The following is a 115109-nucleotide window of genomic DNA, read 5'->3' on the forward strand; positions in this document are numbered from 1 at the left end:
CAGCCAGCAGCCCGCCTCGCACGTGCCGTTCGCGCTGTCGAAGACCCGGAACATGACACCGCCGACGAGGCGATCGTCGAGCCAGATCCCGTAGAGGCGGCCGGTGTCCGCGGCGGCCTTGTCCGCGAACACCTGGAGCCACTTCCGCGTGGCCGCGAGGTCGTTCGTGACGTCCGGGAGGCCGACGTAGCGGCCGATGTAGTCACGGCCGCGGTCCATGTGCGCCAGGAACTCCTCGGCCTGCCACGGCTCCAGCGGGCGCAGCTCGGCGTCGTCCTCGTCACCCAGGGAAATCGCGAACATGCCCCCACCGCCTCCACTTCGGCCGCACCGTCAAGGAGGAAGATCCTCGCACGGGCGCTCCCTCGCCGGACGCCCGGACGCGCGGACGCCCGGGCGCCCCGCCCTTGCGGCCCGCACAGCCGCCCCCTCGTCCGGAGGGATCGATTCCGGACAGAACCCCGCCCTCGGACGATCTGGCCGGTCTTGCCGTGGACGAATTAGATGCCCCAGGCATCCAATGGGCCCGTAAGGGAACGTCTGCGCTTGCGAGGTACGTCCATGCCGGAGTCCATCCAGACCCACCCCAGGAACACAGTCCCGGACGCGAACCCCATCCCCTTCCCCCAGGACCGCTCCTGCCCCTACCACCCGCCCACGGGTTACGCCCCGCTGCGCGAAGCCGCCCCCCTCACCCGCGTCACGCTGTTCGACGGACGCCGGGTGTGGCTCGTGACCGGGTACGCGGCGGCCCGTGAACTGCTCGCCGACCAGCGGCTCTCCACCGACCGCGAGCACGAGGGCTTCCCCGTGCAGAGCGAACGCCTGGCCCAGGTGCGCAACCGGGGCGTCGCCCTGCTCGGCGTCGACGACCCCAAGCACAACATCCAGCGCCGGATGCTGATCCCCAGTTTCTCGGTCAAGCGCATCGCGGCCCTGCGGCCCCGCATCCAGGAGACCGTCGACCGGCTCCTCGACGCCATGGTCGACCAGGGGCCGCCCGCCGAGCTGGTGAACGCGTTCGCGCTGCCCGTGCCGTCCATGGTCATCTGCGCCCTGCTCGGCGTGCCCTACGCCGACCACGAGTTCTTCGAGGAGCAGTCGCGCCGGCTGCTGCGGGGGCCGGGCGCGGAGGACATCCAGGATGCGCGCGACGAACTCGACGCCTACTTCCACCGGTTGATCGACCACAAGCGGCGCGAGCCCGGTGACGGGCTCCTCGACGAGCTGGTCCACCAGCGGCTCGCCTCCGGCGCGGTGGACCGCGAGGAACTGGTCAGCCTCGCCACGATCCTGCTCGTCGCGGGGCACGAGACCACGGCGAACATGATCTCGCTGGGTACGTTCACGCTGCTCCAGCACCCCGACCGGCTCGCGGAGCTGCGGACCGGCATGGGCGAGGGGCAGCCGCTGATGGCCGCCGCGGTCGAGGAGCTGCTGCGCTATCTGTCCATCGCGGACGGGCTGATGCGGGTGGCCAAGGAGGACATCGAGGTCGGCGGCGAGACCGTGCGCGCCGGGGACGGCGTCGTCTTCTCCACCTCCCTCGTCAACCGTGACGGGACCGCGTACGAGGCCCCGGAGGAGCTGGACTGGCACCGCTCCACCCGGCACCACCTCGCCTTCGGCTTCGGCATCCACCAGTGCCTGGGGCAGAACCTCGCCCGTGCGGAGATCGAGATCGCCCTGCGCTCCCTCTTCGAACGCCTGCCGCGCCTGCGCCTCGCGATGCCCGCCGAGGACATCCCCTTCAAACCGGGTGACACGATCCAGGGGATGTTGGAACTCCCCGTGACCTGGTGAGGGCGGCCATGATCCATGTCGACCGGGACCGGTGCGTGGGCGCGGGCATGTGCGCGCTGACCGCGCCCGCCGTCTTCACGCAGGACGACGACGGCTTCAGTGAGGTGATCCCGGGCCGCGAGGACGGCGGCGGCGACCCGATGGTCAAGGAGGCCCTGCGGGCGTGCCCGGTGCAGGCCATCACCCTCGCCGCCGCGGGCGACCAGCCATGAGACGGGGCGGGTCCGCGGCCCGGCGGCGGATCAGCCCCGCAGGGTCACCGTGAAGCTCCTTCCGTACGCGTGCCGCGTGGCGACCTCGATGCGCGTTCCGCCGGGCGTCACGCTCACGCGTACCCCCCGGTCGGCCGAGACCTGACGCATGCGGCGGCCCCGCAGCAGGACCGTCACCGTGTCCCGGCGCATGGTCGGGTCGGACACGGCGACGGCGGTAATCCCCCCTCGGCGTCCGCTTCCGCGTACGAGGACCGAGGCGGGGCCGTCGATCCGCAGGCCCGCCGTCTCGTGCCGTCCCGCGGTGAAGGAGTTGACGCCCGTCAGGCCGAGGCCGCTGTGCGCCACGGCCTGGAGCCGGGTCGAGTTGGCGAGCACCCTGAGCGGCCCCCGCGAACCCCGCGAACCCCACCGGTCACCCTTGCCGTCGCCGTACCTCCGCAGCCCCTCCTCCGTGGCGTTCGGCAGCAAGGCGTACGCGAGGTGCGCCGGCCGCGCCCCCGCCGCCCCGTCCACCGTCACGCCGAACACCGACCGCGTCACGGCGGTGTCCGCGTTGGCGGTGCGCACGATCCGGCGGCTCCGGGTGACGCGGTCCAGGCTGACCCGGACCGGCGGGACGTCGAGGAAGACGTAACCGACGGAGGCGCCCCGTGTGGCGTTGGCGTAGCGCAGCCAGCGCAGGTCGGCGGTGCCGGGACCGGTCCAGGCGCCGCCGTCGGCGCGCGCCCCGGTGAGCGTGACCCGGTCGCCGGGGGCGGCGACACGGGCGTCGACGGTCGTCGTCACGGCCCGCCCCCCGGAGCCGCCGCCCTCGAAGTCGCCGACGCCCGCCGCGAGCACCACGATCTCGTCGTCGAGCAGGAACCACGACTTGGTGGCCGACGCCCCCCGGTGGACCAGGAAGTCGTCGGGGAGCAGTTTCCTGTCGCGGTGGGCGACGTCGCTCGACTGGACCATCGCGGCGGTCCCGTAGGCGCCGAGGACGGCGCCGCCGGAGTGCCGGGCGGTGCCGCGCGGGAAGTAGACGTACGTGTTCTGCGACTCCGAGGACGAGGTGAAGCGCAGGGGGTGGTCCGGGTTGTCGTAGTACGGCTTGCCGTAGGCCTCCGGGACCGTGCGGCGCCGCTCGACCGGGGCGGTGACGCCCGCGAGGCCGTACGGGGAGACCGTCGTGTAGTAGTCGACGCCGTACGCCTGCGTCTGGTCCTGTCCGGTGAGGTACAGGTAGTGCGCGCCCTCGCCCTGGAACCACGGCATGAGGTTCTCGCCGTTCATGTACTCGTACTTGCTGATCCGGTCGGAGTTGCGCGCCAGCGCGAAGGCGTAGCCCGGTCTGCGGTGGACGGTCCTGTCCATGGCGTTGAACGCGACGCTGCGTTCGCCGGGGTTGAGGTCGGCGGGGACCACGGAGTCGTCGGCGGCGATGTCGGCGTGGCGCACGATGCTGACGGGTGAGACGAAGCGGGCCGGGTCGAGCGGGGCGGGCGAGGTGGCTCCGAGGTGTTTGACGTAGGACTTCAGCGCCGCCGCGGCGGCCCCCTCCGCCAGCGAGGAGAGGTCGACGACGGCCTCGACGACGACCGCCGCGTCGGTGTAGCCGGAGTCGGTGCGCGCGACGGCCCGGCCCTTCACGATCTCCATCATCCAGCCCTCGAAGATGACCGGGGCGAAGCCGTCCCTGACCCAGCCGAAGACCGTCGGCACCAGTTCCTCGCCGTGCGCGAAACCGGTCCCTTGGAGGATCTTGAGCGTCTGGACGACCCGGCTGAGCAGGCCTTTTCCATACGAGCCGGTGTAGGCGACGGAGGCGTGCTGGATGAAGGAGCCGTCGGCGTAGTGGCCGTCGGTGACCCCGTGGGAGAGGTGGTAGGGATCGATGGTGACGAAGACCGTGAGCTGGTCGACCAGGGCCTTGCGGATGCGGGCGTCGCCGTCCGCTCCGAGGAGGGCGCCCTGGAGGACGCGGTTGGTGGTGATGTCGGCGAGGTTGGCGCCGGTGTGGAAACGGGAGCCGAGGTCCACGTCGCCGTCGGCGCCGTTGCGGAGGTAGGCGTCCATGGAGGCGACGTAGGCGCGCGCCAAGTCCGGGCGGTGGGCGCGCACTTCGCCGGCCAACAGGACGAGGGTCCTGCTGATGTGCTGCGACAAGCCGATCTCCCAGTGGAACCAGTTGCCGTAGTAGCCCTTCGACTGGTCGCCGTAGTAGCGCTCGTGCAGCCACTCCAGGCCGTCGATGACGCGGCGCTGCGCGGCGGTGTCCCCGTACAGCCCGGTGGTGGCGCCCGGGGTGGGCGCGCGGGTGGCGAGGGCGATCTCGTACAGGCGGCGGTAGGCGGTGTTGAGGTTCGCCTCGTCGGCGCCGAGGACCAGGCCGGCGAAGAGTTCTCCGTCGCCCGCGTCGTCCATGGCCTTGAGGTTCGCCCGCGCGGCCTTGTCGATCGCCGCCAGTCTGCCCGCCGTCTCCGGCCGGGCGTTGGACGCGGCGGTCCCCGCGAAGACGTCCGCGGTGTTGGCGAGCAGCCGCGCGCGGCCCTCGGCGGCCCTGGCGGCCACCGCGAGGCCCCGCGGCACCACCGCCAGGAGTCCGGTGGCCGCCAGGGCCGTCAGCAGGCGTCTGCGGGTGATCTCCATGCGGGCCTCCACCGCCGAACGACGACCGACAGGTGTACGTGGTCCGGAAACACATCCGGGGCTTCACCGCAACCTACTCGGGGGCGTCCGCGAAGGCGCTGGGCAGGGGGACCGAATGGGCCTGGCACGTACGTTCAGGCGGCCGGAGTCAAGCAGATGCCCCCGGCCCCCACAAGAGTCCCCGCACGATCGTTCGCCCCGGGGTTGACACGGTCCCCACTGATCTTGACGCGTACACGAACGCGATACGAGGGCGCGGCACACGAACGCGGTGCGCGGGGGAAGCACCGGGGGAAGGGGGACGCCATGCCCGAGACGGGCGCGGCGCGGTCGGCGCGGCGGCGGACGTGGCTGACGGCCGGTCCGGCGCTCCTGGTGATCGCGTCGTCCGTGACGTGGTACGGGGTGGCGGCCGGCGGAGCGCGAGGACCGGCTCGCGGACGACCGGCGGCAGCTCGCACGGGCCTGCGAGGGCCTGTTCCCCGACGGGCTGGGAGCCTTCGTGCCGGACGACGAGCGTGGCGCGCTGACCGAGTCCGGCACGGTGCTCCGCCCGCGCGAGGAGAGCCGGACGCTGCCCGACCGCACGCTGTCGTGAGGGCGGGGGGGGTGAGGACGAGCCCGCAGGGCGATGCGCTGACGGCCCGCCCCGCCGGGCCGCACCCGAAGAATCCAACAACTCCCCCGCCGAAACAATGGAGACCAGCCGCGCCCGCAGGGTTGCATGGAGGCATGGATCTCCCCCTCCACGAAGATCTGTCCCCCGGCGCCGGCGCCCTGCCGCCCCGCGCCCGGCACGCGGAATCCGACGCCCCCTCCCTCTCCCTCAACGGGACCTGGCGGTTCCGGCTCTCTCCCACCGCCGACCCCGAGGACGGCGAGGACGACACGTTCGCCCGCGACGGCTACGACCACACCGCGTGGGACGAGGTCACCGTCCCCGGGCACTGGGTGCTGCAAGGGCACGGCGCGCCGCAGTACACCAACACGCTCTACCCCTTCCCCGTGGACCCGCCCCGCGTCCCCGACGCGAACCCCACCGGCGACCACCTCCGCACCTTCGACCTCCCCGCCGGCTGGCCCGTGTCCGGCGGCGCCACGCTCCGCTTCGACGGCGTCGAGTCCTTCGCCCGCGTCTGGCTCAACGGCACGGAACTCGGCAGCTTCAAGGGCTCCCGCCTCGCCCACGAGTTCGCCGTGGGCGAGCTGCTGCGCCCCGAGGGCAACGTCCTCGCCGTCCGGGTCCACCAGTGGTCCTCGGGGTCCTACCTGGAGGACCAGGACCAGTGGTGGCTGCCCGGCATCTTCCGCGACGTGACCCTCCTGCACCGCCCCGAGGACGCCCTGGGCGACCACTTCGTCCACGCCACGTACGACCACCGCACCGGCGCCGGCACCCTGCGCGTCGACGCCGACACCCCCGGCCGCGTCACCGTCGCCGAACTCGGCATCGACATCGCCACCGGCGAGTCCGTCACCGTCCCCGTGCGGCCCTGGACCGCCGAGACCCCCCGCCTCTACGACGCCGTCCTCACCACCCCCGGCGAACGCGTCCCCCTCCGCGTCGGCTTCCGCACGGTCGCCCTCGAAGACGGCCTCATCAAGGTCAACGGGCGGCCCCTGCTCTTCCGGGGCGTGAACCGCCACGAGTTCCACCCGGAGACCGGCCGCGCCCTGGACGCCGCGACGATGCGCGCCGACATCCTCCTCATGAAGCGGCACAACATCAACGCCGTCCGCACCAGCCACTACCCGCCGCACCCCGCCTTCCTCGACCTCTGCGACGAGCTGGGCCTGTGGGTCGTCGACGAGTGCGACCTGGAGACCCACGGCTTCCACGCGTTCGACTGGCGCGCCAACCCCGTCGACGACGACCGCTGGACCCCCGCGCTCCTGGACCGCGCCGCCCGCACGGTCGAGCGCGACAAGAACCACGCCTCGGTCATCATGTGGTCGCTCGGCAACGAGTGCGGCACGGGCCGTGGCCTGACCGCCATGGCCGAGTGGATCAGGGCCCGCGACGGCAGCCGCCTCATCCACTACGAGGGCGACCGCTCCTGCGCCGACACCGACGTCTACTCCCGCATGTACGCCGACCACGCCGAGGTCGAGAGCATCGGCGAGAGGGAGGACGGCGGTCCGGAGAGGCGCGCCCGGCTGCCCTTCATCCTCTGCGAGTACGCGCACGCCATGGGCAACGGGCCCGGCGGGCTCTCCGAGTACCAGCGGCTCTTCGAGACCTACGAGCGGCTTCAGGGCGGCTTCGTCTGGGAGTGGATCGACCACGGCCTCGCCCACCCCGCGCACGAGTACGCCTACGGCGGTGACTTCGGCGAGGAGGTGCACGACGGCAACTTCGTCTGCGACGGGCTCCTCCTGCCCGACCGGACGCCCTCCCCCGGCCTCGTCGAGTACAAGAAGGTGATCGAGCCGGTCCGCGTCGGGGGCGACGGCCGCGAGGGGACCGTCCGCATCACCAACCTGTACGACTTCACCGACCTCTCCCATCTCGCCTTCACCTGGTCGTACGAGGTGGACGGCGTGAGCGTCGCCGAGGGCGGGCTGACCGTGCCGCCCCTCGGGCCCGGCGAGCGGACCGAGGTGAAGCTGCCGCCCGCCCCGACGCGCGGCAGGGACGCCGAGACGCAGTGGACGGTACGGGCCGTGCTCGCCGAGGACACGCCGTGGGCGGCGCGCGGACACGTCGTCGCCTGGGCGCAGTTGCCCGTGGAATGCGGCGTGATCCAGCCCGTGCCCGGCGGCACGCCCCCGGTCCGCGACGGCCGGCGGATCACGCTCGGCCCCGCCGCCTTCGACTCCCGGGGCACGCTGCTCTCCTTCGGCGGCCTTCAGGTGCGGGACCTGCGCCTGGACGTGTGGCGGGCGCCGACCGACAACGACAACGGCATGCCGTGGCGCCCCGAGCCCTCCGTCGCCGCCCGGTGGCGCGCGATCGGCCTCGACCGCGTGCACCACCGGGTCGACGCCGTGGACCTCGGCGACGACGCCCTGACCGTACGCACGCGCGTCGCCCCGGCCGCCAGTGACCTCGGGCTGCGTGTCACCTACCGCTGGACCTCCAACGGGATCAAGCTGCGCCTCGCCGTCTCCGTGGCGCCGGAGGGCGACTGGCGGGCGCCGCTCCCCCGGCTCGGCATCCGCTTCGGGCTGCCGGGCGCCGCCGGGCGCGTCCGGTGGTTCGGCGGCGGGCCCGGCGAGGCCTACCCGGACACCCGCGCCGCCTCGATGCTCGGCCTCTGGGAGTCCGACGCCGACGCCATGCAGACCCCGTACGTCCGCCCGCAGGAGAACGGCGCCCGCCCCGGCATCCGCTGGGCCGAGATCGACGGGCTCCGCGTCGACACCGACCACGAGCCGTGGCTCACCGTCCGCCGCTGGACCACGGAACAGCTCGACGCCGCCGCCCACCGCCCCGACCTCGTCGCCGGTGACACGGTCTGGGTCAACCTCGACAGCGGCCAGCACGGCATCGGCACGGAGTCCTGCGGGCCCGGCGTGCTCCCGCAACACCAACTGCACGCGCGCGTGACGGACTTCGCGTACACCTTCAGCCTGACGGGTCGGTGACCCGCAGCTCCGCCCAGACGGTCTTTCCGGGGCCGTCCGGGCGGGGCATCACCCCCCAGCGGCAGGCCAGCGCCTCCACGAGCAGCAGCCCCCGCCCCGCCTCGGCCTCGGGGTCCACCACGCCCGCGACCACGGGCAGCCGTTCCGCGCGCGTGTCGGTGACCTCGACGCGTACGGTGCCGTCCACCGCCTCCACCAGGTGGACGCGGAAGTCCCGCGCCGGCGCCGTCCGCCCGTACCGGGCCGCGTTCGCCGCCAGCTCCGCCGTGATCAGCGCGAGGGTCTCGTTGACCTCGCCCGCGTAAGGGTGGCCCCAGGTGTCGAGCCGGTGCGCCACGAGCCGCCGGGCGAGGCGGGCGCCCCTGGGCGTCGAGCTGAAGCACTGGGTGAACATACGTACGGTAACTGGCGCATGGGCCTTGGCTCGCACTGTCATGCGCCCACGGTGGCGCTTCCGCGCGGGGTATGACCAGGCATAGCGGGCGTACCCGACCCGTACGCCGGGACAGCGTACGGGTACGAGGGGTGGACAGTACTGGTCACGGTCCGTGACCATGGGCGGTCTGGCGGGGTTCACCATCAGAACACCAGACACCTGGGGGTACCAGCCGTGGCCGCCGACACCGTCAGCAGCGAACCCGGGCCGTGCGAGAGTCTCCGGATCTTCGGCGCGGTCCTCCAAGGCTTCCGCGAACGCGCGGACCTCACGCAGGAGGCGTTCGCCCGGCGCGTGCGGTACTCCGTCCACTTCGTGGCCTCGGTCGAGCAGGGCCGCCGGTTGCCTCCGGCGCGGTTCGTGGAGCGGGCCGAGGAGGTCCTCGACGCGTTCGGCATCCTCCAGAAGGCCGCGCACAGGGTGACCCGCCAGCCTGGCCTGGCGGCCTGGTTCCGTCAATGGGCGGGGCTGGAGGAACTGGCCATCAGCCTCTACACGTACGAGAGCCGGTTGATCCCGGGCCTGTTGCAGACCGAGGCGTACGCCCGCACGCTGTTCGAGAACCGGGTCCCGCCACTGAGCGACGAGCAGGTCGACGCCCAGTTGGCGGCACGGCAGGAGCGGCAGCAACTGCTGCGGGACCGGCCGAACACCGCGTTCAGCTTCATCCTCGAAGAGCACATGCTGCTGCGCCGCACGGGCGGCGCGGAGATCACGCGTGGCCTCATCGACCACGTGCTGGAAGCGAACGCCATGCGGAACGTGGAGGTGCAAGTCATGCCGCTCGCGCGGGAGGTGCACTCAGGATTAAACGGGCCCATGCAACTCCTGGAGACCCCGGAGAACCGGTGGTTCGGCTACGTCGAGGGGCAGGAGACCGGCCAGTTGATTTCCGACCCCAAAACGATCAGCGTGCTCCAGATGCGGTATGCGAAACTGCGGTCGCAGGCCCTCACCCCGGAGGACTCCGTAAGCCTGCTCCGGCAGATGCGAGGAGCGCTATGAGCACCGAAGAACTGGCCTGGTTCAAGAGCAGCTACAGCGGCGACTCAAGCGGCGACTGCATCGAAGTCGCCCTCGAATGGCGCAAGTCGAGCTACAGCAGCGGCTCAAGCGGCGACTGTATCGAGGTGGCCCAGAGCTGGCGCAAGTCAACGCACAGCGGCGACTCCGGCGACGACTGCGTCGAAGTCGCTCAAGCATGGCGCAAGTCGACGTACAGCAGCGGCAGCGAGGGCGACTGCGTCGAGATCTGCTCTTGCCCGGCCACCATTCACGTACGAGACTCCAAGAACCCCCAGGGGCCCCAGTTGGCCCTCGATCCCCGGGCCTGGGGGGAGTTCATCAAGCACACCGCGAACCGCTGAAGCGAGCAGCATGCGAACCGCACCCGTGCGCGGGCCCTCCGCGCCGCCCGAGCCGGAGCCCGAGCCGCCGCCGGCGGGCAGGGTCGTGTCGTGGCTCGGCGCCCTGGGGCCGATCGCCGTGGGGTACGCGGTGTTCCAGGCCCTCGTGGGGCTGCTGCCCGACGCCCTGTACGGCGACACCGCCCGCTATTCACTCGCCCTGGTCAGCGGCCTCGGCACCGGGCTCTGCGCCTGGCTCGCCGGGGCCCTGATGCGGGCGCGGGCGGCGGCCGGGGACGCCGCGGGGACGCTCGACGGGGTCCCGGCACAGCGGGGGCCCGGCACGGCCGGGCAGGGCGGCGGGGCGGGCCCGCTGCCGGGGCTCTCGGCGGCCACGTACGAGACGCTCGCCGCGCGGCTCACGGTCTTCGACGATCCGCTGCGGGGCCGTCTCAGCGGCTGGCCGCACGCGCTGGACGAGCAGGCGACGCCGGTACGGCCGACGGCGACCGGCACGGCGTACGGACTGCACACCGTGCTGGAACTCGGCGTGCCCGACGGCAGGTTGCGCGCGTCCGACCTGGTCGAGACGCTCTGGCGGCTGCGGCTGCCCGACGGCGGCTGGGCGGCGCGCTCGCAGGGCGCGGTGCCGCGCCCGGAGGTGACCGCGCTGGTGCTCGGCGCGCTCGCGCGGGCGGGCGCGGACCCGCAGCGGCTCGCGGTGGAGGCGGAGCAGTGCGCGGACCGGTTCCGGCACGAGGTGGAGCCCGCGGGCCTGGAGATGACGCACGTGGTGACCACCGTGCTGCGCGGGCTGCTGCGCGCGGCGCCCGGGACGGACGCCCTGCCCAGGCTGCGGGACGCGCTCGTGGACGGAGCGGTCACCGATCCGGCCCGGCAGCACCGGCGCTGCTGGGGCGCGCGGCTCGCGCCGATCGGCGGGCGCCCCATCGTGCCGTCGCCCGTGCACACCGCGCAGGCCGTGGTCGCCCTCGACCGGGCCGCGCGGGTGCTCGGCGAGGACGCGAACGCCCGCGCCACGCGGCAGGACGGCATCCGCTGGCTGCTCGCCTGCCCGGGGCCGTCCCACGACGGCTGCGAGGACCTGGAGAGCGGCCACGAGTCGGTGCGCCGCCCGCACCCGGTCGACGCCTCGCGGCACGAGGTGCTGTCCGTACGGCACTTCTCGGCGGCCTGGGTGATGCGGGCCCTGCTGACCCCCGGGGCCCGGGAGACGGCGGCCGACGAGGGCCTGGACGCGGCCTGGCACGAGATGCTGGCGGGGGCCGCGGCGGCGGTCTGGCGGCGGCAGAGCGACGGTATCTGGACGTGGGACGGTGACGATCTCGCCCACCCGCTCTGGATGACCTATCAAGGTCTTTCCGCGCTGCGGGCACATGCCGTATGGATGTATCAGCCGGGTGACTGAACCCCCGGCTCCGCGTGCGCGCGTGCGCGGTCGACGAGGGGGAGAGTCCATTGGGTGGTCGGCATGTCCACGGCGCGAGACGGCTCCTCGAAGAGGCACTCGACGGACCCACGGGGGACGGCCTGGTGCGGGCCGCCCGCGCGGTCGTCTCCGAACTCGGCGCGGAGGAGCGGCTGCTGCCCCTCGTACGGGAGCTGGCGGAGGGTGCGGGCGACCCCTCCGGGTGCGCGCTGTTGTCGTACCGTCACGTGCTCGGCTTCGACAAGCTGCTCCTCATCGACGGCGGGCCCCGGCACATGCTGCGCGCCCACATCTGGCACCCGGGTCCGAACGCCCGCGAGGACATCCACAACCACCGCTCGCCGCTGGCGTCGCACGTGGTGCGGGGCGCGCTCGGCATGGAGCTGTACGAGACGGCCGACCCGGCGGGGGACAGCGGTGTCGCCGCGTCGTGCTACCGCGAGTCCCTGTCGGACGACGGAGCTGACTGGCTGCTGGAACCGGCGGGGGACGCCCGGCTGCGGCTCGCGCTGACGATGGAGTACGCGGCGGGCAGCGGCTACGCGCTCCCGCCGTACGCCCTGCACCGGGCGTGGTGCGCCTCGACGGGCCCGACGGTGACGCTGTTCCTGGAGACGGGGGCGGAGCGGCGCCGGTACACGGACGTGTTCACGGGACCTGGCGCGGCGGACACGGGCGCACCGGCGAGGAAGAAGCCGCTGGACGTGCGGGACTACCTGGCGGAGCTCTCCGTGCTCGCGGAGCTGATCGGCTAGCTGAAGGCCTGGCGGACGATCTCGCGGTTGTAGTCGTCGATGTCGACCGAGTGGAAGTCGGCGGGGGCGAGCCAGCGGTAGGCCTGGTCGGGCAGCGGGAGCGTCACGTCGAAGGTGAGGGGGCGGACGAGGAAGTTGTCCTGCCAGTTCTTCACCTCGTGGCCGTGGTAGACGCTGAGGAAGGACGATTCGCCGACCTTGTGCATCACTTCGCCGAGGAGCCCGGTCTCCTCCTTGAGCTCTCTGAGGACACCTTCGCGCGGGCTCTCGTCCGGCTCCAGCTTGCCGCACGGCACGCCCCACACCCGGGGGTGGAACCGCTCGGTCTCACTGCGCCGCACGAGCAGGACGCGGCCTTCGTGGGCCACGACAGCCGCCGCGAGCCGGTTGTCACCGGGATAGTCCATGCCTTCCAACGTAGCGGGGATCGGGGAAAGCTGACAGTCGGCGGGGGCGCGTCTCGGCCATCTGGCCGCGTTCTGGCTGGTCGCGCGGGGCCGGAACGTAGACGTCCGTCAACTGAACGCCGTAGGCGGTCACCCACACGGCGTTCGACGCGTCCGCACGGGTGACGCGGCGGCCCTTCGGGGCGCGCCGTGTCCGTTTCCTTCAAGACCCCGCGCCCGCTGCCTTCCTACGCTGCGGGGCATGAACAGCACACCGATCCCGCGCTTCGACCTCATCGGCCTCGTCGTCTCCGACATGGCCGCCTCCCTCGCCTTCTACCGGCGGCTCGGCCTGCGCTTCCCCGAGGACGCCGAGAGCGCCCCGCACGTCGAGGCGCAGATCCTCGGCGGTCTGCGCATCGCCTTCGACACCGAGGCGACCGTCCGCTCCTTCGCCCCGGACTGGCAGCCGGGCAGCGGCGGCCGGATCGGGCTCGCCTTCCTCTGCGCCTCCCCGGAGGCCGTCGACGCCTCGTACGCGGAGCTGACGGGCGCCGGTTACGGGAGCGAGCTGAAGCCGTTCGACGCGCCCTGGGGGCAGCGGTACGCCACCGTGCTCGACCCCGACGGCAACGGCGTCGACCTCTTCGCGCCGCTGGACCACATCCCCGTCCAGTAGCGCGCCGAGCGTCATCCCGGTCAACTCCCGCACGTCGCGCGCGAGATGGGCCTGGTCGGCGAAGCCCGCCTCGGCCGCCGTCGACGCGTACGACAGGCCGGCGCGGGCCAGCGCGAGCGCCCGCTGGAGCCGCAGCACGCGGGCCAGCGTCTTGGGTCCGTAGCCGAACGCGGCCAGCGAACGGCGGTGCAGGGTGCGGGCGTTGAGCCCCACCCGCGCGGCGGTCCCGGCGACCGGCAGGCCCGCGGCCAGGCAGCGGACGACCTCGGCGATGAGCGGGTCGGGCGGCGGGGCGGCGGCGGCGCGCTCCACGGCGACGGCTTCCAGGGCGGCCATGGGGTCGCGCGCGGCCGCCACCCGCCCGGCGAGTCCGCGGACCTCGGCCGGGCTCCACAGGTCGGCCAACTCCACCCGCTGGTCCCGCAGTTCATGGGCGGGGACGCCGAGGAGGGCGGGGGCGGCGCCGGGGTGGAAGCGGATGCCGGTGTAGCGGCCGTCGGACTCCGCGGCGTCGGGGACGTAGGCGCGGGTGTCGGGGCCCGCGACGAGGAGCCGCCCCTCCTTCCACAGGAGGTCCATGCAGCCGTCCGGGAGCACGGGGCGGACGGTGTCGCCGCCGCCGGGGGACGGGGCGCGGGTCCACAGGACCGCGCCGGTCAGCCGGGAGGGCCGCTCGTGATAGAGCGCGGTGTGCTGGTCGGCCACGCCACTCAGGCTACGCCGCCGCGCCCGCGGTGCTCCTGGGGGCTGACCCCGTAGACCCGCTTGAAGGCGCCGGAGAGCGCGAAGGCGCTGCCGTAGCCCACCTTGCGGGCGACGGCGGCGATGGTCAGCCCGCTGTCGCGCAGCAGGTCGGCGGCGAGCGCGAGCCGCCAGTTCGTCAGGTACGTCATCGGGGGCTCTCCCACGAGTCCGGTGAACCGCCGGGCGAGCGCGGCCCGGGAGACGCCCGCCCCCACCGCGAGGTCCGCGATCGTCCAGGGGTGCGCCGGATCGTCCTGGAGCAGCCGCAGGGCACGGCCCACGACGGGGTCGCCCATCGCCCGGTACCAGGCGGGCGCCTCGGCCTCGGGCCGCGAGAACCAGGCCCGCAGGGCGGCTATGAGCAGCAGGTCGAGGAGGCGGTCGAGGACGACCTCCTGGCCGGGGTCGGCGCGGCTGATCTCCTCGGCGAGCAGCGGGGTGAGCGGGCAGTCCCACACCTCGGTGGGCAGCACGAGGAGGGGCGGCAGCGCGTCGAGGAGGCGTCCGGTGAGCTCGCCCCGCATCTGGTAGGTGCCGATCAGCATTTCCACGGAGCCGTCGCGGGACTCGCCCCAGGCGCGGAGCCCCAGGTCGGTGTAGCGGGCGACGGGGGCGCCGTCCAGCGGCACGCAGTGCTGGCCGGGGCGGATCTCGGCGAAGGGGGCGGTGTCCCGTTCGCCCGCGCAGGTGTAGTGGTCGGGGCCGCGGGCGATGGCGACGTCGCCGGGGTGGACGCGCCGGGCGGGCGTGCCGTCCTCGGGGCGGAGCCAGGCGGAGCCGCGCACCATGACCATGACGGAGAGGGGGGCCTCGTCCGCGATGCGCACGGACCAGGGCGGGTCGAACAGCGCCCGGATCATGAAGGCGCCGCGCGCCCTCGGGCCCTCCAGCAAGCCTGCCAGCACGTCCATGGCGGCAGCGTAGACGCAGGCGTATGACCATGAGCTTCTCGGCGATGGTCCGGGGGCGGGCGGGCCGGTTGACTGAACGCATGACGACGGACACGGACAGGACGCGCACGAACATGACGAACACGGACATACGGACGGTGCTGGTGACGGGGGCGACCGGGCGGGTGGGCCGCCGGGTCGTGGAGTCCGCGGAGGCGGCCGGGCTCACGGTCAGGGCGGCCTCGCGGAACGGGGCGGTGCGGTTCGACTGGGCGGACCGGTCGACGTGGGCGGACGCCCTGCGGGGCGCCGACGCGGCGCACATCGCGTATCTGCCGGACGTCGGGGCGCCCGGAGCGGCCGAGGCGGTGGGCGCGTTCGCGCGACTCGCCGTCGAACTCGGGGTGGGGCGGCTGACCCTGCTGTCGGCGCGCGGCGAGGACCAGGCGCACGCGACGGAGCGGGTGGTGCGGGAGTCGGGGGCGCGCTGGACGGTCGTCCGGGCGTCGTGGTTCGCGCAGAACCTGAGCGAGGGCCCGCTGCTCGACGGCGTGCGCGGCGGGGAGCTGGTGTTCCCCGCGGGCGAGGTGCTCGAACCCTTCATCGACACGCGGGACGTCGCGGACGTGGTGGTGGCGGCCCTGACGGGCGGCGACCGCTGCGCGGACCGCGTCCTCGACATCACGGGCCCGCGGCTGCTGTCCTTCCGCGACGCGGTCGGGGAGATCTCGGCGGTCACGGGGCGGGACATCGCGTACGTGCCGGTGTCGGCGAAGGAGTACGGGGCCGCGCTCGCCGGCTTCGGTGTCCCGCCGGGGGAGGCGGAGTTCCTGGTGGAACTCTTCGAGACGAACCTCGACGGGCGCAACGCGAGCCTCTCCGAGGGGGTGCGGGAGGTCCTCGGGCGCGCTCCGCGGGACTTCGCGGACTTCGCCCGCGAGTCGGCCGGCGCCTGGCGGTAGCCGCCCCGGCGGGGCGAAGCCGCGCGGGGCCCGAAGCGCACCCGGGCCCGGGGCGCACCTCGCGGGGCGCAGCCCGGGCCCCGCTCCTCGAACGCCGGAGCGGCTGGAATTCCCCGCCCGGAGCGTTGCGGGTCCGGGCGGAGAAGAACAAGCCCGTCCGGCGATGGAGGACGCGCTCGGCGCAGCCGGCGATCCACGGGCCGCCGACCTACTCCGGAGGAGGCTGGTCGCCGTTCTTCTTCGCGTGCGTGCGCAGGCGGGACGTCACGTCGTCCGGGGGGAGGAAGCGGGACCAGCGTTCGGGGAACTCCGAGGGCATCTCGGGGTCGTCGGGGTCCGGCATGGCCTCGCGGGCCGCCGCCGCGCGGGCCACCACCTCCGCGGCCTGGGCCTCCCTTATGCGGTCGTTGGCGGCGCGCGCCGCGGCCGTGGCGACGGAGGGCCAGACGCGGTCGATCGCCGCGTTTACGGCGGCGCCCACCAGGACCGCGAAGGCGGAGACGCCGATCCAGAGCAGGACGGCGACCGGAGCCGCGAGGGAGCCGTAGATCGTCGGCCCCTCCACCGTGCTGGTGAGGTAGATCCGGAGCAGGAAGCTGCCGAGCACCCACATCGCGAGGGCGATCAGCGCGCCCGGCATGTCCTCCACCCACGGCGACCGCACCGGCACGGACACGTGGTACAGGGTCGTCAGGAAGACGATGGAGAGGAGGACGACGACCGGCCAGTAGAGGATCTGGACGACCGTCGTGGAACCGGGCAGGAGGTCCACCACGGCGTCGGGCCCCGCCACCATCAGCGGCAGCGCGACCGAGCCGATCAGCAGCGCCACGATGAACAGGCCGAACGCGAGGATGCGGGTCTTGACGATGCCGCGCACGCCGTCCAGGCCGTACATGACGGTGATCGTGTCGATGAAGACGTTCACGGCGCGCGAGCCCGACCAGAGGGCGAAGAGGAAGCCGATGGAGATGACGTCCGGTCGGCTGATCTTGAGGACGTCCTCCAGTATCGGCTGGGCGATCTGTTTGACCCCCCGGTCGGACAGAACCGTGCGGGACGCCTCCAGGATGTTGTTCTGGACGCTGGCGATGGTGTTCGCGCCCGTCCACCCGTCGACGTACGCGAGCAGCCCGATGAGGCTCAGGAGCAGCGGCGGCACGGAGAGCAGCGTGAAGAACGCCGCCTCGGCCGCGAGCCCCAGGATGCGGTACTCGATGCACGAGTTGACGGTGTCCTTGAGCAGCAGCCAGGCGGTCCTGCGCTTGGAGACGTTGCGATACAGAGCGCGGGCCCGGTTCCAGCGCCCCGCGGGCCGCCCGGGTGTTTCTTTTGCCTGGTGCACCTCCTTACCGTAGCGGCATGGCAGCCACCACCCACACAGTGACCAACCAGGCTCCGCCCCTGGTGGGATATGACGTATTCGCGTCGGACCGGGCCCTCGTGGAGGGCGTGGAGCGGCATCTGGACCCGGCGCTCCTCGACACGGCCCGCGACGAGCTCTCGCTGCTCGGCCGCAGCGCGGGTTCGGCCCAGGCGCAGGAGTGGGGGGCGCTGGCCAACGAGAACCCTCCCGTGCTCCGCACGCACGACCGGTACGGCCACCGGATCGACGAGGTCGACTTCCATCCGTCCTGGCACCGCTTGCTCGGCAAGGCGGTCGGCGCGGGCCTGACCGCCGCCTGGGCGCGGCCCGGCGGGCATGTGCGCAGGGCGGCCGGGTTCCTGGTCTGGTCGCAGACCGAGGGCGGGCACGGCTGTCCGGTCTCCATGACGCACGCGGCGGTGCCCGCGCTCCGCGCCGACCCGGAACTCGCCGCCGAGTGGGAGCCGCGCCTGACCTCGACCGTCTACGACCAGGGGCTCCGCCCGGCGTCGCAGAAGGCCGGGGCCATCTTCGGGATGGGCATGACGGAGAAACAGGGCGGAAGCGACGTCAGGGCCAACACGACCCGCGCGCGTGCCCTGTCCGAGGACGGGACGTACGAGCTGACGGGCCACAAGTGGTTCTGCTCGGCCCCGATGTCCGACGGCTTCCTGGTGCTCGCCCAGGCCGAACAGGGGCTGACCTGCTTCCTCGTGCCGCGCGTCCTTCAGGACGGCACGCGCAACGTCTTCGCGATCCAGCGCCTCAAGGACAAACTGGGCAACAGGTCCAACGCCTCCGGCGAGGTCGAGTTCGACGGGACGTGGGCGCGCCGGGTCGGCGAGGAGGGGCGCGGGGTGCGCACCATCATCGAGATGGTCGCGGCGACCCGGCTCGACTGCGTGATCGGCTCGTCGGCCCTGATGCGGCGGGCCGTCGTGCAGGCGGTGCACCACGCCACGTACCGGGAGGCGTTCGGCGGCAGGCTCATCGACAAGCCGCTGATGCGCAACGTCCTGGCCGATCTGGCCCTGGAGTCGGAGGCGGCGACGACGCTGGCGATGCGCCTGGCCGCCGCGTACGACGACGGGGGCGAGCAGGAGCGGGCGTTCCTGCGCCTCGCGGTGCCCGCGGCGAAGTACTGGGTGACCAAGCGGTGCACGCCGATGGTCGGGGAGGCCCTGGAGTGCCTGGGCGGCAACGGCTACGTCGAGGAGTCGGGCATGCCCCGGCTGCTGCGCGAGGCGCCCCTGAACTCCATCTGGGAGGGCTCGGGCAACGTCCAGGCCCTCGACGTGCTGCGGGCGTTGCAGCGCGAGCCGCTGGCGCTGAACGCGTTCCTGACGGAGGTCGGCGCGGCGCGCGGCGCCGACCACCGCCTGGACGGCGCGATCAAGGGCCTGCTGACCGAACTGGCCGACCTGGAGGGCGCGGAGGCGCGGGCCCGGCGGCTGGTGGAGCGCATGGCGCTGGTGCTCCAGGGATCGCTGCTCGTGCGGTACGCGCCCCCGGAGGTCGCCGACGCGTTCTGCGCCTCGCGGCTCGGCGGCGACTGGGGAGCGGCGTTCGGCACGCTGCCGCACACCCTGGACCTGGCCTCGGTGGTGGAGCGGGCCGCGGCCCGCCCTTAGCGTTCGGGAGACGGGGGTGGTGCTGCGCCGACACGGCACCACCCCCGCACTTCAGGCCCCTTGAGGAGCATGAACACCGCACGGGCGGCGTGGCGTACAGACTCGTCGGCCGGGCGGGGCCGCGCCAGGGTTGCAGGAGGTTGCAACGCGCGGCGTCCCAGGAAGTCGATTCATCGTCGAACCATCACGTGACGGCGTCATCACAAGGCACGATGAGGAGATGCCCGGCTCGCCGGCCCGGTGTGAAAGGACTCCGTGGTGATGAACGCCCTCTCGACGATCGACCTCGCACGCATCTCCGCCATGGACCGCGAACACGCCGCGCGGCTCCTGAAGGGCGTGCGGGACGCCACGCTCTCCGGAGCGCGACCGCGCGTCCTGCCCCGCCCCGTGATCGGTGAGTCCTGGGTGCGCATGCTGACCGGGGGCGTCGACCCCGACCGCGGCCACCGGTCGAGTCCGCTGGGCGAGGAGGAGCTGGAACAGCGCAGGCGCGCCTCGCCGCTGGCGGAGGTGCTGCCGGTGGTGCGGCACGCCCTGGTGTCCGTGGCGGACGCCGCGCAGCACATCATGGTGGTCTGCGACGCGGACGGGCGGGTGCTGTGGCGCGAGGGCAACGCGGCCGTGCTCCACCGGGCGGACGCGCTCGGCTTTGCCCCCGGCGCGGACTGGAGCGAGGACGTCGTGGGCACCAACGGCGTCGGCACCCCGCTGGTGGTGCGGCGTCCGGTGCAGGTGTTCTCCGCCGAGCACTTCGTGCGCACCCAGCACGCGTGGACGTGCACGGGCGCCCCGGTGACCGATCCGCGCGACGGCAGGCTGCTCGGTGTGATCGACGTCAGCGGCCCGCTGCGGACCATGCACCCGGCGACGCTCGCCCTGGTCGACTCGGTGGCCAAGCTCGCGGAGGCGCGGCTGCGGGAGGGCCACGAGAGGTCGTTGAACCGGCTGCGGGCGGTGGCGGCCCCCATCCTGTCCCGCCTCGAAGGCCGGGCGCTCGCGGTGGACGTGCACGGCTGGACCGCCGCCGTCACGGGGATGCCTCCCGAGGACCGCCTGGCCCTGCCCAAGTCGCTGATGGCGGGGCGGTCCTGGCTGCCCGCGCTGGGCGTCTGCCGGGTGGAGCCGCTGCCCGGCGGCTGGCTGCTGCGCCCGGAGGCGCCGGGGGACGAGCCGGAGCCGCCCGCCGCCGCCCGGCTCGTCCTCGACGTCAGCGGGGCCCGCCGCTGGACGATCACGGCGCTCGGCGGCGTCCGCGACTGGACGCACGAACTGAGCCCCCGGCACGCCGAACTGCTCTACGTCCTGTCCACGCACCCCAAGGGCCGCAGCGCCTCGGACCTGGCCCGCGACCTCTTCGACGACCCGGCCCGCACGGTGACGGTCCGCGCCGAGCTGTCGCGCGTCCGCCGCTACCTGGGCGCGCTCCTGGAGCACCGGCCCTACCGCTTCCACGAGGACGTCCGGGTCGACGTGGTCCTGCCGGACGACCCGGCCGCCCTGCTGCCGCACTCGACCGCGCCCGCCGTGTGCCGGGCACGCGGCGTGGCGGGCCCCTGAGCGGCCATGATTCGCTGACCCCCATGAGTCTCACTGTCACCACCTGGTCGCTGGAGCAGACCTCCCCGCGCGACCTGCTGCCCGCCGTCGTGCCCGAGGGCGACGTGCGCGTCGTGCGCGCCGACGTGCCCTCGCCCGAGTTCAGCCGCTTCCTCTACGCCTCCGTCGGCGGGGACATCCGCTGGACGGACCGGCTGCCCCTGACCTACGCCGAGTGGGAGAAGCTGCTCGGCCGGCCCGGCGTGGAGACGTGGGTCGCGTACGACAGGGGCACTCCGGCCGGGTACGTGGAGCTGGCGGCGCGCGGCGAGAACGGGGACGGCCCGGAGGGCGTCGTCGAGATCGTCTACTTCGGTCTCCTGCCCGCCTTCCGGGGCCGCAGGATCGGCGGCCACCTCCTCTCCCAGGGGGTCGCGCGCGCCTGGGACCTGGCGGAGCGGTGGCCGGGGCTCGCGCCGACCGAGCGCGTCTGGCTGCACACGTGCTCCAAGGACGGCGAGCACGCCATGGACAACTACCTGCGGCGCGGGTTCCGCCTGTTCGACACCAAGGTCGAGCAGGAGCCCGACGTGCCGAATCCGGGGCCGTGGCCGGGGGCCGCACGGGACTGAAACCCGCCGGCGCGCATGTGACCGACGACACCCTTGTCCGCGATACGGGACAAGGGTGTCCACATTTTGGATAATGCTGGACTGGGCCGAAAGTCCCGTGACACGCTTCCGTCATGGATCGCACTGGAACTGCCTTGGTGAGTCGGCGTCACGTCGACCTCGGCCGCATGTCCAGCGCCATGTGTCCGGCCTGCTGATCGACTCAGCACCGCCGCACGTCTGATCACCGGTCTTCCCTGACTTTCTCCCTGCGCAGCGCCGCGCGCACTTTTCGCATGTGCCGATACCCGCAGGTCAGAGCCGCATTCCCGCTGCCCGAAGGACGTTTTTCCATGCCCGCCACGCCAGAGAAGCCCGCCCCAGCCACGCCCCGCCGCAAGGCGAGCCGTCACCGCGGCGAGGGCCAGTGGGCGGTGGGCCACTTCACGCCGCTCAATGGGAACGAGCAGTTCAAGAAGGACGACGACGGTCTCAATGTGCGGACACGTATTGAGACGGTCTACTCGAAGCGCGGATTCGACTCCATCGACCCGAACGACCTGCGCGGGCGGATGCGTTGGTGGGGCCTGTACACGCAGCGCAAGCCCGGGATCGACGGCGGCAAGACCGCGGTCCTCGCCCCGGAGGAACTGGACGACGAGTACTTCATGCTGCGCGTACGCGTGGACGGCGGACGGCTGACCACCGAGCAGCTGCGCGTCATCGGCGGGATCTCCGAGGAGTTCGCGCGCGGCACCGCCGACCTCACCGACCGGCAGAACGTCCAGTACCACTGGATCCGCATCGAGGACGTGCCCGAGATCTGGCGGCGGCTCGAAGCCGTGGGGCTCCAGACGACCGAGGCCTGCGGCGACACCCCGCGCGTCATCCTCGGCTCCCCCGTGGCGGGCGTCGCCGAGAACGAGATCATCGACGGCTCCCCCGCCATCGACGAGATCCAGCGCCGCTTCATCGGCAACCCGGAGTTCTCCAACCTGCCGCGCAAGTTCAAGACGGCCATCTCCGGCTCCCCGCAGCTCGACGTGGCGCACGAGATCAACGACGTCGCCTTCGTCGGCGTCCACCACCCCGAGCGCGGCCCCGGCTTCGACCTCTGGGTCGGCGGCGGCCTCTCCACCAACCCCAAGCTGGGCGTGCGCCTCGGCGCCTGGGTGGCCCTGGACGACGTGCCCGACGTGTTCGCCGGTGTCATCGGCATCTTCCGCGACTACGGCTACCGCAGGCTCAGGAACCGCGCCCGCCTGAAGTTCCTCGTCGCCGACTGGGGCCCGGAGAAGTTCCGGCAGGTCCTGGAGGACGAGTACCTCGGGCGGAAGCTCGCCGACGGGCCCGCGCCCGAGCAGCCCGCGGGCGTCTGGCGCGACCACCTCGGCGTGCACCGGCAGAAGGACGGCCGCTTCTACGTGGGCTTCGCCCCGCGCGTCGGACGCGTGGACGGCGCCACCCTCACGAAGATCGCCGACGTCGCCGAGGCCCATGGCTCCGGCCGCCTGCGCACCACCGCCGAGCAGAAGATGATCGTGCTCGACGTCGAGCAGGAGCAGGTGGACTCGCTCGTCTCCGCACTCGAAGCGCTCGACCTGCGGGTCAACGCCTCGCCGTTCCGGCGCGGCACCATGGCCTGCACCGGCATCGAGTTCTGCAAGCTCGCCATCGTCGAGACCAAGGCGCGCGGCGCCTCGCTCATCGACGAACTGGAGCGGCGCGTCCCGGAGTTCGACGAGCCGATCACCATCAACCTCAACGGCTGCCCGAACGCCTGCGCCCGCATCCAGGTCGCCGACATCGGCCTCAAGGGCCAGCTGGTCCTGGACGAGGCGGGCAACCAGGTGGAGGGCTACCAGGTGCACCTGGGCGGCGCCCTCGGGCTCGACGCCGGGTTCGGCCGCAAGGTCCGCGGCCTGAAGGTCACCGCCGACGAGCTGCCCGACTACGTGGAGCGGCTCCTCAAGCGCTTCCAGGCCGAGCGCGAGGACGGCGAGCGGTTCGCCGTCTGGGCCGCCCGCGCCGGCGAGGAGGCCCTCAAGTGAGCGAGCGCGCGGCGCCCTTCCACTGCCCCTACTGCGGCGACGAGGACCTGCGCCCGAACGAGACCGGCCACGGCGCGTGGGAGTGCGGGGCCTGCAACCGGGCCTTCCAGCTGAAGTTCCTCGGGCTGCTCGCCCGGGGCGTCCGGCACGACGACGGTGGAGGGGAACGGATATGACGACCGCTCAGACCCCGGGCGTCCGTACGGACGACGAGCTGAAGGCCCTCGCCGAGCAGGCCGGGCGCGACCTGGAGGACGCCTCCGCCCTGGAGATCCTGACGTGGGCCGCGAAGACCTTCGGGCCCCGGTTCTGCGTGACCTCCTCCATGGAGGACGCGGTCGTCGCCCACCTCGCCTCGCGGGCCATGCCCGGCGTGGACGTCGTCTTCCTCGACACGGGCTACCACTTCCCCGAGACCATCGGCACCCGCGACGCCGTCGAGGCCGTGATGGACGTCAACGTCATCACCCTCACACCCCGGCGGACCGTGGCCGAGCAGGACGCGGAGCACGGCCCGAAGCTGCACGACCGCGACCCCGACCTGTGCTGCAAGCTGCGCAAGGTGCAACCCCTCGAAGAGGGCCTGACCGGATACGCGGCCTGGGCGACCGGGTTGCGCCGCGACGAGTCGCCGACCCGCGCCGACACCCCGGTCGTCGGCTGGGACGAGAAGCGGCGGAAGGTCAAGGTCTCGCCGATCGCCCGCTGGACGCAGGACGACGTCGACGCGTACGTGGACGAGCACGGCGTCCTCACCAACCCGCTCCTGATGGACGGCTACGGCTCGGTGGGCTGCGCCCCCTGCACCCGCCGTCTTCTTGAGGGTGAGGACGCGCGGGCGGGACGCTGGTCCGGCAACGCCAAGACCGAGTGCGGCATCCACGGATGACCGCGGGACAGCAGATTCAGGAGAGTGACGTGACCGGAGCCACCGTCTGGCTCACCGGCCTGCCCAGCGCCGGCAAGACGACCATCGCCCGTGAGCTGGCGGGCCTGCTGCGCGCCCGGGGCCGCCGCGTCGAGGTGCTCGACGGCGACGAGATCCGCGAGTTCCTCTCGGCGGGCCTCGGCTTCAGCCGCGAGGACCGGCACACCAACGTGCAGCGCATCGGCTTCGTCGCCGAACTCCTCGCCCGCAACGGCGTCCTGGCGCTCGTCCCGGTCATCGCGCCCTTCACGGACAGCCGCGAGGCGGTGCGCAAGCGCCACCAGACCCACGGCACCCCGTACCTGGAGGTGCACGTGGCGACGCCGGTCGAGGTCTGCTCCGTACGCGATGTGAAGGGCCTGTACGCCAAGCAGGCGGCGGGCGAGATCTCCGGGCTCACCGGGGTCGACGACCCGTACGAGGAGCCCGAGTCGCCCGACCTGCGCATCGAATCGCAGGACCAGACGGTGCCGGAGTCCGCCGCGGCCCTGCACGCTCTGCTCACCGAAAGGGGTCTGGCATGACCACCGTGGCCACCGTGACCGACGAGGGCACGACCAGCCCCTACGCGCTCAGCCACCTGGACGCCCTGGAGTCCGAGGCGGTGCACATCTTCCGCGAGGTCGCGGGCGAGTTCGAGCGGCCGGTGATCCTCTTCTCCGGCGGCAAGGACTCGATCCTGATGCTGCACCTCGCGCTGAAGGCGTTCGCGCCCGCCGCCGTCCCCTTCTCGCTCCTGCACGTGGACACCGGGCACAACTTCCCCGAGGTCATCGAGTACCGCGACCGCGTGGTGGCCCGGCACGGGCTGCGGCTGCACGTCGCCTCCGTGCAGGAGTACATCGACGCGGGCAAGCTGCGCGAGCGCCCCGACGGCACCCGCAACCCGCTCCAGACGGTGCCGCTCACCGAGAAGATCCAGAGCGAGCGGTTCGACGCGGTCTTCGGCGGCGGACGCCGCGACGAGGAGAAGGCGCGCGCCAAGGAGCGGGTGTTCTCGCTGCGCGACGAGTTCTCGCAGTGGGACCCGCGCCGCCAGCGCCCCGAGCTGTGGCAGCTCTACAACGGCCGGCACGCCCCCGGCGAGCACGTGCGCGTCTTCCCGCTCTCCAACTGGACCGAGCTGGACGTGTGGCAGTACATCGCCCGCGAGGGCATCGAGCTCCCGCAGATCTACTTCGCGCACGAGCGCGAGGTCTTCCAGCGGTCCGGCATGTGGCTGACCGCCGGCGACTGGGGCGGCCCCAAGGACGACGAGACCGTCCAGAAGCGGCTCGTGCGCTACCGCACGGTCGGTGACATGTCCTGCACCGGCGCCGTCGACTCCGACGCGACGACGCTGGACGCCGTCATCGCCGAGATCGCCGCGTCCCGCCTCACCGAGCGCGGGGCGACCCGGGCCGACGACAAGCTCTCCGAGGCCGCGATGGAAGACCGCAAGCGCGAGGGGTACTTCTAACCATGAGCAACACCACCGCCGTGACCGAGCAGTTCGCCGATCTGTCGGCCACCACCCTGCTGCGGTTCGCCACCGCCGGTTCCGTCGACGACGGCAAGTCCACCCTGGTGGGCCGGCTCCTGCACGACTCCAAGTCGGTCCTCACCGACCAGCTCGAAGCCGTCGCGCGGGCCTCGGCCGGCCGCGGGGCCGACGCCCCCGACCTGGCACTGCTCACCGACGGCCTGCGGGCCGAGCGCGAGCAGGGCATCACCATCGACGTGGCCTACCGCTACTTCGCCACCCCCAGGCGCCGGTTCATCCTCGCCGACACCCCGGGGCACGTGCAGTACACGCGGAACATGGTCACCGGCGCCTCGACGGCCGACCTCGCCGTGGTCCTCGTCGACGCCCGCAACGGCGTCATCGAGCAGACCCGCAGGCACGCCGCGGTCGCCGCGCTCCTGCGCGTCCCGCACGTCGTGCTCGCCGTGAACAAGATGGACCTGGTCGCCTACGACGAGAGGGTCTTCGCCCGGATCGCCGAGGAGTTCACCGCGTACGCCGCAGAGCTGGGCGTCCCGGAGATCACCGCCATCCCGATCTCCGCGCTGGCCGGTGACAATGTCGTCGAACCGTCCTCCAACATGGACTGGTACGGCGGCCCGACCGTCCTCGAACACCTGGAGACGGTCCCGGTCAGCCACGACCTGGCGACCTGCCACGCGCGCTTTCCCGTGCAGTACGTGATCCGCCCGCAGACCGCCGAGCACCCCGACTACCGCGGCTACGCGGGCCAGATCGCGGCCGGCGCCTTCCGCGTGGGCGAGTCCGTGACGGTCCTGCCGTCGGGCCGCAGCTCGAAGATCGCCGGGATCGACCTGCTCGGCGAGGCGGTGGACGTGGCGTGGACGCCGCAGTCCATCACGCTGCTCCTGGAGGACGACATCGACATCGCGCGCGGCGACCTGATCGTGCCGAGCGCGGACGTGCCGCCGTCCACGCAGGACATCCAGGCCACCGTCTGCCATGTCGCGGACGCGCCGCTCAGCGTCGGTCAGCGGGTGCTGCTCAAGCACACCACCCGCACGGTCAAGGCGATCGTCAAGGAGATCCCCTCCCGGCTCACCCTCGACGACCTCTCCCAGCACCCGGCCCCCGGCCGACTGGTCGCCAACGACATCGGGCGCGTCCTGGTGCGCACCGCCGAGCCGCTCGCACTCGACGCGTACGCGGACTCCCGGCGCACCGGCTCGTTCCTGCTGATCGACCCGGCGGACGGCACGACGCTCGCGGCCGGCATGGCGGGCACCGCCTTCGCCGCGCCGGACTCCGACGAGGCGGCGGCCGCGGCCCCGGCCCCGGCGGACGACGAGGGCTGGGACTTCTGACCATGTCCCGCGTCGACGTGTTCGCGACGTTCGCGAAGGAGGGCGGCCGCTTCGGCAGCGGCGCCCTCCGCTGGGGGTCCCCCCGAACGGAGTTCGGGGGGGGCCAGGGAGGCGTCGCCCGATGTGCGCGATGACGTACGCGCACCGCTCGCGCGCCCACCGCACCGCCCTCCGAAGACGTATACCGCCGAGAGCCCCGGCCACGCCCTGACGGCGTGAGCGCCGGGCCGACGAGAGGATGCCCTCCCGTGCCAGCCCGCCCCACCCCCCGCGCCACAGGACACCACCGCGCCGCCGGCCGCCGCACCCGCGCGGCCCTCGCCGCCCTGCCCCTGCTCGCCCTCGCCCTGTCCGCCTGCGGCTACGGCTCGCAGGCGGACGAGCAGAGCGGCGGCCGGACGAAGATCGCCGCGGGGGCGAAGAAGATCGACGGCCTGGACAGCGTGCGGATCGGGTACTTCCCGAACCTCACCCACGCCACCGCGCTCGTCGGCAACCGCGAAGGCATCCTGCAGAAGGAGCTGGGCGGCACCGAGGCGAAGTACTCCCAGTTCAACGCCGGCCCCTCGGAGATCGAGGCGCTGAACGCGGGCTCGATCGACATCGGCTGGATCGGCCCCTCGCCGGCCATCAACGGCTACACCAAGTCGCAGGGGAAGAACCTGCGCATCATCGGCGGCTCCGCCTCCGGCGGCGTGAAGCTCGTGGTGAACCCCGAGAAGATCAGGACCCAGAGCGACGTCAAGGGCAAGAAGATCGCGACGCCGCAGCTCGGCAACACCCAGGACGTCGCCTTCCTGCACTGGATCGCGCGGAAGGGCTGGAAGGTCGACGCGCAGAGCGGCAAGGGCGACGTCTCCGTCGTCCGCACGGACAACAAGATCACCCCGGACGCCTACAAGTCCGGCTCGATCGACGGCGCCTGGGTGCCCGAGCCGACCGCGTCCAAGCTGGTCGCCGAGGGCGGCAAGGTCCTCCTCGACGAGGCCGACCTGTGGCCGGACAAGAAGTTCGTGATCACGAACATCATCGTGCGGCAGGAGTTCCTCAAGGAGCACCCGAAGGTCGTCGAGGCCGTCCTGCGCGGCTCGGTGAAGACCAACGCCTTCATCGGGAAGAATCCGGCGAAGGCCAAGGCCGCCGCCAACGCCCAGCTCAAGGCGGACACCGGCAAGGCCCTGCCCGCCGAGGTGCTCGACCCGGCCTGGGCGTCCATCCGGGCCACCGACGACCCGCTGGCCGCCACGCTCGACGCCGAGGCGGACCACGCGGTCGACGCGGGCCTCCTGGAGAAGCCCGACCTCAAGGGCATCTACGACCTCGGTCCGCTGAACAAGGTCCTCAAGGCCGCGGGTGAGTCCCCGGTCGACGACGCCGGTCTCGGCGTCGAGTAACCACCGAAGACGACCGGTTCCCTGGATTCCCTGGAGGTGACGACCATGGCGACCACCCTCGCCACGGCCGCGGCGGACACCCGCGCCGCGGCCACGCACGCCGCCCGTATCGAGCACGTCTCCAAGCGGTTCGACGGGCCCGCGGGCCCCCAGCTCGTCCTGGACGACATCACCCTCGATGTCGCGCCCGGCGAGTTCGTGACGCTGCTCGGCGCCTCGGGCTGCGGCAAGTCGACGCTGCTCAACCTCGTGGCCGGGCTCGACAAGCCCTCGGCCGGGACCATCGCGACCGACGGCCGCCCGGCCCTGATGTTCCAGGAGCACGCCCTCTTCCCGTGGCTGACCGCGGGCAAGAACATCGAGCTGGCCCTGAAGCTGCGCGGCGTGCCGAAGGCGGAGCGCCGCCCGCGCGCCGAGGAACTGCTCGAACTCGTCCGGCTGCACGGGGCGTACGGCAAGCGGGTGCACGAGCTGTCGGGCGGCATGCGCCAGCGTGTGGCCCTGGCCCGGGCGCTCGCCCAGGACAGCCAACTGCTGCTCATGGACGAGCCCTTCGCGGCCCTGGACGCCATCACGCGCGACGTGCTGCACGACGAGCTGACCCGCGTCTGGCGCGAGACGAACGTCTCCGTCCTCTTCGTCACGCACAACGTCCGCGAGGCCGTGCGCCTCGCCCAGCGCGTCGTGCTCCTCTCGTCGCGCCCCGGCCGGGTGGCGCACGAGTGGCGGGTCGACATCCCCCACCCGCGCCGCATCGAGGACTCCGCCGTGGCGGAACTCTCGCTGGAGATCACCGAACAACTGCGTGGGGAGATCCGCCGACATGGCCAGCACTGAGACGACCGGCGTCACCAAGACGCCCGGCGACGGCCAAGACCTCGCGGGTCTGGAGGCGGGCCTCGACGCCCTGGAGTCCCAGGCCGGCCCCGCCCGCACCCCGGTGCGCCAGGTCCTCGTGCAGAAGGTGCTGCCGCCGCTGACCGCCGTCCTGCTCGTCCTCGTGGTCTGGCAGGCGCTGGTCTCCTCCGGGATCGTGGACGACCCGAGCAAGCTGCCCGCGCCGTCCGCGGTCTGGGACGAGGTCCGCGAGGCCTGGCTCCAGGGCACGCTCCTCGACTACATCTGGACGTCCGTCTCGCGCGGTCTCCTCGGCTTCCTGCTCGCCCTCGTGATCGGCACACCGCTCGGCCTGGTCGTGGCCCGGGTGCGGTTCATCAGGGCGGCCATCGGCCCGATCCTCTCCGGCCTCCAGTCACTGCCCTCGGTGGCGTGGGTGCCGCCGGCCGTGCTCTGGCTGGGCCTGGAGAACCGGATGATGTACGCGGTGATCCTGCTCGGCGCCGTCCCCTCCATCGCCAACGGCCTGGTCTCCGGCGTCGACCAGGTGCCCCCGCTGTTCCTGCGCGCGGGCCGCACGCTCGGCGCGACGGGGCTGCGGCACACCTGGCACATCGTGCTCCCGGCCGCGCTGCCCGGCTATCTCGCGGGGCTCAAGCAGGGCTGGGCGTTCTCCTGGCGTTCGCTGATGGCCGCCGAGATCATCGCGTCCTCGCCCGAGCTGGGCATCGGACTCGGCCAGTTGCTGGAGAACGGCCGCAACGCCAGCTCGATGCCCATGATCTTCCTGGCCATCCTGCTCATCCTCGTCGTCGGCATCGCCATCGACCTGCTGATCTTCAGCCCACTGGAGCGGCGGGTCCTGCGCAGCCGCGGACTCCTCGTGCGGAGCTGACCCCCATGTATCCCCTGCGTCCCGGGCACCCCACGCCTCCCGCGCACCGGCCCGTGCTCCTCGTCATCGCCCACGGCAGCCGCGACCCGCGGCACGCCGAGACCGTCCACGCGCTGGTGCGCCGGGTGCGGTCGCTGCGGCCGGGGCTGCGGGTGGAGACGGCGTTCCTCGACTTCGACGCGGCCACGGTCCCCGGCGTCCTGGAGCGTCTGGCGGCCGAGGGCGTGCGCGACGTCGTGGCGCTCCCCCTGCTGCTGACGCGCGCCTTCCACGCCAAGGCCGACATCCCGGCCGTCCTGCGCGGCGCCCCCGCGGGCCTGCGCATCCGCACGGCGGCGGTCCTCGGCCCGTCCCCGCTGCTGATGGCCGCTCTGGAGCAGCGCCTGTACGAGGCGGGGCTCGACCCCGCCGACAAGTCCTCGACCGGGGTCGTGCTGGCCTCGGCGGGGTCCTCCGACCCGGAGGCGATCGCAGTGATCGCTGACATCGCGCGGGAGTGGCGGCACACCGGTTGGTGCGCCGTGCGGCCTGCGTTCGCCTCCGCTTCCCTGCCGCGCACGGAGGACGCCGTGCGCGCGCTGCGGGCCGAGCCGGGGGTGCGGCGGGTGGCCGTCGCGCCCTACGTCCTCGCCCCCGGTTTCCTGCCGGACCGCATCGCGCGCGGCGCCGCCGGGGCGGACGTCCTCGCGGACGTCCTCGGGCCCGCGCCGACGGTGGCCCGGCTGCTCGTGCGGCGCTATGACGAGGCCCACGTTTGCGGCACCCGCCCGACGGCTCCTCTGGCGCGGACACCCGCACTGGCCTAGCTTGTGGAGCCATGACCCCGAGCCGATCCCGCACGCTGTGGCTGCGGACCGAACCCCTGCACGCGGTGATCTACTTCGAGGAGCACTGCCGCGGCCTCGGCCGCGCCGTGGGTCTCAAGGGCTTCTGGATGGGGTACTTCGCCGGCCGCACCGCCCCGATGGGCCGTGTCGGGCCCGGCGTCGCCGCGGCGGCCCTCGGGGTCTTCGCGCCCGCCATGGTCGAGCGCGCCCTGCCGTCGGCCTGGGAGTACGTGTCGCCGGACCGCGTCGTCGAGGAGCGGGCGCGGCACACGGCACGGGCGCTGCGGCACCTCGTGCCCGACGTCGAGAGGCTGGCGGCCGTCGTCAACGGCCCCCTGGCCGCCGCCGTCGCGGAGGCGCCGCCGCTCGCCCGCCCGCTGTTCGCCGCCAACCGCGCCCTCGCCGACCGCGCCGACCCGGTCGAACAGCTCTGGCAACTGGCCACCTGCGTACGGGAGTTCCGCGGCGACGCCCATGTGGCGGTCCTCGCCGACCACGGCCTGGACGCCCGCGAGGCGCTGGCGCTCGCCGCCGTCACCGGACGGGTGGACGCGGGCGGCATCCGGCAGGCCAGGGGCTGGACCGAGGAGGAGTGGGCGGCGGCCGTGGACCGGCTGCGGGGCCGGGGCCTGATCGACGGCTCGGGCCGGGTCACCGACCGCGGGCTCACCGAGCGCGAGCAGGTGGAGGACGACACGGACCGCCTCTCGGGGCACCTCCTGCGCCCCCTGCCGAGGACGACGACGGACGCCCTGCTCACGGCCCTGCTCCCGGCCGCCCGTTCCGTCCTGGACTCCGGCATCCTCCCCTTCCCCAACCCGATCGGCCTGCCGCACACGGCGGGTTAGGGGGCCTTTGCCGGGGCGGCCGGAATCGGCCGAGCCCTGGCCGGAGCACATCACTTGCCCCCCGGACCCGGGCCCCCTAGCGTCTCGCGGATGACACCCGAACTGCGGTCCGAACGCCTGACGCTCACCGCCTACGTCGCCTCCGACGAGACGCGCTTCGTGGCGCTGTTCCAGGACGAGGCGGTGGGCCGCTGGTTCGGTGAGGGCGTGCAGAGCGCCGCCGAGGACCGTGCCCTCTTCGGCCGGATATTCAGCCTGGTCTACGCCGAGGAGCGCTTCCCCGTCTGGGCCGTGCGGCACGAGGGCCGCTATGTCGGCCACGCCGAGATCAAGCCCTCCCCCGAGAGCTGGCTCGACGGCCACGAGATCGTGTACGGCCTGACCAGGGAGAGCTGGGGCCTCGGGCTCGGCACCGAACTGGCGCGGCTGCTCACCTCGTACGGTCACGAGACGCTGGGGCTCGCCGAGGTGCACGCGACCGTGGACTCCGAGAACACCGCCTCGCTCGCCGTCCTCAAGCGCCTCGGCTACACCCAGGGCCGTGAGGTCGCCGAGGACAACGGCAGGACCACCCTGCTCCTCACCTCGCGTCAACCACTCTGACCGTCGTCGAAGGGCGTCCCCTGGTGGAACCAGAGCCGCCAGCCGTCCTCCGTGCGCCGCCACAGCGAGCTGCGGTGGGCCTTGTGGCCGTTGCGGTCGGTGTCGAAGGTCAGGTGCACCAGGTCGTCGGCGAGCTGGACGCCCCGCATGCCGGACGTGGTGGTGGGGCCGGAGTTCGGGTCGGGGCGGGCCATGAGGACGCTCACGATCGACGCCCGGTCCCAGCGTGTCCCGGAGGCCCCGATCTCGGTGAACTCCGGGTGCAGCAGGGCCTCGAACAGCTCGGGCGACGCGCGCACCTCGGGGTCGAGGAGGTGCAGTTCGCCGTCGATGGCGGCGTCGACGGCGGGGTTGCGCTCAGTCACGGGTCATCTCCACGAGCTGGGTGACGGTGTTCCAGTTACGGGTGGTGGCGACGAGGCCCTGGTTCACGCGGGGCCTCGCGAGCCGGTCGGCGAGCCTGGAGCGGCCGAGGCCGTCGGGCGCGTAGAGGTAGAGGGCGCAGTCGCCGAGCCTGAACTCCTCCGGCGCGTATGCCGGCCGGTCGACGGCGGCGAACCTCTCCGGGTCGACCGGCGCGGAGAAGTAGGTGACGTGGAGCTGCTTGGGCGCCAGCTCGGCCGCCGGGAAGGGGCAGGCGTCGGCCACCGCCCGCAGATAGGCGCCGTCGCGCACCAGGACGTCCACGGCGTAGCCGAAGTGCTCCTCGATCGCCGTCCGCAGCCCGGCGGCGAGCGACTCCTCGTCGCCGCCGTCCGCCGTGAACACGGCGTTGCCGCTCTGCAGGTACGTCCGCACGCCGCCGTGCCCGAGCCCTTCGATGAGCGCGCGCAGGTCGGCCATCGGCACCTTCTTGTGGCCGCTCACGTTGATGCCGCGCAGGAGCGCCGCGTAGGTCCTGGTCACCGTCGCCATGCGCCCACGATAGACAGGCGACGGGCGGTGCGGGGCGCCCGCATGGCGGAGCGGTCGCCGTGCCCCGTGGGGGTGGGCACGACGACCGCGGCTCATGGGAGGGGCGGCGAGGACTACTCGACGACCTTCAGGAGCTTGTTGGGCGTGCCCTCGCTCGGGTTGGAGATCTTGTCGGGCGTCGCGCCCTCGGTCAGGGCCGTGGCCACGTCCGCGGGCTTGGCGTCCGGGTGGGCGGCGAGGTAGATCGCGGCCGCGCCCACGACGTGCGGGGTCGCCATCGACGTGCCGGAGATGGTGTTGGTGGCGTCGTCACCGGTGTTCCAGGCGGACGTGATGTCCGAACCCGGGGCGTAGATGTCGACGACGTCGCCGTAGTTGGAGAAGTCGGACTGCTCGTCGTCCTTGGTGGAGGAGGCGACCGTGATGGCCTCCTTCACGCGGGCCGGGGAGCCCTGTGAGGCGTCGGTCGACTCGTTGCCGGCCGCCACCGCGAACGTGACGCCCGAGGCGATGGCCTTCTGCACGGCCGCGTCGAGGGCCTCGTCGGCGCCGCCGCCGAGGCTCATGTTGGCGACGGAGGGGCCCTGGTGGTTCTTGGTGACCCAGTCGATGCCCGCGACGACCTGCTCGGTGGTGCCGGAGCCCTGGTCGTCAAGGACACGCACGGCGACGATCTTCGCCTTCTTGGCGACGCCGTGCGCCTCACCGGCGATGGTGCCGGCGACGTGCGTGCCGTGGCCGTTGCCGTCGTCGGCGTTGTCATCGTTGTCGACGGCGTCGAAGCCGGAGGTGGCACGGCCGCCGAAGTCCTTGTGGCTGACGCGGACGCCGGTGTCGATGACGTACGCGGTGGCGCCCTCACCGGCGGTGTCGGGGTAGGTGTACTTGCTGTCGCCCGCGGTGTCCGTCTGGTCGACGCGGTCCAGGCCCCATGACGGCGGGCCGTCCTGGGTGGCGTCGATGGTGAACTTCTTGGACTGGACGACCTTGCCGACGGCCGGGTCGGCCGCGAGGCGCTTGGCCTCGGTCTCGCTCAGGCCCTTGGCGGAGAAGCCGTTGATCGCGGAGGAGTAGTTCCGCTTGAGCTCGCCGCCGTACTCCTGCGCCAGGTCGCTCTTGTCGCCCTTGTCGGCCTTCTCGTCCATCATCACGATGTAGCTGCCGGCGACGGCGCCCTTGGCGTCGAGGCCGTACACCTTGCCCTCTGCGGGGGTGGCCGCTCCGGCGAAGGAGGTGGTGGCGAAGACCGTGACGCCGATCGCGGTGGCGGTGGTGGCTATCGCGGCGGTGAGCTTCATCGAGCGAGCGCGCTTGTGAGTTGCCATGAAGAGGGGTCTCCTCGTGGTGCATGTGGGGGGATGTGGGGGTATTCAGCTGTCTCGCGAGAAGGGGGGCGTCATGGCGACAAAGTCGCCGCGACGGTCCTCGCGGCCCGGAAGATCTCCGGGTGTTGGGACGAAACCCTGACGGATTGACGCGCGCAGATCAATACCTTCATGCACCTGTGACTTGTTCAACAAGGTTCTGTAATAACAAACGGGATCTGTCACACGGGAACGGACATCAGGAGGCCGAACCACCCCAACCCGGGCCCCGCGCACCCCTTTTCCGGCCACCCGGGGCAGGGGCGCCGCGTCACACCGTGGTGGCGACCCGCTCCTCCTCGAAGGAGTCGATCGTCCGCGTGAAGTCCCTCGTCGACAGCAGCAGCTTGTAGATGATGGCGAGCTCGAAGACGAGCAGCAGCGCGCCGGACACGATCGTCGCGGGCATCACCGCGTCGAAGAGCGGGCCGATCATGAAGACGCCCATCTGGAACTCGATGCCGCTGATGAGGTGCGCCCTGATGCGGTGCCGGAGCAGGAAGGAGCGCGCCCGCAGATAGAGCGGGAACTTGCGCCGGAACTCCTGGTGGAGGTCGATGACCTGAGCCTTGGGGGCGGCGGCCGAAAGGGCCTCCCCCGCACCCCCGGCCTCGGCGCCTGACCCGGCTCCGGTTCCGGCCACCGCCTCGGCGCCGGGCTGGGCCGGAACGGTGTACGGGGCCTCGCCGCGCGCCTTCTGCAGGTCCTGCTCGATGTCCGCCTGGGGGTTGTCCCGCAGCAGGTCCTCCATGAAGGCGAGCTCCGCCTCGTTCTGCGCCCGCCGCGCGGCCCGCATGCGCGTCTTGATCTGCTTGCGCATGGTGTGCCGGATCTTGAAGATCTCCAGGGAGTTGATGTACCGCAGGGTGTCGAGCCCCACGACGGCGAGCGCGAGCCAGATGTAGAAGGTGTCGCCGGTGCGCCCGTACTGGCCGCCCATCAGGGCGACACCGCACACCATGACGCGGATGCGGTCGAAGACGAAGTCGAGCCAGGCGCCGAAGACGGAGCCCTGGCCGGTGAGCCGGGCGACCTTCCCGTCCATGCAGTCGAGGACGAAGCTGACGTGGTAGATGACGGCGCCGAGGACCAGCCACTGCCAGTCGCCGAACGCGAAGCACGCGGCGGAGCCGAGCCCCATCAGGAACGCGCCCCACGTGATCTGGTTGGGCGTGATGTTCGTGCGCATCGCGGTGAACCGCACGAGCGGCGTGGCGACCGGGTCGACGAGCAACACGGTCCACCACGCGTCACGCTTCTTCTCGGTGATGCGGCGCACCTCTGCGAGGGGCGGTATGTCTCGGCGCATGGGGGTCAACTTCCTGGCGTTCGACGGGAGTTCATCTCACGCTAGGGAGGGGTTCATTCCAGATACAAGATCTCCCCCGTGCAACCTTCAACCGGGGGTAACGGTCAACCTTTCAGGACGAGTCAATGGCCCTGCCAGAACAAGGGCACGTTACCTGAGCGTTACCGAAAAACGTCACGGAGCGTTATCCCGAAAGGGGAACCGCCGGGCGCGGTGACTCCGACGGGGCGGGCGCGTGACGTCACGTCACACCCCGTCAGGCCCGCGCCTTCGCGAGTTCCGCCTCGATGAGGTCGGCCGCCATCTTGGTGCCGCCCTCGGCCGCCATGGACGTCTGGATCTCCGCCAGCCGGCGCGCCACCTCGGGGTCGTCGACCAGCGCGAGGGCCGCCTCGCGCAACGCCCCGGCGTCCGCCTCCGCCATCGGCAGATGCCGGGCGACACCGAGCCCCTGCAGCATGTCGGCGTTGCCGAACTGATCCGCGGCCTGCGGCACGGCGACCATCGGCGTGGCGGTGGCGAGCCCTTCCTGGCTGCCGCCCGCACCGGCGTGCGTGATGAAGGCGTCGGCCTTCCTCAGCACCGCGAGCTGCGGCACCCAGTCACGCACCTCGATGTTCGCCGGCACCTCGCCCAGCTCACTCGCGTCCACGTGCTTGCCCACCTGGAGCACCACGTGCCAGCCGGGCAGCCCCCCGAAGGCCTCGACGCACGCGCGGTAGAAGCCGGGCTGCTTGGTGAAGGCCGAGCCGAGCGAGACGAGGAGCACCTTCTCGACGCCGGCGGGCCGCTCCCAGTCGCCTTGCGCCGCCCGGTCGCCCTGGCAGGCGCCGACGAACGTGTGGACGCTCTCGTCGACCCGGTCGGCGTGCGGCTGAAGCGCCTTGGGGATCAGCACGAGGGACCGCGGCGGCCGGCCGACGAAGGGGTCGGGGTCCTGGTCGATCCCGTTCTCGGCGAGCCAGGCGATGAAGCGCGCGTAGTAGGCCCGCCCGCGCTCGCTCACCTTCAGCTCCGCGTACATCGGCTCGGCGACCTCCTCCTCGTACCCCTCCCAGGCGACGAGGTTCGGCGAGAGCGAGATCTCCGGGACGCCCCAGCGGCGGGCGAGGACGCGTGCGGGGTACGAGGTGATGTCGTGCAGCACGAGATCGGGCTCGTCCCCCTCGTAGGCGCGGGCCAGCTCCGGCAGGACCTGGATCGCGTCGTCCAGGAACGGCTCGATGTTGTCGATCAGTTCGGTGCCCCAGGCCTCCGGGTCGTCGTCCGGCGAGGGCAGCGTCGTGGTGTACGGCCGGGGCTCGGCGCCGGTCTCGGCGACCTTGTCCGCGAAGACGTGCGGAATGGCGTACGTGACGCGGTGCCCGCGGGCGACGAGCTCGCGGATGACTTCGAGGCTCGGGTTCACGTGCCCGTGCGCGGCGATCGAGAACATGGCGACATGGGCGGGCCGGGGTGTGGTCATACCCGGGAGCTTAAGCGAGACGATACGTCTCGTGCAACATTTTCCGCGCCTTACCCGCGGCCGCCTCATGGCCGTACGGCGTCACTCGACGCCGCCGCCGCCGCCGTGGCCGTCAGCGCGGCCGCGGGCCGGCTCCCCGGCGGCGGTCTCGTTGTACCGCGACAGATACTCCGCGAACCGCGACAGATCCGCCTCGCTCCACTCCGCGAGCCGCTCCCGGAACGCGACCCGCCGGGCGTTGCCGACCTGGGCGAGCACTTCGTCGCCCCGCTCGGTCAGGTGCAGCACGTGCACGCGATGGTCCGCGGGGTCGCGCCGCCGCTCGACGAGCCCGGCCTTCTCCAGCGCGCCGACCTGCCTGCTGATCGTCGACTTGTCGAGGGTGTAGTGCGCGGCCAGGTCCGTGGCCCGGCAGCCGCCCTGGAACTCCAGGTGCCCCAGGAGCGTGAACGAGACGAGCGACAGCTCGGGATGCATCCGCGCGGCGGTGGCACGCGCGCGCCGCGCGAAGGCGGTCATCTCCCGCTGGATGGTCTCGATGGCGTCGCCGCGGGGACCGGCGGGCGCGCCGTCGCCCTCCGGGGGGTCGGCGGAGGCGGCAGCCGAGGAGCCGGCCGCGGAACTGTCTCGCTCGGACACGATTTCACCCTTTCCGTGGATGGTTGTAGAGTACAACATCGGGGTGGGTTGCATATACCAACTACCTGTCGGCCCGACTGCCCGGCTGCCTTGCTGTCTTGCTGCCTTGCTGCCCGGCTGCCCTCGTCGGCCCGGCCGGCTGTCCGGTGACCTGCCGGCCACCGGCTTCGCGCCTCCCCCTTCACGCCACGCCCCGAGCAACGGAGAACGCCCATGTCCGCCACCGCGGAATCCGCCCCCGGACCGCGCGACACCCTGCGCCACGTCCTCCTCCACCTGGTCACGCCCCTGCTCATGTGCCTCGGCATGGGCCTCGCCTACATGGGCGCCTTCGTCACCCCCGAGCCGAACCACCTGCCGGTGGCGGTCGTCGGCTCTGGCCCCGCGGCCGACTCCGTCGCGCAGGGCGTCCGTGCGGCGGCGGGTGACGCGCTCGACGTGCGGTCGCTGCCCGACCGCGGGGAGGCCGTGGACGCGCTGAGGTCGCTGGACATCGCGGGGGCCTACATCCCCGACGCGAAGGCGCCCGAGCTCGTCGTGGCCTCGGCGGGCTCCGACATGAGCGCCATGGCGGTGCAGAAGATCTTCACGCCGCTCGCGGCGGAGCAGGGCGCACCGCTGAAGGTCACCGATGTGGCGAAGCCGGTCGCCGACGACCCCACCGGCCAGGGCCTGTTCTTCCTGCTCGTCGCCGTGAGCATCGGCTCCTACGCCTCCGTGGCCGTGCTCGGCGCCGCGGGCGCGGAGCTGCGGATGCGGGCCCGCGCGGGCCTCGTCGTCGGGGTCTCCTTCGCCGTCAGCCTGATCGGCGCGGCGCTCGCGGGACCGATCTTCCATCTGGCGCACCACGGCCTCTGGGGCGTGTGGGCGATGGCCTGGCTCTACTCGGCCGGCGTCCTCTTCATCGGCGTGGGTCTGCACACGTTCTTGAAGCGCTGGACCACGCTGACGATGATGGTGCTCTTCGTGATGCTGAACTTCACCACGTCCGGCGGCCTCTTCCGCCCCGAACTGCAGAGCGGCTTCTTCGGCTCGCTGCACTCGTTCTGGAACGGCGCCGGCTTCGTCGAAGGCATCCGCGCCCACCTCTACTTCGGCGGCCACGACCTCCCCGCCCACGTGGGGACCCTGATCGCCTGGCTGGCCATCGGCCTGCTCGCCGTCGCCGTCGCCGCCCTGTGGGAACGGCGCCGCCCCGTGGCACCGGCCACCGAGCCCGCCGAGGAGGAGGAGATGGAGGAGTCGGTCGCCGTCTGACGCCGGCCGGGCTCGGCGCACGAAAGTCCCGGCGCACGGAAGTCCCGGCGGCACGCCGTCGTACACGGCGTGGTCGCCGGGACTTTCCCGCAACGCGCCCCCGGCCACCGGCCCCAGCGCCCGGCCGCCCCTACCGCTGGTACCGCGCCAGCACCCTGTTCCCGTCCTCCACCAGGCGTTCGCGCAGCTCGGCCAGGTCGATCGCCCCGCTGTAGTACTCCTGGAACGCCGGGGTGGCGACCTTGTCCTTCCACTCCGGGTAGCCGCGCACCGCTTGGGCCGGGGCCGGGCGCAAGTGCTCGGCCAGGGCCGTGCCCGTGGCCCAGTCGTCCTTGTCCGTGTGCAGCGCCGGGTCGCGCAGCGCCTCCTCGCCGGTCGGCAGCATCCAGTCGCCGCGCGCCAGCTTCACCATGTTCGGCGGCTGGAGGAAGAAGTCGATGAACTCGGCCGCCTCCTTCTTGTGCCGGCTGTCCTCCGCGATGGACAGCGTCTGCGGGCTGACGCCCTGCGCGAGGCCATCGGCCCCCGCGGGCGCGGGCAGGACCTGCCAGTCGAAGCCCTTGGGGGCCTGCTGGGCGATCTGCTGGCGGTACGAGAAGCCGAGCGGGACCATCGCGTACTTGCCGCCGAAGAAGCCCGGGAGCGTGTCGGAGCCGCCCATGCCGAGGGTGACGCCCGAGGCGCTCTTGTCGGTGTTCACCTGGTCGTGCACCGTGCGCGGCATGACCGCGTCGGCCGTGCCGAAGCGGATGTCGACCTTGCCGTCCGCGCCCCTGTGGAACAGTCGGCCGCCCGCCGACAGCGAGAGGTTGAGCGTCGCGGAGACCGGCTCCTTCAGCGGCCAGGCGACGCCGTACTTCCCGTCCTCGCCGTCACCGAGCCGGGCCGTGACGCGCCGGAACTCCTCCCAGGTCCACGGCTTCTCGGGCGTCGGGATCCGTACGCCCGACCTCTTCAGCCACTTCGCGTCGGCGATCAGGACGCGCGGCTCCTGGAGGAAGGGCACGCCGTAGATCTTGCCGCCGAACGTCGTCGTCTGCCAGCTCCGCTCGGGGATGTCCGACCGGAGGCGCTCGGGGAGGAGGTCGCCGAGGTCCGCGAGATAGCCGCCGTACGCGAAGTCGGCGAGGTCGTCCGAGGCGTCGTGGATGATGTCCGGCGCCTCGCCGCCCTCGAAGGAGGTGAGCAGCTGGTCGTGGACGCTGTCCCAGCTGCCCTGGACGTACTCGACCTTGACGTCGGGGTGCGTGGCGTTCCACTCCTCGACGAGTGCCTTGTTGGCGTCGACGGACTCCTTCTGCCAGGCCAGGGACTGGAACTGGAGGGTGATCCGGCCGCCGTCGTCGTCGCCAGAGCCACCACTGCATCCGGCGAGCAGCAGGGTGAGCGCGGTGGCGGCGCCGAGGAACCGGGCGCGGCGGAAGCGGAACCGCGGGGTGCGCATCAGGCCTTCACCGCCCCGGCCAGCATGCCGCCCGTGATCCGCTTCTGGATGATCGCGAAGACGACGAGCGAGGGGATGGTCGCGAGGAAGGCCGCCGCGGCGAGCGGGCCGAGGTCGGCGACGCCCTCCGCGCCGATGAAGCGGTTGAGGATGACCGGCAACGTCTGCTTCTCCGGGGTCTTGAGCAGGACGAGCGCGAAGAAGAACTCGTTCCACGCGGTGATGAAGGCGAACATCGCCGTGGCCACGATGCCGGGCGCGAGCAGCGGCGCGACGACCGAGACGAACGTCCGCGCCTTGCCCGCGCCGTCCACCGCCGCCGCCTCCTCCAGCTCGGCGGGCACGGCTCTGACGTACCCGACGAGCATCCACAGCGCGAAGGGCAGCGACCACACCACGTAGACCATGATCAGGCCGAGCAGGGAGTTGATCAGGTGCAGGTTCTTCAGGATCAGGAAGAGCGGGATGATGATCAGGACGAACGGGAACGCCTGGCTGATCACCACCCACCCGGTGGCCGCCTTCGCGAGGCGGTTGCGGTGCCGCGCCATGACGTACGCCATCGGGGTCGCGATGACGACCGCGATCAGGGCCGCGCTGACCGCCGCGACCAGGGAGTTGCCCGCGGCCCGCAGCAGCGGCTGCTCGTCGAAGGCCTGGCGGAAGTTCTCCAGGGTCGGGTCCTGCGGAATCCAGGTCGGGTGCAGGCTGCCCAGTTCCCGTGCGGGCTTGAACGCCGTGGAGATCAGCCAGAGGAACGGAAAGGCCAGGAAGACGAGGTAGGCGGCGAGCGCCACGTACTGCGCGGCGCGCGTGGTCCTCTTCGTGCGCGTCATGCCTCGTCGCCTCCCTTCAGACGGCCCACCAGGTAGAAGGCGAGGATCACGGAGATCACGGCGACCATGACGCAGCCCATGGCCGCCGCGTACCCGAACTGGCCGTAGCGGAAGGCCTCTTCGTAGGCGAAGAGCATGGGCAGGCGGGTGCGGCCGCCGGGGCCGCCCTGGGTGAGGACGTAGACCAGGGCGAAGGAGTTGAAGTTCCAGATGAAGTTGAGCGCGGTGATGGCGAGGGCGATCGGCTTGATCGCGGGCCAGGTGACGGTGCGGAACCGGCGCCAGGCCCCCGCCCCGTCCATCGCGGCCGCCTCGTGCAGCTCGCGCGGGGTGTTCTGGAGCCCGGCGAGCAGCGCGACGGTGGTCTGCGGCATGCCCGCCCAGATGCCGACGACGATCACGGCGAGGAGCGCGGTGGCCGTGCCGGTCAGCCAGTCCTCGCCCTTCCCGAGGCCGAGGCAGGAGAGCGTTTCGTTGAGCACGCCGGCGTCCGGGTGGTAGACGAGCCGCCACATGATGCCGACCACGACCTCGGGCATCGCCCACGGGATGATCGCGAGCGCCCGCGCCAGCCAGCGCATCCGCAGCGGCTGGTTGAGCAGCAGGGCGAGGCCGAGCGCGAGGAAGAACTGCGGCACGGTGACGCCGAACGCCCACAGCAGACCGATCCGGAACGAGTCCCAGAACAGCGTGTCGTGCAGCAGGTCCTGGAAGTTGAGCGCGCCGATCCACTGCGTGGGCTCCGTGCGGCCCGACTGGGAGTCGGTGAAGGCCAGCGCGATGCCGTAGAGCAGCGGGCCGACGCTGAGGACGAGGATCGGGATCAGTGCGGGCAGCACGAGGAACCACGCGCCGTGGTCCGGCGGTCCGGATGTCCGCGGGCCTCTCGCTGACCGCTTCGTCGCGGTCGCCAATGTCACGGGATCGGCTCCTTTGGGCGGCTGGGGTGGGTCCGGCCGCCCTGGCGGCCCCCGTCATCGTGCTGATGTGATCTTGTTACGTCAAGCGACCGCGCGGCCCGCGCACACGCCGTGGCCAGTGCGAATGCGACACTGTCGGCGATCCGGGTGATCGGGTGACGGGTGCGGGAGGCATGGGATGGACGAGACGCGGGCACGGTGCGTGCTGGACGCGGCGGCTCTGGCGGTTCCGGCGGGCGGGGCCGAGCTGATCGCGCTCGGCGAGAACGCGGTGTTCGCCGCCGGTGACGTCGTCGTCAAGGTCGGGCGCGCCTCGCCCGAACTGCTCGACCGCGCCCGCCGCGAACTCGCCGTCGCCCGGTGGCTCGAACAGGCCGGCGTCCCCGCCGTGCGCGCCGCCGAAGGCGAGGCCCGCCTCGTGGACGGCCATCCGGTCACGGTCTGGCGCCGGCTCCCGGAGGCCGTGCGCCCCGCCGAGCCGCGCGACGTGGCCGCGCTCATCCGTCGCGTACACGCACTCGAACCCCCCTCCTTCGAGCTGCCGCGCCGTGAACTGCTCGGTGGCGTCGAGCGCTGGCTGCGGCTCGCGGGCGACGCCGTCGACCCGGCCGACGCGGACTATCTGCGCCGGCGCAGGGACGGCTTCGCCACCGCCGCCGCCGCGCTGACCCCGCACCTCGCCCCGGGCCCGATCCACGGCGACGCGCTGCCCCGCAACGTCCTGGTCGGCCCGGAAGGCCCCGTCCTCGTGGACCTGGAGACCTTCTCCTTCGACCTGCGCGAGCACGACCTGGTCGTCATGGCGCTCTCCCGCGACCGCTACGGCCTCCCGGCCGAGGCCTACGACGGCTTCGTGTCGGCCTACGGCTGGGACGTGCGGGAGTGGGACGGGTGCGCCGTGCTGCGCGGGGCCCGGGAGACCGCGAGCTGTGCCTGGGTGGCCCAGCACGCACCCGCCAACCCCAGGGCACTTGAGGAGTTCCGCCGGCGCGTGGCGTCGCTGCGGGACGGCGACCCCGAGGTCCGCTGGTACCCCTTCTGAGCCGGGGCGGCCGTCCTCAGCTCTCCCGCAGGGGCCACACGCCGTCCACCACCGCGCCCGCGTCGCCCTTGCCGCGCAGGAAGGTCTGGAAGTCCGCCGCCCACTCCGCGTACCACTCGGTCTGGCGGCGGTGGAGCTCCGCCGGGCCGAGTATCGCGATCTTGGGGTGGCGGTCGGCTATCGCGTGGGCCAGCCGGACCGCGGCGAGGGCGTCGGCCAGGGCGTCGTGGGCCGACTCCAGGACCACGCCGTACTCCGTGCAGACCGCTTCGAGGTTCCGCTTGCCCCTGCGGTAGCGGTCCGCGCGGCGGTCGATCGTATACGGGTCGATGACCGGGCCCGGCTCGGCGCCGCCGAGGCGCTCGCTCAGGGACGGCAGGCCGTGCCTCCGCAGTTCGGCGGAGAGCAGGCTCAGGTCGAAGACCGCGTTGTACGCCACGACCGGGACACCCGAGAGCCAGTACGACGTGAGGACGTCGGCCACCGCCCCCGCCACCTCGTCGGCGGGTCTGCCGTCGGCCGCCGCGCGCTCATCGGTGATGCCGTGCACGGCCACCGCGTCGGCCGGTATCGGAACGCCCGGGTCCGCGATCCAGGTGCGGTGCCCCAGCGTCTCACCGGCCTTGAGCTCGACCACCGCCGCCGTGACGATGCGCGACTCGGCCGGATTCGTCCCTGTCGTCTCCAGGTCGAACCCGACCATCAGCTCTTGGTGCCAGCCCATGGCCGCCCCCTTCTTCGTGGTGCTTTCCCCCAGTGACCACCACGATCGCATGCGCCACTGACAACGGGAGGACCGCGTTCCGCTCAGCCCGCCACCACGCCCGCCACCACGGCTTTCACGACACCGGCCGCGAGTCCGCCCACGCCAGCTCGAACTCCTCGCGGTAGGTGGTGAAAAGACCGCCTTCGCCCGGATCGTCCGACTTCACCACCCGGCCGCCGCCCCGCAGCACGAGCACCGGCGCCTCCATCCCCCGCGTCCTGCGCAGATACGACTGGACGACGGCTATGCCGTCCGACCCGTCCCCGTCGACCAGGTACGCGGTGAAGCGCGGCGTCTCGTCGAAGACCTGGATCTCGAAGGCGCCGGGGTCCCGCAGCCGCGCCCTGACCCGGCGCATGTGCAGGATGTTCATCTCGACCGTGCGGCTCAACTCGCCCTTTTTGATGCCCAGTTCCCGCTCACGGCGCTTGACCGCGCTGCTCGCCGGGTTGAGGAAGAGCAACCGCGCACGGCAGCCGGACTCGGCCAGCCTGACGAGACGGCGCCCGGAGAAGTTCTGCGCGAGGAGGTTGAGGCCGATCCCGATCGCGTCGAGGCGGCGGGCGCCGCCGAAGATGTCCTCCGCGGGGAACTGCCGCAGCAGCCGCACCCGGTCGGGGTGGACGGCGACCACGTCCGCGTACCGGTCGCCGACCAGGTCCTCGACGGCGTCGACGGGCAGGCGCCGCGCGGAGGGCGTGTCGGTGCCCGCGCCGAGGATGTCGAGCAGCCTGGCCGAGGCACGCTCGGCCTGGGCGAGGACCGCCTCGGAGAGCGCGCGGTTGCGCGAGACGACGTTGCGGGTGACCTCCAGCTCGTCGAGGGCCAGCTCGACGTCGCGCCGCTCGTCGAGGTACGGCTCGAAGCACGGCCAGTGCTGCACCATCAGCTCGCGCAGCTGGGGCAGTGTCAGGAAGCTGAGGACGTTGTCGTCGGCGGGGTCGAGCAGGTACCCCTTGCGGCGGCTCACCTCGCGTACGGCGACCGCCCGCTGCACCCACTCCTGACCCGCGGGGCCCGCGGCGGCGACGACCCAGTCGTCGGCGTGCACCGGTTCGTAGACCGGGCGCAGAACAGCGGCCACGACCGCGCGCAGCCGCTGCTCCACCAGGTTCAGCCAGATGTAGGCCCGCCCGGCGCGCTGGGCGCGCGTGCGGACCTCGCGCCAGGCCTCGGCGTCCCACTCCAGCTCCGGACCTATCTGGGACGCCGTCTCCATCGGCCGCGCCAGTGACACCGCTCCGGCGGGTACGTCCGCGGAGCCCCCCTCGTGACCCTCGTCACCTGGGGGCAGCTCCCGCCCACCCGAGCTCACCCGCGCACCCGCCTTCCGCTCCCGTGCACTCTCCCCCGTCAACGATCAAGGAAGGGTACTCCGGGAGCGGCGGGCGGTGCAGCCCGATGGGCAGGGTGGCCCGTCAGCCGCCCAGGGGCGGCTGGCCGTTCTGCCCCGCGAGGTCCTGCGGAGTGAGCGGGCTCATGGCGGTGACGTCGCGCGCCGCCAGCGAGAAGCCCTGCCAGTGGACCGGCATCGGCTGCTGGTCCTCGTCGCGCGCGATGTGGTGGAAGCCGATGTGCACCCAGGTCACGGGGTGCGTCATCGTCTGGCCGTTGACCCACTTGTCGACGCTGGTCGGCGCGGAGCCGGCGCATCCGGGGTTGTTGCTCGCGTACTGCTCGCACTTCTTGTACTGGGTGAAGTACACGTCGTGCTTGGTGAACTCGCGGCCCGCGTGCTTGTTGCTGGGTCCGGGCACGATCTCGTACGACCTGGGGTGGCCGTCCTTGTTCTTGCCCGCGCCGCTGACCACGCGCCACCAGCGCATGTCCTTGCGGTTGCCCGCGAGCTCCTTGGTGACCTTGGTGCGGGTGGTCTTGGTCTTGGGGCTGCCCTGGCCGGTGGGCGGGGTGACCGTGGAGTCGTACTGCTCGACCTTGGCCTTCGGGGAGCCGTCCAGGCCGAAGTTCAGCCGCCAGAAGACGTTGTGGGCGTGGCTCTCTGCCTTGGCCTGGTCGCCCTTGCCGATGGGCCAGCCGCGGCTGTCGCCGCCGTCGTAGTCGTACGGCGAGAGGCTGCCGGTCGCGCCCACGTTGGAGGTGATCGTGCCGTCGGAGGAGAAGCGCCACTCGGTGATGTACTCGTACCAGGAGGCCTTGTTGACGGTGTAGACGAGCAGGTCCTTGCCCTGGCCCGTGTAGACCTTGCCGGTGCCGCCGGTGCTCGCGTCGTCGTTCAGGCGGTAGGCGTGGCCACGCGCGCGTGTGGTGGTGCACAGGCCCTTGACGTTGCCCCGGTGCGGGACCTTGACGGTCTTGATGGTGCCGCCGGGGCACTCGCTGGTCTTGAGGTTCTGCAGGGCCTGGCCGAAGTCGGTGCCGGTGACGTCGTCGTACTCGGCCTCGCCGTCGTCGTAGGGGACGTGCACCTGGGCGAGGCGGGCGCTGGTCAGGACGGGTATCGGCTTGGGCTCGCCCTTGGGCTGGTAGCTGACCTTGTCGAGTATCAGCCCCGAGAGCGTGTTGTAGTGCCAGCACATGCGCCAGGTCGTGCCGCCGTCGAGGGTCTGCTCGATCTTGTAGGCGTCACTGCAGTCGGCCGCGGCCGCGGCCGCGGCCGCGGGGGCGCTGGGCGCCTGCGGTGCGGCGGAGGCGGGGGTGGCGGCGCTCAGGGCGCCGCCGATCAGCGCGGAGACCGCGACGGCCATGGTGGCCCGGCCGCGGGCGCGCGAAAGTCTGTTGACGTGCATTGCGGAATGAACTCCCTCATACGAGGAGAAGACGAGTGTGGTGTCCGGCTCGGGCACGGCTGCCGTGCCGCGCGGCCGGGTCAGCCGAGACGGCCCACCGTGCCGGCGCTCAGGTCCACGACGAGGGACCTGGTGTCGATCCAGGGGCCGCTCTTGACCTTGGTGACGACCTGGAGGCAGCGGTGCTTGCCGCACTCCGCCAGCTTCCCGGGCACGCGCTCGACGGTCTCCTTGCGGAAGACCATGCCGCTCAGTTCGAGCTGGCCGGGACCCGTGAGCGCCTTGCCGGTGGCGTGCTTGAAGTCCTTCTTCAGGCCCTTGCCGAGCGGGTCGGCGATGAGCAGCCTGGCGCCCTCGACGAGCTCCTCCTGGCTGGGCGGCGGCTGGACGTTCTGGGCGGTCGTCGTGTCGTCCACCTTGCCGGTCTCCAGATTGACCGTCTTGGTGATGACCGCGTCCTTCTTGTAGTCGTAGTAGACGACTTCGGCCTTGCGCTGCGCCGCCGCGCCGACGTTGGCCGGGTCCGGCTCGCTGAGGTTCGTGGACAGCAGCTGCGGGCCGCGGTCCCCCTCGACGTCCCTGGCGCTCGAACGCATCGGCGCCGACACCGACACCTTCTCGGCCCGCTCGATCTCCTCGTCGGTCAGCGGATCGCTGCCGACGCCCTTCGCGCCCTCCTCGGGCGCCTCCTCGACGACGCCGTTCCTGGCGATGGCGTCCTGTTCCTGTGCCGCGGCGTTGGCCTGGCGGCCCCCCGACTCGCCGGCCCCCGCTCCGGGCAGAGCGACGCCCACCAGCACGGCGGTGCCGGCCGCCGCGACCGCCGCGCCCGCCACCACCTTCCCGAGGTGGCGTCTGACTGTTTCGCGCACTTACTCCCCCTACTCCCCTGGCACCCCATTTGTGGGCATGCCCAGTATGTGGTCAGGGGGTTAGACGGGTTGAACTCAGCAGTGGTTGCCCCACTTTTGGGCAGACTCTGGCCAATGTGGCCCCGACCCGAGGGGGCGTGAGTGAAAGAGACTCTGCATGCAGGTCTGGCCTGGACAGGCGTACCCGTTAGGCGCAGCGTACGACGGAGCCGGCACGAACTTCGCGGTCTTCTCCGAGGCCGCTGAGCGCGTGGAGCTGTGTCTGCTGCACGACGACGGCTCGGAGACAGCCATCGAGCTGCGCGAGTCCGACGCGTTCGTACGGCATGCCTACCTCCCCGGCGTCATGCCGGGGCAGCGGTACGGCTTCCGCGCACACGGTCCCTACGATCCCGGACAGGGACACCGCTGCAACTCCGCGAAGCTGCTCCTCGACCCCTACGCGCGCGCGGTGAGCGGGCAGGTCGACTGGGGCGAGGAGGTGTACGGCTACCACTTCGACGACCCCGACAGGCGCAACGACCTGGACTCGGCGCCGCACATGATGACGTCGGTGGTGGTCAACCCGTACTTCGACTGGGGCGACGACCGGCCGCCCCGCACCCCCTACCACCAGACCGTGATCTACGAGGCCCATGTCAAGGGCCTCACGATGCTGCACCCCGACCTCCCCGACGACCTGCGCGGCTCGTACGCGGCACTCGGTCACCCGGCGATCATCGAGCACCTCACCGGCCTCGGCGTGACCGCCCTCGAACTGATGCCGGTCCACCAGTTCGTGAACGACCACCGCCTGGTCGACATGGGCCTGAACAACTACTGGGGCTACAACACCATCGGCTTCTTCGCCCCGCACAACGCGTACGCCTCCTGGGGCGACCGGGGCGAGCAGGTTTTGGAGTTCAAGCAGGCCGTGAAGGCGCTGCACGAGGCGGGCATCGAGGTGATCCTCGACGTCGTCTACAACCACACCGCCGAGGGCAACCACCTGGGCCCCACGCTCTCCTACAAGGGCCTGGACAACGCCTCGTACTACCGCCTGACCGACGACCCCCGCTACTACATGGACACCACGGGGACGGGCAACTCGCTGCTCATGCGGTCGCCGCACGTACTCCAGATGATCATGGACTCGCTGCGGCACTGGGTCACGGACATGCACGTGGACGGCTTCCGGTTCGACCTCGCGGCGACGCTCGCCCGGCAGTTCCACGAGGTGGACCGGCTCTCGTCGTTCTTCGACCTCGTGCAGCAGGACCCCGTCGTCAGCCAGGTGAAGCTGATCGCCGAGCCCTGGGACGTCGGCGAGGGCGGCTACCAGGTGGGCAACTTCCCGCCGCTGTGGACCGAGTGGAACGGCATGTACCGCGACACCGTGCGCGACCTGTGGCGGGGAGAGCCGCGCACCCTCGCGGAGTTCGCCTCCCGGCTCACCGGCTCCTCCGACCTCTACCAGGACGACGGGCGGCGGCCCCTGGCGTCCATCAACTTCACCACCTGCCACGACGGGTTCACCCTGCACGACCTCGTCTCGTACAACGACAAGCACAACGAGGCCAACGGCGAGGACAACCAGGACGGCGAGAGCCACAACCGCTCCTGGAACTGCGGCGCCGAGGGCGAGACCGACGACCCGGGCGTGCTCGCCCTGCGCGAGCGGCAGAAGCGCAACTTCATCGCCACGCTGATGCTCTCCCAGGGCGTGCCGATGCTCAGCCACGGGGATGAGTTCGCCCGCACCCAGGGCGGCAACAACAACGCCTACTGCCAGGACAACGAAGTGGCGTGGGTGCGCTGGCCGGACGGGGAGAGCCCGCTGCTCGCCTTCACGCGCGCGATGGCGATGCTCCGGCGCGACCATCCGGTCTTCCGCAGGCGCCGGTTCTTCCACGGCCGCCCCGTCCAGGGCACGCGGGACGAGCTGTCCGACATCGCCTGGTTCACCCCGGAGGGCGAGGAGATGGAGGAGAGCGACTGGAACGCCTCGCACACGCGTGCGCTGAGTGTGTTCATGAACGGCAACGCCATCTCGGAGCCGGGGCCGCGCGGTGAGCGGATCACCGACGACTCGTTCCTGCTGATGTTCAACGCCTCGCCGGAGCCCCTGGGTTTCGTCGTTCCCGTCAACCACGGGCGGCTGTGGCAGGTCGTGGTGGACACGGCGCTCGAAGAGGGGGTCGAGCCGGACGCGGGCCCCAAGGTGCGGGCCGGGGACCGCCTGACGCTGACGGACCGGAGCCTCACGGTGCTCCGGCGGCCGGCGTGAGGGCGGCGGGGCGCGGGGGCGGGGCCCGGGAGCGGGGCGCGCCGAAGCGGGTGACCGGCGGGAGCGGATGACACGAAAGCCGTCCGGGCGGGTACGTACCTTCGCATGACCCCTGTGCCCCCCGGCCCCGCGGCGCCGCCCCCGCCGACCGCGACGTACCGGCTCCAGCTCCAGCCGGACTTCCCGTTCGCCGCCGCGGAGGCGGCCGTCCCCCACCTCGCCGCCCTCGGCGTCTCGCACCTGCACCTGTCCCCGGTCCTTGAGGCGGCGCCCGGTTCGACGCACGGCTATGACGTCGTGGACCACGCGCGCGTGCGGGAGGAGCTGGGCGGCGAGGAGGGGCTGCGGGCCCTGGCGCGCACGGCCCGGGAGGCCGGCCTCGGCCTGGTGGTGGACATCGTGCCGAACCACATGACGGCCTCGCCGCGGCACAACCACGCCCTCTGGGAGGTGCTGCGCGAGGGTCCCGGATCGGCGTACGCGCACTGGTTCGACATCGACTGGGAGGCCGGGGGCGGGCGCGTCCTGCTGCCGGTGCTCGGGGGCAGGCTCGGGGACGAGCTGGGGGTGCTGCGGGTCGACGGCGACGTCCTGCGCTACCACGAACACGCGTTCCCCATCCGGGAGGGCACCGCGGGCCTCCCGCTGCCGGAGCTGCTCGACGCCCAGTGGTACCGCCTGGCCTGGTGGCGCCTCGCCCGTACGGAGATCAACTACCGGCGCTTCTTCACCATCTCCGACCTCATCGGCGTACGCGTCGAACACCCCGACGTCTTCGAGGCGACGCACGCGAAGATCCTTGAGCTGCTCCACGACGGCGTCGTCGAGGGCCTGCGGATCGACCACCCGGACGGCCTCGCCGATCCGGGAACGTATCTTCAGCGGCTGCACGAGGCGACCGGCGGGCGCTGGACCGTCGTCGAGAAGATCCTCGCCGACGGGGAGCACCTGCCCGCCGCGTGGCCCGTCGCGGGCACCACGGGGTACGACGCGTTGCGCCATCTGGACGGCGTCCTCACCGATCCGGCGGGCGCGGGCGAGCTGCTCGGCCAGTACCGGCGCTTCGCCGCGCCGCCCGCCGACCGGGGCGGCGAGTGGGAGGCGACGGCGCGGCGCGCCGCGTACAAGGTCGTCACGCGGGAACTGGCCGCCGAGGTGGACCGCCTCACGCGCGAGGCCGCGGCGATCTGTGCGGCCGACCCGGCGCTGCGGGACCACGCGCCCTGGGCGATCCGGACGGCGCTGAGGGAACTGCTCGTCCGCCTTCCGGTCTACCGGCCCTACGTCTCCGGAGGCGCCGCCCCGGAGACGGTGCTCACCGAGCGGGCCGCCGACGAGGCGCGGGCGGCCTTCACCGTGCCGCAGGAGGCGGAGACGGTCACGGTCGTACGGGACCTGGCGCTCGGCCGTGCCGGCGGGGCGGACGGCCGTGCGCGGGAGGCGGTGGCGGGGTTCCGCGCGCGGTTCGCGCAGGTCGCCTCGGCGCTGCGGGCGAAGGCCCTGGAGGACACCGCGTTCTACCGGCACGCGCCGCTGCTCTCGGCGGCGGAGGTGGGCGGGGCGCCGGAGCGGCCCGCGGTCTCCGTGGAGGAGTTCCACGCGTACTTCGCGCGCGTGCAGCGCGACTGGCCCTACTCGGGCACGGTCCTGTCCACGCACGACACCAAGCGGAGCGCGGACGTGCGGGCGGGCATCTCGGTCCTCACGCAGTGCCCCGACCGCTGGGCGGACCTGCTGGCCTCGCTGACCGAGCAGACGGCGCGGGCGGGCGGGACGAGCGCGCCGGACCCGCAGCTCGCCTGGGCGGCCTGGCAGACGTCGGTGGGGTTCGGCTTCCCTGACGACGCGCGCCTGCAGAACGCGCTCCTCAAGCACGTGCGCGAGGCGGGTCTGCACACGAGCTGGACCGAGCCCGACGAGGCGTACGAGAAGGCGGTGGAGGCGTTCGTGGCGGCGGGCCCCTGCGGACCGCCGCTGTACGCGGTCGCCGCCTTCGCGCGCGAACTGGACGCGCACGTGCGGGCCAACGTCCTGGGCGCGGCCCTGCTGCACCTGGCCGCTCCGGGGGTGCCGGACGTGTACCAGGGGACGGAGGGCGAGTACCGCGCCCTCGTCGACCCCGACAACCGGAGTCCCGCGCGCTTCCAGCCGCACGTCCTGGAGCGGCTCGACGCGGACCGGGAGCGCTGCGACCTCTCCGAGGAGAAGACGGCGCTGACGGCGGCCGTCCTGCGGCTGCGCAGGCGGCGCCCCGAGCTCTTCGGCGGGGCCGCGACGTACGAGCCGCTGAGCGCGCAGGGCCCCGGCGCCGCGCACTGCGTGGCGTTCGCGCGCTCCGGGCAGGTCGTGGCGGCGGCGACGCGGCTGTCCCTGCGGCTGGCGGAGGCGGGCGGCTGGCGGGAGACGGAGCTGCCGCTGCCGGCCGGGCGGTGGACCGATCTGCTCGCCCCCGAGCGCGTTTTCGAGGGCCACGCGCGCGTGGCGGAGCTGTTCGCGGATTCGCCGGTGGCGCTGCTCGAACGGGCGGAGACCGACCAGTCCGGCTAGTCCGGCTAGTCCGGCTCAGCCGGCGGCGAGCCGGAAGCTCATCTGGCCGAAGCTGACCTGGTCGCCGTCCCGCACGACGGCGGCGCCGATCACCCGGCGGCCGTTGACGGAGGTGCCGTTGGTCGAGCCGAGGTCGCGCAGCACCCACATGCCGCCCTGCCGGCGCAGCTCGGCGTGGAACCGGGAGACCGTGTCGTGGCTGAGCCGCAGGCCGTTGGTCGGCTCCCGCCCTATGAGCAGGGGGCGCGGCGTCTCGGCGCCGGGCAGCAGCAGCTTGGGCAGGCGCTCGGCCTGCCAGGCCCTGCGCAGCTTCATCGTGAACCCGGAGACGGCCTCGACGCCGCCGAGGACCCTGCGCGCCCAGGGCTTCTCGGTCCGCAGGTCGGCGGTGAGAGCGGCCAGTTCGTCGGGCCTGCGGGCGGCGAGCACCAGCTCCATGCGCCGCACGAAGGTGTCGTGCGAGAGTCGGCCGGTGGCCGCGCCCTCCTTGAGTGCGTCCAGCGCCCGGTCGCGCTCGACGTCCGTCACCCGCGCGGGGTACGTGGAGAACTCGAAAGAGGATGTCACCCGCCGATTGTCGGGCAACGCCGCCCCGGGTGTCCAGAATGGGCCGGGCGGCGGCCGATCGATCACTTCGGCCCACGGAGCAGCGGCTTCTGGCGCACCATGGGACCCAGGTGTGCCGGACAGCGGACGAGGGGGAACGTCGTGAGGTTCGAGGTGTGGGCGCCGGAGGCCGGACGGGCCGTCCTGGAGTGCGCGGGCGCCACGCGAGCGATGGAGCGCGTGAGCGGACGCGCGGGCTGGTGGTCGGCCGAGGCGGAGGCGACCGACGGGACGCGGTACGGTTTCTCGCTGGACGGCGGTCCGACGCTGCCGGACCCGCGGTCACGGCGGCAGCCCGACGGGCCCGACGGCCTGAGCGCGGTGGTCGACCACGACCGGTACGCGTGGCGGACGCCGTGGCCGGGGCGCGGGGTGCGGGCCGCGGTCCTGTACGAGCTGCATGTGGGCACGTTCACGCGCGAGGGGACGCTCGACGCGGCGGCGAACCGCCTCGGGCACCTCGCGGGGCTCGGCGTCACGCATGTGGAGCTGATGCCGCTCTGCCCCTTCCCCGGACGCCACGGCTGGGGCTACGACGGGGTGTCGCTCTGGGCGGTGCACGAGCCGTACGGCGGCCCCGAGGCGCTGAAGCGCTTCGTCGACGCGGCGCACGCGCACGGGCTCGGCGTGATCCTGGACGTCGTCCACAACCACCTCGGCCCCTCGGGCAACCATCTGCCCGCCTTCGGCCCGTACTTCACGCAGACCCATCAGACGCCGTGGGGCGCGGCGGTCAACCTGGACGCGCCCGGCTCCGACGAGGTGCGGGCGTATCTCGTCGGCAGCGCGCTCGCCTGGCTGCGCGACTACCGGCTCGACGGGCTGCGGCTCGACGCGGTGCACGCGCTCGCGGACACGCGCGCGTGCCACTTCCTGGAGGAACTGTCCACGGCGGTCGACGCGTTGGCCGACGAGCTGGGCAGGCCGCTGTCCCTGATCGCCGAGTCCGACCTCGGCGACCCCCGGCTCATCACCCCGCGCGCGAGCGGCGGCCTCGGCCTGCACGCGCAGTGGAACGACGACTTCCACCACGCGCTGCACACCGCGCTGACCGGCGAGGCGCAGGGGTACTACGCGGACTTCGCGCGGGCCCCCCTCGCGGCGCTCGGCAAGACGCTGACGCACGGCTTCTTCCACGACGGGACGTACTCGTCGTTCCGCGGGCGCGCGCACGGCCGCCCCGTGGACCGGGCCCGGACACCCGCCTACCGCCTGCTCGGGTACGCGCAGACGCACGATCAGATCGGCAACCGGGCGCAGGGCGACAGGCTCTCGGCCTCCCTCTCCCCCGGGCTGCTCGCCTGCGCGGCGGCGCTCACGCTCACGAGCCCCTTCACGCCCATGCTGTTCATGGGCGAGGAGTGGGGCGCGTCGACGCCGTGGCAGTTCTTCACGGACCACACCGACCCCGACCTCGCCGAGGCCGTGCGGCAGGGCAGGCGCAGGGAGTTCGCGGCGCACGGCTGGGCCATGGAGGACATCCCCGACCCGCAGGACCCGGCGACGCGCGACCGGTCCTGCCTCGACTGGTCGGAACCGGAGGGCGGCCACCACGCGCGCCTGCTGGCCTGGCACAGGAAGCTGATCACCCTGCGGGCCGCCCGCGGCGACCTCACCGACCCCGACCTGGCGTCGGTGCGCGTCGCGTACGACGAGGAGGCCCGCTGGTTCGCGTGTCGGCGCGGGGATCTGCGGATCGCCGTGAACCTCGGCAAGGAGGCCGTCGCGGTCCCGCTGGGCGGCCACCACGCGCGCGTGCTGGCCGCCTGGGAGCCGGTCGAGGCCCCGGGCGCGGACGGCGTGCTCCGGCTGCCCGGGGAATCGTGCGCGGTCCTCGCGGCCGTCTGACCGGGGTCCGCGGGGTCAGCCGACGATCGCCATCTCGCGGGCGGTGGTGTTCAGGCGCCGCCCGCCGTCGGCCGTGACGGTCACGATGTCCTCGATGCGCACGCCGAAGCGGCCCGGCAGATAGACGCCGGGCTCCACGGAGAAGCACATGCCGGGGACGAGCGGCCGCTGCTCGCCCTCGATCATGTAGGGCGGCTCATGGGTCGTGACGCCGATGCCGTGGCCCGTGCGGTGGATGAAGTACGCCCCGTAGCCCGCGTCGTCGATCACGGCGCGTGCCGCGCGGTCCACGTCCTGGCACGCCGCGCCCGGCCGCACCGCCGCGCACCCGGCGGCCTGCGCCTCGCGCACGATGTCGTGGACGCGGCGCTCCTCCTCGGTCGGCTCACCCACGTGGACCGTGCGGGAGGTGTCCGAGCCGTAGCCGTGCAGGAGACCGCCGAAGTCGAGGACGACCATGTCGCCGTCCTCGATGACGCGCTCGCCCGCCTCGTGGTGCGGGTTGGCGCCGTTGGGCCCCGACCCCACGACGGTGAAGTCGACCCGCGAGTGCCCGAACCGCCGCAGCAGCTCCGCCAGATCGGCGGCCACATCGGTCTCCCTGCGGCCCGCGAAGGGAACCTTCACGATCTCCTCGTACGCCGCGTCGGCCGCCGCGCCCGCCGCCGCGAGGCGGCGCAGCTCGGCGTCGTCCTTGACCGCGCGGAGCATCGGCAGCGCCTCGGTGAGGGACACGTACGAGGTGCCGGGCAGCGCCTTCTGGAAGCCGAGCAGATGCATGGCCCAGGCGTTGTCGCTCACCCCGAAGCGGCCCGCCACGTCGAGGAGCGGCGCGGTGACGGCGTACGGGTCCTTGCCGTCGGTCCAGTCCCGCAGCGTCAGCGCGGGCGCGCCCACGGCCCGTGCGGCGTCCGGGGCCTCAAGGGCCGGTACGACGAGGACGGGGTCCTGCCCCGCGGCGAGGACGAGGAGGGTCAGGCGCTCGGTGGCGGCCGTCGGCCGGTAGCCGGTGAGCCAGTCGAGGTCGGGCCCCGGGGCGACGAGGAGACCCGCGAGGCCGGCGTCGGCGGCCTCGGCGGCGGCGCGCTCCATGCGGGCCCGGTAGTCGTCGGCGGTGAAGGGCTCGGGGGCGCCGTCCGTGAGGTGCTTGTCGGTGTCCACGTCGGCATCCTGCCCGCGGTCGCCCGCGCCCGCGAGCCGGTTTCCCCCCAGGGGCGTCTGTCAGGTGACGACGCCCGGCCTGACCAGCAGGATCTGCCGCTCCCCCGTGGCGTGGCGGACCGTCAGGGTCACCGGCTCGCCCGGCCGCAGGGCGGCGACCCTCGCGGCCAGACCGGCCGCGGAGCCGATGCGGGACCCGCCGAGGGCGAGCAGGGTGTCCCCGCGTACGAGGCCCGCGCTGTGGCCGGGCCCCGGCACGTGGACGCCGACGACGAGGGCGCCGGGGCCGCGGGGCGCGTCCACGACTTCGACGCCGAGGGTGGCGGTGCGGGCGGGGAGTGAGGGGGCTGACCGGGCTTGAGGGGTCCGTGGGATTCCGGAGGCTTGGGGAGCCTCGGGGTTCTTCGACTCCTGGGCGTTCTGAGCGGTTCGAGGGGCTCTGGGACTCTGGGGAGCTCGCGGTGTCGTCCGAGCCTGTCCGGCACGAGGGGGCCGCGGGGGCTGCGAGGCACGCGGCGTCTTCGGCTTCCGGGCGGCGGCCGGAGCCGCGTCGCTCATGGCCTCGGACCCCGCGGCCCCGGCTCCCGTGGGCTCCGCCTTCTCCCCCGCGGTCTTCCCGACGCCGCCGGAGGCCAGTGCCCCCCATGTCTCCCCCGGCCCGCCGAGCCCGATGACCGTGGCGCCGACGGCTCCGATGCCGACCCCGCAGAGCACCAGCAGGACGGCGACGGCCAGACCGCAGAGCACGGTCACGGAGCGCCTGCGACGACGCCACCCGAGGGCGGCGTCACGGCTCCGGGGGGCGGGCGTGCCTGTGGCCGTACGGGTGCCGGCACTGGTACCGGCACCCGTACTCGTACCCGTGCCGGTACCCGTTCCAGTGCCGAAACGGGTACCGCTGCCGGTACCCGTGCTCGTACCCATACCCGAGCCCGCGCCGGAAGGTTCCTGTCCCGGCATCGGCTTCGGCCTCAACGCGCTGTGCTCCATGGCTCGCCTCCGGCCACAGCCCTACCCTGCGCGCCCCCGCGGTGACGCCTCACGAACGGGTGACGTCCAGGCGTGCGGCGAGCTCGGCCGCCGCCCCGCGCAGGGCCCCCGCGTGCAGCAACTCCGTGCGGTGGACGACGCGGGGCGCCGTCAGGGGCACGGCGACCGTGCCCGCCGCCGCGCGGGCGGCCGAGAGCGGCAGCAGGGCCAGGCCGTGGCCCGCGGCGGCCAGGGTGGCGAGGGTGCGCAGGTCGGCGCCGTCATAGCGCAGGGTGGGCCGAAAGCCCGCCGAGCCGTTGGCGGTGCGGAGCCGGTCGAGGGGCAGGGCGGCGCCCGGCGCGTCGAGCCAGCGGGCGTCGACGAGGTCACCGAGGCGCAGGCCGTCGCGGCTCGCGAGGGGGTGGCCCTCGGGGAGCAGGACGGCCACGGGTTCCTCGGCGACGCCGCGCGCGGTGAGCGGCGCGACGTCGGGGAGGTTCAGCGGGTCGCTGGGCGCGGCGAGGCCGTCGACCAGGCCGAGGTCGGCGGCGCCGCTCGCGACGGCCGCGGGGACCTCGTCGCGGGGCAGCACGGTCAGGGTGACGCCCGCGTGGGGCAGTGCCCCGGCCGTGCGGCGGTCGAGCGCGGTCGCGGTGACGGCGAGGGTCAGGCCCTGGGCGGGGGTGGCGGCGATGCGGACGACCTCGGCGCGCGCCGCCTCAAGCCGCAGCAGGAGGGGCCTCGCGTGTTCCAGGAGCCGGGCTCCCGCGGCGGTCGGCGCCACGGGGCGGCGGGTGAGCAGGGCGGTTTTGAGGTCCTGCTCCAGGGCGGCGATGTGCTGGGAGACGGCGGACTGGGTGTAGCCGAGTTCTCGGGCGGCCTCGGAGAAGGAGGCGAGGCGGGCCACCGTCACGTAGGTGCGCAGCAGATGCGGGTCCATGGGCGCAAGCATCGCGCACGGCATCAGCAACGCTGATGGGTGGTGCACGGTTCATCGTTGGACGTGAAAGGCGGGCCGGACCGAGGATGAGCGACATGACCACGGCTCCCCGCACCGCGCCCGCCCGTGTCGCCCTCGTGGGCGACCGCTCCCCCGACGTCACGTCCCACACCCGCGTACCGCTCCTGCTGGACGCGCTCGCCACCCGCGAGGGCCTGTTCCTCGACGCGTACTGGATCGGGACCGAGGACGCAAAGGAGCCCGGCGCCGTACGGGGCTTCGACGCGGTGTGGGTGCTGCCCGGCAGCCCCTACCGCAGCGAGGCGGGCGCGCTGGCCGCCATCCGCACGGCCCGCGAGGACGGCGTGCCGTTCCTCGGGACCTGCGGCGGGTTCCAGCACACGCTGCTGGAGTTCGCGCGCGACGTCTGCGGACTCACCGATGTCGCGCACGCCGAGAACGACCCGGACGCCGCCGACCTGCTCATCGCGCCGCTCGCCTGCTCCCTGGTCGGCCACGAGGGGACGGTGACGCTCACGCCGGGTTCGCTCGCCGAGTCCGTCATCGGGGCGTCCTCCTCGGTCGAGCGCTACCACTGTTCTTACGGGCCCGGCGCCCATCTGGACACCCTGCGCGCGCACGGCCTGCGCTTCACCGGAGCGGACGGGTCGGGTCAGGCGCGGATCGCCGAACTGCCGGGCCACCCCTTCTTCCTGGCCACGCTCTTCCAGCCCGAGCTGGCCGGTGACGGCTCGCGTCCGCACCCCGTCGTGCGGGCGCTGGCGCGAGCCGCCGTCGACCACGCGCGCGTGGCGGCCGGGGAGCCGGCGCTCAGCGCGGCCCGCTGAGCGCGGGGGCCCTCGGCGCCAGGTCGGGCACGAAGCCGTGGGCCCGCCGGGCGAGGTCCTCGGCGCCGTACCGCCGGCAGCCGCGGTGCCAGTTGAGGATGCCGGAGAGCCAGTTCCGCAGCTCCTGCACGTAGCCGTCCATGGTGGCGCGTGCCTCGGCGGAGAGGGCGAAGTCCTCGTACAGGACGGGGAACTCGTGCTCGGCGACGTGCTGGAACTGCCGCATGCGCTGGGTCATCAGATCGTGCACGACGCCGAGCGCGGTCGGGTAGTCGCAGCCGAAGAAGTTCTGCACGACCAGGATGCCGTTGTGGATCTCGCCCTCGTACTCGATCTCCTTCTGGTACGAGAACACGTCGTTCAGGAGCATCGCGTAGTCCATGGCGGCGTTCTCCAGGGACTTGACGGGGCCGCTGCGGTAGACCCGGGGCGGCACCGCGGGGCCGTGGCCCATGCGGCACAGGCTCATGGTGAGCTGGGAGCCGAAGGTGGCGCGGCGCATCTCCAGGTAGTCGACGGGGTCAGGGATACGGTTCTGCAGCTGGTTGGCCAGCTCCCACAGCCAGCTCTCCGTCATGACGACGACGGTGTCCTTGACGGTCTCGCGCTGCCGCGCGGTCATGTTCCGCGTGGTGCGCCGCCACAGGTCGGTGAGGCCGCGCTCCATGCCGTTCACGGGGACGGTGACGGCCTCGTCCCCGATCGGCATGCATCCGGCCAGGCGTTCGGTGCAGGTCCTCGCGGCGGCGAAGTCGCGGCGGTGCCCGAAGACGAGGGGGTAGTAGTCGTCGCCGTAGGTGCCCCAGGCGAGCCACTGCGAGCCGAGGTCGAGGGCTTCGGGCGTGCCGTCCGGGTCGATGCCCGCCGCGCACAGCGGGAGGTCGTAGGCGTCGAGCTTGTCCTCGTCCCAGACGCCCTCCGCGAGGATGCCCATGGCGTGCGACCAGGTGGTGACGTGCCGCCGGGCGGCGTCCAGGTGGGAGTTGAGGCGCAGCGGGAACGGCATCCGGAAGTCGGGGAGCAGCGAGGGCCCCACCTTCTGGAACGGCACGTGTGTGAAGGCGCGGACCCTTTCCGCCCCCGTGGAGGCGAGCAGCGCGCCGATGTCGGCGGCGGAGGCGCCGAGGCCGGTGGGCCCGGCCGGCGGCGACGTGCCGAGTGCGCCCTCGTTCATGTACCGGCTGGAGCGCAGGTGCCAGTCGTGGCCACCGGTCTGCCAGTCCTGGAGCCCTCGCGTGTACGCGGCCACGGCGGCGGTCTCGGCCGGCGTGAGGCCCTTGTCCAGGGCCAGGGCGGGCACTTCGGTGACGGCGGTGTGCTCGAACTGGTGCATGCGCGAGGTGAGGATGTCGTTGACCGTGTCGGCGGCCTCCTGCGTCGTGCAGCCGAAGAAGGTCTCCAGGACGAGCACGCCGTTGCTGAGTTCGCCCTCGTCCTGGACCTCGCGCTGGTAGGAGAAGAGGTCGTTGCGCAGATGGACGGCGTCGGCGAACGTCTCCATGAGGACCCGCAGCGGCCTGGTCCCCGCCACGGCCGCGGGGACCTCCGCGGTCGCGTACTCCACGAGCCCCGCCGACCAGGGGGCGCCGCCCACCTTGCGGCGCATCTCGATGTACTCGACGGGGTTGGCGACCCGGCCCTCGTTGATGTTCGACAGCTCCCACAGGGACTCGTCGAGCAGGTGCCCGGTGGACTCGGCGAAGCGGCGGCGCCAGTCGGCGGACATCGCCGGCACCGTGCGGGCCCACAGGTCGGCGAGGCCCGCCTCCACGGGGTTCCGCGGCTCGGGTAAGGGGGCCGTGAGGTCCATCGGCATGAAGAGGGGCAGGCGGTCCAGGTGGGCCTTGCCCGCCGCGCGGTCCTGGCTGCGCTTGTACATGTCGAGGAAGTGGTCGTCGAAGAAGAAGACCCACACGTACCAGTCGGTGATCAGGGACAGTGCGGGGCCGTCGCAGTCGGGGTGGGTGTACGCGCACAACAGGCCGTAGTCGTGCGCGTCGAGGTCGCTCTGCTCCCAGACGCCGGAGCCCTCCAGCATGCCCATGTCGCGCGCCCACCGCGTGGAGTGCGCGCGCGCCTCCTCCAGGTGGGGGTTGAGCCGCGCCCGGTATGGCATGTAGAAGCTCGGCAGTTCGAACGGTTGCGTCATGGCCCGGCCCTACCCGGGGCCCTCCGGCGCCATCCGCACGCCCGCGGATCATCGCACCATCGCGTGAACCGGGGGCGCGTCGAGGGCGCACGGGGAGCAGGCGCGGCGGCCCGGATGCGCCTGGCCGAGGCGTCGGTCCCCCAGTGAATCACCGGTTTCCCCCCGGGCCCTCGGCTCACGCCCCTAGGCTGCGGTGCACGCCCCCGGAAGGAACAGCCGCCATGACCGATGTGCCGCCGCGCGCGGAACTGCTCCTCGCCCAAGAGGTCCCCGACGACCTCGCCGAGGAGCTCGTGGCCGCACTGTCCGCGCTCGGCGCTCCGCCCGCCCGGACCCGCCGCACGATCGGCCATCGCGGTGTCGCGGACATCCCCTGGGCGGTCCTGGTCTCCCTGCCGCTCCAGGCGTTCCTCGGCGGGCTCGGCGCGGAGGCGATGAAGGACGCGTACGCGTCGTTCAAGGGGCTCGTGCGGAAGGTGGCGCGCCCGGCGTCGCCCGCTCCCGACGGCCTCGGCGACGCGCGGGAGGCACGGCCGCTGCTGCTCCAGGACCCGGTGGGCGGGCTGGGCGTCGTCCTTGAGGCCGACCTGCCCGCCGAGGCGTACGAACGGCTCGTCGGGCTGGACCTGACGGCGTTCTCGGCGGGACCGCTGCACTATGACCGCGCCCAGGGACGCTGGCGCTCGGTCCTTGACGAGGCCGCCGGCTGACCGCCGGCCGAAGGGCGCGGCGGAGCGTTCGCCGTGGAACGGGGGCTGACTGTGACTGCGCAGATCGCGGATGCGGAACCGGGCCGCGCGGAACAGGCGTGCGCCGACGGTGAGAAGGCCCTGGCCGCGGGCGACGGCGAGGCGGCGGAGGCGAGCTTCCGTGCGGCGTTGGCGGTGGCCGGGGACGGGATCGGCGAAGCCCCCGCCCCGGACGGTGTCCTCTCCCCCGAGGCCGGCAAGCGGCGCGTCGCCGCGCGGGCCCGCACCGGGATCGGCCGGGTGCGGCTCGCCGCCGGGGAGTTCGAAGGGGCCGTATCGGAGTTCGAGCGGGCGCGGCGGCTGCGGCCCACGGCCGCGGGGCCGCTGCACTGGCTGGGGTGTGCCGCCGCGCACCGCGGTGACCTCGCCGCCGCCGAGCGCCATCTCACCGCCGCGCTGGCCTGCGCGGTCCCGCACGGCCGGAGCCTGGTGCAACGCGCCTACGTACGGGCCCGCGCGGGTGACGCGGCAGCCGCCGTCGCCGACCTCCGCGAGGCGTCGCGCGGCGCACCTCTGGACGACGAGGCCCGCTGGCTGCTGGCCGCGCTGACGGGCCGCTCCGCCCGCGAAGTGGCCCTGCGGCTGCGCCGGGCGGCCCTCACCCTGCTGCTCGCCGGGAGCCGGGACGGGAAGGAGGGCCGGAGCGGGGACGGGAAGAGGGGCGGGGGCGGCGCCGCCACGTGGCGGCGGGCCTGCGCCCTCGTCGACGCCTCCCGGGGCCTCGACGGCGATCCCGGCGGCTTCGCCCCCCTGCACGCCGTGGTCCTCGTGCGCGGCGGTCGGCGCGCGGCGGCCGTGGAACTGCTCGACGCGGCGGTCCGGCGCGACCCCGCCGACCACCGCGTGTCCCACAGCCTGGCGCTCGCCCTGCTCCACTCCCCCGAGGACACCGACGGCCGGAAGTGGGAGCGGTGCGTCGCCGCGTGGGCGGCCGTCCTGCACGACGCGGGGTTCTGGGAGCGGCTGCGGGCCACCGCCGGGCGGCGGTACGGCGTCCCCGTGGAGGCCTCGCTCGTGCCCGTGGTGCGCGCCGGGCTGCGCGAGCTGATCGAGCGGCGCATGCCCGAGGACGGCTCCGGGGCGCGGATCGCCCCGGGCTCGCTGCTCCGGCGCGAGGCCGACGCGGCGAAGCTGCTCGCGGCCGTGGGCGGCTTCCCGTCGGCCGACGGCGGCGGGGCGCCGCTGTTCTGCGGGCCGCTGCGGGTGGCGGAGCTGGGCAGGACCGCGGAGTTCGGGGCGTTCGCCGCCGCGCACGAGGCCCGCGCGCTCACGGCGGAGGCCGCCGCGCCGCCGGGGACCGCGGACGCGGGGCCCGCCCCGTCGGCGGCGCACGCCTCTCTCACGTACGCCTTCTCCGAACTCGGGTTCGCGCAGCTGCTGCTGGGCCAGGGCAAGCCCGCCGACGCGCTCGCCGCCCTGACCGAGCTGCGCTGCCCCGGCTGCCGGGCGCGGGGCGCCGGCCCCGGCGGGGCGGCCGTGTGCGAGCCGGGGTGCGCGCGCTTCGACGAGCTGAACCCGGGGTACGCCGGGCTCGTGGACAAGCACCGCAGGCTCGTCCTGGACGCGCGCGGTCTCGCCCTGGAAGCGCGCCTCAGCATGGGGCGCGCCGAACTCCTCGCGGCACGCCCCGACTTCACGGCGGCCGCCGCGTACTGGCGCCGCGCCCTGGTCCACAGCCGTGAGATCGAGCGGTACCGCGAGACGCAGACCGCCATCGTCGACATGGCGCTCGGCGCGGCCCGCGCGGCCCACCACGGCGGGCGGCTGAGTCTCGCGGTGTCCACCCTGGAGACGACCCGTTCGGTGATCGGCGCCAATGCCCGCGGCCGCCTGGAGGGCCAGTTGGCGCGGGTGCTCGCCGATCGCGGCATCTCCGTGGCCAACGCGCAGGAGGAGCCGCTCGACGGGCCCGCCGCCGATCTGCGCCGCTCCGTCGCGTTCAACCCGCATCTGCTGCGGGCGCAGGTCAGCCTCGGCGTCGTGCTGCGCGGGCTCGCCGCGGCCCGCTGGGGCTCGGGCAGCCTCTCCGGCGCGCGGGCCGCCCTGCGGGAGGCCGTCGACCAGCTCACCGCCGCGCTCGCGCTCTTCCCCGACGACCCCGACCTGGAGGAGCAGCGCGAGGCCGCGATCGCCGATCTCGACCATGTGATGTGGCAGCCCGACGAGAGCGAGCAGTGACGGCCGTGCTCACGTACGAGGAACTGCGCATCCGGGTCCGCCGTGTCGGCGCCGCCCGCTATCTCGTGACGGCGAGCGGTCCCGCGTCGGCCGCCGAGATCATCGCGGTGGGCGAGGAGCCCGAGGAGTTCCGCCGGCGGTGGGACCGGCTGATCGCCGCGGAGCTCTGCGAGGCGCCGATGGGCGAGCAGCACACCGTGGCCCAGCTCCAGGAGCTGGGGCGCGGGGTGTTCAGGCTGCTGTTCGGCGAGCCCGGCCGGGCCGGGGAGGCTTCGGGCACGGCGGAAACGGCGTGCGAGGCGATCGGGACGCGCGTCGGGGCCTGCGTCGACGCGGCGCTCGACCGGGCGCAGCGGATGCGGCCCCCGCGCGGCCTGCGGCTCCGCTTCGACCTGCCGCCCGAGCTGCGCGACCTCCCCCTGGAGGCGCTCTGCGCCCCGTCGAACAGCCCCCAGCAGACCCTCGCCCTCAACCACGGCTACTCCCTGGTCCGTTCCCTGCCCGGCGGGCCGCTCGGCCGCCGCCTGCCGGAGGCCGCCGACGAGCCGAGCCTGATCAGGCTCCTGGTGGCCTGGGCCTCGCCCGCCGGTCTCGATCCCCTGCGGGCCTCGGCGGAGATCGCCGCGCTCCGGCACGACCTGCCCGAGGTGGCCGTGCGGATGAAGGTGGTGGAGCGGGCCACGCGCGGCAGCCTGGAGGCGGCGCTCGTCGACCGGTCGGAGCTGCCCACGGCCGTGCTGCTGATCGCCCACGGGTCGTACGACGACGAGATCGGCAAGGGAGTGGTCTGCCTGGAGACGCGGGACGGCGGCGTCGACCGCGTGCCCGCCGACCTGCTCGGCGCGATGCTCCTGAAGGCCCAGCGGCTGCGCCTCGTCGCGCTCAACCTCTGCTCCGGAGCGGACAGTTCGCATCTCGAACCGTTCTCCGGGCTCGCCCAGGCGCTGATCGGTGACGGCGTGCCGGCCGTGGTGGCGATGCGGGGCAGGGTCAGCGACGTCTCGGCGGGCGCGTTCAGCCCGGAGCTCCTGAAGGGCATCGCCGCCAACCGGACGATCGACGAGGCCATGGCCACCGCGCGGATGCACATCTCCCACCAGCCGCGGCACACGGCCGTGGAGTGGGCGACGCCCGCGCTGTTCCTCCACGAGGAGTGCGGGCAGGGGTGGCTGTTCAAGGCGCGCGAGGTGCGGGACGACGGCGGGGCGGTCGCGGACCCGCTGCGCGAGGGCGCGGACGCGCTGCGGACCCTCCAGAGCCCCTTCGGCCACGTCGACTCGACGGTCCTGATCCGCGCGGCGCGCCACCAGCGGGACCTCGGCCAGTGGGGGCAGGTGCAGCGCATCCTGCGCACGTCGACGCAGCAGTACGCCGACGAGCAGCGCCGGATGCGGGCCGAGGCCGCCTTCGAACTGGCCTGGCCCGAGGTCGAGAAGCTCTGCGAACTGCTCGCCGGGGAGCGGGACGCGACGGGCGCGGCGGCCCAGCTGGCGGTGGTCGGCGAGCGCCTTCCGGGCCCGCTGCCCGGCTGCCTGGAGGCGGAGGTGGAGGGCCTGCGGCGGCTGACCGCGCTCGTCGACGAGGGGCGGGCGGCGGAGGCGGAGGCCGACTGGGCCACCGCCATCAGCCGCTACGAGGACGTGCTCGCCGCGTGGCCCGGGGGCCCGAGGGACGTGGCGGCGCGGCTCGCGTCGGCGCGCGACGAACTGCACGTGGCGCGCACCCTCGCGGCGGCCGAGCAGGCGCGGGACAGGGGCGACTGGGCGACCGCCGCCCAGGCCTACGGGACCGTCCTCGCCCTGCGTCCGGGCCATGCCGCGGCACGCGCCCACGCCGCCCATGTGGCGGGCAGGGCCGCCGAGGAGCGCGAGGACTGGCGCGCGGCGGAGTCCGCGTACGGCGCGTGCGCGGGGCTCGCGGACGCGGACGAGCGCGCCTGGTACGCGCGGGGCAGGGCGGCGGCGGACGACGACGACTGGCCGGCGGCGCGGGAGGCGTTCGCGCGGGCGGGCCAGGACGACTGGTGCGCGTACGCGGCGGGGCGCGCGGCGGACGCGGAGTCCGACTGGGAGACGGCCGTAGGGGCGTACGCGGCGGCGGACGGTTTCCGGGACAGCGCGGTGCGCCTGCTGTACGCGCGGGGCCGCGGCGCGGCGGACGCGGGCCATGCCGTGGCGGCCCTCACCGACCTGTCGGCGGCCTCCGCGCAGGGCTGGGACACGGAACCGCTCCTGAGCGATCTGCGCCACCGCGTGTACGACGCGGCGCTGGCGGCGACGGAGGCGGGCGACTGGCGTGCGGTGCTCGACCTGCTCCGCCCCGTGCCGGACGACCACCGCTCCACGGGGGCCCTGCGCCGGTACGCCGAGGGCAGGTCGGCGATGGCGGAGGGCGACTGGGCGACGGCGGAGAAGGCGTTCGACGGGGTGGCCGGGGAGGCGGAGTCCAGCGGGGAAGCCGGGCAGGACGGGACAGCCGGGCAGACCGGAGAAGCCGAGCAGACCGGAGAAGCCGAGCAGACCGGGGAAGCCGGTGAAGCCACGCGGATCGGGGAAGCCGCGCAGACCGGGCAGGCCGGAGAAGCCGGGCAGGCTGGGCAGGCTGGGCAGGCTGGGCAGACCAGGGAAGCCGGGGCGGCCGGGGCGGTCGCGGCCGGGGGCGTGAGGGCCGTGCGGGGCTCCGTTGCCGCCGACGGTGTCCCGCCGGACGCCCCGCATCTGCGCGGTTACGCCCTGGGCCGGCTCTGCCAGGAGCGCGGCCGCTGGGCCGAGGCCCTGGTCCACTTCGGGGGGCTGCCGTCCGAGACCCTGGATGTGCCGGACCGCGTGCTGTACTCGCGGGGCCGGGCCGCCGACGAGCGGGGCGAGTGGACCGGGGTCATCGACGGCTTCGGCCGGCTGCCCGACGCCTACGCCGAGGGCGAGGTGGGCGTCCGCCGCCGCTACGCACGCGCGCGTGTGGCCGCCGATCTGCGCGGCGACTGGACGGCGGTCCTCGGCCTGCTCTCGGGCGTGCCCGACGGGGCGCGCGAGGGCACGGTCTCGGCTTTGCGCCGCAAGGCGATGGGCCGCAGGGCGGAGGAGACGGGCGACTGGGCGGGCGCCTGCGCGATCTACGCGGAGGCGTTCCCCGGGGGCGCCCCCGACGGCACGGCGGATTCCGCCGCTCCCCGGCCACCGGACGAGCAGACCCACCTCTTCCACTACGCCCTCGCCCGCGCCCACGAGCTGGCCGGGCGCTGGCAGGACGCCGACGCCCTCTACGAGGCCCTGCCCGACGACTGGGCCGACGTGCCCGCCCGGCAGGGCTACGTACGGGCACGCGTCGCCGAGGCCGGGGCCGGGACGAGTGAGGAGTGGCGGCGCGTCGTCGAGGCGTACGGGGAGGTGGCGGGGGCGCTCGGCGGGGACGCGGAGACGCGGGGCCGGTACGCGCGCGTGCGGCTCGCCGAGGCCGACGGGGACTGGGCCTGCGTCGCACGGGAGGCCGAGGCGCTCGGCGGGTACGGGGACGCCCCCGCGCTGGCCGCCTACGCGCGCGGGCGCGTCGCCGACGCGCACCAGGAGTGGCGGCGGGCCGCCGAGGAGTTCGGGCGGTGCCCGGGCCACCGGGACGCCGACGCCCAGCTCGCCTACGCGGAGGGCCGCCTCCATGAGGCCGCGGGGAAGTGGAGCGGAGCCGTCGCGGCGTACGAGAGGGCCCGCGGTGTGCTGGACCGCGCCGACGTGCGGTGCCGCAGGCTGCGGCGGCTGATCGGGCTGCTGCCGTGGGCGGACGGCCTCACCAGCGCGCCCCTGGTGGCCGACCCCTTCGCCGCACGGGACCGGGCGTTCCCCTATCTGGCCCTGCGGGACGCGGGGGTGGACCCCGGCGCCTCGATGGACGTCGTCAAGAACGCCTCGTACGCGCTGCTCGAACGCGGTTCGATGTCCTGGCACGAGCGCGTCGCCCTGGAGCGGCTGCGGCTGCCGGGCCGGCGGCTCCAGCTCGACGCCCTACTGTACCGGTGGCACTCCGCCCCCGCGCTGCGGGAGGCCCTGGCCCGGCTCTCCCCCGACGAGGGCCCCGCGCTCCTTGACACCCTGTGCGAGCGCTTCCCCGGTGACGCCCCGCTGCTGCTCCTGCTGGCCAGGGACAGGGAGGCGGCGGCCACCGAGTGGGAGCGGCGGCTGCGGGCGGCGCCCGGTGACATGGCGGTGGTGCACGGCCTCGCGGTGGCCCGGCTGTGGCAGGCGCAGGAGCTGGAGCAGAGCGGGGCGTGGGAGCACGCGGTGAGCGCCTGGGAGGCGGCGCTCGTGTACTGGGCGACCCTCCTGAGCGACGACGAGTACTGGGACGGCTGGCGTGCCGAGCGGGCCACCGCGTACGAACGGCAGCTGACGGGGGAGGACATGGCGGCGCTGCGCTGGGAGCTGAACCAGCACCTCTTCGGGCAGCTCTCGGCCTTCGAGCAGCGCCACACCGAGCAGCGCCGCCCCGAACAGGCCGCCGCCTACCAGGCGTTGGCGGGCCTGCTGGAGTCGGAGCTGGGCGGCGCGCGGGTCCTGAAGGACGTGGGCGGCCTGCCGTCGGTGCCGGGCGCGGGCGCCTCGCTGGCGTGCGGCCCCCGCTATCTGCGGCTGCTGCGGCTCCAGGCGCCGCTCGGCGACCTCGTGGCGAGCCTGGACGCGGCGGCCAAGGAGGGCAGGGACCCCGGCGAGTACGCGGTGCGCGAGCTGCGCTGGGCCTTCTCGGGGCTCGCGCGGAGCTTCGCGCTCTCGGAGGTCCGCAAGTTCGAGCAGGCGCTGCGCGAGCTGCCCGCGCCGCGCACGCTGACGACCCTGCCGGAGGACTGCGCGGGCCCCGCCTCGTCGGCAGGACACCTGGAGGAGTGCGGGCACTGCCTGGCGTTCCTGCGCGACAACCCCGCCTACGTCCGGCTGCCGAGCCGCCACGCCCGACTGCTCCAGGACGGCGTGGAGCTGGCCGTCCACGTCCGCCTGGCGCTCGCGAAGACCGCGCTGACGCGGGGCGACGGCGGCCTCGGCACGGCGCTGGAGCAGTGGGCGGAGCTGGTGAGGGTGTCCCGCAGGGCCGGGATGCAGGCCCGGTCGAAGAAGGCCGTCATCCGTACGGTGCTCGGCCGCGTCGAGGCGCTGTCCACCGAGGAGGGGCCGCAGCTCGGCCCCGCGCTCGACGAGGCCGTCATGCTCGTGGAGTCGGCGGCCGAGGTGCTGCACCCGCTGGACCGCGAGCTGCTCGGCCAACTGCACGCGAAGCTGTCGGCGCTGCTGTCCATGCGCGGCGTGTGGCGCGGTTACACCCGGACCAAGCACGGCATGCGCTGCGACGTGTACGGCGCCGAGGCCGACCTGCGCCGGGCGCTCGCCCTCAACCCGGAGTCGAACCACGCCCGCGACAACCTGGCGCGGGCCCTGGTGTTCACGCTGGACGAGCGCACGTACAAGGTGCCCGAGCGCCTTGAGCTGCTGCACGAGGCGCTCGGGCTGCTCGACGTGGGACTCGGCCAGGCCTTGACGCACCGTTACCGCGAGACGCTCGGCGAGGCCCTCGACGAGATGGAGAAGCTGCTGACCCGGCACCTCGGCGTCGGCGGCATGGGCGACCTGATCCGCAGCGACGGCCAGGAGACGCCGCCCGACGACGAGGACCTGCCGGCGTGGGCGGCGGAACTGACCGACAAGGCGGAGTCCGCGCTGGGCCGCGGGGACATCCTGTGGGCGCTGCACCATCTGTTCCGCGCCACCCGCGCGGACCCCACGAACAGCCGGATCAGGCGGGCGCTCCTGGACGCGGTGCACCGCTGGCACACCGAGCTGAGGCACGGCAGGAAGGCCCCCGAGAACCGAGCAGGAGGCAGTGTCGCGTGATCAAGGACCCCGAAGCGGGGCGGGAGGGCCCCTTCCCCTACGACGCGCTCGCCCCGGCAGGCGTGACCCCCTGGACGACCCACGCCGACATGCGGGACGTCTCCTTCGAGCTGCTGGCCCGGCATCTGATGACGCCGGTCACCCAGCAGGCCTGGGACGAGCTGCGCGGCGTACGCCGCAGGCTGCTCGTCGATCTGCTGCTGTACGACGTGGACATGGAAGCCGAACTGCCGCTCGCCGCGGCGGAGATCGACCGGGAGCTCGCCTTGGAAGCCGCACCGCAGGACCCGCAGCAGGCAGCGGAACAGGACCCGCCGCCGGATTCCCTGCCCGAGGCCACCGCGCGCCTCGTGGCCGACCTCGTCCGCTTCGATGTCTGATCCCACGGCCCGCCTCGTCTACGAGCACGCGCGCGATCTGACGGCCCGCGACGCCGCCCACCGGGCGCTCACCGAACGGCTGCTGCTGCGGTGCGCCGACGTCCTCGACTCCTTCGACCGGCTGCTCGCGGACGGCGCGGCGTACGACGCCGCCACGTACCGCAGAAGTGTCGCGCTGATCGCGGGACAGCTGGAGACGGTCCTGGCCGAGGAGGGGCTGGAGCGCATCGGGCTCCCGGGTGAGCGGGCCGAACCCGCGACCCACCATGTGACCGAGACGCGTGCCGCGCCGCCCGGCACGGGCGCGGGCGAGGTCCTTGAGACGGTGCAGCGCGGATACCGGTACCGGGGGGACGTGCTGCGCGCCGCCCGGGTGGTCGTCGCCGTGGACGGCGAGACGGAGCAAGGAACGGAGCGGGAATGAAGGCCATCGGCATCGACCTCGGCACCACCAACAGCGCTGTCGCCGCCCATGATCCGCACCGCGCGGACATCGCGGTGCTCACCAACAGCAAGGGGGAACGACTCACCCCCTCGGTCGTCGGCGTCATGCACCGGGACGGCAAGGACCAGCCGCTGGTCGGCGAGGACGCGCTGAACTGGGCGATCATGCAGCCCAAGGAGACCATCGCCTCGGTGAAGCGGCTGATGGGGCGGGACTTCGCCGACGGTTCCGTGGCGCAGGCGCGCGACCGGATGAGCTACGAGATCGTCGCGGGCCCCGACGACGACCCACGGGCCCACGTGGTGCTCGGCGGCCGGGCCCGCACCCCCGCCGAGATCTCCAGCGTCATCCTGGACAAGCTGGTCAGAGACGCCTCACGCACCCTCGGCGAACCCGTGACGCACGCCGTGATCACCGTGCCCGCGTACTTCCGCGACGCCCAGCGCGCCGCCACGCGCGAGGCCGCCGAGAAGGCGGGCCTGGTGGTCAAGAAGATCGTCGACGAGCCGACGGCCGCCGCGGTCGCCTTCGGCCTGCACAAGCCGGGCGGGGCGCGCAGCCGGGTCCTCGTCTACGACCTCGGCGGCGGCACCTTCGACATCTCCGTGCTCAACGCGGTCAAGGACCAGGAGGGCAGGAGCCAGTTCCAGGTGCTGCGCTCGGCCGGTGACATCTGGCTGGGCGGCGACGACTTCGACCTGGCGATCGTGGAGCGGATCATCGCGTGGATGCGCGAGGAGCACCACGTGGACCCGTCGGGCGACAAGGCGTTCCTCTTCCACGCGAAGAAGGCCGCCGAGCGCGCCAAGCGGGAGCTGAACGACATGGACGAGACCTACATCGTGGTCCCCGCGGCCTACCGCGGGGAGAACGGCGTGCTCGACGTCGAGATGAAGCTGACGCGCGCCGACTTCAACGCGATGATCGCGCCGCTGGTGGGCAGGACCATGGCGCTGGTCCAGGAGACCCTGGCGCGCTACGAGCTGTCCACGGACGACATCTCCGACGTCCTCCTGGTGGGCGGCGGCACGCTCACCCGGCCGGTGTACGAGGCGGTCGAGGCGTTCTTCGGCGCGGCGAAGGTCCGCAGGAACATCAACCCGATGGAGTGCGTGGCCTTCGGCGCGGGCGTCCTCGCCGAGACGCTGCACGGCGTGGAGTGCTCGGACCCGCAGTGCGCGAAGGTCAACGAGTACGGGGCGGTCGCCTGTTCGGTCTGCGGCCGGAGCCTGGCCGACGGCCGGTCCAAGGGCGACACGGGCCTGTACGAGTCGACGCCGATGGCGATGGGCATCGCCGCGATCAAGGGCAGCCAGCGCGACGTGTTCGTGGAGATCATCGAGGCGGGATCGCCGTACCCGCTCTCCGAACCGCGCCAGCGCACCTTCTACGCCACCGACAGCCGCCGCATCCGGGTGCCGGTGTACGAGGGCGACAGCAAGGTGGCGAGCGAGAACCACGAGCAGGGCGTGGTGGAGTTCGAGCTGCCACAGGAGATCGAGGTCAACCGGCAGGTGGACGTCTCCTTCAACTACTCGGCGGACCGCATCATCACGGTGAAGATCAGTGTGCGCGGCACCGACATGACGCTGGAGGCCACGCCCAACCGCGAGAAACCGCGCACCCCGCCGCCCGAGCCGGTGGAGGAGCTGGACAGCGCGGTCCTGCGCGAGCAGCTGGCGTTCGCCGAGCGGGAGGCCGACCACTTCCTGCGGCGGTACGGGCCCTACATCGAGCCCGTGCAGGCGATGAAGGTGCGCCGGGACATCGAGCAGGCGCAGCGGGCGGTGGCGATGGGCGACAGCGGCGAGTACAAGCGCCTGACCGAGCTGCTGCTCGACGACATGTACCGCCAGTGCGGCCTGGCCAGCCAGTTCCGCCAGGCCGAGCTGGCCTCGGAGGGAGCGCCGCCGGAGACGGTCCGGCAGATCAACGAGGCGGTGGAGTACGTCAAGCAGGCCCATCGGCAGGGCAACCGCGTGCAGACCGCCCAGCAGGCCCGCAACCTGGTCAACCTGGTGGCGGTGGCCCAGTCCGAGCGCGCCGTGCCGACGCTGCCCGACCGTCCCGACTACGAGGGCATCCTGCGGTTCGCCGAAGAGACGGCGGGCGGATGACGCAGGCACGGCAGGACGGCCGCACCGCGCCGGGGGCGGCCCCCGTCAGCCTCGGCATCGACTTCGGCGCCACGGGCCTGCGGGCGCTGTTCGCGCTGCCGGACGGCCCCGGCAGGCGCCTGGAGACGGAGGAGGGCGAGGACGGGCCGTGGCTCCTGTGCGAGCCGGCGGAGACGGGCACGCTGCCGGTGACGTTCCCGAGCCTCAAGAGCCGCCTGGGCAGCGGGCGTCCGGTGCGCACCTCGGAGGGGGCGGCCGACGCGGACGAGATCGTGGTGCGCAGGCTGCGGTCCTTGCGCGAGCGTGTGGAGGCGGCGGCGCCGGGGCGGGTCGCGCAGACCGTGATCAGCGTGCCCGCGCGGTTCGGCTCGGCGCAGCGCTCGGCCCTGCGGGACGCGGCGCGCGCGGCGGGCCTCGAACCGGCGCGCCTCGTCAGCGACTCCATGGCCGCGGTGATCGGCCACACCACGGAGCGGGACAGCGGCACGTGCCTGGTCTACGGCATGGGGTACGAGGGGTTCGAGCTGGGCCTGATCCGCAGCGTGCGCGGCCACTTCCGCTCCCTGGGCTACGAGGGCGGGACGACGTCGGGGGGCCGCGCGTTCGACGCGGAGCTGCTGTCCTCGGCGGTCCGGCTGCTGCCGCGAGGCGGCGCGTGGCGGGCCGCGGGGCCCGACACCTCCGTGTGGCAGGGCCTCCGGGTGCGCGGGCAGGAGGCGCGCGAGGCGCTGGGCAGGGCGAAGGGGCCGCAGGCCGCGGTGCTCGGGCTGCGGTTCGGCGGCGGGCCGCCGCTCCAGGTGCGGATCGACCGGCACGACTTCGACGCGTACGTGGACCGGCACGTGCGGCGCACCCTGGACCGGGCGCAGGCGCTCCTGGACCGGTCGGGGATGCGGCAGGAGGATGTCGACACACTGCTCCTCGTGGGCGGCAACACCCGGATGGAGCAGGTGCGTTCGCGGGTAGCCGGGCTCGGACGGCGCTGTGTGCGGGCGACCCCCGAACTGCTCGCGCTCGGCGCGCTGAAGCACGCGCTGCGGCTCGCGGGTGGCGGCGCGTCCTCGGGGCCGTCGGCCCTGGAGGAGGGCCCGCTGGAACCGGCCGCGCTCTCCCAGGACACCCTCTCCGACGCGCCGCCGCTCACGGCGACGCTGGTGGGCGGCGACGGGGACCGCCCGTCCGAGGACGCGGGCCGCCGCCAGGACGCGGACGGGGCGGATCATCCCGCACGGCGGCCCTCCGGGGCGCGCGACCCGCGGGTCGCCCACGATCCCCGCGCCACCCGGGCCGTGGAGGAGGCGCGGGCGCTCATCGCGCAGGGGCGCACGGGCAGGGCGGCCGAGCTGCTGCGCGAGATCATCGCGGAGGCGCAGCAGCTCCTCGACGGCCTGGAGCGCCCCGCGCCGCCCCTGCCTGATCCCGTGCCGCCTCCGGACCCCGCGCCCGCGCCGGTGCTCGACCGCGCGTCCCGGCGGCAGCTCGCCCGCGCGCAGGCGCTGCTCTCGCTCGGCCACTACGACCACGCCGTGCAGGCGGCGCACATCGCCTGGCAGGACGCGGCGACCAGACCGGCCGGCGCCGACATGCTGGACGCGATGATCGACGTGCACTGCGCGGCGGCCATGGCCGACATGTCCCCGGAGCACTTCGCCGACGCCGAGCGGTGGCTCAACTGCGCGTACGGCCACGATCCGACGAACGTGCGGGTGCGGGGGCTGCTCGCCGAGCGCACCTACCGGCACGCCGTGGAACTGGACCGGCGCGCCGAGCGGGATGAGGCGATCGAGGCCCTGGGGAAGTGTCTGACGTGGGACCCTGAACACGCCGACGCCGAGGCGCTGTTGCGGCGATTGAACCGTGACGGCAGGAACCGGCGGGGCAGGGGGGACGTCCTCGGCTAGGGTCCCACGGCCCGAGAGCCCGTCCCCCACTTCGTGAGCCACCCCCGCATGCCAGGGAGGAAAGCGCTTGACGCCCGCACAACTGCTCGACAAAGCCCTGATCATCACGGAGCTGCGGCGTCTCGCGGCCGTGGCCGAACTGTCGCCGCGCTCCGCCGAACTCAACGCGCTGCACGAGGACCTGGGCTCCGTGTCGCGGCTCGACCAGTGGGCGGAGGTCGACCTCGTCCAGGCCTACGTACGCCCGGAGAGCGTCACCTCACCCCCCGAACAGACGTCTGGCAAGCGGGACCGCGTGCTGGAGGCGGCCCTCGGGGTGCTGGTGTTCGTGCCGCTCCTGATCACCTGGTACGGCCTGCGTGAGGCCGTGCGGGCGTACGGGGAGCTGGCCGAGGAGCAGCCGAAGCAGGCGACGCGCCCCTTCCTCCAGCTCTGGCAGTCGGGTTTCGGCGGGCATCTGTCCTCACTGGGCCGCTTCGAGAACGTGGCCCTGATGGCCGTCCTGCTCATCGCCCTGCTGGTGGCGCTCTCCGGCTGGCACGCGCGCGTGCGGGTGCGCGCCGACCGGGAGGAGGCCGCGCAGGAGGCCGCACGGGAGCGGCTCCTCGCCGAGCTCGCCTCGGTCCTCACCCGCGCGCAGCTGCTGCTGGTCCCGCACCGCGCCGCATCGCCGCAGCAGTTCGCGGCGGAGCTGACGAAGGCCGCCAAGGAGATGGGGGACCTGACCGCCAAGGCGACGCTGAGCCATCAGGCGCTCAGCGGCGCGACCGCGTCCGTGGGGCAGGCCACCGACGCGCTGAAGAACGCGGCGCTGACCCTGACCAAGGAGGTCCCCAAGCTCGGCGCCGTCGCCGACCGCATCGACACCACGCTGCACGACGGCGCGGCGGAGGCCGCGAAGGCCGGGCGGGCCAACGCGATCGCCGCCGGCAGGATCGCGAGCCAGGTCAAGTCGGCGGGCGACACGGTGGAGGCGTCGCTCAAGGCCCTGGTCACCGCGCAGCAGTCGCTGGTGGCGCGGTCGGAGTCGGTGGTCAAGGCGACGGAACAGGCCTCCCAGGCCCTGATCTCCAGCACCGGTCGCACGGGCGACGCCGTGGACGGCATGCGCGAGGCCACGGAGCGCTGGGACGCGGCGGCGGCCCACTGGCAGGACGCGGCGGCCCGCCTCGACGCCCGCATGGGTGTGCTCGCGCGAGCCATGCCGCTCCAGGGCGTCCCGCTCACCCCGGCACAGGAGCCGAGCGCCACCGCCGCGTACGGCACGAACGGCGGGTCCCGCGGCGGCCACGGCGGCGGCGCCGCGACCGCCGCGAACGGCGGGGCCCCCGGCGGCCACGGCACCGCCACGAGCACCACGCACCGGCCCGGGGCGGCCTCCGGCGGCTCCCCCGGCGACGGCCACCCGCCCGGCAGCACGCCCGACGACCCGGTGGCCACCAGCACCCCCTTCCCCGCGCCCGCCCGGCCCCTCGACGAACGCCGCGAGGACCCGCTCGACCCGCCGACCACCCGCCTGCCCCCGCCGGCGCCCCGTGACGGAGGCTCCGCGTGACCCGGAAGCGGCCGGCGCGCGGGCGGGGCGGGCGGCTCGGCGTGGTGATGCTCGCCGGATGGCTCTTCGCCGACCTGCTGCTCGTCCTCGCGCTCGTGTCCATGGCCGACCGCCCCGACCCGCTCGCCGACGACCGGCCCGAGCCGTCGCCGACGAAGCCCACCCCGACACCCACGGGACCCCGTGCGGTGGACCGCAACCCGCGCGAGTTCACGGTCTCGGGCAGGGACAAGGGCGATCTGGTCGAGCAGATCAGCAGGGGCACCCGGAAGTGGAAGGGGCGGACGGCCGCGCTCGTCCTCACCTTCGGCGGCGGCCCGAACGGCACCGTCTACGCCCACCGCGTCAACGGCCTGCTCGGCAAGGGCCGCGGGGACATGTTCACCGGGAAGACGGCGACGGACGACTTCCACAACCTCGGCAAACGCCCCGAGACCGCCGTCGTCCGCGTGTACTTCTACACCGCGCCGGGCGGCTGAGCCATGGCGGTCCTGCGCCCCGGCGAGCGCCCGAGGACGAGCGGCACCCGCCCGCCGCGCCCCGTGCTGCCCCGCACCCCCGCGATGCGCGGCTACGTCCACCTGCACAACGCCCTGACGGCCCTGTCCTTCCGGCACGCCGCCGACGTGCTGCGCCCGCCCGCGCCCGCGGCGACCTCCGCCAACGCCGTCTTCGGCACGCTCCCCAAGGCCGAGACCGACGACGGCTTCCGCGTTCTCGACGGACTCTGGTTCCCCGGCCGCGGCGGCCACTGGACGCGCGTCGACCTGCCGTACGTGCGCCGGGCCCGGCAGCACTGGCTGGCGGCGGCCGACGCGCGCGCCCTCGCCGCCGCGGCCCTGGTCGACACCCTGGAGACCCTCGTACGCGATGACGCGATGGGCCTGCGGCGGCTCGTCCTGTGGGAGGTGTGCTGCCGGCTGCGGGACGGCGGGGAGCACCCGCGGGCCGACGACGCCGTCGCGCTCGGGGTGCACCGGAGCGAGGCCGGCGCGCTGGCCGCGGCCGTGGCCGCCGGGTTCCCGGAGGCGGGCCCCGCCCGGCACGCCGCCGAGACGCTCAACGACGTATGGCCCGGCGTGCGGCTGCGCGAGGCGGAGGGCGTCGTGGCACGGCTGCCGCCCGCCTCCACCTACCCCGACGGCCCCGACGACCACCGCCTCGCCGCGCTCGTGGACGGCGTCCGCGCCCGCGCCGCCGAGGTGCGCGAACTTACCGCCGAAGGCGCCCGGCAGGAGGCCGCCGGGTCGCTGCGGTCCGCCGCCCGTTCCTGGCTCGCCGCCCTCCGCCTGGCCAGGGACGACGCGGACGCCCAGGCGGGGCTGCTGCGCGTGGCCGCGCTCCTGGCCGACGACCCGCTCACCCCGGCCGAGGCGGCCGTGACGGCCACGACCGACGACCGGACCGTGCGCCTCGCCTGGTGCGGGCCCACCCGCCGCGCCGACGGCGTCTCCTACCGGGTGCTCCGCTTCCCCGACGGCGCCCCGCACCTCGCGGTGGAGACGGCGGCGGGCGGGCCCGGCACGGCCGCCGTGGACGCCGACGCCCCGGTGGGACGCACCCTGCGGTACGCGGTGATCCCGCTGCGCCGCTCCCGCATCGCCGGGGTGCCGCGGGTCACCGCCCCGGTGCTGATCACACCCCTCGTGACGGAGCTGCGCGCCGACGTCGTGCCGGGCGGCCTCCGGCTGTCCTGGCGGCCCGACCCCGCGGCGGCCGAGGTGCGGGTCACGCGCTCCGGCGCGGGCGAGGACGCCGACGGCTGGGGCGAGGGGTCGATGGTCCGGGTGCCCTGCGAGCACGACCGGCTGCTCGACACCCCGCTCGCCCCGGGCATGTACACGTACGAGGTGCGCTGCGGCTACCGCGACGCCGACGGCGGCCTGGTGTGGTCCCGCGGTGTCCTCGTCACCGCCCGCGCCGAGCGGTGGCCGTCACCGGTGGAGGAGCTGACCGTGCGCAGGGACCCCGGCGGCGGGCGCGTCACCATCGCCTGGCGGCCCCCCGCGGTCGGCGAGAGCCATCTGCTGCCCTGGACCTCGGGCCCGGTCGCGCCGGGCACCGACGTCTCCGCGCTCGTCGGCACGGTGGACCGGCTGCCCGCGGTCTCCTCCGGCGCCGAGTCGCTCGTGGAGCTCACCCCGCCGCCCGAGCGGCGCGTGCGGGTGACGGCGGTGAGCGTCCTCGGCGGCCGGGCCGTCTCCGGGCCGAGCCTGGTCATAGAACACCCGGCGGCCATAGGGGAGTTGCGCGTACGACGGCTGAGCGCCGACCGCGCCGAGCTGGCCTTCGACTGGCCCGAGCCCGCGGTCCTCGTCCGCGTGGCGTGGACCGACGGGTCCCTCGGCGACGAGCGGCGCGTGGCCCGCAGCGCGCTGCGGGCCGGCCGGGTGGAGATCCCCGTCTCCGCCGCGGCGTGCGAGGTCACCGTGGTGCCGCTGCCCCGCCCCGACGCCGTGGCGATCGACACGGCGCCGGCCCGCGCGGCGCTCCCGGCGGCTCCGCCGCCGCCTCCGCCCGTGCCGCCGCCCCCGCCGCCGCGCTGGTGGTCGTTCTGGCGGCGCTGGCGGCGGACCTGAGCGGCCGGGCCGCGGCCCCCTCGGGTGCTACTCCTTGACCACGGCCTCCGTGCCGCCGCCGAACTCGATCAGCAGCCCCGAGCGCAGCGCGATCGTCTTGCCCGGGTCGACGTCGCGTACGGTCCCGTCGTCCTTGCGCGCCGTCCACACGGAGTTCGTCCGGTTGGTCAGGCCGAACCGTCCGCGCTGCTGCGGGTGTTCGGTCACCTCGCCGACGACGGCGGTGAAGTCGTGCCGGTCGGGGTCGTCGCGCAGGTGGTGGGCGTAGACGCGGGCGCTCGGGGCCAGCCGGATGCCGCGGCGGTTGCGGAGCGTGCCGGTTCCGGTGACCAGTTCCAGACTCGGCGGCAGGGTCAGGGTGTTGCGGCACTTCCAGCACTCGGGGGGTGCGCCGTCCGGCTGGGTGAGGTTCTGCTTGCCGCAGGCGCCGCACTGCGTGATGGCGTCGAGGACCTGGCTGAGCGCCTCGCGCCACTGCGACTCGCGCACCCGCAGCGCGGGGTTCTTCAGACCGTCGGTGAAGGTGCGGACGAAGAGGTCGCGCAGGATCTTCGGCAGTGCGTTCCAGCTCGCGACGACGGTCGGCTGCTCGCCGGCCACCGGGCGGTTGCGGGTGTCGTTCGGGTCGTACACGAAGACGGGGTCGGTGCCGTACAGCTTGCGCTTGGCCGCCGGGTCCAGGCAGCGGATGTTGAACTGCAGGGCGCCGTTGAAGGGGTGGTCGTTCATCAGGAGGTAGAACAGCAGCACGGCAAGCGAGTGCAGGTCGCTCTGGGTGCCGGGCATGGCGCCCCGGTCGCCGCGCACCAGCTCGGGCGCCATGAAGTCCATGGTGCCCTCGACGGCCGCCTCGGCGCCCTCCACGACGGCGTTGTCGTTGTCGCAGACCAGGATGTCGCCGGTGCGGGGGTCGAAGAAGATGTTGCCCCAGTTGATGTCGCGGTAGGCGATGCCGCGGGAGTGCAGCGCGCGGTACGCCTCGACGGTGTGCAGGGCCACGGTGACCAGGGTGCGCATGGTCGCCGCCGAGACCGAGGGGTCGCGGCGGAAGAGGGCGGGCAGGTCGCAGAAGCGGGCGGGCCGCACGTCCATCACGTAGCCGAATCCCGGCTGTTCGCCCTCGGGGTCCATCACGATGGAGCGCGGCCACAGGAAGCGGTCGTCGTCCCAGCCCTTGTCGATCAGCCCTTCGAGGATCGTCCGCTGCCTGGCGTCGGCGAGCTGCGGGTAGTACCACTTGACCGCGCGGTCGCCGGTGGGCGTCTGGACGCGGTAGACCTCGCCCTGGCCGCCCGAGCCGAAGAGCTCGGCGACCTTGAGCTTCTCCCCCGACTCGGCCACCAGGGTCTTTCCGGCGGCGAGCATGCCGTTCGTCATGCTGTTCCTTCCTGCACTCAGCTGTCGTCGCTGTGCTGGGCGGACGCCGCGATGGCGCCCACGAGGGTCGTGTCGTCCCCGGAGAACGTGGCGGCGCGCGCCAGCCAGTCCGGGAGCTGGGCCTGGACCGCGGCGACACCCTGCTCGGCGGCCCGGCCGCGGACGCCGGTGGCGAAGTCCAGGAACCCCTGGTCGTCGGTGAAGCTCTTGGAGAGCCCGTCGGTGGAGAGCAGCACGCACGGCGGTGGCCCGCCGGTGAACGGCCGCCAGTACGACCGCGTCTTGCGCCAGGGCTCAGGCTCGCAGAGCGAGTCGGTCTCGTCGCCCATGTCGGGGCCGGTGGAGAGCGGCGTGTGCGGGGTGCCCGCGTCGTCGACGAGGACGAAGTCGCCGTCGCCCAACTGCCAGCAGAACACCATGTGCTCGGTCAGGACGGCGCCTATGAGCGTGCTCCCGTAGGCGGCGAGGTCCCGGGGCCCCTCGCGCTCCCCGGCCGTGCGGCGCGGGACGGCGGGGCCGTGCGCGGGCGCGTTGCAGTCGTGCAGCAGGGCCCGCTCGTGCCAGCGGTGGCCGACCTGCTGCGGCAGCCGGCGCGCCTCCTCGCGCAGCCCGGTCCAGCGCGCCGCATCACCGCCGACGCGCACCACCTCGTACGCGAAAGCCCGCGCGCACGCGGTGAACTCCTCGACCGCCCAGCGCGCCCCCAGGTCGCTGCGGAAGTGCGCGGCGCTGCCGTGTCCGTCGGCGACGGCGAGGACGACGGCGCGCCCTCCCGCGACGGGCAGGAGCGCGCTGCGGTCCTGGCTGTACTTCTTCGCGACCCCTTTGACCGCGCCGCTGATGAGCGTCCAGGGCGCGGACGTCACCAGTGCCGCCGCCGGGTCGCGCTCCGTCACTGTCCCCGGCTCGGTCACCAGATGTCGTCTTCGCCCTTGGTCATCGACGGCACGTCGATCGGCGTCGTCGTGGCCCTCGATCCGTCGTCGACCTTTGGCGTGGAGGCGTCCTTGACGACCGCGGTGGACATCCAGCGGATGGCGGCGGCGAGCTGGCGGGGGTTCTTCGCCTGGAGCGGCTCCAGTTCGGGGTTGCCGAGGAACTCCTTGAGCATGCTCTTGTCGGCGTCGTCCCCGATGGCGACCGCGACCCGCACGGCCCGCTTGCCCCACGGGGTGCCGTCGATGGCGCGGAGCCCGGCGCGCCAGTCGTCGGTGGGCTGGCCGTCGGAGGCGAGGGCGAGCACCGGCGGCAGGGCGCGCTGGGGCATCGGCGGGGTCTGCAGCGCGCCGGCCGCCAGTTTGAACGCGGCGCCCATGTCGGTGCCGCCGTAGATGTGGACGTCCTCCCAGGAGAACTGGTCGACGGGGGTGGGGTCGCTGACGTGCCAGCTCGCCCCGCTGGCGAAGGTGATGGCCCGCACGAGCAGGGAGGCGGCGGGGTTGGACTGGGCGGCCTGCTGCATCTCGGGGATGGCCTCGCGGATGGCGAAGTTGAGCTGGCCGATCTTGCCGTTGACGCCCATGGAGCCCGAGCAGTCGAGCATCCAGATGAAGTGGACGGGCCGGCTGGCCATGCTGCCGCCGGGGAAGTTGTCGGCGAGGATCTGGGTGGTGTCGCTCACGCTGGTCCTTTCCTGTGGAGCGTGAAGGGTGCGGGCGGGCCCGCGGGCCGGGGCCCGCGGGGCACGGACGCGGGGGTCACTCGTCCTGCTGCTTGATCCGGTGGCGCCACGCCGTCCACCCCCGCAGGTCCTGGTCCTCCCGCTGGAGAACGGTGGCGACCCGGCCGAGGTGGTGCTCGTCCATGTGCGCGACGACGGGGGCGAGCACCTGGCCGAGCAGTTCCTCGGCGACCGCGCGCCACTCGTCGGTGACGCCGTGCCGCCGCCGGGGGCGCCAGATGTGGTAGTACGCGGCCAACTCGGTCGGGTGCTCGGGCAGTTCGCGCATCATCCCTTCCCGTATCTGTTCGTTCAGGAAGTACGCGCGATAGGCCCTCAGCAGTTCCGGGCTCGCGGCGACGAGGAGCCGCAGCCCGTGGGACTCGCACACGTCGAGCGGGTTGGCCCCGGCGAGCGCGCGCCCCAACCGCTCGTCGACGCCCAGCCGCAGCACCCGGCTCAGCGGCGCGGCCTTGCGGTCGAGTTCGCCGAGGCGGCCGACGGAGGACCGCGTGACGCCCAGCCGGCCGTCGGCGAGGTCCTGGGCGGTCACGAGCAGGTCGGCGGTGGCGCGGTCGGCCATTCCGAGCTGCGCGTCACCGCGCATGTCGCGGGCGAAGGCGACCAGTTCCGGGTCACAGCGGTCGGGGTCCCTGACCCAGTGGATGATGCCGCGGCCGAGGCCCGCGTCGACGACGAGGCGGGGCGTGCAGGTGCGGGCGACCCACGCGACGTCCGCGCGGTCGGGCGTCTTGCTGCGCCAGACGAGGCGCCAGAGCAGCCGCAGCATCGTGACGTCGCCGACGCGCCGCCCGGGGAGGAGCCCGATGAGCTGCTCGAACAGCTCCGCGCCGCGCAGCCGGTCGGGGGCCGCTGACCAGAGCGCCGCGGCGGTGGCGAGGCGCACGGGGAGGGGCGCCTGGTCGATGTTGCGCTGCAGCCACACGCCCTGCGGGGACGCGGCCAGCTCCCGCAGCCGGTCCAGCTTGCGGGGGTGCAGTTCCACGGAGAGCAGGCTCAGCACCCGGCGGGTGAAGGGTTCGTGGCCGACGTCTTCGAGCAGCCGCACCGCGTGGGCGCACTCGCGCTGTTCGGGGCGGAGCAGGGCGTCGGCGAGGCGGTCCATGGCCTCGGCGAGCCCGGGGCCGTTGTCGGCGGTCACCGCGAGGGCGTGCCGCAGCGGTTCGGTCCAAGTGGGGACGGGTCCGCGCAGGGCCCGGCGCAGGGCCTCGTCGGCACGCTCGCCGTACGTCTCGCGCAGTTCGCGCCAGGCGTCCTCGCCGAGCGGCAGCCCCTCGAAGGCGGCCAGGTCGGGGAGGGCGCCGCGGGTGCGGCGCGTGTCGAGGCGGTGTGTGACGAGGGCGCGGGCGAGGGGCCGCGCGGCGCGTGCCCGCTCGCCCGTGAGTTCCCTGCACAGCGCTTCGAGCTGGTCGAGCGTGGCGGCGTCGGCCTCGCCCCTGGCCACGGTCCCGGCGAAGGCGTCGAGGAGGGCGCGCAGCGACTCGCCGCGGAGCCCCGCGAGGCCGGCGCCGGTGAGGCCCGCCGCCCCGGCCCGGCCGCCGCTTCCACCGGAGATGAGCGGGATCAGGGCGAAGGCGTCGTCGGCGCCCGCCCCCGTGCCGGGCGTGGGCGGGCTGCCGGAGATCCAGCGCTCGGCGGTGAGCTGCGCCCAGGCGTCGCTCCCAGCGGGCGGACTCTGGGGGCCGCCGGTGCCGTCGTGCACGCGGTAGAGGTACTCGACCGTCGCCTCGTCGCGGTCGAACTCCACGTCGGGGCCGATGCCGATGATCTGCTGCGGGGCGCGGTGCGGATCGTCGGTCCGGGTGGTGAACGTCAGGACGGGGACGTAGGCCTCGGGCAGGGAGGCGCAGGCCAGCGCGACCCAGTGGGCGACGGTCTCGGGGTCCTCCTCGACCAGGACGATCTGCCGTCCCGCCGGGTCGTCGAAGAGGCGGCGCACATCGGCGAGGAAGGGCGCGACCCGCTCCGCGCGCGCCCTGGCGAACTCCACGAGCCGCCCGCTGTCGAAGTGCGCTCGTGTGACGGGCAGTTCCGACTCGACGAACCCCGCTCCGAGCTCCTCCCCCGCGTCCGGCTCCCAGGTGCCGGAGCGCCAGGTGTCGATCGGCCACACGGAGCCGGGCCCCGGCGTGCTCGCGCTCAGGTGCAGCGCCTCCACGCGCCGGTCGGCGAGCGTGGCGCACAGGAGCCTGCCGCCGTCCGGGAGCAGGGTGTAGCTCAGCTCGGAGCCGGTGCCGATGACGGCCTCGACGGCGGGGCCCAACCCGGTCACGGCTATGCGGTGTTGGGACTCCTCACGCGGGGAGCGGACGGGCTGTGCGGGGATCAGACGGACGGCTCCGGTGTCCGGCTCGTGGTCGAGCCGGTAACTGAGGCGACGGATGGCCATGCCACATTCTGACCACCCCGAGCACCGCTCCGCAGGCCGTCCGCCAACTTCACCCCCGCCCCGTCACGCGACAGTCGCACCACCGCCCCGTCAGGGGCACGGGGAACCGCGCGACCAGTCGAAGAGAACCCGCGCCCGGCGGCGGGAAGCGACCCGGCAGACGCGTCCCCCGAAAGACACCACCCCACGTAAGCTGCAAGATCCACTGACGAAAGCGGAGATCACCATGCCGGCACCCCAGGACGAGCTGCACGACGAGATCTTCCCGTCGGTGCCCGCCCCGGAGCCCGGGAGCCCCTGGCTGGCCCCCGCCGACCTGGAACAGCATCTGTACGAACTGAGCGAGGCCGACGACGCGTACGCCTATCTGCGGGCCATCGCCGTGGAGGGCCTGTACCGCCCCGTGGCCCTGCACGAGAAGGACCCGGACGCGGAGTCGAGCCCGCTGTTCACCGTCGACCTGCCGGACGGCGGGAAGGCGGCGCAGGTGTACACGGCGGGGCTGCTCCCGCGCCCCCACCCGGCCGTGGTCTACGAGTTCGTGACGCTCGGCGCGCTCGCCGAGGGGTGCCCCGACGACGTCCGGATCCTCGCGGTCAACGCGGCGACGCCGTGCGAGCGGTACTTCCTCACCACGGACGAGGAGCGGCAGGTCTGGACCGACCTGCACGAGCGCCACCACAGGGCCGGCGGCCTCGGCGACCGCATCGAGACGCGCCGCACCGGAGCCCCCGCCCCCGGCCCGCTGCTGCACGGCCTCGCCTGCGGCGCGCACCTCTGCTTCGCCAACGGCGACCCCTGGAACACCCTCGACTGGCACGGCGCGGGCCACCACAACGAGATCAACCGCCTCGCCGAGTCCTGGGGCGTGACGAGCCGCGAGGAGTGGCTGGCCACCCAGGAGCGCCTGATGACGCGCGAAGTCAGCCCCTGGTACTGGGACTTCGTGCTCGGCGCCCGGGTCGCGGTGCTCGCCGAGGTCGGCCCGCGCCTCGACCCCGAGCGGTGGCGGGAGTGCGTCGAGGTCACCCTGCGCAACCGCGTCGTGGAGACCGGCGGCCCCGACACTCCGCACCGCCCCGGCGACGACCCGGACCTGGACGACTTCGTGACCGCCATGCGCGACCTGGTCGGCAAGGTCCTGCGCTACGAGGCCCGCTTCCGCGCGGACGGGCTGCTGCCGCCGGACGGCTTCGTGCGCACCGTCGCGGCCTGGGACATCGGCCGCGCCTCGAAGATGGCCCGCTGGGGCAGGGGCGCGCGCTACGCCACCGAGGCGGAGATGCGGACGGCGGTCGAGCGGGTCTCCCGGGCGGCGCAGTCCTCGTACACCTCGTGGGAGGAGTTCTCGGCGGGTTACGTGCTCGGGCGCTGTCTGCACTTCGACGAGGAGTCGTTCGGCGCCTGGTACACGGACGTCCTGCACGCCCACCGCGCCCTGACCACGGACCCGGACAGCCCGTGGCTGACGGTGCCGTTCCGGACGGACTGAGCCCCCTCGGGCCGCCGGATGGACTCAGCCCCCTCGGACTACCGGGGTGGACTTAGCCCCCGCACTCCCCCCGGGCCGCCGGGTGGACTGAGCCTCCTCGGACCACCGGAATGGGCCCCCCGGGGGACCGCCGGGCCGGCTCGGCCCCCTCAAGCCACCGGACGGGCTGAGCCCCCTCGGACTACCGGACGGACTGAGGCCCCTCGAACTACAGGGGTGGGCTTGCGCCCCCCACCGGGCCGCCGGGCGGGCTGACCCCCGCCTCGGCTCAACGGGGTGGACTGAGCCCCCTCGGACCACCGGAATGGGCTACTCCCCGGGGGACCGCCGGGCGGACCGCCCCGGACCGCCGGGCCCGACCATCACAATCAGGTCTCACTCGCCCCACAGGCCTCCTCACCCCCTTGCCAGCCACCCATGTAATCGTTTCCAATCCTCCGTGTAATCGATTCCACAAGGAGGTGGGAGCGGCGATGACCCCCAGTCCGCCCGGCTCGGCCGGGATCAAGGACGTCGCGGCCGAGGCCGGGGTCTCCGTGGCCACGGTGTCGCGGGTCCTGAACGGCCACCCCTCGGTCAGCCCCGGTTCCCGGGAGCGCGTGCTCGCCGCCGTCGAGGCGCTCGGCTACCGGCCGAACGCCGTGGCCAGGTCCCTGCGCACCCACCAGACGCACACCCTCGGCCTCGTCATCAGCGACGTGCTGAACCCGTACTTCACCGAGCTGGCCCGCTCCGTCGAGGAGGCCGCCCGCGCCCTCGGCTACAGCGTGATCATCGGCAACGCCGACGAGCGGCCCGAGCTCCAGGACCACCATGTGCGGACGCTGCTCGACCGGCGGATCGACGGCCTGCTCGTCTCCCCCACCGACGGCGGCTCCCCGCTGATGCTCGACGCCGTGCGCGCCGGCACCCCGATGGTCTTCGTGGACCGGTGGATACCCGGCGTGGGCGTCGATGTACCCGTCGTCCGCTCCGACGGCCGGCAGGCCGTGCGTGACCTGGTCGCCCATCTGCACGGCCTCGGCCACCGCAGGCTCGCCATCATCGCGGGCCCCGCGGCCACCACCACCGGCAGCGAGCGCGTCGAGGCCTTCCGGGACGCGCTGCGCGAGCACGGCACCGCGCTGCCCGACGCCTACATCGGGCAGGGCGACTTCCAGGCCGACAGCGGGCGCCGCGCCACCGAGCGGTTCCTCGCCCTGCCCGAGCCGCCCGACGTCGTCTTCGCCGCCGACAACCTGATGGCGCTCGGCGCCCTCGACGCGATCCGCGGGCGGGGCCTGCGGGTCCCGCACGACATCGGTCTCGCGGCCTTCGACGACATCCCGTGGTTCGTGCACACCGACCCCGCGGTCACGGCGATCGCCCAGCCGACGGCGGAGCTCGGCCGGGCCGCCGTGCACGCGCTCGTCGACCGGATCGAGGGCAGGAGCCCCCGTTCCGTGACCCTGCCGGCCCGCCTCGTCGTCCGGCGTTCCTGCGGCGAGGACACCCGCGTACGAAGGAGCAGCCCGTGAGCGGCCAGGAAACGGCGAAGCGCGGCGCGCAGGAGAACGACGCGCACGAGGAACTGCTGCGCGTCGAAGGCATACGGAAGACCTTCCCGGGAGTCGTCGCGCTCGACTCCGTGGACTTCGACCTGCGGCGCGGAGAGGTGCACGTCCTGCTCGGCGAGAACGGCGCGGGCAAGAGCACCCTCATCAAGATGCTGTCCGGCGCCTACCGCCCCGACAGCGGCCGCATCCTGGCCGCCGGGCGCGAGGTGCGCATCAACGGCGCGCAGGACGCCGAACGGCTCGGCATCGCCACCATCTACCAGGAGTTCAACCTCGTACCCGACCTGACGGTCGCCGAGAACATCTTCCTGGGCCGGCAACCGCGCCGCCTCGGCCTGGTCGACCGCAAGAAGATGGAGGCGGACGCCGGGGCCCTCCTGGAGCGGGTCGGCCTCGCCGTCTCACCGCGCGCCAAGGTGCGCGAACTGGGCATCGCCCGGCTCCAGATGGTCGAGATCGCCAAGGCGCTCAGCCTGGACGCGCGCGTGCTCATCATGGACGAGCCCACCGCCGTGCTGACCTCCGAGGAGGTCGACAAGCTGTTCGGCATCGTGCGCACGCTGCGCGCGGACGGCGTCGGCGTCGTCTTCATCACCCACCACCTGGAGGAGATCGCCGCGCTCGGCGACCGCGTCACCGTCCTGCGCGACGGCCGCAGCGTCGATCAGGTGCCCGCCTCGACACGGGAGGACGAGCTGGTCCGGCTGATGGTGGGCCGCAGCATCGAGCAGCAGTACCCGCGCGAGCGGCCGGACGTCGGTCCGCCGCTGCTCCGCGTCGAAGGACTCACCCGGGACGGTGTCTTCCACGACGTCGGCTTCGAGGTGCGCGCCGGTGAGGTCGTCGGCCTCGCGGGCCTCGTCGGCGCCGGGCGTACGGAGGTGGTGCGCGCGGTCTTCGGCGCCGACCCGTACGACGCGGGCACCGTCGAGGTGCGCGGCGAGCGGCTGCCCGAGCACGACGTGAACGCCGCGATGGGCGCCGGGATCGGCCTCGTGCCCGAGGACCGCAAGGGCCAGGGCCTCGTGCTCGACGCCTCGGTCGGGGAGAACCTCGGCCTGGTCACACTGCGGTCGGCGACTCGCGCCGGGTTCGTGGACCTCAAGGCCCAGCAGCGGGACGCCGCGAGGATCGCCGAGCAGCTCGGCGTGCGGATGGCGGGCCTCGGCCAGCACGTGCGCACGCTGTCCGGCGGCAACCAGCAGAAGGTCGTCATCGGCAAGTGGCTGCTCGCCGACGTCGAGGTGCTGATCCTCGACGAGCCGACGCGCGGCATCGACGTGGGCGCGAAGGTCGAGATCTACCAGCTCATCAATGAACTGACGGCCTCCGGCCACGCGGTCCTGATGATCTCCAGCGACCTGCCCGAGGTGCTCGGCATGAGCGACCGGGTGCTGGTCATGGCCCAGGGCCGGATCGCCGGCGAACTGCCCGCCGAAGAGGCCACGCAGGACGCCGTGATGGCGCTTGCCGTCAGCAACGCGGCCGCACAGGACGACGCGTCGAACGCGATACCGAACGAAGAAGAAGCGGAGGGCTCCCGTGGCCACTGAAACCGTGAAGCGCGACGCGGGTGGCGCGAGTTCGCTCCGCCGCGTCCTGCTCGACAACGGCGCGCTGAGCGCCCTGATCGTCCTGGTCGTGGCGATGTCGCTGCTCTCCGGCGACTTCCTCACCACCCAGAACCTGCTCAATGTCGGCGTGCAGGCCGCCGTGACGGCGATCCTCGCGTTCGGCGTGACGTTCGTGATCGTCTCGGCGGGCATCGACCTGTCCGTTGGTTCGGTGGCCGCGCTCTCGGCCACGGTCCTCGCCTGGACGGCCACCTCCCAGGGGATGCCGGTCTGGCTCGCCGTGATCTTCGCCGTCGCCGCGGGCATGGCCTGCGGTCTCGTCAACGGCCTGCTCGTCTCGTACGGGAAGCTGCCGCCGTTCATCGCGACGCTCGCGATGCTGTCGGTGGCCCGCGGCCTCTCCCTGGTGATCTCGCAGGGCAGCCCGATCCCGTTCCCCGACTCGGTCTCCCACCTCGGGGACACGGTCGGCGGCTGGCTGCCCGTCCCGGTGATCGTGATGATCGTGATGGGCCTGGTCACGGCCGTGGTCCTCGGCCGCACGTTCATCGGCCGCTCCATGTACGCGATCGGTGGCAACGAGGAGGCGGCCCGCCTCTCCGGTCTGCGGGTCAAGCGCCAGAAGCTCGTCATCTACGCGCTCTCCGGGCTCTTCGCCGCCGTCGCGGGCATCGTGCTCGCCTCCCGTCTGGTCTCGGCGCAGCCGCAGGCCGCGCAGGGCTACGAGCTCGACGCCATCGCCGCGGTGGTGATCGGCGGCGCCAGCCTCGCGGGCGGGGTCGGCAAGGCGTCCGGCACGCTCGTCGGCGCGCTGATCCTCGCGGTGCTGCGCAACGGCCTCAACCTCCTGTCCGTCTCCGCCTTCTGGCAGCAGGTCGTGATCGGCGTCGTCATCGCGCTCGCGGTGCTGCTCGACACGCTGCGCCGCAAGGCAGGGGCGACCCCGGGCGCCTCGTCGGGCGCCCCGGGCGTCGGGCTCAAGGGCCCGCAGGCGGTCAAGTACGCGGTGGCCGCCGTGGTCGTGGCGGCCGTGATCGGCGCGGTGTCGTTCTTCAACTCGGGTTCGTCGGGCACGTCGACGAAGGTCGGCATGTCGCTCTCCACCCTCAACAACCCGTTCTTCGTGCAGATGAAGGAGGGCGCGCAGGCCGAGGCCGAGAAGGCGGGCGTCGACCTGACGGTCACCGACGCGCAGAACGACGCCTCGCAGCAGTCCAACCAGCTCCAGAACTTCACCGGCGAGGGCGTGCGGTCCATCATCGTCAACCCGGTGGACTCCGACGCGGCGGGCCCCGCCGTGCGCGGCGCCAACAAGGCCGACATCCCGGTGGTCGCGGCCGACCGCGGCGTCAACAAGGCGGAGACGGCCACGCTGGTCGCCTCCGACAACGTCGCGGGCGGCAAGCTCGCGGCGAAGTCCCTCGCCGGGAAGCTGGGCGGCAAGGGCGAGGTCGTCGTCCTCCAGGGCACCCCCGGCACGTCGGCGAGCCGTGAGCGCGGGCAGGGCTTCGCGGAGGGCATCAAGGCCTACCCCGGCATCAAGGTCGTCGCCAAGCAGCCCGCGGACTTCGACCGCACCAAGGGCCTCGACGTCATGACGAACCTGCTCCAGTCCCACAAGGGCGTGGACGGCGTCTTCGCCGAGAACGACGAGATGGCGCTCGGCGCGGTCAAGGCCCTCGGCGACAAGGCGGGGAAGTCGGTGCCGGTGGTCGGCTTCGACGGGACCCCCGACGGCCTCAAGGCGGTCGAGGCGGGCACGCTGTACGCGTCCGTGGCACAGCAGCCCGGGGAACTGGGCAAGATCGCCGTGCGCAACGCTGTGCGGGCGGGCCAGGGCAAGGACGTGAAGGAGATGGTGAAGGTGCCGGTGAAGGTCGTCACGGCGAAGAACGTGAAGAATTTCTCCTGACCCACCCCTCCGCACCGCTCCATGGCCTGACCGCTCCATCCGGGGGCCCCGCTCGCGGGGCCCCCTTCCGGCCGCACGCCGCGCCGGCACCGTACGAAAGCAGGGAACAGCACATGAACGACGACTACGAACTGCTGGTCGTGGGCTCAGCCAACGCCGATCTGGTGGTCGGTGTGGAGCGCAGGCCGACGGCCGGCGAGACGGTCCTCGGTTCCGACCTGTCCGTCCATCCCGGCGGCAAGGGCGGCAACCAGGCGGTGGCCGCCGCCCGCCTGGGGGCGCGCACCGCGCTCCTGGCGCGGGTGGGCGACGACGCGCACGGCACGCTGCTGCTCGACGCGCAGCGCGCGGCCGGGGTGGACACCGTGGGCGTCCTAGTGGGCGGCGCGCCGACCGGCGTCGCGCTGATCACGGTGGACCCCTCGGGCGACAACAGCATCGTGGTCGCGCCCGGGGCCAACAAGCGCCTCACCCCCGAGGACATCCGCGCGGCGGGCAGCCTGCTCACTGCGGCGCGGGTGGTCTCCACGCAGCTGGAGATCCCCCTGGAGACGGTCGCCGAGGTGGCGCGCGGGCTGCGGCCCGGCGCCCGCCTGGTCCTGAACCCCTCGCCGCCGGCCCCGCTGCCGGACGAGGTGCTGGCCGCCTGCGATCCCCTGGTGGTCAACGAACACGAGGCCAGGGTCATCCTCGGCGACGCGGCGGGCGAGACCCCGGAGCAGTGGGCGCGAGGGCTCCTGGCGCTCGGTCCGCGTTCCGTGGTGATCACGCTGGGCGCCGAGGGCGCGCTGACCGCCGAGCGGGGCGAGGAGCCCGTGCGGGTGGAGAGCCCGCGGGTGGCGGCGGTCGACACGACCGGTGCGGGCGACGCCTTCACCGCCGCGCTCGGCTGGCGCCTCGGCCTCGGCGAGGACCTGGTGACGGCGGCGGCCTACGCGGCGCGGGTGGGCTCGGCGGCGGTCACCCGCAAGGGCGCGCAGGACTCGTACCCGACCGCGGCGGAGCTGGCCGCGGTCGCGCCGGAGGTCACGTCGTCGTGAAGAAGTCGGGCATCCTCAACCGCCATCTCGCGGGCGCGCTCGCCGAGTTGGGCCACGGCGACACGGTCCTCGTCTGCGACGCGGGCATGCCGGTCCCGGCGGGCCCGCGCGTGGTGGACCTGGCGTTCCGCGCCGGGGTCCCGTCCTTCGCGGAGGTCCTGGACGGCCTGCTCGCCGAGCTGGTGGTGGAGGGCGGAACGGCGGCGTGCGAGGTGTCGGAGGCCAACCCGGCGGCGGCGCGGCTGCTGCGGGAGTCCCTTCCCGCCCTCGACCTGATCCCGCACGAGGAGCTGAAGGGCCTGACGGCCGGGGCGCGCCTGGTGGTCCGCACCGGGGAGGCCCGCCCGTACGCGAACGTGCTGCTGCGCTGCGGGGTGTTCTTCTGAGGGACGGGGGGACGGAGGGTCGGGCAGGCTGACGGGCCTGCGGGCCTGCGGGCCTGCGGGGTGACGGGATCACGGGCCGGTGGGCCTACGGGGCGACTTGCAATGCCGTCCCCGGGCGGCGGCCGGTCCGTTATACGAACACGCCTGCCCGCATTGTGACCGGATTCTACTCTTGACGTGGACACGTCTCGCCTTCAACATCAGGCAACGCACAGCTCCAAAGGCGCCCCGCGACACCCGCGTCGCCGGGCGCCTCGCACGTTCCGTCCCCACTTCTGTTCGGAATCCGGAGCCCCACATGAGACTCTCCCGAGTTGTCGGACCCGCCCTGCCCAGGGCGCTGAGACGCACCACCGCGGGCGTCGCGGCCCTCGCCGCCGCCGGGCTGCTCGCCACCGTCGCGCCGTCGGCCCTCGCGGCGCCCTCGGCGCCCGCCCCGGCGCTCGCGGCGCCCGACCTCCCGCTCGCCAACGTCAAGGCGCACCTCTCCCAGTTCCAGTCCATCGCCTCGGCCAACGGCGGCAACCGCGCCCACGGCAGGCCCGGCTACAAGGCCTCGATCGACTACGTGAAGGGCAAGCTGGACGCGGCCGGCTTCACCACCACCGTCCAGCAGTTCACGTCGGGCGGCGCGACCGGCTACAACCTGATAGCCGACTGGCCGGGCGGCGACACGACCAAGACGCTGATGGCGGGCGCGCACCTGGACAGCGTCTCCTCGGGCCCCGGCGTCAACGACAACGGCTCGGGTTCCGCGGGCGTCCTGGAGACGGCGCTCGCGGTCTCCCGGGCGCAGCTCAAGCCCGCCAAGCACCTGCGTTTCGCCTGGTGGGGCGCGGAGGAGCTGGGCATGGTGGGCTCGCGGCACTACGTGAACAACCTGCCGTCGACGGAGCGCTCGAAGGTCAGCGGCTACCTGAACTTCGACATGATCGGCTCCCCGAACCCGGGCTACTTCGTCTACGACGACGACCCCACGATCGAGAAGACGTTCAAGGACTACTACGCGGGCCTGAACGTCCCCACGGAGATCGAGACCGACGGCGACGGCCGCTCCGACCACGCCCCGTTCAAGAACGTCGGCATCCCGGTCGGCGGCCTCTTCAGCGGCGCGGAGCGCGCCAAGTCCAGCGCGCAGGCCCAGAAGTGGGGCGGCACGGCGGGCCAGGCCTTCGACCGCTGCTACCACTCGTCGTGCGACACGACGTCGAACGTCAACGACACGGCCCTGGACCGCAACAGCGACGCCATCGCCCACGCGGTCTGGACCCTCGCCACGGACACACCGGTCCCGCCGGGTGACGTCTACGAGAACACCACGGACGTCGCGATCCCGGACAACGGCGCCGCGGTGACGTCCACGGTCGACGTGACCGGCCGCACCGGCAACGCGCCCGCCGCCCTCAAGGTGGACGTCGACATCCGCCACACCTGGCGCGGGGACGTGGTCGTCGACCTCCTCGCCCCCGACGGCACCGCGTACCGCCTGAAGAACTCCAGCGGCAACGACTCGGCGGACAACGTCATCGCGAGCTACACGGTCAACGCCTCCGCCGAGACCGCGAACGGCGCCTGGAAGCTCCGCGTCCAGGACGTGGCGTCCCAGGACACGGGGTACATCAACAGCTGGAAGCTGACCTTCTGAGCTCCGCCCCGCACGGCCGTGGCCCGGACCCGGGGATTCCCGGGCCCGGGCCACGGCGCGCGTCAGCCCTCGGCCGGCTCAGTCCTCGGCGGGCGTCAGCCGCAGGGAGATGCTGTTGATGCAGTAGCGCTGGTCGGTGGGCGTGGGGTAGCCCTCGCCCTCGAAGACGTGGCCCAGGTGAGAGCCGCAGCGGGCGCAGCGGACCTCCGTGCGGACCATGCCGTGCGAGGTGTCCTGGAGCAGCTCGACCGCGTCCGTGTCCTTCGGGTCGTAGAAGCTCGGCCAGCCGCAGTGCGACGCGAATTTCTCCGTCGAGGTGAACAGCTCCGCGCCGCACGCGCGACAGGAGTAGACGCCCTGCGTCTTCGTGTCCGTGTACTCACCGACGAAGGCCGGTTCCGTGCCGGCCTGGCGCAGCACCGCGTACTCCGAAGGGGTCAGCTCCGCCCGCCACTGCTCGTCCGGCTTCTCGACGTCGTACGCCATGGGTGCAATCCCCTTACTTCGACAGGTGGGCCAGGATGTGCGGGCCGAGGTCGGTGACGTCGCCCGCTCCCATGGTGAGAACGAGATCACCGGGCTTCGTCATTCCCGCGATCTCCCGCACCGCCTCGTCCTTGTCGTGGACGGCCCGCACCTCGGCGCCCGCACCGCGGGCCGCGTCGACGATCAGATCGCTGGTGATGCCGGGGATCGGGTCCTCGCGGGCCGGGTAGATGTCCAGGACGACGGAGGAGTCCGCCAGCGCCAGGGCCTGGCCCATCTCCTTGCCCAGCTCCTGCGTGCGCGAGAACAGGTGCGGCTGGAAGAGGACGAGGATGCGGGAGTCGCCCGCGGCGGAGCGCATCGCCTCCAGGTCGGCCGTCATCTCGGTCGGATGGTGGGCGTAGGAGTCGATCACCTGGACGCCCGCGGCCTCGCCCTTGAGCTGGAGGCGGCGCTTGACGCCTGTGTACGACTTCAGGGCGCCCGCCAGGTTCCGGGACGGGATACCGAGCGCGATACCGGCGGCGAGGGCCGCGACCGCGTTGTTGGCGTAGTGCCGGCCGGGCACCGAGACGGTGAAGGTGAGCAGCTTGCCGTCGAGCAGGACGGTGACCTCGCTGGTGAGCCCCCGCGCGTTGATCTTGTGGATACGCAGGTCGGCGCCCTCGGACTCACCGTACGTGACGACCTTGAGGCCTCCGAGGTCGCGCAGGCGGCGGGTCAGCTCGACCGCGCCCTCCTGGTCCGCCGAGATGACGAGCGTGCCGCCGGGGACGACCTTTCCGGCGAAGATCTCGAAGGACTCGTAGATCTCGTCCATCGACGCGTAGTTCGCGTGGTGGTCGAGCTCCACGTTCAGGACGATGGCGACCTCGGGCGCGTACTTGTGGAAGCTGCGGTCGCTCTCGTCGGCCTCGGCCACGAAGATGTCGCCCTCGCCGTGCAGCGCGTTCGAGCCGGGGACGTCCAGGTCGCCGCCGATCGCGTACGACGGGTCGAGGCCGAGGGTGGCGAGCGTGACGGCCAGCATCGACGTCGTGGTCGTCTTACCGTGCGTGCCCGCCACCGCGATCGGCCGCAGGCCGTCCATCAGCGAGGCCAGGGCGTCCGAGCGGTGCACGACCGGAATGCCGAGTTCGGCGGCGCGGGCCAGCTCGGGGTTGTCGGCGCGGATCGCGGAGGAGACGACGACGCAGGTCGCGTCGGAGGCGAGGTGGGCGGCGTCATGTCCGATGTGCACCGTGGCGCCGAGCGCGCGGAGCGCCTGAGCCGTGGCGGACTCGCGGGCGTCACTGCCGGCGACCTTGGCGCCGCGCTGGGCCAGGATCTTCGCGATCCCCGACATTCCGGCGCCGCCGATGCCGATGAAGTGCGGTCGGTCCATGGCGGTAGGAAGGCCGGGTGCCATGCGTGTGTCTCCCTGATGTGACGACGGTGCCGCTGACGTGTGCGGCCGATCAGGGCCCCAGCCTATTGCCTCGCCTCCCGCCCCCGGGCACGCGGAGCGCCCCCGCAAGGGGCGCGGGGAACGGCGCGAGCGACCACGGCCGACCGGCACCCGGGAGAAGAGCCGGAGCGGAGAACCCCCGAGGCCCCGGCCAGGTCACGTGCTGTGGGAGAACAGTTTCAGCACCGGCACCCCCACCTTGTGCCGAGCCCGCGAGGCCCAGTCCCGGTGGAAGAACTCCTCCACGTAGTGCGGGTCGGTCAGCACGATCACCTCGTCCGCCGACGCCTCGTCCACCAGCGCCGACAGCGCGTCCAGCGGGTGGTCCTCGATGAGCCGCCCCGTCGCACCGCAGCCCGCCGCGCGCAACGCGGCCAGCGAGACCCGCAGCGCCTGCTCACCGGGGCCCGTCGCGTCCTCACCCTCGGGGGTCGAGCCCTCCCGCGCCGCCTCGTCGAGTTCACCGAGGGCCACGTCGTCGATGGCCCGCAGGAGACGGTCCGCCTGGTCCCCCCTGGGCTGGAGCAGCACGTGGAAGCTGACCGGCTCGTCCCCGTGCAAGGTGGTGACGAACTCCACGTCCGCGGAGGTCAGGGCCTTCTCGATCATCAATACGCTTGTGAACACGACAGGCGCCCTTCTCATCCGTGGGCCGTCCATGAGGCCCGCGCGGAAACCATCCTGCCCCGTGCCCACACGGGGCCTGCGAGGCTAGTCTGCCCGGCCGAAGCAAAACGGAACGAGTGATTCCACCGATTGTCAGCTTCGACGGTATCGGCTGAAGAGGAACCCGGCCTCCTCCAGCAGGGAGGTCAGGACGAACCGGTCCGGCGTCACCAGCGCGGGCCCGCCGGCGATCCGCTGCGCGTCCCCCGCGGTGAGCATCGGCGACACCGTCAGGCACAGCTCGTCCAGCGCCTCCGCGGCCACGAACTGCCCGAGCAGCCGGGGGCCGCCCTCGGTGAGCAGCCGTGTGAGCCCCCGCTCGGCGAGGGCGGGCGCGACCCGCTCCGGCGCCACGGCCGCGCCCTCCCCGGCGATCACCACCTCGGCGCCCGCCTGACGGGCCGCGTCCATCCGGTCGGCGGGCGCGGCGGCCCCGGTCACCACGAGCGTGGGCGTCAGGGGCGAGGTGAAGAGGGGCAGCGAGAAGTCCAGGTCCAGGCTCGCGCTGACCACGGCGATGGCGGGCGCGGGGGTCTGACCGGCCGCCGCCCTGCGCGCGGCGAAGGCCTCACGCGCGCGTGCCGGGCGGTACCCCTCGAGACGCACCGTTTCCGCGCCGACGACCACGGCGTCGGCGAGGCCGCGCAGGGTGCCGAAGATGCGCATGTCGGTGTCGCAGGAGATCGGCTGGGAACGGCCGTCGTGCTGGGCGGCGCCGTCGAGCGTGGAGACCATGTTGGCGCGCAGCCAGGTCGGCTCGCCCACGGGATAGGCGTAGGCCTCGGCCAGCTCGTCGAGCCCCCACTCGCGGTCGCCCACCGGCACGGCCCGGTCGCCCGCGGGCGCCGTCCGGTCAGCCGCGGGCGCCGTCCGGTCGCGACCGGGCACTCCCTGGTCGGTCACCGGTGCTGTCTGGTCGGTCACAGGAAACAGGCGTCGCATGCCCGGCAGTCTCGCACGCCGTTTAAGCTGGGGAACCGTGTCGTCCTCCCCCGCCGCCCCCTCGCCCCGCCCCGCCGCCGAAGCGGTCCCGCGGTCCCTGTGCGCCCGCGAGCCCCACGTCCCCGCCGACCGCCTGGTCGCGGAGATGGTGCCGCCGCCGCGCTTCGACTCGGTACGCTTCGACACGTACATCCCCGACCCGGCCCGGCCCAGCCAGACCGAGGCGGTCCGCGAGCTGAGCGGCTTCGCGGCGGGGCTCGGTGGAGCGCACGCCTCCGGGGCCGGCCGCAAGCGCTGGTTCCAGCGCAAGGCCGCCGCCCCCACGGGCCCGCGCGGCATCTACCTCGACGGCGGCTACGGCGTCGGCAAGACCCACCTCCTGGCGTCCCTCTGGCACGCCACGCCCGCCGCGCCCGCACAGAAAGCATTCGGCACCTTCGTCGAGCTGACGAACCTCGTGGGCGCGCTCGGCTTCCAGCAGACCGTGCGCACGCTGAGCGAGCACCGGCTGCTCTGCATCGACGAATTCGAGCTGGACGACCCGGGCGACACCGTGCTCGTCTCGTCCCTGCTCGCCAAGCTCGTCGAGCAGGGGGTGGCGCTGGCCGCGACCTCGAACACGCTGCCGGGCAAGCTCGGCGAGGGCCGCTTCGCGGCGACCGACTTCCTCCGCGAGATCCAGGGCCTGTCGGCGCACTTCAGGGCGCTGCGCATCGACGGCGACGACTACCGGCACCGCGGCCTCCCCGAGGCCCCCGCCCCGTACTCGCAGGAGCAGGTCACCAAGGCCGCCTACGCGACCGGGGGCGCCTCGCTCGACGACTTCCCGCAGCTCCTGGAGCACCTCGCCAAGGTGCACCCGAGCCGGTACGGCGCGCTGACCGACGACATCGCGGCCGTCTGCCTCACGGACGTCACGCCGGTGCCCGACCAGTCGACCGCGCTGCGGCTGGTGGTGCTCGCCGACCGGCTGTACGACCGGGAGGTGCCCGTGCTCGCCTCGGGTGTGCCCTTCGACCGGCTGTTCAGCGAGGACATGCTGAACGGCGGGTACCGGAAGAAGTACTTCCGGGCGATATCGAGGCTCACGGCACTGGCCCGTGACGCCAAGGGGCTCGTGGGCGGTTAGGCACCCGGCGCAGAGCGGTGTCGGGCAGCGGGCAGCGGGCAGCGGGCAGCGGGCAGCGGGCAGCGGGCAGCGGGCAGCGGGCAGCGGGCAGCGGGCAGCGGGCAGCGGGCAGCGGGCAGCGGGCAGCGGGCAGCGGGCAGCGGGCAGCGGGCGGAGAACGGCCCCGGCGGCGCGCCGGACACGGCCCGCCGCGCCCCGGGTTCCGCGCGGCGCGTCAACGGATGGCTACGCGCGTGGTTCCCGAGCACCAAGGCGCGTGGTACACACATCCGGTCATATTCCTGTCCGCCAGCAGGAGGTTGCCCAGCATGTCTGCCACTCGACGTCAGGTTCTCGCCCGTACCGGTGCGGTGGGGGCGGGGATCGCCTTCACCGGCGCTCTCTCCGAACTCTTCGCGGGCACCGCCGCCGCACAGGGGAAGGCCGGCCACGGCCCCCTCGTACCCGACCCCAAGGGCCTGCTCGACCTGCCGAAAGGTTTCCGTTACAAGGTGCTCTCACGGGAGGGTGACGACCTCCGTTCGGGTGAGGGCAAGGTGCCGAGCAACCACGACGGCATGGCCGCCTTCAGAGGCCGCGACGGCGGGGTCCACCTCGTCCGCAACCACGAGAACCGTGTCACCGGCAGGATCGGCGTGCCGACCGTCAAGGGCCTCACCTACGACCCGATGGCCAAGGGCGGCTGCACGGCGCTCTCACTCGACCGGAGGAACGAGGTCCTGGACGAGCGCGTCGCGATCGCCGGGACGGCCGTGAACTGCGCGGGCGGCCCGACGCCCTGGGGCACCTGGCTGACCTGCGAGGAGACCGAGGACAAGGCCGGCACGAACGGCTACACCAAGGACCACGGCTTCATCTTCGAGGTCGACCCGGTCGATCCGCGCCGCACCGGCGCGGTGCCGCTGACCGCGATGGGCCGCTTCCAGCACGAGGCGATCGCCGTCGACCCCCGGCGCGGCATCGTCTACGAGACGGAGGACGCCTTCGAGAAGCCCTTCGGTCTCTTCTACCGCTTCCTGCCGAAGAAGCCCGAGGGCGGCCGGGGGTCGCTGCGCGCGGGCGGCCGGCTCCAGGCGATGCGCGTGCCCGGCGTGCCGGACCTGTCCTCGGTCCGGAAGACGGGCGAGTCCTTCGACGGCATCGAGTGGGTCGACGTCCCCGACCCGCTGGCCGTGCGGACGCCCATCCGCCACCAGGACTTCGGCAAGAAGGGCGTCACCCACGCGCAGAAGCTGGAGGGCTGCTACTGGGGCGGCTCGTCGGTCTACTTCGTCTCGTCCTTCGCGCGCAAGGCGGAGGGCTCGGCGGGTGACCACTTCGGGCAGGTCTGGCGGTACGACCCCGCGCGCCGCCGCCTCACCCTGGTGATCGTCTTCGGTCCCAGCACGGACGTCCAGCTGCCCGGCGAGTCCCCCGACAACATCTGCCTCGCCCCCAGCGGCGGCCTGATGGTGTGCGAGGACGGCGACGGAGCCCAGCACGTCTACGGCCTCACCCGCCGGGGCGAGGTCTACGCGATGGCCCGCGGCCGCCAGAACATCGGCACGCCCGAGAAACCGGAGTGGGGCGAGTTCGCGGGAGTCACCTTCTCCCCCGACCACGAGACGATGTACGTCAACTGCTACACCCCCGGCACGACGTTCGCGGTGACGGGGCCCTGGCACAAGTAGGGCTGCCCCGGTGGTTCCTCCGCCCGCGTCCAAGGCGGAGGAACGGCCGTGCGGCCGACGGTCAGTACGCCGTCACGGGGTAGTGGTCCGACAGGTTCGTGTATGTGTGGTCCTTGCCCCAGCTCGACACCGTCCAGGGGGCGCTCCGCTCCTTGACGACGTCGTTGTGCCAGGTGGCGGGGCGGGCGTGGCCCTCGCGGTGGAGGATGTGGTCGAGGTCTTCGCGGGGGTCGTCCGGGTAGCGCTCGGCGGCGATGGAGTTGTCGCGGGTGTCGAAGGAGTACGGGTGGCCGGTGCGGGCGTCGGCGGGGGCGAGGCCGCCTGCGGCGAGCATCGAGGCGTACTCGGCGCTGTGCCCGTCGACGTTCAGGTCGCCCGCCACGAGGACCTGTTCGCCCGCCGGGATCTTCTTGGCGTCCAGGAAGGCGTCCACCTCCTTGAACTGCTTCGCGCGCGTCGCCACGGCCTCGCCTGCGCCGCAGCCCGGGTCGGTGGACTGGGTGTGGGTGCCCACGACGTGTGTCCTGACGCCGTTCACGTCGAGGACGGCGTAGACGAAGCCCTTGTTGGAGTACGCGTCGGAGCCGCAGGCGTCCCTGTAGACGTGCTGCTCCTTGCGGACGATCGGCCACTTGCTGAGGACCGTCACGCCGCCGTCCTCGGGCGCGACCGCGGAGTACGCCCCGCCGGTGGCGTCCCAGCCGCTCTTGGAGCGGCCCAGCACGGGCGTCTGGTGCGGATAGCGGTCCGCGGCGGCGTTCTTCAGCGCGCCGGACGAGGAGTTGTCGAACGCCTCCTGGAGCACCACGACGTCCTGCCCCCGGAAGAACCCGGCCTCGGGTATGGCCTTGGCGCGGTGGTCCTGGCCCCAGTTCGGGTACAGCGTCTTGCTGAACAGGAACGTGTTGTACGTGAGCACCTTGAGCGGCGGGGGCGCGGGGGCCGCGTGGGCGGGCGGAGCGACGGCGGCCAGACCGGCCGCGGCGAGGACGGCGGCGACCGCGGCGGCGCGGGGCCTGCTCGGCGCTGAGTACGGCACGGGGACTCCTCGGGGTGAGGGAAGCGAGGGGGTGACCGCCTTGCGGGCGGGCGGCTGCACATCCAACCAGCCGCGATTACTTCTGGGGATACTCCGCGTGAACACACCGGTCGCGTCCGCCCCGGCCGTGCTCCCCCCTCGGCAGCCGGACCGCCCAGAAAAGCCGCTCCAACAGCGCTCCGAACGGCCCCCGTACGGCCTTCGGGGGCCGCGGGGACACCTTTTCGCCCCGGTGGTGAGGGGCGGTGTCCGGCCCCCGCCCGCCGGGCCGCCGACGGCCCGCCGGCAGCCTCCGCAACCCACCGCCGAACCTCACCTGACCTGGGCTTTCACACCATCCCGGACCTACGATCGCCTTTAACGCAAGGGGACTTGTAAGGGGACTCGATGGAACGCGGCATCCGCACGATCGACGACGTGATGAGACTGCTGGACGGCCTGTTCGCGCCGGAGGCCGACCGGTGGACGGCGGAGGGGGCCGCCTGGTGGGACGGGTTCTACGCGGACCGCACCAGGCCGGTGCCGTTCTTCGCGGCGAAGCCCGACGAGAACCTCGCCTCGTACGTCGAACGGGGCCTGGTGCGGCCCGGCCGCGCCCTCGACCTCGGCTGCGGCCCCGGCCGCAACTCCCTGTACCTGGCCGCCGCGGGCTTCGCCGTGGACGCCGTCGACCTGTCGCCCGCCGCGCTCGGCTGGGCCGCGGAACGGGCCCGCGCGGCGGGCGTCGACGTGCGCTTCCACCTCGGCGACGCCTTCGCGGCGGACGGCCCCGTGCCCCCGGGGCCGTACGACCTGATCCACGACTCCGGCTGCTTCCACCACCTGCCGCCGCACCGCCGCGTCAGCTATCTCGCCCTCCTCGACCGCGCCCTCGCCCCCGGCGGCCACCTCTCCCTCACCTGCTTCGCCGCGGGCCCCTCGGGCATGGGTTCCGAACTCCCGGACGCGGCCTTCTACCGGCAGTCCCGGCTGCACGGCGGCATCGCCTACGACGACACGGCCCTGCGCCACGTCTTCGCGGACCTCACGGAGGTGGAACTCCGCCGCATGCGCGACGAGCCCCCGGAGTCCGCCCGCTTCGGCGAGCCGTTCCTGTGGACGGCCCTGTTCCGCCGCGACACCCCTGCCGCAGGCCGCTAGGGGGACCGGCGGCTCAGCTTCCCGGGACCGTGGCGGAACCGCAGGTCCCGGCCTCCCCCGCCGCCCGCTCGGCCGCGCTGCGCAGCACGCAGAACTCGTTGCCCTCGGGGTCGGCGAAGACCACCCAGCCCGCGCCGTCGGCCGTGCGGCGGTCGGCGACCACCGTCGCGCCCACCCCCTTGAGCCGCTCCACCTCCGCGTCCCTGGGGCCGTCCGGCCGCAGGCACAGGTGCACGCGGTTCTTGGCGGTCTTCGTCTCGGCCACTTCGGCGAAGTACAGGTGCAGGCCGTTCGGCAGCGCGATGACGGCGGTGGACTCGCCGGGGTGGTCGTCGTCGTTCAGCGGGTGGCCGACGACCTCGCTCCAGAACCGGGCGAGTCCGTACGCGTCGGCGCAGTCGATGGCGACGTTGAAGAGGGTCGAACGCATCATGAGCCTTCCGTCCTGCCCGGTCGCCGGCCGGCGACCGGGGTCATGGGCGCCTTTTCCGAGGGGGCGCGGAGCAGTCCTCGCACCTGATCCAGCAGGATCATCCCGTGCCGCCCGGCCCGCGCGAGAGAGAGGCTCCACCACCATGAAGCTGCACACCCATGAATGGGGCACCGGCGACCGCGTCGCCCTGCTGGTCCACGGGATCATGTCGGACCACCGCACCTGGCGGCGCGTGGGCCCCGCGCTCGCCGACAAGGGGTACCGGGCGATCGGCGTCGATCTGCGGGGCCACGGCGCGAGCGGGCGCGGCGCGTACGGTGCGGAGATCTTCGCGGACGACCTGGTCGAGACGTTGCCCGCCGGCGCCGAGCTCGCGATCGGGCACTCGCTCGGCGCCCTCGCGCTCTCCCTGGCCGTCGAGCGCCTCGCGCCCGCGCGGGCCGTCTACTCCGACCCCGCGTGGGCGCTCGGCAACGCCGGGTCGGTGGACCCGGCGATGTTCGTGCAGTTCAAGAGGGTCACCCGCGGCGTGATAGCGGGCTTCAACCCCCGGTGGGAGGCGGCGGACGTCGACATCGAGGTGGCCACCGTGGCGGCCTGGGACCCGGACACCGCACACGCGCTGGCCGGCCGGTACGCCGTCGACCGCACGCCCGCCGCGCCCGTCGTCCCCTCGCTCGTGCAGGTCGCGGGCCTCGGCCGGCTCGTCGACGAGGCGCGCAAGGCGGAGCTGAGGCTGCGGGGGTTCGAGGTGCGCACGGTGGAGGGGGCGGGGCACACCATCCACCGGGACGACTTCGACGCGTTCATGGAGTCGCTCGACGGGTGGGTGTGAGCGGGCCCCGACAGCTCGGGGGGCGCGGGCCGGGCGCAGGCGTCCTGCGGACCGGACGGGTGGTCGCACGGTGCGTCCACCGATCCGATAAGCGTTTTGTCGTATTTATGCGGATACCGTCACCGCGTGAACGCACTCGTACGGAGAAGCGCCGCGCTCTGCGCCCTCGGCGCCCTGACCACCGTCCTCGTCGGCTGCTCCGGTGACGCGCGGCCCGTGCCCGCCGAGCGGCCCCCGGCCGCCTCCCGCTCCGCCCCGCCCACGCTCGCGCCGGGCCCGCAGGGGCTGACCCCGGTGTTCGAGAACGGCCCGCGGACGCACGGCCGTACCGTCGCCCTCACCTTCGACGCCGACATGACGGCCGGCCAGGGGCCCCGCGCGGCCGCCGGCGAGCGGTTCGACAACCCCGCGCTCGTCGCCACGCTGCGGCGGCTGAAGGTGCCCGCCACGTTCTTCATGACGGGGCGCTGGGCCGATGAGTACCCCTCCCAGGCCGCTGACATCGGCAGGGACCCGCTCTTCGAGGTCGCCAACCACTCCTACAGCCACTACGCCTTCACCGGGGACTGCTACGGCCTGCCGACCGTCCCCCCGGCCCGTATGCGCGCGGACATGGAGCGCGCCTTCGCGGCCTTCCGCACGGCGGGCGTCGAGCGTTCCGTCCCGTACTTCCGCTTCCCCGGCGGCTGCTACGACCAGCGGGCCCTCCGTGCGCTCGCCCCCGGCGGCGTCACCGCCGTCCAGTGGGACGTGGTCGGCGGCGACGCCTTCGCCACGGACCCGGCGGCCGTGGCGCGGCAGGTGCTCGACGGCGTACGGCCCGGCTCGGTCGTCGTCCTGCACTGCACCCGCAGCGCGGCCCCCGCCACCGAACGCGCCCTGCGCACGATCGTCCCGGAGCTGCGGAAGCGCGGGTACCGCTTCGTCCGCGTCTCGGAGCAGATCGGCTCGGCGGGGGCGCGGCGTTAACCTGGCCGTATGGCCGACGACGAGAGTTACTGCGCCGCTCCGGGCACGGACACGGCCGCGGCCGTGCGCGCCCTGGGCCTCGGGCCCGACGCCGCGGCCGAGGGCCCGTTCGCCGCGTGCGTGCTCTGCCAGGAGCCCACGGAGTACCCGGAGTCCCACAAGGGCGCCACCCTGTGCCCGGTCTGCGCCTGGCAGGAGGCCGAGCGGCAGGCGTGCTCGGGCTGACGCCGGGTTACGCGGCGCGCTTCAGGCGTACGAGCACGGGGGCGCCGAAGGGGTCGCCGGACTGGGTCACCTGGACCTTGCCCGCGCCCAGCCATGTGTCCGTGCCGGGCACCCGGTGGATCTCCTCCAGCCACAGCGTCTGACCGGAGCCCTTGCGGGCCCCCGTCGACACGGGCAGGCGGTGGCGTTTGATCTTCAGGCACCGGCCGTCGTCGTGCAGGAACCAGTTGCCGTCGAGGAACAGGCCCTCGTCGTCCTGGGCCACCGGGACCCGCAGCGCGCACCCGCCGGGCGCCTCCTCCTGCTCGACCCACCGGTCGTCCGCACGGCGGAGCCGGATGAACTCCTCCTGGGGTTCGTCCTCGACCTCGCCGTGGTTGAAGGTGTTGTTGCCGTACGCGCGCACCTCGCCGTCCGCGAGCGCGAAGACCTTGAGGAGACCCGCGCCCGGCTCCGGCGGGAGGGGCTCGTCGAAGCGGGACTGCGGGGTCTCCACCTGCTGCCACGACGTGCCGTCCCAGTGCGACGACGCGGGCTGGTCGTACGGCTCGCCGTGGACCTGTTCGGTGCCGGGGCCCGTCGAACGGCTGCCGACCGCCCACACGTCGTCCGGTCCCGCCACCGCGAGGTCGACGGTCCTGTGGGGCAGTCGCGTCGTGGTCCAGCGGCTGCCGTCGAAGTGCACGGCGGTCCGCTCGCCCGTGAGGGCCCAGATGTCCCGCGGCCCCGCGGCCTCCAGGTCCCCGACGTTGCCCGGCGGCGGGTTCGGCACCGCGGACCAGCGGACGCCGTCCCAGCGCACCCAGGGGGTGACGCCGTCGCCCGTGGCGTACTTCTGCGGCCGCAGCCACAGGGTGTCGTCGCCGATCTCTTCGAGCACGGGCGGGTAGTCGGTGTCGCCGAGGGCCTCGGGCAGGGGCTCACGCTTCCACCGTTCGCCGTCGTAGTGCAGCAGATGGGCGTTGGAGGCGCCGTTGTTCTCGGTGCCGACCGCCCAGATGTCGTCCTCGCCGAGGGCGGCGACGTCGGTGAAGCCGCCGCTGAAGTCCGCGATGTGCTCGAACTCCCAGCGGGGCGAGGCGCTTTCGGGGCGTGAGGCGCCGGAGCCGCCGGTCCGGGAGCCGTCCGGCTCGGAGCCGTTGCCGCACCCCGAGGCCGTCAGCAGGACGGCCAGCACCGCGCAGGCCGCCGCGCGGGGGCGCCTGACGCCCATGGCCCGGCCGACTCCGCTGGTTCCGTCGGCTCCACGCATCCGGCGCCCTCCCCGTTGTCGCTCGTTGGGTGTTGCTGATGTTGCTGGTGTTGTTGCCGTGCAGAAGGCGGGCAGCCTATCCCCCCTCGCCCCCGGGCGTGCCCCGCGCCCCGGGGGTCAGCCGCGCCGGGAGCTGAGGGCGCAGGCGGACCAGAACGCCGCCACGGCCACGGCGAGGGCCGCGAGCACCGCCCCCCACGGCACCGGCACGGTCCCGTCGCGTGACCCCGTGGTCAGGTCGGTGAGGACCGACTTCGCCGGGGACCCCGTGGTGACGAGCAGCAGCAGCGCGCCGAGCAGCATGGCGGGCACGGCCTTCCCCGCCGAGCGGAGCAGCGGCCGGCTGGTGAGCGCCCCGACTGCCGTGCCGAGCAGGGCGCTGACCAGCATCGCGAGCAGTCCTGCGGCGCCCGCGGGCAGCCGGGGCACGGACAGCCTGGCGTTGGTGCTCGCCGCGTCGCTGACGGCGGTCACGACGAGCACCGCCGTCACGCCGAGCGCCACCGCCGCGAGGAACGCGGTCAGCAGCGCGGCGAGGTGGGCGCGCGCCGGGCCGGCCGCCGCGGCGGTGCAGGCGCGGGCGGCGGGCGGTTCGCTCCCGGCGCAGATCCGCACCAGCCAGGCGGCGACGGGCAGCAGCACGGCGGCGGCGTAGGCGAGCGAGTCCAGGACGGGCTGCCCGCTCTGCACGCCGACGCCGAGGAAGACGGCGTACAGGATGACGGGCGCGAGCCACCGCTGGGACCGTGCGAGCAGGGCGGCCTGGTACCGCAGGAGCGCGGTCACCGGGAGGTCCCCTCTTCGGCGGCGGGCGCCGAGGTGGGGGACGGGACGGCGCCCGGCTCCTCCACCCGCACCACGTGCCAGGGCACCCGTGCCGTCAGGAGTTCACGCAGGACCAGGTCGGAGCGGCTCTCCGGGACCGTGAGCCGCGTGGCCCCCGCCGCGCCCCCGGCGCCGACGCCGACCGCGACGGCCGCGACCGGCGCGGGGAGCGCCGCGCCCGGCGGCCCCTGCGCGACGATGACGACGACGGGACCGCGCGGCCCGGCGCCCTCCGGGCCCGGCGGCTCCGTGCGCCGTTCGAGTCCGCCGCCCACCACCGCGTACGTCTCGTCCGCCACGTCCGCGAGGCGGCGCGGGTCGTGGTCGACGAAGACGACGGAGCCGCCGGCGGCGGTGCGTTCGGCGACCGCGCGGTCGAGTTCGGCGCGGGCGGGGACGTCCAGGCCCGTCCAGGCCTCGTCGAGGACCAGCAGCTCGGGATCGGCGAGGAGGGCCTGCGCCACGGCCACCTTCTGGCTGCCGCCCTTGGACAGTTCGGACAGCGGGGTGCGCGCGTGGCCGCCGGCGCCGAAGCGCTCCAGCCACCGCTCGGCGCTCCGCCCGGCCGCGCCGCGCGCGAGGCCGTGCACGCGGGCCAGGTGCGTGAGGTAGCCGACGGCGGTGAACGGCAGCGCCGCGGGGAAGCGTTCGGGCACGAACGCCGTGCGCGGGCGTTGGGTGAGCCGGCCCTCGGAGGGCGCGTCGACACCGGCGAGCAGCCGCAGCAGGGTCGACTTCCCGGTCCCGTTGCCGCCCTGGACGCGTATCAGGGCGCCCGCCCGTATGCCGAGGTCCACCCCCCGCAGCACCCAGGGGCCGCGCAGCCCGTAACGGCGGCCGACGCCGCTGAGCCGGAGCACGGGGTCACGTTCCATGCGGGCCATCCTCGCGTACGCGGCCGACGCCCCGCGGGGCGGATTCCCCGCCTGGCAGACTGGGCCCGTGAGCAGCGACGAGACGACTTCCACCGGCACGCGGGACGGCGGGCCCGCCGCGGACAGCCCCTTCCGCCACGAGAGCACACCGCGCGACGAGGCCCCGCAGTTCGTCCTGCCCCTCGTCGCCCGCATCGAGCGTGCCGCTCCCCCGGCCCGCACGGACGCGTTGGAGACCGCGGCCCGTGCCGTCCTGGTGATGCTGAGCGACGAGCGTTCGCTCGGCGACGGCGAGTGGGCGCGGGCGATGCGCGACTGGCAGGACGCCCGCATCCGCAAGGTGGTGCGCAGGGCGCGCGGGGGCGAGTGGCGCAAGGCCGAGACGCTGCCCGGCATCACGGTCACGGGCAAGTCCGCGGAGGTGCGCGTCTTCCCGCCGGTCCCGCTGGACGGCTGGCCCAAGGAGCTGGCGAAACTCCAGGTGTCGGGCACCGACCTGGACGACCCGGAGCCGCCGGGCGGGGCCGACGCGACGCACCCCGTCCTGTGGATGAGCCCCGATGTCGACATGTCGGCGGGCAAGGCGATGGCGCAGGCGGGCCACGGCGCCCAACTCGCCTGGTGGGAGCTGTCCGCCGAGGACCGCACGGCCTGGCGCGACGCCGGCTTCCCCCTCTCGGTCCGCACGGCCGCCCCCGCCCAGTGGCGGGCGCTGACCACGAGCGGCCTGCCGGTGGTCCGCGACGCGGGCTTCACGGAGATCGCCCCGGGCTCCTGCACGGTGGTCGCCGACCACCCGGCGCTCCGCACGCCCCGCCACTGAACGCCCCGCCCGTGTCTTCCGTACTCCTCGGTATCACCGGTGAGCACGGGAGGCACCTTGCGGCACGTCAACGGCACGGCTCTGATCATCGCGGCACTCGTCGCCACGCTGGGCGCGATCGCGTTCCCCGTGTGGTCCTACGCCGACCGCTCCGGCACGGGCGAGGCCGACCTCGCCGCCGGGACGGTGCCCACCCGGTGGGGGCCGCTCTCGGCGGCCGACCGGGATCTGCTGGTGAAGGTGCGGCTCGCCGGGCTCTGGGAGATCCCCGCGGGCCAGCAGGCCGTGGAGCGCGCGCCGACCGAGGCCGTCAAGGAGGCCGGTGACCACCTCATCGTGGGCCACACCGACCTCGACAAGCGGGTGCGCTCCGCCGCCGCGCAGCTCGGCGTGGAGCTGCCCAACCAGCCGACCGCCCAGCAGCAGGGCTGGCTGGACGAGTTGACGGAGGCGAGCGGGGAGACGTACCAGCGCACGTTCGCCAATCTGCTGCGCGCCTCGCACGGCAAGGTCTTCAGCGTGATCGCCCAGGTCCGCGACACCACCCGCAACTCGCTGGTCAGGCAGCTCGCCACGGACTCCAACCAGACCGTCCTCGACCACATCACGATGCTGGAGGCCACCGGGCTCGTCGACTTCGACGACATCGCCAACGGCGCCGCGGCCGACGCCACCGAGAGCCCCACCGGGCCTCCTCCCCCGCCGTCCGGGGCCGCCCCGCCCGAGGCTCCGCCCGCCGGGCCCGAGGGCGAGGTGTCGACCACGTCGCGGCCCTCGCCGGGGCCGCCGGGACGCATCGACACCGGCCGGCCGGAACCTCAAATGTAGCTCTGAACGTCTCCCCTGCGGGGTTCGGCCGGTCCCGTCCCGGTGATGGTCCCGGGGACGAGTGACCGGGCGACCGGGGAACTCGGGGGGACGAAGGGGGAGAAATGGAGCGTCTGGGGACCGGTATCGGCTGGCGTCCTGAGATCGCGGACGCCGTGGAGGCGATGCCCGGCATCGACTGGGTCGAGGCCGTCGCGGAGAACATCTGTCCGGGGCATCTGCCCGACTCGCTGCTGCGGCTCCGCGAGCGTGGCGTGACCGTCGTGCCGCACGGTGTCTCACTGGGCCTCGGCGGCGCGGACCGTCCCGACGAGGGGCGTCTGACGGCGCTCGCCGAGCGGGCCGAGGCCCTGGGCTCGCCGCTGGTCACCGAGCACATCGCGTTCGTACGGGCCGGTGGCGCCCTCACCGCCACCCAGCCCCTCGAAGCCGGGCACCTGCTGCCGGTGCCCCGCACCCGCGACGCGCTCGACGTGCTCTGCGAGAACGTCCGCGCCGCCCAGGACGCGCTGCCCGTGCCGCTCGCCGTGGAGAACATCGCGGCGCTCATCGCCTGGCCCGGCGAGGAGATGACGGAGGGGCAGTTCCTGTACGAGCTGGCCGACCGCACCGGTGTGCGGCTGCTCATCGACGTCGCCAACCTCCACACCAACCACGTCAACCGCGGCGAGGACCCGGTCAAGGCCCTGGAAGAACTGCCGGTCGAGGCCATCGCGTACGTCCATGTCGCGGGCGGCTTCGAGCGGGACGGGGTCTGGCACGACAGCCACGCCCATCCCGTCCCCGAGCCGGTCCTCGCGATCCTGGCCGACCTCGCGTCGCGCACCGCGCCGCCCGGCGTCCTGCTCGAACGGGACGAGAACTTCCCCGGACCGGCCGAGCTGGAGCGCGAACTCGACGCCATCCGGGCCACGGTGAAGACCTCCCCCGCCGAGCCGGGCGCCGCGCCGGACACCGTGCCGCCCGCCTCCGCCGCCGCCCGGCAGCGCACCGCACTCGCCCAGGCCGCCCTGCTCTCCGCACTCGTGGCGGGCACCCCGGCGCCCGAGGGCTTCGACCACACGCGCCTGAAGGTGCAGAGCCGCGCGCTGGGCGCCAAGCGCGCCGACGTCGTCGCGAAGGTCGCGCCGGAGCTGCCGGAGATCCTCGGCGCCGCCTACCGCGCCGAGTTCCTCGGCTACGCCCGGGTCAGGCCGATGACCGGCGGCTACCGCCACGACGCCCTCGGCTTCGCCGAGCACCTGCTGCTCGCGGGGCGGCCCGCGTCACCGGACGCCCGGCAGCGGCTGAGCGACTGGTGGCTGGACCGCTCGGGCCCGGCGCCGCGCTCCCGGCGGCCCGCCGCCCGGCTGCTGCACGCCACCCGCCGCGTCCTGCTGCGGCGGTGACGCCATGAGCGTCGCCGCGGTCGTGTACGCGACCGCCGTCCTGCTCTCCTGCGTGCCGCTGGTCATGGGCGTGGTGACGGTCCGCCGCGGCGGGTCCCGGCACGGCGAGGGCTCCCGCGCCGGTGACGGGGCCTTCGTGCGGGGCACCCCGGAGGCCGCGTTCCTCTCCGGCGGCCCCGCCCGCGCCGCCGACGCGGTCATCGCGGGGCTGCACGAGGACGGCCGCCTGGTCGTCGCGGGCCCCGGCGTCGTCGGCATCACGCGGCCGGTCGCGCGCAACGCCGCCGAGCAGGCGGTCATCGACGCCCACACGGCGGCGCCGAGCGGTGCGCTGCACTGGCTGCGGGCCGCCGTGATGCGCAGCCGCCCGGTCCAGGAGACGGGCGACGCGCTGGCGGAGCGGGGCCTCGTCGTGCGCCCCGGGCCGCGGCGCACCTGGCGGCGCTGGGCGGGGGCTCAGGTCTTCCTGACCTTCATCGGGCTCCCGACCGCGGGCATCCTGACGGCGCTGCAGTACGCCGATGACGACTACACGGAGCCGGACCGGCTGCTCGACAGCGTCCTGCACGTCCTGCTCCCCGCCGCCGCCCTCGGCATCGGCGTCGGCGTCGTCTCCCTCACCCTGACGTCCGGTCAGCTCACGCCCGCCGGCCGCCGCGCCCTCCACCAGTACGTGGACTCGTCCCGGCACCTGACGGGCGCCGCCCACCTCGTGGCCACCCGCGGGCTCCCCGCGGCCCACCCCGACCTGCGGTCCCAGCTCATCGCCGCGGCCAGGGCCCGGGGCCTCGCGGCGCCCCCCTCGTCCCCGGCGCCGCTGCCGTTCCAGGACCCGGGCCTCTGGAGCGCCGGGGCGGCGGCCTGGTGCGGGTCCACCACCGGCTTCGGCGGCGCGGGCGGCGGCTCCGCGTGCTCCGGCGGCGGTGGCGGCGCGGCCTGTTCGGGCAGCGGGAGCGCGTGCTCGGGAGGCTCGTCCTGCTCGGGCGGCGGCTCGTCCTGTGGCGGTGGCGGTGGCGGCTCCTCCTGCGGGGGCGGCGGGGGCGGCGGGTCCTGTTGAAGCAGTCCGCCCTCCTCCCGACGGGCGGCGCACGCCGCGCCGCCCGGGCCGGTGGCGCCGTACGGAGGTTGGCGTACGCCCCGCCGTAACGCCGCCCCGGGCCGCGCGGGGGGCACTAGCGTGCGGTGCCGCACCAGGAGGCGCCCATGCGATCCCGCATCAGCAACGGCACCGGTCTCGTCGTCACGGGGCTCGTCGCGACGCTCGTCGCGCTGCTCTTCCCCCTCTGGTCCTACGAGGACCGCTCGGGCACCGGCCTGGACAGACTGGACGCGGAGACGGTGGCAACCGACTTCGGGCCGCTTACCGCCCTGGACCGGGACTTCGTCGCCAAGGTGCGGCTCGCGGGCCTGTGGGAGCTGCCCGCGGGCCGGCAGGCCGAGGAGCGCGGCACCACCAAGGCGGTGCGGACCGCGGGCGAGCACCTCGTGGCGGGCCACACGTTCCTGGACGCGCGCGTACGCGAGGTCGCCGCCCGGCTGCGCCTGGAACTGCCGGACCAGCCCGGCCGGCAGCAGCGGCAGTGGCTCGCCGAGCTGAGCGCGGCGCGCGGCGGGACGTACGACGAGAAGTTCGCCGACATCCTGCGCCGGGCGCACGGCGCGGTGTTCCCGGTGGTGGCCGAGGTGCGCGCCGGCACCCGCAACTCACTGGTGCGTACGCTCGCCGACGACGCGAACACGACCGTCCTCGACCACATCACCGTCCTGGAGAAGACCGGCCTGGTGGACTTCGACGGCCTCGCGCGGGACGCGGCCCCCGACCAGGCCCCCGCGACCCGCTCCCCCGCGCCGCCGGGCCCCACCGCGTCACCGGCCCCGGCCTCGCCGGCCACCCCGTCCCCCATGTATCCCCTGCCGCCGGCCGCCTCCCGCCCGAAGCCGGAGTAACCCCCGCCATCACCCGGCGGGAAACGGAACGTTACCTACCCGTCACCGACCGTCCCGCATGCTGAATATGCCATGGCGCGAAGCGACGCCTTCGCATAGAACACCGCCATGTTCTGGGTCCCCCTGCTCCTCCTCGCCTGGGCCGCGACCGGCCTGACCTGCGGCAGGCTCTGCGTGGCCGCCGCCCGTGCCGCGACGCCGGGGAAGGCCGCGCCGACCGGCCGCCGTCTCACGCTCTACGAGGCGGCGTTCTTGTCCGGCGGGCCCGCGCGCGTCGCCGATCTGGCGCTCGTCGCGATGGCCGGGGCGCGGCGGCTGCTGATCGCGCACACCGGGTGGGCGACCGTGGTCGACCCGGAGGGGCGCGACGACATCGAGCGTTCGGTGCTCGGCGCGATCGGCCCGGCGGGGCAGTCCCGCATCGCGCCGATACGCCGCGGGGCGGCCGGCGCCGACGCCGTGCGGGCGCTGGCGGACCGGCTGGTCGCCGCGGGCCTCGCCGTTCCCGAGGGCGCGGGCGAGGGCGTGGCGGCCGGGGTGCGCCAGGTGCGGGCCGCGGCGGTGGCGGTGCTCGCGCTCGGCGCCGTGGCGGTGCTCATGCCGGGTCAGGAACCCGCGGGCGCCGGGGAGACGCCGGTCGCCGCGTGGTTCGCGCTGCCGCTGCTGCTGTGCGCCGGCTGCCTGCTGATCGCCCGCGTCGAGGTCCACCCGTACACGCGCTGGGCCTCGCCCGCGGGGCAGGCGCTCCTGCGGACGCTCGCGGCGGGCGACGACCGCCTCACGGCCGTGGCGGTACGGGGGGTGAGCGCCGTCGACGACCCCGGGCTGCGCGCGGCGTTCTCGCACCGGGCGGGCCGGACGGGCCGGGAAGCGGCTCAACGGGGTCATTGAGCCGACACCGACGGGCCGGTGCTTTACTTCACCGACTATCGGACGAATCATCCCCTGTGTTTGACACCCACGCCGACGCCGCTGCCGATGCCGACGCCCGACGGCGAGCCCTCGCGGGCGCGCGCGGACGTCACCGCCTGCGGGAACGCACGCCCGAACCGAAGGGGTCATCAGCGCGATGAGAGCAGCAGCCGCCCGTTATGGAACCGCCGGAACCCTGGCCCTGAGCGCCCTCGTCGTCGCCCCCGCGCAAAGCGCGAGCGGAGCCACCGCGCCGTCCGCCGCGGACCGGGGCGTCGTGGTCGCCGCCGAGCGCGCGGAGGCCGCCGGAATCCGCTGGGGCGCCTGCCCCAAGGCCGAGGACATGCCCCCGTCCCTGAAGTGCGGGACGGTCATCGTGCCGCTGGACTACGCGCGGCCCGGCGGCAAGCAGATCCGACTGACCGTCAGCAGGGCGCGGGCGACCGGCGGGGACGGGCGCGGGAAGGTCGCGCGGCAGGGCTCGCTGGTCTACAACCCGGGCGGGCCCGGCGGGTCGGGCATGCACTTCCCGGTCATGGGCATCATGCCGGAGTGGAAGCGCGTCGCGGCCGCCTACGACCTGGTGGGGTACGCCCCGCGCGGTGTCGGCCGCTCCGCCCCGCTCTCCTGCCAGAACCCCGAGCGGTTCATCAAGGCGCCCACGAGCGCGCCGAGCCACCCCGGCGCCGCGTACAAGAAGGCGCGCATCGCCAAGGCGAAGGCGCACGCGCGCGGGTGTGCCGCCCGCAACCCGGGGCTGCGGCACTACACGACACTGAACAACGCACGCGACCTCGACGTGCTGCGGGCCGCGCTCGGCGAGCGGAGGCTGACGTTCGTGGGCGCCTCGTACGGCACCTACCTCGGGGCCGTCTACGCCACGCTCTTCCCCTCGCACGTGCGGCGCATGGTCTTCGACTCGGCGGTGAACCCCGATCCCGCGCAGATCTGGTACCGCAACAACCTCGACCAGTCGGCGGCGTTCGAGCGGCGCTGGGCGGACTTCCGCGCGTGGATGGCGAAGCACCACGCGGCGTACGGCCTGGGCAGGACGCCGGAAGCGGTCATGCGCAGCTACGACAGGGCGAACCGGAAGCTGGCCCGCGAGCCGGCCGGCGGCAAGGTCGGCCCGGGTGAACTCCAGGCGGCCTTCCTCCAGGCCGGGTACTACGACGACTACTGGCCGATGCGCGCGGCGGCGCTCTCGCAGTACCTCAAGGGCAACCCGGAGCCGCTGGTCGAACAGGCGGCGCCCGAACCGCGGGCGGCGGCGGAGGCGGAGAACGTCAACGCCGTCT

The 115109-nt window shown here is 73.6% G+C and carries 97 protein-coding genes and 2 pseudogenes (2 of these 99 only partly in view); 61 read left to right on the forward strand and 38 right to left on the reverse strand.

Annotated features, from left to right (window positions below):
- Window positions 1-303, reverse strand: partial view of a GNAT family N-acetyltransferase gene (locus DCW30_RS26335; RefSeq protein ID WP_076683949.1) — the 5' portion only. 264 nt of this gene lie to the left of the window's left edge; only the first 303 of its 567 coding nucleotides appear in the window; its start codon is at window positions 301-303; its stop codon lies off the left edge, out of view.
- A 258-nt stretch (window positions 304-561) separates the two neighbouring features.
- Between DCW30_RS26335 and DCW30_RS26340 the strand changes: the two genes are divergently transcribed.
- Window positions 562-1803 carry a cytochrome P450 gene (locus DCW30_RS26340; protein WP_076683950.1) on the forward strand — a complete coding sequence of 414 codons (1242 nt, stop codon included), beginning with the start codon at window positions 562-564 and terminating at the stop codon, window positions 1801-1803.
- Window positions 1804-1811: 8 nt separating this feature from the next.
- Complete coding sequence (locus tag DCW30_RS26345; protein WP_076683951.1) at window positions 1812-2015, forward strand: ferredoxin; 204 nt, start codon at window positions 1812-1814, stop codon at window positions 2013-2015.
- 30 nt (window positions 2016-2045) lie between these two features.
- Here the strand turns inward: DCW30_RS26345 and DCW30_RS26350 are convergent, their stop codons facing one another.
- The gene (locus DCW30_RS26350) at window positions 2046-4649 is read right to left on the reverse strand and encodes a polysaccharide lyase family 8 super-sandwich domain-containing protein (protein WP_076683952.1); all 2604 of its coding nucleotides are present in this window, start codon (window positions 4647-4649) and stop codon (window positions 2046-2048) included.
- Window positions 4650-5381: 732 nt separating this feature from the next.
- On the opposite strand from DCW30_RS26350, the gene DCW30_RS26355 reads away from it, so the two are divergent.
- A complete protein-coding gene (locus tag DCW30_RS26355) occupies window positions 5382-8237 on the forward strand; it encodes a glycoside hydrolase family 2 TIM barrel-domain containing protein (protein WP_076683953.1) in 2856 nt (951 codons plus the stop codon).
- Here the strand turns inward: DCW30_RS26355 and DCW30_RS26360 are convergent.
- Complete coding sequence (locus DCW30_RS26360; RefSeq protein ID WP_335755766.1) at window positions 8218-8631, reverse strand: ATP-binding protein; 414 nt, start codon at window positions 8629-8631, stop codon at window positions 8218-8220. The genes DCW30_RS26355 and DCW30_RS26360 overlap by 20 nt on opposite strands.
- 216 nt (window positions 8632-8847) lie before the next feature.
- Here DCW30_RS26360 and DCW30_RS26365 point away from each other — a divergent pair, with 216 nt between their 5' ends.
- Genes DCW30_RS26365 through DCW30_RS26380 form a run of 4 tightly spaced genes read left to right on the forward strand, consistent with a single transcriptional unit; the run spans window position 8848 to window position 12224 of the window.
- Window positions 8848-9678: a helix-turn-helix domain-containing protein gene (locus DCW30_RS26365; protein WP_205576584.1), complete on the forward strand. Its 831-nt coding sequence runs from the start codon at window positions 8848-8850 to the stop codon at window positions 9676-9678.
- Window positions 9675-10040, forward strand: a complete 366-nt coding sequence (locus DCW30_RS26370; RefSeq protein ID WP_076683956.1) for a DUF397 domain-containing protein — start codon at window positions 9675-9677, stop codon at window positions 10038-10040. Before DCW30_RS26365 ends, DCW30_RS26370 begins: the two co-directional genes overlap by 4 nt.
- 10 nt (window positions 10041-10050) lie before the next feature.
- The gene (locus DCW30_RS36875; protein WP_237283365.1) at window positions 10051-11448 is read left to right on the forward strand and encodes a hypothetical protein; all 1398 of its coding nucleotides are present in this window, start codon (window positions 10051-10053) and stop codon (window positions 11446-11448) included.
- Between the two features lie 50 nt (window positions 11449-11498).
- Entirely contained in the window at window positions 11499-12224 is a 726-nt protein-coding gene (locus DCW30_RS26380; RefSeq protein WP_076683957.1) for a hypothetical protein, read from the forward strand.
- On the opposite strand, the gene DCW30_RS26385 is transcribed toward DCW30_RS26380, so the two are convergent.
- Window positions 12221-12631 (reverse strand): NUDIX hydrolase, encoded by a 411-nt coding sequence (locus DCW30_RS26385; RefSeq protein WP_062775351.1) that lies wholly within the window; start codon window positions 12629-12631, stop codon window positions 12221-12223. The two genes, DCW30_RS26380 and DCW30_RS26385, sit on opposite strands and share 4 nt — an antisense overlap.
- Before the next feature lie 241 nt (window positions 12632-12872).
- On the opposite strand from DCW30_RS26385, the gene DCW30_RS26390 reads away from it, so the two are divergent.
- Window positions 12873-13289: a VOC family protein gene (locus DCW30_RS26390; RefSeq protein WP_076683958.1), complete on the forward strand. Its 417-nt coding sequence runs from the start codon at window positions 12873-12875 to the stop codon at window positions 13287-13289.
- Here the strand turns inward: DCW30_RS26390 and DCW30_RS26395 are convergent.
- Window positions 13278-13994, reverse strand: a pseudogene (locus tag DCW30_RS26395) (helix-turn-helix domain-containing protein); the annotation flags it as partial. The gene DCW30_RS26390 and the pseudogene DCW30_RS26395 overlap by 12 nt on opposite strands.
- A gap of 5 nt (window positions 13995-13999) precedes the next feature.
- Window positions 14000-14944, reverse strand: a complete 945-nt coding sequence (locus DCW30_RS26400; RefSeq protein ID WP_062775359.1) for an AraC family transcriptional regulator — start codon at window positions 14942-14944, stop codon at window positions 14000-14002.
- 80 nt (window positions 14945-15024) lie between these two features.
- Between DCW30_RS26400 and DCW30_RS26405 the strand changes: the two genes are divergently transcribed.
- Window positions 15025-15885, forward strand: a complete 861-nt coding sequence (locus DCW30_RS26405; protein WP_237283366.1) for an NAD(P)H-binding protein — start codon at window positions 15025-15027, stop codon at window positions 15883-15885.
- A gap of 208 nt (window positions 15886-16093) precedes the next feature.
- Here DCW30_RS26405 and DCW30_RS26410 read toward each other — a convergent pair whose 3' ends face one another.
- On the reverse strand, window positions 16094-17230 hold the full coding sequence (locus tag DCW30_RS26410; RefSeq protein WP_062775362.1) for a YihY/virulence factor BrkB family protein: 1137 nt from the start codon (window positions 17228-17230) through the stop codon (window positions 16094-16096).
- Window positions 17231-17247: 17 nt separating this feature from the next.
- Here DCW30_RS26410 and DCW30_RS26415 point away from each other — a divergent pair, with 17 nt between their 5' ends.
- The 16 genes from DCW30_RS26415 (at window position 17248) to DCW30_RS26485 (ending at window position 32244) form a co-directional block, all read left to right on the forward strand.
- Window positions 17248-18882: an acyl-CoA dehydrogenase family protein gene (locus DCW30_RS26415; RefSeq protein WP_076683959.1), complete on the forward strand. Its 1635-nt coding sequence runs from the start codon at window positions 17248-17250 to the stop codon at window positions 18880-18882.
- 261 nt (window positions 18883-19143) lie between these two features.
- Window positions 19144-20442 (forward strand): GAF domain-containing protein, encoded by a 1299-nt coding sequence (locus tag DCW30_RS26420; protein WP_076683960.1) that lies wholly within the window; start codon window positions 19144-19146, stop codon window positions 20440-20442.
- A gap of 23 nt (window positions 20443-20465) precedes the next feature.
- Entirely contained in the window at window positions 20466-21053 is a 588-nt protein-coding gene (locus DCW30_RS26425) for a GNAT family N-acetyltransferase (protein ID WP_062775371.1), read from the forward strand.
- 113 nt (window positions 21054-21166) lie between these two features.
- Entirely contained in the window at window positions 21167-21250 is an 84-nt protein-coding gene (locus DCW30_RS38130; protein ID WP_324611535.1) for a putative leader peptide, read from the forward strand.
- Between the two features lie 135 nt (window positions 21251-21385).
- Entirely contained in the window at window positions 21386-23083 is a 1698-nt protein-coding gene (locus tag DCW30_RS26430; protein WP_076683961.1) for a nitrite/sulfite reductase, read from the forward strand.
- The gene (locus DCW30_RS26435; RefSeq protein ID WP_062775376.1) at window positions 23080-23259 is read left to right on the forward strand and encodes a hypothetical protein; all 180 of its coding nucleotides are present in this window, start codon (window positions 23080-23082) and stop codon (window positions 23257-23259) included. Before DCW30_RS26430 ends, DCW30_RS26435 begins: the two co-directional genes overlap by 4 nt.
- The gene (locus tag DCW30_RS26440) at window positions 23256-23972 is read left to right on the forward strand and encodes a phosphoadenylyl-sulfate reductase (protein ID WP_076683962.1); all 717 of its coding nucleotides are present in this window, start codon (window positions 23256-23258) and stop codon (window positions 23970-23972) included. The genes DCW30_RS26435 and DCW30_RS26440 overlap by 4 nt, the downstream gene beginning before the upstream one ends.
- Window positions 23969-24535: an adenylyl-sulfate kinase gene (gene cysC, locus DCW30_RS26445; RefSeq protein WP_076683963.1), complete on the forward strand. Its 567-nt coding sequence runs from the start codon at window positions 23969-23971 to the stop codon at window positions 24533-24535. The genes DCW30_RS26440 and cysC overlap by 4 nt, the downstream gene beginning before the upstream one ends.
- Complete coding sequence (cysD, locus tag DCW30_RS26450; RefSeq protein ID WP_076683964.1) at window positions 24532-25470, forward strand: sulfate adenylyltransferase subunit CysD; 939 nt, start codon at window positions 24532-24534, stop codon at window positions 25468-25470. The genes cysC and cysD overlap by 4 nt, the downstream gene beginning before the upstream one ends.
- A gap of 2 nt (window positions 25471-25472) precedes the next feature.
- Complete coding sequence (locus tag DCW30_RS26455) at window positions 25473-26840, forward strand: sulfate adenylyltransferase subunit 1 (RefSeq protein ID WP_076683965.1); 1368 nt, start codon at window positions 25473-25475, stop codon at window positions 26838-26840.
- Between the two features lie 248 nt (window positions 26841-27088).
- Window positions 27089-28234 (forward strand): ABC transporter substrate-binding protein, encoded by a 1146-nt coding sequence (locus tag DCW30_RS26460; RefSeq protein WP_076683966.1) that lies wholly within the window; start codon window positions 27089-27091, stop codon window positions 28232-28234.
- Between the two features lie 45 nt (window positions 28235-28279).
- Window positions 28280-29071 carry an ABC transporter ATP-binding protein gene (locus DCW30_RS26465; RefSeq protein WP_076683967.1) on the forward strand — a complete coding sequence of 264 codons (792 nt, stop codon included), beginning with the start codon at window positions 28280-28282 and terminating at the stop codon, window positions 29069-29071.
- A complete protein-coding gene (locus tag DCW30_RS26470) occupies window positions 29058-29966 on the forward strand; it encodes an ABC transporter permease (protein ID WP_076683968.1) in 909 nt (302 codons plus the stop codon). The genes DCW30_RS26465 and DCW30_RS26470 overlap by 14 nt, the downstream gene beginning before the upstream one ends.
- 5 nt (window positions 29967-29971) lie before the next feature.
- On the forward strand, window positions 29972-30772 hold the full coding sequence (locus DCW30_RS26475; protein ID WP_076683969.1) for a sirohydrochlorin chelatase: 801 nt from the start codon (window positions 29972-29974) through the stop codon (window positions 30770-30772).
- A gap of 11 nt (window positions 30773-30783) precedes the next feature.
- Window positions 30784-31641, forward strand: coding sequence for an SCO6745 family protein (locus tag DCW30_RS26480; RefSeq protein WP_076683970.1), 858 nt, complete (start codon window positions 30784-30786; stop codon window positions 31639-31641).
- Window positions 31642-31731: 90 nt separating this feature from the next.
- The gene (locus DCW30_RS26485) at window positions 31732-32244 is read left to right on the forward strand and encodes a GNAT family N-acetyltransferase (RefSeq protein WP_076683971.1); all 513 of its coding nucleotides are present in this window, start codon (window positions 31732-31734) and stop codon (window positions 32242-32244) included.
- On the opposite strand, the gene DCW30_RS26490 is transcribed toward DCW30_RS26485, so the two are convergent.
- The 6 genes and pseudogenes from DCW30_RS26490 to DCW30_RS26515 form a co-directional block, all read right to left on the reverse strand.
- Complete coding sequence (locus DCW30_RS26490) at window positions 32232-32609, reverse strand: nuclear transport factor 2 family protein (protein WP_076683972.1); 378 nt, start codon at window positions 32607-32609, stop codon at window positions 32232-32234. The genes DCW30_RS26485 and DCW30_RS26490 overlap by 13 nt on opposite strands.
- Complete coding sequence (locus DCW30_RS26495; protein ID WP_076688762.1) at window positions 32602-33150, reverse strand: DUF1697 domain-containing protein; 549 nt, start codon at window positions 33148-33150, stop codon at window positions 32602-32604. The genes DCW30_RS26490 and DCW30_RS26495 overlap by 8 nt, the downstream gene beginning before the upstream one ends.
- Window positions 33151-33272: 122 nt before the next feature.
- On the reverse strand, window positions 33273-34484 hold the full coding sequence (locus tag DCW30_RS26500) for a S8 family peptidase (RefSeq protein WP_076683973.1): 1212 nt from the start codon (window positions 34482-34484) through the stop codon (window positions 33273-33275).
- A 310-nt stretch (window positions 34485-34794) separates the two neighbouring features.
- Entirely contained in the window at window positions 34795-35832 is a 1038-nt protein-coding gene (locus DCW30_RS26505; protein WP_076683974.1) for a CDP-alcohol phosphatidyltransferase family protein, read from the reverse strand.
- A 256-nt stretch (window positions 35833-36088) separates the two neighbouring features.
- Window positions 36089-37337, reverse strand: a pseudogene (mgt, locus tag DCW30_RS26510) (macrolide-inactivating glycosyltransferase).
- A gap of 41 nt (window positions 37338-37378) precedes the next feature.
- Window positions 37379-37816, reverse strand: a complete 438-nt coding sequence (locus DCW30_RS26515; protein WP_076688764.1) for a MarR family winged helix-turn-helix transcriptional regulator — start codon at window positions 37814-37816, stop codon at window positions 37379-37381.
- 333 nt (window positions 37817-38149) lie between these two features.
- Here DCW30_RS26515 and DCW30_RS26520 point away from each other — a divergent pair, with 333 nt between their 5' ends.
- Window positions 38150-39193, forward strand: a complete 1044-nt coding sequence (locus DCW30_RS26520; RefSeq protein WP_076683976.1) for an ABC-2 transporter permease — start codon at window positions 38150-38152, stop codon at window positions 39191-39193.
- A gap of 130 nt (window positions 39194-39323) precedes the next feature.
- Here the strand turns inward: DCW30_RS26520 and DCW30_RS26525 are convergent, their stop codons facing one another.
- The 3 genes from DCW30_RS26525 to DCW30_RS26535 are packed head-to-tail and all read right to left on the reverse strand — an operon-like array spanning window position 39324 to window position 42393.
- Window positions 39324-40637: an ABC transporter substrate-binding protein gene (locus DCW30_RS26525; RefSeq protein WP_079249954.1), complete on the reverse strand. Its 1314-nt coding sequence runs from the start codon at window positions 40635-40637 to the stop codon at window positions 39324-39326.
- A complete protein-coding gene (locus DCW30_RS26530; RefSeq protein ID WP_062775443.1) occupies window positions 40637-41473 on the reverse strand; it encodes a carbohydrate ABC transporter permease in 837 nt (278 codons plus the stop codon). Before DCW30_RS26530 ends, DCW30_RS26525 begins: the two co-directional genes overlap by 1 nt.
- Window positions 41470-42393: a carbohydrate ABC transporter permease gene (locus DCW30_RS26535; protein WP_076683977.1), complete on the reverse strand. Its 924-nt coding sequence runs from the start codon at window positions 42391-42393 to the stop codon at window positions 41470-41472. Before DCW30_RS26535 ends, DCW30_RS26530 begins: the two co-directional genes overlap by 4 nt.
- Window positions 42394-42571: 178 nt before the next feature.
- Between DCW30_RS26535 and DCW30_RS26540 the strand changes: the two genes are divergently transcribed.
- On the forward strand, window positions 42572-43435 hold the full coding sequence (locus DCW30_RS26540) for a phosphotransferase enzyme family protein (protein ID WP_076683978.1): 864 nt from the start codon (window positions 42572-42574) through the stop codon (window positions 43433-43435).
- A gap of 16 nt (window positions 43436-43451) precedes the next feature.
- Here the strand turns inward: DCW30_RS26540 and DCW30_RS26545 are convergent, their stop codons facing one another.
- The 4 genes from DCW30_RS26545 to DCW30_RS26560 all read right to left on the reverse strand — a co-directional run bounded on the left by DCW30_RS26545 (window position 43452) and on the right by DCW30_RS26560 (window position 47820).
- A complete protein-coding gene (locus DCW30_RS26545) occupies window positions 43452-44159 on the reverse strand; it encodes a 3'-5' exonuclease (protein WP_076683979.1) in 708 nt (235 codons plus the stop codon).
- 115 nt (window positions 44160-44274) lie between these two features.
- The gene (locus DCW30_RS26550) at window positions 44275-45516 is read right to left on the reverse strand and encodes an SAV2148 family HEPN domain-containing protein (RefSeq protein ID WP_076683980.1); all 1242 of its coding nucleotides are present in this window, start codon (window positions 45514-45516) and stop codon (window positions 44275-44277) included.
- Between the two features lie 103 nt (window positions 45517-45619).
- Complete coding sequence (locus tag DCW30_RS26555) at window positions 45620-46948, reverse strand: copper amine oxidase (RefSeq protein WP_076683981.1); 1329 nt, start codon at window positions 46946-46948, stop codon at window positions 45620-45622.
- Between the two features lie 80 nt (window positions 46949-47028).
- Complete coding sequence (locus DCW30_RS26560; RefSeq protein WP_062775463.1) at window positions 47029-47820, reverse strand: hypothetical protein; 792 nt, start codon at window positions 47818-47820, stop codon at window positions 47029-47031.
- Between the two features lie 157 nt (window positions 47821-47977).
- Between DCW30_RS26560 and glgX the strand changes: the two genes are divergently transcribed.
- Window positions 47978-50086, forward strand: a complete 2109-nt coding sequence (gene glgX / locus DCW30_RS26565) for a glycogen debranching protein GlgX (RefSeq protein WP_062775466.1) — start codon at window positions 47978-47980, stop codon at window positions 50084-50086.
- A 105-nt stretch (window positions 50087-50191) separates the two neighbouring features.
- Window positions 50192-52633 carry a malto-oligosyltrehalose synthase gene (gene treY / locus DCW30_RS26570; protein WP_076683982.1) on the forward strand — a complete coding sequence of 814 codons (2442 nt, stop codon included), beginning with the start codon at window positions 50192-50194 and terminating at the stop codon, window positions 52631-52633.
- Between the two features lie 15 nt (window positions 52634-52648).
- Here the strand turns inward: treY and DCW30_RS26575 are convergent, their stop codons facing one another.
- Entirely contained in the window at window positions 52649-53200 is a 552-nt protein-coding gene (locus tag DCW30_RS26575) for a DUF1707 and FHA domain-containing protein (protein WP_076683983.1), read from the reverse strand.
- Between the two features lie 141 nt (window positions 53201-53341).
- Here DCW30_RS26575 and treZ point away from each other — a divergent pair, with 141 nt between their 5' ends.
- Window positions 53342-55087, forward strand: a complete 1746-nt coding sequence (treZ, locus tag DCW30_RS26580) for a malto-oligosyltrehalose trehalohydrolase (protein WP_076683984.1) — start codon at window positions 53342-53344, stop codon at window positions 55085-55087.
- A gap of 15 nt (window positions 55088-55102) precedes the next feature.
- On the opposite strand, the gene DCW30_RS26585 is transcribed toward treZ, so the two are convergent.
- From DCW30_RS26585 to DCW30_RS26595, 3 genes are all read right to left on the reverse strand, one after another.
- A complete protein-coding gene (locus DCW30_RS26585; protein ID WP_076688768.1) occupies window positions 55103-56179 on the reverse strand; it encodes an aminopeptidase P family protein in 1077 nt (358 codons plus the stop codon).
- A 129-nt stretch (window positions 56180-56308) separates the two neighbouring features.
- Window positions 56309-56551: a S1C family serine protease gene (locus DCW30_RS37650; protein WP_076683985.1), complete on the reverse strand. Its 243-nt coding sequence runs from the start codon at window positions 56549-56551 to the stop codon at window positions 56309-56311.
- A gap of 736 nt (window positions 56552-57287) precedes the next feature.
- Window positions 57288-58157 carry a LysR family transcriptional regulator gene (locus DCW30_RS26595; RefSeq protein WP_076683986.1) on the reverse strand — a complete coding sequence of 290 codons (870 nt, stop codon included), beginning with the start codon at window positions 58155-58157 and terminating at the stop codon, window positions 57288-57290.
- A 95-nt stretch (window positions 58158-58252) separates the two neighbouring features.
- On the opposite strand from DCW30_RS26595, the gene DCW30_RS26600 reads away from it, so the two are divergent.
- On the forward strand, window positions 58253-59005 hold the full coding sequence (locus tag DCW30_RS26600; RefSeq protein WP_373569005.1) for a CTP synthase C-terminal region-related (seleno)protein: 753 nt from the start codon (window positions 58253-58255) through the stop codon (window positions 59003-59005).
- Here the strand turns inward: DCW30_RS26600 and cyc2 are convergent.
- Window positions 58989-61154 carry a germacradienol/geosmin synthase Cyc2 gene (gene cyc2 / locus DCW30_RS26605; protein WP_076683988.1) on the reverse strand — a complete coding sequence of 722 codons (2166 nt, stop codon included), beginning with the start codon at window positions 61152-61154 and terminating at the stop codon, window positions 58989-58991. The two genes, DCW30_RS26600 and cyc2, sit on opposite strands and share 17 nt — an antisense overlap.
- A gap of 221 nt (window positions 61155-61375) precedes the next feature.
- Between cyc2 and DCW30_RS26610 the strand changes: the two genes are divergently transcribed.
- From DCW30_RS26610 to DCW30_RS36880, 10 genes are all read left to right on the forward strand, one after another.
- Window positions 61376-61864 carry a hypothetical protein gene (locus DCW30_RS26610; RefSeq protein ID WP_076683989.1) on the forward strand — a complete coding sequence of 163 codons (489 nt, stop codon included), beginning with the start codon at window positions 61376-61378 and terminating at the stop codon, window positions 61862-61864.
- Between the two features lie 51 nt (window positions 61865-61915).
- Window positions 61916-64081 carry a hypothetical protein gene (locus DCW30_RS26615; protein WP_076683990.1) on the forward strand — a complete coding sequence of 722 codons (2166 nt, stop codon included), beginning with the start codon at window positions 61916-61918 and terminating at the stop codon, window positions 64079-64081.
- Entirely contained in the window at window positions 64078-69951 is a 5874-nt protein-coding gene (locus tag DCW30_RS26620) for a CHAT domain-containing protein (protein ID WP_119271219.1), read from the forward strand. Before DCW30_RS26615 ends, DCW30_RS26620 begins: the two co-directional genes overlap by 4 nt.
- Window positions 69948-70331, forward strand: a complete 384-nt coding sequence (locus DCW30_RS26625) for a hypothetical protein (protein ID WP_076683992.1) — start codon at window positions 69948-69950, stop codon at window positions 70329-70331. Before DCW30_RS26620 ends, DCW30_RS26625 begins: the two co-directional genes overlap by 4 nt.
- Entirely contained in the window at window positions 70324-70755 is a 432-nt protein-coding gene (locus DCW30_RS26630) for a nucleotide exchange factor GrpE (RefSeq protein WP_076683993.1), read from the forward strand. The genes DCW30_RS26625 and DCW30_RS26630 overlap by 8 nt, the downstream gene beginning before the upstream one ends.
- Complete coding sequence (locus DCW30_RS26635; protein WP_062775516.1) at window positions 70752-72893, forward strand: Hsp70 family protein; 2142 nt, start codon at window positions 70752-70754, stop codon at window positions 72891-72893. Before DCW30_RS26630 ends, DCW30_RS26635 begins: the two co-directional genes overlap by 4 nt.
- The gene (locus tag DCW30_RS26640) at window positions 72890-74794 is read left to right on the forward strand and encodes an Hsp70 family protein (RefSeq protein ID WP_076683994.1); all 1905 of its coding nucleotides are present in this window, start codon (window positions 72890-72892) and stop codon (window positions 74792-74794) included. The genes DCW30_RS26635 and DCW30_RS26640 overlap by 4 nt, the downstream gene beginning before the upstream one ends.
- Before the next feature lie 67 nt (window positions 74795-74861).
- The gene (locus DCW30_RS26645) at window positions 74862-76349 is read left to right on the forward strand and encodes a hypothetical protein (protein ID WP_076683995.1); all 1488 of its coding nucleotides are present in this window, start codon (window positions 74862-74864) and stop codon (window positions 76347-76349) included.
- Complete coding sequence (locus tag DCW30_RS26650) at window positions 76346-76828, forward strand: hypothetical protein (RefSeq protein WP_232626885.1); 483 nt, start codon at window positions 76346-76348, stop codon at window positions 76826-76828. Before DCW30_RS26645 ends, DCW30_RS26650 begins: the two co-directional genes overlap by 4 nt.
- A 3-nt stretch (window positions 76829-76831) precedes the next feature.
- Entirely contained in the window at window positions 76832-78928 is a 2097-nt protein-coding gene (locus DCW30_RS36880; RefSeq protein ID WP_076683996.1) for a hypothetical protein, read from the forward strand.
- A 27-nt stretch (window positions 78929-78955) separates the two neighbouring features.
- Here DCW30_RS36880 and DCW30_RS26660 read toward each other — a convergent pair whose 3' ends face one another.
- The 4 genes from DCW30_RS26660 to DCW30_RS26675 form a co-directional block, all read right to left on the reverse strand.
- Window positions 78956-80305 (reverse strand): protein kinase domain-containing protein, encoded by a 1350-nt coding sequence (locus DCW30_RS26660; RefSeq protein WP_076683997.1) that lies wholly within the window; start codon window positions 80303-80305, stop codon window positions 78956-78958.
- A 17-nt stretch (window positions 80306-80322) separates the two neighbouring features.
- Window positions 80323-81219, reverse strand: a complete 897-nt coding sequence (locus DCW30_RS26665; RefSeq protein ID WP_162933556.1) for a protein phosphatase 2C domain-containing protein — start codon at window positions 81217-81219, stop codon at window positions 80323-80325.
- A complete protein-coding gene (locus DCW30_RS26670; RefSeq protein WP_062775559.1) occupies window positions 81216-81878 on the reverse strand; it encodes a vWA domain-containing protein in 663 nt (220 codons plus the stop codon). Before DCW30_RS26670 ends, DCW30_RS26665 begins: the two co-directional genes overlap by 4 nt.
- A 124-nt stretch (window positions 81879-82002) precedes the next feature.
- On the reverse strand, window positions 82003-84375 hold the full coding sequence (locus DCW30_RS26675; protein ID WP_076683998.1) for a GTPase-associated protein 1-related protein: 2373 nt from the start codon (window positions 84373-84375) through the stop codon (window positions 82003-82005).
- A 226-nt stretch (window positions 84376-84601) separates the two neighbouring features.
- Between DCW30_RS26675 and DCW30_RS26680 the strand changes: the two genes are divergently transcribed.
- From DCW30_RS26680 to DCW30_RS26710, 7 genes are all read left to right on the forward strand, one after another.
- Window positions 84602-85867 carry a DUF1266 domain-containing protein gene (locus tag DCW30_RS26680; protein ID WP_076683999.1) on the forward strand — a complete coding sequence of 422 codons (1266 nt, stop codon included), beginning with the start codon at window positions 84602-84604 and terminating at the stop codon, window positions 85865-85867.
- A 473-nt stretch (window positions 85868-86340) separates the two neighbouring features.
- On the forward strand, window positions 86341-87384 hold the full coding sequence (locus DCW30_RS26685) for a LacI family DNA-binding transcriptional regulator (RefSeq protein WP_076684000.1): 1044 nt from the start codon (window positions 86341-86343) through the stop codon (window positions 87382-87384).
- Entirely contained in the window at window positions 87381-88976 is a 1596-nt protein-coding gene (locus DCW30_RS26690) for a sugar ABC transporter ATP-binding protein (protein ID WP_076684001.1), read from the forward strand. Before DCW30_RS26685 ends, DCW30_RS26690 begins: the two co-directional genes overlap by 4 nt.
- Window positions 88966-90909: an ABC transporter permease/substrate-binding protein gene (locus DCW30_RS26695; protein ID WP_076684002.1), complete on the forward strand. Its 1944-nt coding sequence runs from the start codon at window positions 88966-88968 to the stop codon at window positions 90907-90909. The genes DCW30_RS26690 and DCW30_RS26695 overlap by 11 nt, the downstream gene beginning before the upstream one ends.
- A gap of 113 nt (window positions 90910-91022) precedes the next feature.
- A complete protein-coding gene (locus tag DCW30_RS26700) occupies window positions 91023-91949 on the forward strand; it encodes a ribokinase (RefSeq protein WP_076684003.1) in 927 nt (308 codons plus the stop codon).
- On the forward strand, window positions 91946-92335 hold the full coding sequence (gene rbsD, locus DCW30_RS26705; RefSeq protein WP_076684004.1) for a D-ribose pyranase: 390 nt from the start codon (window positions 91946-91948) through the stop codon (window positions 92333-92335). The genes DCW30_RS26700 and rbsD overlap by 4 nt, the downstream gene beginning before the upstream one ends.
- Window positions 92336-92633: 298 nt before the next feature.
- Window positions 92634-93980, forward strand: a complete 1347-nt coding sequence (locus DCW30_RS26710) for a M28 family metallopeptidase (protein WP_076684005.1) — start codon at window positions 92634-92636, stop codon at window positions 93978-93980.
- A gap of 78 nt (window positions 93981-94058) precedes the next feature.
- Here the strand turns inward: DCW30_RS26710 and msrB are convergent, their stop codons facing one another.
- From msrB to DCW30_RS26730, 4 genes are all read right to left on the reverse strand, one after another.
- Window positions 94059-94466, reverse strand: coding sequence for a peptide-methionine (R)-S-oxide reductase MsrB (msrB, locus tag DCW30_RS26715; protein WP_076684006.1), 408 nt, complete (start codon window positions 94464-94466; stop codon window positions 94059-94061).
- Window positions 94467-94479: 13 nt separating this feature from the next.
- Window positions 94480-95874: a UDP-N-acetylmuramate--L-alanine ligase gene (murC, locus tag DCW30_RS26720; RefSeq protein WP_076684007.1), complete on the reverse strand. Its 1395-nt coding sequence runs from the start codon at window positions 95872-95874 to the stop codon at window positions 94480-94482.
- A gap of 195 nt (window positions 95875-96069) precedes the next feature.
- Window positions 96070-96540: an indole-3-glycerol phosphate synthase gene (locus tag DCW30_RS26725; protein ID WP_103557388.1), complete on the reverse strand. Its 471-nt coding sequence runs from the start codon at window positions 96538-96540 to the stop codon at window positions 96070-96072.
- Window positions 96541-96672: 132 nt separating this feature from the next.
- On the reverse strand, window positions 96673-97521 hold the full coding sequence (locus DCW30_RS26730; RefSeq protein WP_079249956.1) for a pyrimidine reductase family protein: 849 nt from the start codon (window positions 97519-97521) through the stop codon (window positions 96673-96675).
- Between the two features lie 37 nt (window positions 97522-97558).
- On the opposite strand from DCW30_RS26730, the gene zapE reads away from it, so the two are divergent.
- Window positions 97559-98650 carry a cell division protein ZapE gene (gene zapE, locus DCW30_RS26735; RefSeq protein WP_076684008.1) on the forward strand — a complete coding sequence of 364 codons (1092 nt, stop codon included), beginning with the start codon at window positions 97559-97561 and terminating at the stop codon, window positions 98648-98650.
- A gap of 308 nt (window positions 98651-98958) precedes the next feature.
- The gene (locus DCW30_RS26745; protein ID WP_103557390.1) at window positions 98959-100320 is read left to right on the forward strand and encodes an alkaline phosphatase PhoX; all 1362 of its coding nucleotides are present in this window, start codon (window positions 98959-98961) and stop codon (window positions 100318-100320) included.
- Between the two features lie 61 nt (window positions 100321-100381).
- On the opposite strand, the gene sph is transcribed toward DCW30_RS26745, so the two are convergent.
- Window positions 100382-101359, reverse strand: a complete 978-nt coding sequence (gene sph, locus DCW30_RS26750; protein WP_076684009.1) for a sphingomyelin phosphodiesterase — start codon at window positions 101357-101359, stop codon at window positions 100382-100384.
- Between the two features lie 387 nt (window positions 101360-101746).
- On the opposite strand from sph, the gene DCW30_RS26755 reads away from it, so the two are divergent.
- Window positions 101747-102499, forward strand: a complete 753-nt coding sequence (locus tag DCW30_RS26755; RefSeq protein WP_076684010.1) for a class I SAM-dependent methyltransferase — start codon at window positions 101747-101749, stop codon at window positions 102497-102499.
- A gap of 13 nt (window positions 102500-102512) precedes the next feature.
- Here DCW30_RS26755 and DCW30_RS26760 read toward each other — a convergent pair whose 3' ends face one another.
- Entirely contained in the window at window positions 102513-102929 is a 417-nt protein-coding gene (locus tag DCW30_RS26760) for a VOC family protein (RefSeq protein ID WP_076688777.1), read from the reverse strand.
- 145 nt (window positions 102930-103074) lie between these two features.
- Here DCW30_RS26760 and DCW30_RS26765 point away from each other — a divergent pair, with 145 nt between their 5' ends.
- The 3 genes from DCW30_RS26765 to DCW30_RS26775 all read left to right on the forward strand — a co-directional run bounded on the left by DCW30_RS26765 (window position 103075) and on the right by DCW30_RS26775 (window position 104961).
- A complete protein-coding gene (locus DCW30_RS26765) occupies window positions 103075-103767 on the forward strand; it encodes an alpha/beta fold hydrolase (RefSeq protein WP_076684011.1) in 693 nt (230 codons plus the stop codon).
- 126 nt (window positions 103768-103893) lie between these two features.
- Complete coding sequence (locus tag DCW30_RS26770; RefSeq protein ID WP_076684012.1) at window positions 103894-104736, forward strand: polysaccharide deacetylase family protein; 843 nt, start codon at window positions 103894-103896, stop codon at window positions 104734-104736.
- Window positions 104737-104745: 9 nt separating this feature from the next.
- Window positions 104746-104961 (forward strand): hypothetical protein, encoded by a 216-nt coding sequence (locus DCW30_RS26775; RefSeq protein ID WP_062775595.1) that lies wholly within the window; start codon window positions 104746-104748, stop codon window positions 104959-104961.
- 7 nt (window positions 104962-104968) lie between these two features.
- Here the strand turns inward: DCW30_RS26775 and DCW30_RS26780 are convergent, their stop codons facing one another.
- The 3 genes from DCW30_RS26780 to DCW30_RS26790 form a co-directional block, all read right to left on the reverse strand.
- Window positions 104969-106213 (reverse strand): hypothetical protein, encoded by a 1245-nt coding sequence (locus DCW30_RS26780; protein ID WP_123985590.1) that lies wholly within the window; start codon window positions 106211-106213, stop codon window positions 104969-104971.
- Window positions 106214-106330: 117 nt separating this feature from the next.
- Window positions 106331-106999 (reverse strand): ABC transporter, encoded by a 669-nt coding sequence (locus DCW30_RS26785; protein ID WP_076684014.1) that lies wholly within the window; start codon window positions 106997-106999, stop codon window positions 106331-106333.
- A complete protein-coding gene (locus DCW30_RS26790) occupies window positions 106996-107913 on the reverse strand; it encodes an ABC transporter ATP-binding protein (protein WP_076688779.1) in 918 nt (305 codons plus the stop codon). The genes DCW30_RS26785 and DCW30_RS26790 overlap by 4 nt, the downstream gene beginning before the upstream one ends.
- A 67-nt stretch (window positions 107914-107980) precedes the next feature.
- Between DCW30_RS26790 and DCW30_RS26795 the strand changes: the two genes are divergently transcribed.
- From DCW30_RS26795 to DCW30_RS26825, 7 genes are all read left to right on the forward strand, one after another.
- Window positions 107981-108736 carry a peptidyl-tRNA hydrolase gene (locus DCW30_RS26795; protein ID WP_076688781.1) on the forward strand — a complete coding sequence of 252 codons (756 nt, stop codon included), beginning with the start codon at window positions 107981-107983 and terminating at the stop codon, window positions 108734-108736.
- A 57-nt stretch (window positions 108737-108793) separates the two neighbouring features.
- On the forward strand, window positions 108794-109564 hold the full coding sequence (locus DCW30_RS26800) for a DUF4142 domain-containing protein (protein WP_076684015.1): 771 nt from the start codon (window positions 108794-108796) through the stop codon (window positions 109562-109564).
- 104 nt (window positions 109565-109668) lie between these two features.
- A complete protein-coding gene (locus tag DCW30_RS26805) occupies window positions 109669-110952 on the forward strand; it encodes an MbnB/TglH/ChrH family RiPP precursor modification enzyme (protein ID WP_076684016.1) in 1284 nt (427 codons plus the stop codon).
- 4 nt (window positions 110953-110956) lie between these two features.
- On the forward strand, window positions 110957-112009 hold the full coding sequence (locus DCW30_RS26810; RefSeq protein WP_076684017.1) for a TIGR04222 domain-containing membrane protein: 1053 nt from the start codon (window positions 110957-110959) through the stop codon (window positions 112007-112009).
- Between the two features lie 146 nt (window positions 112010-112155).
- A complete protein-coding gene (locus DCW30_RS26815) occupies window positions 112156-112899 on the forward strand; it encodes a DUF4142 domain-containing protein (protein ID WP_076684018.1) in 744 nt (247 codons plus the stop codon).
- A gap of 108 nt (window positions 112900-113007) precedes the next feature.
- Window positions 113008-113790 (forward strand): TIGR04222 domain-containing membrane protein, encoded by a 783-nt coding sequence (locus DCW30_RS26820; RefSeq protein WP_119271221.1) that lies wholly within the window; start codon window positions 113008-113010, stop codon window positions 113788-113790.
- Between the two features lie 178 nt (window positions 113791-113968).
- Window positions 113969-115109 carry the 5' portion of an alpha/beta hydrolase gene (locus DCW30_RS26825; protein ID WP_076684020.1) on the forward strand. The gene runs 464 nt beyond the window's last position, so the window shows 1141 of its 1605 coding nt (coding positions 1-1141); its start codon is at window positions 113969-113971; its stop codon lies off the right edge, out of view.

The sequence above is a fragment of the Streptomyces alfalfae genome (genome assembly GCF_004127445.1).
Classification (GTDB): domain Bacteria; phylum Actinomycetota; class Actinomycetes; order Streptomycetales; family Streptomycetaceae; genus Streptomyces; species Streptomyces alfalfae.

Coding starts and splice junctions, on each gene's coding strand:
- DCW30_RS26340 (WP_076683950.1), top strand. CDS start 562: ATGCCGGAGTCCATCCAGACCCACCCCAGGAACACAGTCCCGGACGCG.
- DCW30_RS26345 (WP_076683951.1), top strand. CDS start 1,812: ATGATCCATGTCGACCGGGACCGGTGCGTGGGCGCGGGCATGTGCGCG.
- DCW30_RS26350 (WP_076683952.1), bottom strand. CDS start 4,649: ATGGAGATCACCCGCAGACGCCTGCTGACGGCCCTGGCGGCCACCGGA.
- DCW30_RS26355 (WP_076683953.1), top strand. CDS start 5,382: ATGGATCTCCCCCTCCACGAAGATCTGTCCCCCGGCGCCGGCGCCCTG.
- DCW30_RS26360 (WP_335755766.1), bottom strand. CDS start 8,631: ATGTTCACCCAGTGCTTCAGCTCGACGCCCAGGGGCGCCCGCCTCGCC.
- DCW30_RS26370 (WP_076683956.1), top strand. CDS start 9,675: ATGAGCACCGAAGAACTGGCCTGGTTCAAGAGCAGCTACAGCGGCGAC.
- DCW30_RS36875 (WP_237283365.1), top strand. CDS start 10,051: ATGCGAACCGCACCCGTGCGCGGGCCCTCCGCGCCGCCCGAGCCGGAG.
- DCW30_RS26385 (WP_062775351.1), bottom strand. CDS start 12,631: ATGGACTATCCCGGTGACAACCGGCTCGCGGCGGCTGTCGTGGCCCAC.
- DCW30_RS26390 (WP_076683958.1), top strand. CDS start 12,873: ATGAACAGCACACCGATCCCGCGCTTCGACCTCATCGGCCTCGTCGTC.
- DCW30_RS26400 (WP_062775359.1), bottom strand. CDS start 14,944: ATGGACGTGCTGGCAGGCTTGCTGGAGGGCCCGAGGGCGCGCGGCGCC.
- DCW30_RS26405 (WP_237283366.1), top strand. CDS start 15,025: ATGACGACGGACACGGACAGGACGCGCACGAACATGACGAACACGGAC.
- DCW30_RS26415 (WP_076683959.1), top strand. CDS start 17,248: ATGGCAGCCACCACCCACACAGTGACCAACCAGGCTCCGCCCCTGGTG.
- DCW30_RS26420 (WP_076683960.1), top strand. CDS start 19,144: ATGAACGCCCTCTCGACGATCGACCTCGCACGCATCTCCGCCATGGAC.
- DCW30_RS26425 (WP_062775371.1), top strand. CDS start 20,466: ATGAGTCTCACTGTCACCACCTGGTCGCTGGAGCAGACCTCCCCGCGC.
- DCW30_RS38130 (WP_324611535.1), top strand. CDS start 21,167: ATGGATCGCACTGGAACTGCCTTGGTGAGTCGGCGTCACGTCGACCTC.
- DCW30_RS26430 (WP_076683961.1), top strand. CDS start 21,386: ATGCCCGCCACGCCAGAGAAGCCCGCCCCAGCCACGCCCCGCCGCAAG.
- DCW30_RS26440 (WP_076683962.1), top strand. CDS start 23,256: ATGACGACCGCTCAGACCCCGGGCGTCCGTACGGACGACGAGCTGAAG.
- cysC (WP_076683963.1), top strand. CDS start 23,969: ATGACCGCGGGACAGCAGATTCAGGAGAGTGACGTGACCGGAGCCACC.
- cysD (WP_076683964.1), top strand. CDS start 24,532: ATGACCACCGTGGCCACCGTGACCGACGAGGGCACGACCAGCCCCTAC.
- DCW30_RS26455 (WP_076683965.1), top strand. CDS start 25,473: ATGAGCAACACCACCGCCGTGACCGAGCAGTTCGCCGATCTGTCGGCC.
- DCW30_RS26465 (WP_076683967.1), top strand. CDS start 28,280: ATGGCGACCACCCTCGCCACGGCCGCGGCGGACACCCGCGCCGCGGCC.
- DCW30_RS26470 (WP_076683968.1), top strand. CDS start 29,058: ATGGCCAGCACTGAGACGACCGGCGTCACCAAGACGCCCGGCGACGGC.
- DCW30_RS26475 (WP_076683969.1), top strand. CDS start 29,972: ATGTATCCCCTGCGTCCCGGGCACCCCACGCCTCCCGCGCACCGGCCC.
- DCW30_RS26480 (WP_076683970.1), top strand. CDS start 30,784: ATGACCCCGAGCCGATCCCGCACGCTGTGGCTGCGGACCGAACCCCTG.
- DCW30_RS26485 (WP_076683971.1), top strand. CDS start 31,732: ATGACACCCGAACTGCGGTCCGAACGCCTGACGCTCACCGCCTACGTC.
- DCW30_RS26500 (WP_076683973.1), bottom strand. CDS start 34,484: ATGGCAACTCACAAGCGCGCTCGCTCGATGAAGCTCACCGCCGCGATA.
- DCW30_RS26505 (WP_076683974.1), bottom strand. CDS start 35,832: ATGCGCCGAGACATACCGCCCCTCGCAGAGGTGCGCCGCATCACCGAG.
- DCW30_RS26515 (WP_076688764.1), bottom strand. CDS start 37,816: ATGACCGCCTTCGCGCGGCGCGCGCGTGCCACCGCCGCGCGGATGCAT.
- DCW30_RS26520 (WP_076683976.1), top strand. CDS start 38,150: ATGTCCGCCACCGCGGAATCCGCCCCCGGACCGCGCGACACCCTGCGC.
- DCW30_RS26525 (WP_079249954.1), bottom strand. CDS start 40,637: ATGCGCACCCCGCGGTTCCGCTTCCGCCGCGCCCGGTTCCTCGGCGCC.
- DCW30_RS26530 (WP_062775443.1), bottom strand. CDS start 41,473: ATGACGCGCACGAAGAGGACCACGCGCGCCGCGCAGTACGTGGCGCTC.
- DCW30_RS26540 (WP_076683978.1), top strand. CDS start 42,572: ATGGACGAGACGCGGGCACGGTGCGTGCTGGACGCGGCGGCTCTGGCG.
- DCW30_RS26545 (WP_076683979.1), bottom strand. CDS start 44,159: ATGGGCTGGCACCAAGAGCTGATGGTCGGGTTCGACCTGGAGACGACA.
- DCW30_RS26555 (WP_076683981.1), bottom strand. CDS start 46,948: ATGCACGTCAACAGACTTTCGCGCGCCCGCGGCCGGGCCACCATGGCC.
- glgX (WP_062775466.1), top strand. CDS start 47,978: ATGCAGGTCTGGCCTGGACAGGCGTACCCGTTAGGCGCAGCGTACGAC.
- treY (WP_076683982.1), top strand. CDS start 50,192: ATGACCCCTGTGCCCCCCGGCCCCGCGGCGCCGCCCCCGCCGACCGCG.
- DCW30_RS26585 (WP_076688768.1), bottom strand. CDS start 56,179: ATGGAGCGCGCCGCCGCCGAGGCCGCCGACGCCGGCCTCGCGGGTCTC.
- DCW30_RS26595 (WP_076683986.1), bottom strand. CDS start 58,157: ATGGACCCGCATCTGCTGCGCACCTACGTGACGGTGGCCCGCCTCGCC.
- DCW30_RS26600 (WP_373569005.1), top strand. CDS start 58,253: ATGACCACGGCTCCCCGCACCGCGCCCGCCCGTGTCGCCCTCGTGGGC.
- cyc2 (WP_076683988.1), bottom strand. CDS start 61,154: ATGACGCAACCGTTCGAACTGCCGAGCTTCTACATGCCATACCGGGCG.
- DCW30_RS26610 (WP_076683989.1), top strand. CDS start 61,376: ATGACCGATGTGCCGCCGCGCGCGGAACTGCTCCTCGCCCAAGAGGTC.
- DCW30_RS26630 (WP_076683993.1), top strand. CDS start 70,324: ATGTCTGATCCCACGGCCCGCCTCGTCTACGAGCACGCGCGCGATCTG.
- DCW30_RS26635 (WP_062775516.1), top strand. CDS start 70,752: ATGAAGGCCATCGGCATCGACCTCGGCACCACCAACAGCGCTGTCGCC.
- DCW30_RS26640 (WP_076683994.1), top strand. CDS start 72,890: ATGACGCAGGCACGGCAGGACGGCCGCACCGCGCCGGGGGCGGCCCCC.
- DCW30_RS36880 (WP_076683996.1), top strand. CDS start 76,832: ATGGCGGTCCTGCGCCCCGGCGAGCGCCCGAGGACGAGCGGCACCCGC.
- DCW30_RS26660 (WP_076683997.1), bottom strand. CDS start 80,305: ATGACGAACGGCATGCTCGCCGCCGGAAAGACCCTGGTGGCCGAGTCG.
- DCW30_RS26670 (WP_062775559.1), bottom strand. CDS start 81,878: ATGGCCAGCCGGCCCGTCCACTTCATCTGGATGCTCGACTGCTCGGGC.
- DCW30_RS26675 (WP_076683998.1), bottom strand. CDS start 84,375: ATGGCCATCCGTCGCCTCAGTTACCGGCTCGACCACGAGCCGGACACC.
- DCW30_RS26680 (WP_076683999.1), top strand. CDS start 84,602: ATGCCGGCACCCCAGGACGAGCTGCACGACGAGATCTTCCCGTCGGTG.
- DCW30_RS26685 (WP_076684000.1), top strand. CDS start 86,341: ATGACCCCCAGTCCGCCCGGCTCGGCCGGGATCAAGGACGTCGCGGCC.
- DCW30_RS26700 (WP_076684003.1), top strand. CDS start 91,023: ATGAACGACGACTACGAACTGCTGGTCGTGGGCTCAGCCAACGCCGAT.
- DCW30_RS26710 (WP_076684005.1), top strand. CDS start 92,634: ATGAGACTCTCCCGAGTTGTCGGACCCGCCCTGCCCAGGGCGCTGAGA.
- msrB (WP_076684006.1), bottom strand. CDS start 94,466: ATGGCGTACGACGTCGAGAAGCCGGACGAGCAGTGGCGGGCGGAGCTG.
- murC (WP_076684007.1), bottom strand. CDS start 95,874: ATGGCACCCGGCCTTCCTACCGCCATGGACCGACCGCACTTCATCGGC.
- DCW30_RS26730 (WP_079249956.1), bottom strand. CDS start 97,521: ATGCGACGCCTGTTTCCTGTGACCGACCAGACAGCACCGGTGACCGAC.
- DCW30_RS26745 (WP_103557390.1), top strand. CDS start 98,959: ATGTCTGCCACTCGACGTCAGGTTCTCGCCCGTACCGGTGCGGTGGGG.
- DCW30_RS26755 (WP_076684010.1), top strand. CDS start 101,747: ATGGAACGCGGCATCCGCACGATCGACGACGTGATGAGACTGCTGGAC.
- DCW30_RS26760 (WP_076688777.1), bottom strand. CDS start 102,929: ATGCGTTCGACCCTCTTCAACGTCGCCATCGACTGCGCCGACGCGTAC.
- DCW30_RS26765 (WP_076684011.1), top strand. CDS start 103,075: ATGAAGCTGCACACCCATGAATGGGGCACCGGCGACCGCGTCGCCCTG.
- DCW30_RS26775 (WP_062775595.1), top strand. CDS start 104,746: ATGGCCGACGACGAGAGTTACTGCGCCGCTCCGGGCACGGACACGGCC.
- DCW30_RS26780 (WP_123985590.1), bottom strand. CDS start 106,213: ATGCGTGGAGCCGACGGAACCAGCGGAGTCGGCCGGGCCATGGGCGTC.
- DCW30_RS26790 (WP_076688779.1), bottom strand. CDS start 107,913: ATGGAACGTGACCCCGTGCTCCGGCTCAGCGGCGTCGGCCGCCGTTAC.
- DCW30_RS26805 (WP_076684016.1), top strand. CDS start 109,669: ATGGAGCGTCTGGGGACCGGTATCGGCTGGCGTCCTGAGATCGCGGAC.
- DCW30_RS26810 (WP_076684017.1), top strand. CDS start 110,957: ATGAGCGTCGCCGCGGTCGTGTACGCGACCGCCGTCCTGCTCTCCTGC.
- DCW30_RS26815 (WP_076684018.1), top strand. CDS start 112,156: ATGCGATCCCGCATCAGCAACGGCACCGGTCTCGTCGTCACGGGGCTC.
- DCW30_RS26820 (WP_119271221.1), top strand. CDS start 113,008: ATGTTCTGGGTCCCCCTGCTCCTCCTCGCCTGGGCCGCGACCGGCCTG.